At 59.7% G+C, this 115,343-nt stretch carries 98 protein-coding genes, 2 pseudogenes and 1 other annotated feature (2 of these 101 only partly in view); of the genes and pseudogenes, 49 read left to right on the plus strand and 51 right to left on the minus strand.

Translation table 11 applies throughout. The annotated features are described in order from the left end of the window. Both KCX70_RS06420 and xseA read right to left on the minus strand, forming a co-directional pair. A protein-coding gene (locus KCX70_RS06420; protein ID WP_212619625.1) for a M23 family metallopeptidase crosses the window boundary here: on the minus strand, positions 1-767 show its 5' portion. It extends 52 nt beyond the left edge of the window; the window shows 767 of its 819 coding nt (coding positions 1-767); its start codon is at positions 765-767; the stop codon falls past the left edge of the window. A gap of 21 nt (positions 768-788) precedes the next feature. Next, a complete protein-coding gene (gene xseA, locus KCX70_RS06425) occupies positions 789-2,168 on the minus strand; it encodes an exodeoxyribonuclease VII large subunit (RefSeq protein ID WP_212619626.1) in 1,380 nt (459 codons plus the stop codon). Between the two features lie 139 nt (positions 2,169-2,307). Here xseA and KCX70_RS06430 point away from each other — a divergent pair, with 139 nt between their 5' ends. The 6 genes from KCX70_RS06430 (at position 2,308) to KCX70_RS06455 (ending at position 8,584) form a co-directional block, all read left to right on the plus strand. Next, the gene (locus KCX70_RS06430; RefSeq protein WP_102847622.1) at positions 2,308-2,862 is read left to right on the plus strand and encodes a sugar ABC transporter ATPase; all 555 of its coding nucleotides are present in this window, start codon (positions 2,308-2,310) and stop codon (positions 2,860-2,862) included. 120 nt (positions 2,863-2,982) lie between these two features. Further along, a complete protein-coding gene (guaB, locus tag KCX70_RS06435; RefSeq protein ID WP_212619627.1) occupies positions 2,983-4,452 on the plus strand; it encodes an IMP dehydrogenase in 1,470 nt (489 codons plus the stop codon). A gap of 128 nt (positions 4,453-4,580) precedes the next feature. Beyond that, on the plus strand, positions 4,581-6,161 hold the full coding sequence (guaA, locus tag KCX70_RS06440; RefSeq protein ID WP_212619628.1) for a glutamine-hydrolyzing GMP synthase: 1,581 nt from the start codon (positions 4,581-4,583) through the stop codon (positions 6,159-6,161). Positions 6,162-6,462: 301 nt separating this feature from the next. Next, complete coding sequence (locus KCX70_RS06445) at positions 6,463-7,719, plus strand: tyrosine-type recombinase/integrase (RefSeq protein WP_212619629.1); 1,257 nt, start codon at positions 6,463-6,465, stop codon at positions 7,717-7,719. Between the two features lie 60 nt (positions 7,720-7,779). Next, positions 7,780-8,055 (plus strand): hypothetical protein, encoded by a 276-nt coding sequence (locus KCX70_RS06450; RefSeq protein WP_212619630.1) that lies wholly within the window; start codon positions 7,780-7,782, stop codon positions 8,053-8,055. A 4-nt stretch (positions 8,056-8,059) separates the two neighbouring features. After that, positions 8,060-8,584: a helix-turn-helix transcriptional regulator gene (locus KCX70_RS06455; RefSeq protein WP_212619631.1), complete on the plus strand. Its 525-nt coding sequence runs from the start codon at positions 8,060-8,062 to the stop codon at positions 8,582-8,584. Positions 8,585-8,604: 20 nt separating this feature from the next. Here the strand turns inward: KCX70_RS06455 and KCX70_RS06460 are convergent, their stop codons facing one another. After that, the gene (locus KCX70_RS06460) at positions 8,605-8,952 is read right to left on the minus strand and encodes a helix-turn-helix transcriptional regulator (RefSeq protein WP_104097039.1); all 348 of its coding nucleotides are present in this window, start codon (positions 8,950-8,952) and stop codon (positions 8,605-8,607) included. A gap of 448 nt (positions 8,953-9,400) precedes the next feature. Between KCX70_RS06460 and KCX70_RS23250 the strand changes: the two are divergent. Both KCX70_RS23250 and KCX70_RS06465 read left to right on the plus strand, forming a co-directional pair. Beyond that, a pseudogene (locus tag KCX70_RS23250) lies at positions 9,401-9,581 on the plus strand (LysE family translocator); the annotation flags it as partial. 272 nt (positions 9,582-9,853) lie between these two features. Next, a protein-coding gene (locus KCX70_RS06465; RefSeq protein WP_212619632.1) for an IS3 family transposase occupies positions 9,854-11,076 on the plus strand; the annotation gives its coding sequence in 2 pieces (ribosomal slippage) (positions 9,854-10,139 and positions 10,139-11,076; 1,224 coding nt in all). Next, positions 10,132-10,248 (plus strand) — a sequence feature (AL1L pseudoknot). (Overlaps the previous gene by 117 nt.) Before the next feature lie 39 nt (positions 11,077-11,115). On the opposite strand, the pseudogene hemA reads toward KCX70_RS06465, so the two are convergent. Further along, a pseudogene (hemA, locus tag KCX70_RS06470) lies at positions 11,116-12,108 on the minus strand (5-aminolevulinate synthase); the annotation flags it as partial. A gap of 140 nt (positions 12,109-12,248) precedes the next feature. Here hemA and KCX70_RS06475 point away from each other — a divergent pair. After that, positions 12,249-13,112, plus strand: a complete 864-nt coding sequence (locus KCX70_RS06475; protein WP_212619634.1) for a helix-turn-helix transcriptional regulator — start codon at positions 12,249-12,251, stop codon at positions 13,110-13,112. Positions 13,113-13,584: 472 nt separating this feature from the next. On the opposite strand, the gene KCX70_RS06480 is transcribed toward KCX70_RS06475, so the two are convergent. The 7 genes from KCX70_RS06480 to KCX70_RS23510 form a co-directional block, all read right to left on the minus strand. Further along, positions 13,585-14,205: a TetR family transcriptional regulator gene (locus KCX70_RS06480; protein ID WP_212619635.1), complete on the minus strand. Its 621-nt coding sequence runs from the start codon at positions 14,203-14,205 to the stop codon at positions 13,585-13,587. A 92-nt stretch (positions 14,206-14,297) separates the two neighbouring features. Then, complete coding sequence (locus tag KCX70_RS06485) at positions 14,298-15,434, minus strand: sodium ion-translocating decarboxylase subunit beta (RefSeq protein ID WP_212619636.1); 1,137 nt, start codon at positions 15,432-15,434, stop codon at positions 14,298-14,300. 10 nt (positions 15,435-15,444) lie between these two features. Further along, positions 15,445-17,223, minus strand: a complete 1,779-nt coding sequence (oadA, locus tag KCX70_RS06490; protein ID WP_212619637.1) for a sodium-extruding oxaloacetate decarboxylase subunit alpha — start codon at positions 17,221-17,223, stop codon at positions 15,445-15,447. 22 nt (positions 17,224-17,245) lie between these two features. Beyond that, positions 17,246-17,488 carry an OadG family protein gene (locus KCX70_RS06495; protein WP_212619638.1) on the minus strand — a complete coding sequence of 81 codons (243 nt, stop codon included), beginning with the start codon at positions 17,486-17,488 and terminating at the stop codon, positions 17,246-17,248. 27 nt (positions 17,489-17,515) lie between these two features. Continuing rightward, a complete protein-coding gene (gene acnB / locus KCX70_RS06500) occupies positions 17,516-20,125 on the minus strand; it encodes a bifunctional aconitate hydratase 2/2-methylisocitrate dehydratase (RefSeq protein WP_212619639.1) in 2,610 nt (869 codons plus the stop codon). An 837-nt stretch (positions 20,126-20,962) separates the two neighbouring features. After that, the gene (locus KCX70_RS06505; protein ID WP_023094619.1) at positions 20,963-21,943 is read right to left on the minus strand and encodes an IS5 family transposase; all 981 of its coding nucleotides are present in this window, start codon (positions 21,941-21,943) and stop codon (positions 20,963-20,965) included. 97 nt (positions 21,944-22,040) lie between these two features. Continuing rightward, on the minus strand, positions 22,041-22,703 hold the full coding sequence (locus tag KCX70_RS23510; protein WP_212619640.1) for a hypothetical protein: 663 nt from the start codon (positions 22,701-22,703) through the stop codon (positions 22,041-22,043). 260 nt (positions 22,704-22,963) lie between these two features. On the opposite strand from KCX70_RS23510, the gene KCX70_RS06515 reads away from it, so the two are divergent. From KCX70_RS06515 to KCX70_RS06525, 3 genes are all read left to right on the plus strand, one after another. Continuing rightward, positions 22,964-23,863 carry a Rieske 2Fe-2S domain-containing protein gene (locus KCX70_RS06515; RefSeq protein ID WP_249121704.1) on the plus strand — a complete coding sequence of 300 codons (900 nt, stop codon included), beginning with the start codon at positions 22,964-22,966 and terminating at the stop codon, positions 23,861-23,863. A gap of 29 nt (positions 23,864-23,892) precedes the next feature. After that, complete coding sequence (locus KCX70_RS06520; protein ID WP_212619642.1) at positions 23,893-24,936, plus strand: aromatic ring-hydroxylating dioxygenase subunit alpha; 1,044 nt, start codon at positions 23,893-23,895, stop codon at positions 24,934-24,936. Between the two features lie 70 nt (positions 24,937-25,006). After that, positions 25,007-25,786 (plus strand): SDR family oxidoreductase, encoded by a 780-nt coding sequence (locus KCX70_RS06525; protein ID WP_126190240.1) that lies wholly within the window; start codon positions 25,007-25,009, stop codon positions 25,784-25,786. On the opposite strand, the gene KCX70_RS06530 is transcribed toward KCX70_RS06525, so the two are convergent. Beyond that, positions 25,768-26,193: a VOC family protein gene (locus KCX70_RS06530; protein WP_126190241.1), complete on the minus strand. Its 426-nt coding sequence runs from the start codon at positions 26,191-26,193 to the stop codon at positions 25,768-25,770. The two genes, KCX70_RS06525 and KCX70_RS06530, sit on opposite strands and share 19 nt — an antisense overlap. A gap of 189 nt (positions 26,194-26,382) precedes the next feature. On the opposite strand from KCX70_RS06530, the gene KCX70_RS06535 reads away from it, so the two are divergent. The 6 genes from KCX70_RS06535 to KCX70_RS06560 all read left to right on the plus strand — a co-directional run bounded on the left by KCX70_RS06535 (position 26,383) and on the right by KCX70_RS06560 (position 34,036). Further along, complete coding sequence (locus tag KCX70_RS06535; protein WP_212619643.1) at positions 26,383-27,588, plus strand: MFS transporter; 1,206 nt, start codon at positions 26,383-26,385, stop codon at positions 27,586-27,588. A 34-nt stretch (positions 27,589-27,622) separates the two neighbouring features. After that, entirely contained in the window at positions 27,623-28,417 is a 795-nt protein-coding gene (locus KCX70_RS06540) for an SDR family NAD(P)-dependent oxidoreductase (protein ID WP_126190242.1), read from the plus strand. 163 nt (positions 28,418-28,580) lie between these two features. Next, the gene (locus tag KCX70_RS06545) at positions 28,581-30,821 is read left to right on the plus strand and encodes a CoA transferase (protein WP_212619644.1); all 2,241 of its coding nucleotides are present in this window, start codon (positions 28,581-28,583) and stop codon (positions 30,819-30,821) included. A gap of 99 nt (positions 30,822-30,920) precedes the next feature. After that, a complete protein-coding gene (locus tag KCX70_RS06550) occupies positions 30,921-31,658 on the plus strand; it encodes an SDR family NAD(P)-dependent oxidoreductase (protein ID WP_212619645.1) in 738 nt (245 codons plus the stop codon). Positions 31,659-31,685: 27 nt separating this feature from the next. Then, positions 31,686-32,987, plus strand: a complete 1,302-nt coding sequence (locus tag KCX70_RS06555) for an acyl-CoA dehydrogenase family protein (RefSeq protein WP_212619646.1) — start codon at positions 31,686-31,688, stop codon at positions 32,985-32,987. Beyond that, positions 32,984-34,036: a phosphotransferase family protein gene (locus tag KCX70_RS06560; protein WP_249121705.1), complete on the plus strand. Its 1,053-nt coding sequence runs from the start codon at positions 32,984-32,986 to the stop codon at positions 34,034-34,036. The genes KCX70_RS06555 and KCX70_RS06560 overlap by 4 nt, the downstream gene beginning before the upstream one ends. Before the next feature lie 27 nt (positions 34,037-34,063). On the opposite strand, the gene KCX70_RS06565 is transcribed toward KCX70_RS06560, so the two are convergent. The 3 genes from KCX70_RS06565 to KCX70_RS06575 form a co-directional block, all read right to left on the minus strand. Further along, positions 34,064-34,744 carry a TetR/AcrR family transcriptional regulator gene (locus KCX70_RS06565; protein ID WP_212619647.1) on the minus strand — a complete coding sequence of 227 codons (681 nt, stop codon included), beginning with the start codon at positions 34,742-34,744 and terminating at the stop codon, positions 34,064-34,066. A gap of 170 nt (positions 34,745-34,914) precedes the next feature. Then, a complete protein-coding gene (locus tag KCX70_RS06570; protein WP_212619648.1) occupies positions 34,915-35,136 on the minus strand; it encodes a ferredoxin in 222 nt (73 codons plus the stop codon). Between the two features lie 204 nt (positions 35,137-35,340). After that, complete coding sequence (locus KCX70_RS06575) at positions 35,341-36,615, minus strand: cytochrome P450 (RefSeq protein WP_212620289.1); 1,275 nt, start codon at positions 36,613-36,615, stop codon at positions 35,341-35,343. A 589-nt stretch (positions 36,616-37,204) separates the two neighbouring features. On the opposite strand from KCX70_RS06575, the gene KCX70_RS06580 reads away from it, so the two are divergent. Next, positions 37,205-37,963, plus strand: a complete 759-nt coding sequence (locus KCX70_RS06580; protein ID WP_212619649.1) for an SDR family NAD(P)-dependent oxidoreductase — start codon at positions 37,205-37,207, stop codon at positions 37,961-37,963. Positions 37,964-38,044: 81 nt separating this feature from the next. Beyond that, the gene (locus tag KCX70_RS06585) at positions 38,045-38,401 is read left to right on the plus strand and encodes a hypothetical protein (RefSeq protein WP_212619650.1); all 357 of its coding nucleotides are present in this window, start codon (positions 38,045-38,047) and stop codon (positions 38,399-38,401) included. Between the two features lie 114 nt (positions 38,402-38,515). Here the strand turns inward: KCX70_RS06585 and KCX70_RS06590 are convergent, their stop codons facing one another. The 14 genes from KCX70_RS06590 to KCX70_RS06655 all read right to left on the minus strand — a co-directional run bounded on the left by KCX70_RS06590 (position 38,516) and on the right by KCX70_RS06655 (position 55,526). Next, positions 38,516-39,025: a DUF1993 domain-containing protein gene (locus KCX70_RS06590; protein ID WP_021208040.1), complete on the minus strand. Its 510-nt coding sequence runs from the start codon at positions 39,023-39,025 to the stop codon at positions 38,516-38,518. Positions 39,026-39,099: 74 nt separating this feature from the next. Next, positions 39,100-40,467, minus strand: a complete 1,368-nt coding sequence (locus KCX70_RS06595) for a DUF1329 domain-containing protein (protein WP_212619651.1) — start codon at positions 40,465-40,467, stop codon at positions 39,100-39,102. A gap of 413 nt (positions 40,468-40,880) precedes the next feature. Further along, entirely contained in the window at positions 40,881-41,255 is a 375-nt protein-coding gene (folX, locus tag KCX70_RS06600) for a dihydroneopterin triphosphate 2'-epimerase (RefSeq protein ID WP_042926794.1), read from the minus strand. Position 41,256: 1 nt separating this feature from the next. Beyond that, complete coding sequence (gene folE, locus KCX70_RS06605) at positions 41,257-41,814, minus strand: GTP cyclohydrolase I FolE (protein ID WP_042926793.1); 558 nt, start codon at positions 41,812-41,814, stop codon at positions 41,257-41,259. A 91-nt stretch (positions 41,815-41,905) separates the two neighbouring features. Then, complete coding sequence (locus KCX70_RS06610) at positions 41,906-42,601, minus strand: TetR/AcrR family transcriptional regulator (protein ID WP_212619652.1); 696 nt, start codon at positions 42,599-42,601, stop codon at positions 41,906-41,908. Further along, positions 42,598-43,785: an acetyl-CoA C-acetyltransferase gene (locus KCX70_RS06615; protein ID WP_212619653.1), complete on the minus strand. Its 1,188-nt coding sequence runs from the start codon at positions 43,783-43,785 to the stop codon at positions 42,598-42,600. Before KCX70_RS06615 ends, KCX70_RS06610 begins: the two co-directional genes overlap by 4 nt. Before the next feature lie 271 nt (positions 43,786-44,056). Continuing rightward, complete coding sequence (locus tag KCX70_RS06620; protein ID WP_212619654.1) at positions 44,057-44,959, minus strand: hydroxymethylglutaryl-CoA lyase; 903 nt, start codon at positions 44,957-44,959, stop codon at positions 44,057-44,059. After that, the gene (locus KCX70_RS06625; protein ID WP_272876418.1) at positions 44,956-46,860 is read right to left on the minus strand and encodes an acetyl/propionyl/methylcrotonyl-CoA carboxylase subunit alpha; all 1,905 of its coding nucleotides are present in this window, start codon (positions 46,858-46,860) and stop codon (positions 44,956-44,958) included. Before KCX70_RS06625 ends, KCX70_RS06620 begins: the two co-directional genes overlap by 4 nt. Continuing rightward, entirely contained in the window at positions 46,857-47,666 is an 810-nt protein-coding gene (locus tag KCX70_RS06630) for a gamma-carboxygeranoyl-CoA hydratase (protein ID WP_212619656.1), read from the minus strand. Before KCX70_RS06630 ends, KCX70_RS06625 begins: the two co-directional genes overlap by 4 nt. A gap of 94 nt (positions 47,667-47,760) precedes the next feature. Further along, positions 47,761-49,368, minus strand: coding sequence for a carboxyl transferase domain-containing protein (locus KCX70_RS06635; protein WP_212619657.1), 1,608 nt, complete (start codon positions 49,366-49,368; stop codon positions 47,761-47,763). An 85-nt stretch (positions 49,369-49,453) separates the two neighbouring features. After that, positions 49,454-50,635, minus strand: coding sequence for an isovaleryl-CoA dehydrogenase (locus KCX70_RS06640; RefSeq protein WP_212619658.1), 1,182 nt, complete (start codon positions 50,633-50,635; stop codon positions 49,454-49,456). Next, the gene (locus KCX70_RS06645; RefSeq protein WP_272876421.1) at positions 50,632-51,015 is read right to left on the minus strand and encodes a MerR family transcriptional regulator; all 384 of its coding nucleotides are present in this window, start codon (positions 51,013-51,015) and stop codon (positions 50,632-50,634) included. Before KCX70_RS06645 ends, KCX70_RS06640 begins: the two co-directional genes overlap by 4 nt. 165 nt (positions 51,016-51,180) lie before the next feature. Further along, positions 51,181-54,744, minus strand: coding sequence for an indolepyruvate ferredoxin oxidoreductase family protein (locus KCX70_RS06650; protein ID WP_212619659.1), 3,564 nt, complete (start codon positions 54,742-54,744; stop codon positions 51,181-51,183). 239 nt (positions 54,745-54,983) lie between these two features. After that, positions 54,984-55,526 (minus strand): glutathione peroxidase, encoded by a 543-nt coding sequence (locus tag KCX70_RS06655; RefSeq protein ID WP_003288900.1) that lies wholly within the window; start codon positions 55,524-55,526, stop codon positions 54,984-54,986. Positions 55,527-55,787: 261 nt separating this feature from the next. Here KCX70_RS06655 and KCX70_RS06660 point away from each other — a divergent pair, with 261 nt between their 5' ends. Together KCX70_RS06660 and KCX70_RS06665 are read left to right on the plus strand one after the other, a co-directional pair. Continuing rightward, positions 55,788-56,714, plus strand: coding sequence for a quinone oxidoreductase family protein (locus KCX70_RS06660; RefSeq protein WP_003288901.1), 927 nt, complete (start codon positions 55,788-55,790; stop codon positions 56,712-56,714). Between the two features lie 197 nt (positions 56,715-56,911). Beyond that, the gene (locus KCX70_RS06665) at positions 56,912-57,691 is read left to right on the plus strand and encodes a hypothetical protein (RefSeq protein ID WP_003288902.1); all 780 of its coding nucleotides are present in this window, start codon (positions 56,912-56,914) and stop codon (positions 57,689-57,691) included. Positions 57,692-57,828: 137 nt separating this feature from the next. On the opposite strand, the gene KCX70_RS06670 is transcribed toward KCX70_RS06665, so the two are convergent. After that, positions 57,829-58,449, minus strand: coding sequence for a TetR/AcrR family transcriptional regulator (locus KCX70_RS06670; RefSeq protein WP_003288903.1), 621 nt, complete (start codon positions 58,447-58,449; stop codon positions 57,829-57,831). A gap of 415 nt (positions 58,450-58,864) precedes the next feature. Here KCX70_RS06670 and KCX70_RS06675 point away from each other — a divergent pair, with 415 nt between their 5' ends. From KCX70_RS06675 to KCX70_RS06715, 9 genes are all read left to right on the plus strand, one after another. Beyond that, positions 58,865-60,499 (plus strand): GMC family oxidoreductase, encoded by a 1,635-nt coding sequence (locus tag KCX70_RS06675; RefSeq protein WP_212619660.1) that lies wholly within the window; start codon positions 58,865-58,867, stop codon positions 60,497-60,499. Continuing rightward, complete coding sequence (locus tag KCX70_RS06680; RefSeq protein WP_212619661.1) at positions 60,496-61,986, plus strand: aldehyde dehydrogenase family protein; 1,491 nt, start codon at positions 60,496-60,498, stop codon at positions 61,984-61,986. The genes KCX70_RS06675 and KCX70_RS06680 overlap by 4 nt, the downstream gene beginning before the upstream one ends. Before the next feature lie 296 nt (positions 61,987-62,282). Next, a complete protein-coding gene (locus KCX70_RS06685) occupies positions 62,283-63,944 on the plus strand; it encodes a DUF1302 domain-containing protein (protein WP_212619662.1) in 1,662 nt (553 codons plus the stop codon). 134 nt (positions 63,945-64,078) lie between these two features. Next, complete coding sequence (locus KCX70_RS06690) at positions 64,079-65,428, plus strand: DUF1329 domain-containing protein (protein ID WP_126190607.1); 1,350 nt, start codon at positions 64,079-64,081, stop codon at positions 65,426-65,428. Positions 65,429-65,537: 109 nt separating this feature from the next. Next, positions 65,538-66,338 carry an SDR family NAD(P)-dependent oxidoreductase gene (locus tag KCX70_RS06695; RefSeq protein WP_212619663.1) on the plus strand — a complete coding sequence of 267 codons (801 nt, stop codon included), beginning with the start codon at positions 65,538-65,540 and terminating at the stop codon, positions 66,336-66,338. A gap of 52 nt (positions 66,339-66,390) precedes the next feature. Next, positions 66,391-66,837: a nuclear transport factor 2 family protein gene (locus KCX70_RS06700; RefSeq protein WP_021208018.1), complete on the plus strand. Its 447-nt coding sequence runs from the start codon at positions 66,391-66,393 to the stop codon at positions 66,835-66,837. A 24-nt stretch (positions 66,838-66,861) separates the two neighbouring features. After that, a complete protein-coding gene (locus KCX70_RS06705) occupies positions 66,862-68,241 on the plus strand; it encodes a phosphotransferase family protein (RefSeq protein WP_021208017.1) in 1,380 nt (459 codons plus the stop codon). A gap of 58 nt (positions 68,242-68,299) precedes the next feature. Then, positions 68,300-69,124 (plus strand): SDR family NAD(P)-dependent oxidoreductase, encoded by an 825-nt coding sequence (locus tag KCX70_RS06710; protein WP_021208016.1) that lies wholly within the window; start codon positions 68,300-68,302, stop codon positions 69,122-69,124. A 130-nt stretch (positions 69,125-69,254) separates the two neighbouring features. Further along, entirely contained in the window at positions 69,255-70,505 is a 1,251-nt protein-coding gene (locus KCX70_RS06715) for an MFS transporter (protein WP_021208015.1), read from the plus strand. On the opposite strand, the gene KCX70_RS06720 is transcribed toward KCX70_RS06715, so the two are convergent. Then, positions 70,502-71,434 carry a helix-turn-helix domain-containing protein gene (locus tag KCX70_RS06720; RefSeq protein WP_102832410.1) on the minus strand — a complete coding sequence of 311 codons (933 nt, stop codon included), beginning with the start codon at positions 71,432-71,434 and terminating at the stop codon, positions 70,502-70,504. The genes KCX70_RS06715 and KCX70_RS06720 overlap by 4 nt on opposite strands. 389 nt (positions 71,435-71,823) lie before the next feature. On the opposite strand from KCX70_RS06720, the gene KCX70_RS06725 reads away from it, so the two are divergent. Beyond that, complete coding sequence (locus KCX70_RS06725) at positions 71,824-72,204, plus strand: nuclear transport factor 2 family protein (protein ID WP_021208013.1); 381 nt, start codon at positions 71,824-71,826, stop codon at positions 72,202-72,204. 169 nt (positions 72,205-72,373) lie between these two features. On the opposite strand, the gene KCX70_RS06730 is transcribed toward KCX70_RS06725, so the two are convergent. From KCX70_RS06730 to KCX70_RS06745, 4 genes are all read right to left on the minus strand, one after another. After that, positions 72,374-73,702, minus strand: a complete 1,329-nt coding sequence (locus KCX70_RS06730; protein WP_212619664.1) for an MFS transporter — start codon at positions 73,700-73,702, stop codon at positions 72,374-72,376. Positions 73,703-73,777: 75 nt separating this feature from the next. After that, a complete protein-coding gene (locus KCX70_RS06735) occupies positions 73,778-75,508 on the minus strand; it encodes an FAD-dependent oxidoreductase (RefSeq protein ID WP_207212267.1) in 1,731 nt (576 codons plus the stop codon). Positions 75,509-75,568: 60 nt separating this feature from the next. Then, positions 75,569-76,372 carry an SDR family NAD(P)-dependent oxidoreductase gene (locus KCX70_RS06740; RefSeq protein WP_102832412.1) on the minus strand — a complete coding sequence of 268 codons (804 nt, stop codon included), beginning with the start codon at positions 76,370-76,372 and terminating at the stop codon, positions 75,569-75,571. 125 nt (positions 76,373-76,497) lie between these two features. Further along, a complete protein-coding gene (locus KCX70_RS06745; protein WP_212619665.1) occupies positions 76,498-77,859 on the minus strand; it encodes a DUF1329 domain-containing protein in 1,362 nt (453 codons plus the stop codon). A 371-nt stretch (positions 77,860-78,230) separates the two neighbouring features. Between KCX70_RS06745 and KCX70_RS06750 the strand changes: the two genes are divergently transcribed. After that, a complete protein-coding gene (locus KCX70_RS06750) occupies positions 78,231-79,265 on the plus strand; it encodes a hypothetical protein (protein WP_212619666.1) in 1,035 nt (344 codons plus the stop codon). Positions 79,266-79,551: 286 nt separating this feature from the next. On the opposite strand, the gene KCX70_RS06755 is transcribed toward KCX70_RS06750, so the two are convergent. From KCX70_RS06755 to KCX70_RS06765, 3 genes are read right to left on the minus strand one after another with little or no spacing between them, the layout of a single operon-like run. Continuing rightward, positions 79,552-80,325 carry a tyrosine-protein phosphatase gene (locus KCX70_RS06755; protein WP_241283866.1) on the minus strand — a complete coding sequence of 258 codons (774 nt, stop codon included), beginning with the start codon at positions 80,323-80,325 and terminating at the stop codon, positions 79,552-79,554. A 43-nt stretch (positions 80,326-80,368) separates the two neighbouring features. Further along, positions 80,369-80,779: a nuclear transport factor 2 family protein gene (locus tag KCX70_RS06760; protein ID WP_126190599.1), complete on the minus strand. Its 411-nt coding sequence runs from the start codon at positions 80,777-80,779 to the stop codon at positions 80,369-80,371. A gap of 52 nt (positions 80,780-80,831) precedes the next feature. Beyond that, positions 80,832-82,028: a phosphotransferase gene (locus KCX70_RS06765; RefSeq protein ID WP_021208005.1), complete on the minus strand. Its 1,197-nt coding sequence runs from the start codon at positions 82,026-82,028 to the stop codon at positions 80,832-80,834. A 395-nt stretch (positions 82,029-82,423) separates the two neighbouring features. On the opposite strand from KCX70_RS06765, the gene KCX70_RS06770 reads away from it, so the two are divergent. Together KCX70_RS06770 and KCX70_RS06775 are read left to right on the plus strand one after the other, a co-directional pair. Next, the gene (locus KCX70_RS06770) at positions 82,424-83,092 is read left to right on the plus strand and encodes a TetR/AcrR family transcriptional regulator (RefSeq protein ID WP_212619667.1); all 669 of its coding nucleotides are present in this window, start codon (positions 82,424-82,426) and stop codon (positions 83,090-83,092) included. Between the two features lie 205 nt (positions 83,093-83,297). Beyond that, positions 83,298-84,209 (plus strand): LysR family transcriptional regulator, encoded by a 912-nt coding sequence (locus KCX70_RS06775; protein ID WP_126190596.1) that lies wholly within the window; start codon positions 83,298-83,300, stop codon positions 84,207-84,209. Positions 84,210-84,226: 17 nt separating this feature from the next. Here the strand turns inward: KCX70_RS06775 and KCX70_RS06780 are convergent, their stop codons facing one another. Beyond that, entirely contained in the window at positions 84,227-85,081 is an 855-nt protein-coding gene (locus KCX70_RS06780) for a patatin-like phospholipase family protein (RefSeq protein ID WP_212619668.1), read from the minus strand. Positions 85,082-85,282: 201 nt separating this feature from the next. Here KCX70_RS06780 and KCX70_RS06785 point away from each other — a divergent pair, with 201 nt between their 5' ends. Continuing rightward, positions 85,283-86,305 (plus strand): amidohydrolase family protein, encoded by a 1,023-nt coding sequence (locus tag KCX70_RS06785; protein ID WP_212620291.1) that lies wholly within the window; start codon positions 85,283-85,285, stop codon positions 86,303-86,305. Here the strand turns inward: KCX70_RS06785 and KCX70_RS06790 are convergent. Both KCX70_RS06790 and KCX70_RS06795 read right to left on the minus strand, forming a co-directional pair. Further along, a complete protein-coding gene (locus KCX70_RS06790) occupies positions 86,209-87,198 on the minus strand; it encodes a DMT family transporter (protein ID WP_249121706.1) in 990 nt (329 codons plus the stop codon). The genes KCX70_RS06785 and KCX70_RS06790 overlap by 97 nt on opposite strands. 87 nt (positions 87,199-87,285) lie before the next feature. Next, complete coding sequence (locus KCX70_RS06795; protein ID WP_212619669.1) at positions 87,286-88,128, minus strand: SDR family oxidoreductase; 843 nt, start codon at positions 88,126-88,128, stop codon at positions 87,286-87,288. A gap of 366 nt (positions 88,129-88,494) precedes the next feature. Between KCX70_RS06795 and KCX70_RS06800 the strand changes: the two genes are divergently transcribed. The 8 genes from KCX70_RS06800 to KCX70_RS06835 all read left to right on the plus strand — a co-directional run bounded on the left by KCX70_RS06800 (position 88,495) and on the right by KCX70_RS06835 (position 100,149). Continuing rightward, positions 88,495-90,153, plus strand: a complete 1,659-nt coding sequence (locus tag KCX70_RS06800; protein WP_212619670.1) for a DUF1302 domain-containing protein — start codon at positions 88,495-88,497, stop codon at positions 90,151-90,153. 21 nt (positions 90,154-90,174) lie between these two features. Continuing rightward, a complete protein-coding gene (locus KCX70_RS06805; protein ID WP_212619671.1) occupies positions 90,175-91,533 on the plus strand; it encodes a DUF1329 domain-containing protein in 1,359 nt (452 codons plus the stop codon). 137 nt (positions 91,534-91,670) lie between these two features. Next, positions 91,671-92,810 (plus strand): WD40/YVTN/BNR-like repeat-containing protein, encoded by a 1,140-nt coding sequence (locus tag KCX70_RS06810; RefSeq protein WP_212619672.1) that lies wholly within the window; start codon positions 91,671-91,673, stop codon positions 92,808-92,810. A gap of 30 nt (positions 92,811-92,840) precedes the next feature. Beyond that, complete coding sequence (locus tag KCX70_RS06815; RefSeq protein WP_212619673.1) at positions 92,841-95,342, plus strand: efflux RND transporter permease subunit; 2,502 nt, start codon at positions 92,841-92,843, stop codon at positions 95,340-95,342. Between the two features lie 79 nt (positions 95,343-95,421). Further along, positions 95,422-96,393, plus strand: a complete 972-nt coding sequence (locus tag KCX70_RS06820; RefSeq protein WP_212619674.1) for a lactoylglutathione lyase — start codon at positions 95,422-95,424, stop codon at positions 96,391-96,393. Beyond that, entirely contained in the window at positions 96,390-97,208 is an 819-nt protein-coding gene (locus tag KCX70_RS06825) for an enoyl-CoA hydratase/isomerase family protein (RefSeq protein ID WP_021207994.1), read from the plus strand. Before KCX70_RS06820 ends, KCX70_RS06825 begins: the two co-directional genes overlap by 4 nt. Before the next feature lie 36 nt (positions 97,209-97,244). Beyond that, positions 97,245-98,063, plus strand: a complete 819-nt coding sequence (locus KCX70_RS06830) for an SDR family NAD(P)-dependent oxidoreductase (protein ID WP_212619675.1) — start codon at positions 97,245-97,247, stop codon at positions 98,061-98,063. A 493-nt stretch (positions 98,064-98,556) separates the two neighbouring features. Further along, positions 98,557-100,149, plus strand: a complete 1,593-nt coding sequence (locus KCX70_RS06835) for a phytoene desaturase family protein (RefSeq protein ID WP_212619676.1) — start codon at positions 98,557-98,559, stop codon at positions 100,147-100,149. 76 nt (positions 100,150-100,225) lie between these two features. Here the strand turns inward: KCX70_RS06835 and KCX70_RS06840 are convergent, their stop codons facing one another. Then, positions 100,226-100,867, minus strand: coding sequence for a TetR/AcrR family transcriptional regulator (locus KCX70_RS06840; RefSeq protein ID WP_249121707.1), 642 nt, complete (start codon positions 100,865-100,867; stop codon positions 100,226-100,228). A 464-nt stretch (positions 100,868-101,331) separates the two neighbouring features. Between KCX70_RS06840 and KCX70_RS06845 the strand changes: the two genes are divergently transcribed. The 4 genes from KCX70_RS06845 (at position 101,332) to KCX70_RS06860 (ending at position 105,022) form a co-directional block, all read left to right on the plus strand. Continuing rightward, positions 101,332-102,360 (plus strand): hypothetical protein, encoded by a 1,029-nt coding sequence (locus KCX70_RS06845; protein WP_212620293.1) that lies wholly within the window; start codon positions 101,332-101,334, stop codon positions 102,358-102,360. A 70-nt stretch (positions 102,361-102,430) separates the two neighbouring features. Continuing rightward, positions 102,431-103,216, plus strand: a complete 786-nt coding sequence (locus tag KCX70_RS06850) for an SDR family NAD(P)-dependent oxidoreductase (RefSeq protein WP_212619678.1) — start codon at positions 102,431-102,433, stop codon at positions 103,214-103,216. A 93-nt stretch (positions 103,217-103,309) separates the two neighbouring features. Next, the gene (locus KCX70_RS06855; protein ID WP_126190585.1) at positions 103,310-104,587 is read left to right on the plus strand and encodes an MFS transporter; all 1,278 of its coding nucleotides are present in this window, start codon (positions 103,310-103,312) and stop codon (positions 104,585-104,587) included. 78 nt (positions 104,588-104,665) lie between these two features. Further along, entirely contained in the window at positions 104,666-105,022 is a 357-nt protein-coding gene (locus KCX70_RS06860; protein WP_102832426.1) for a hypothetical protein, read from the plus strand. Between the two features lie 150 nt (positions 105,023-105,172). Here the strand turns inward: KCX70_RS06860 and KCX70_RS06865 are convergent, their stop codons facing one another. The 6 genes from KCX70_RS06865 to KCX70_RS06890 form a co-directional block, all read right to left on the minus strand. Beyond that, a complete protein-coding gene (locus KCX70_RS06865) occupies positions 105,173-105,406 on the minus strand; it encodes a hypothetical protein (RefSeq protein ID WP_126190584.1) in 234 nt (77 codons plus the stop codon). Positions 105,407-105,432: 26 nt separating this feature from the next. Further along, the gene (locus KCX70_RS06870; protein ID WP_126190583.1) at positions 105,433-107,016 is read right to left on the minus strand and encodes a phytoene desaturase family protein; all 1,584 of its coding nucleotides are present in this window, start codon (positions 107,014-107,016) and stop codon (positions 105,433-105,435) included. Between the two features lie 44 nt (positions 107,017-107,060). Continuing rightward, on the minus strand, positions 107,061-107,981 hold the full coding sequence (locus tag KCX70_RS06875; RefSeq protein WP_212619679.1) for a VOC family protein: 921 nt from the start codon (positions 107,979-107,981) through the stop codon (positions 107,061-107,063). 67 nt (positions 107,982-108,048) lie between these two features. Continuing rightward, positions 108,049-109,356: an amidohydrolase family protein gene (locus KCX70_RS06880; RefSeq protein ID WP_021207982.1), complete on the minus strand. Its 1,308-nt coding sequence runs from the start codon at positions 109,354-109,356 to the stop codon at positions 108,049-108,051. Positions 109,357-109,414: 58 nt separating this feature from the next. Beyond that, complete coding sequence (locus tag KCX70_RS06885; protein WP_021207981.1) at positions 109,415-109,990, minus strand: 3-phenylpropionate/cinnamic acid dioxygenase subunit beta; 576 nt, start codon at positions 109,988-109,990, stop codon at positions 109,415-109,417. A gap of 70 nt (positions 109,991-110,060) precedes the next feature. After that, complete coding sequence (locus KCX70_RS06890; RefSeq protein WP_212619680.1) at positions 110,061-111,458, minus strand: aromatic ring-hydroxylating dioxygenase subunit alpha; 1,398 nt, start codon at positions 111,456-111,458, stop codon at positions 110,061-110,063. Between the two features lie 358 nt (positions 111,459-111,816). Here KCX70_RS06890 and KCX70_RS06895 point away from each other — a divergent pair, with 358 nt between their 5' ends. Beyond that, on the plus strand, positions 111,817-112,575 hold the full coding sequence (locus KCX70_RS06895; RefSeq protein ID WP_212619681.1) for a glucose 1-dehydrogenase: 759 nt from the start codon (positions 111,817-111,819) through the stop codon (positions 112,573-112,575). Here the strand turns inward: KCX70_RS06895 and KCX70_RS06900 are convergent. From KCX70_RS06900 to KCX70_RS06910, 3 genes are all read right to left on the minus strand, one after another. After that, positions 112,569-113,780, minus strand: coding sequence for an MFS transporter (locus tag KCX70_RS06900; protein ID WP_212619682.1), 1,212 nt, complete (start codon positions 113,778-113,780; stop codon positions 112,569-112,571). The two genes, KCX70_RS06895 and KCX70_RS06900, sit on opposite strands and share 7 nt — an antisense overlap. Positions 113,781-113,884: 104 nt before the next feature. Further along, a complete protein-coding gene (locus tag KCX70_RS06905; protein WP_212619683.1) occupies positions 113,885-114,721 on the minus strand; it encodes an oxidoreductase in 837 nt (278 codons plus the stop codon). Between the two features lie 46 nt (positions 114,722-114,767). Continuing rightward, on the minus strand, positions 114,768-115,343 hold the final stretch of the coding sequence (locus tag KCX70_RS06910; protein WP_212619684.1) for an NAD(P)/FAD-dependent oxidoreductase. Its footprint extends 660 nt past the window's final position; only the last 576 of its 1,236 coding nucleotides appear in the window; the start codon falls outside the window, past its right edge; it ends in the stop codon at positions 114,768-114,770.

A 115,343-nucleotide genomic window follows, 5' to 3' on the forward strand; every position in this document is an offset into this window, starting at 1 on the left:
AGGCTGACGTTCCAGTGCAGGTGCGGGCCGGTGGCCCGGCCTGTGGAGCCGACCTTGCCCAACACGGCGCCACGGGCGAGCTCTTCGCCGACCTTCACGTCGATTTTCGAAAGGTGACAGAACATGCTGATCAGCCCCTGGCCGTGGTCGACGAACACCGTATTGCCGTTGAAGAAGTAGTTGCCGGTCAGGATGACCTTGCCGGCTGCTGGCGTCTTGATCGGCGTGCCGGCCCTGGCGGCGAAGTCCAGGCCGGAATGCGGGTTGCGCTCTTCGCCGTTGAAGAAACGGCGCAGGCCGAACGGCGAGGACAGCGGGCCGTTGACCGGCTTGTCGAACAGCAGATTGCTGGGCTGGCGTGGGCTGAACTGCCGGTAGGCACGGGTCTGTTCGTCCAGCTCGCGCTCGATGCGCTTGAGGTCGGCAGGGTTCGGATTGACCTGCCGCTGGTTTTTCAGCGTGATGTGCTGCTCGCGGTAGGTACGCGGCTCGACACGAAAGCTCTGCGCCCGGCCCTTGACGTCCAGCGATTGTTGACCGGCCTTGACTGACAGCGGAATCCCGACGATGGCGATCCAGCGCTGGCCGTCTTCGCGCACCACCAGCACCGGTTTGCCGTCGTAGCGGGCGCTTGGCGCGCTGGCACCGTCGCCGAGATCGACTACCGCCACGCCTCCGGGCACCGGCTTGTTGAGCAGCCGCGTGAGAAACCCTTCGGCGTGAACGGGAAGCGAGAGGCAGAGCAGCAGGGCAAAGGCAAAGCGCATGGGAATCCTGAGCAGAGTGGGTTAGTCCAGCAGTGACAAGGTGACCGGCGTCTGGTGATTGTCTTCGACTCGGACGTCCAGTTCGCCTTCGCCCAGGCGCGCCTTCAACCGTTGGCCGGGGTGAGTCTGGGCTGCGTGACGAATCGCCTGGCCGCGCTCATCGAGCAGGATGCTGTAGCCACGTGACAGCGTGGCGAGCGGGCTGACCACATTGAGTGTCTGCGCCAGCGCCTGCAATTGGTGCCGATGGCCTTTCAGCCGATCCTGCATGGCGCGCGGCAGGCGCGTGGAAAGATGCTCGAGGCGCTGGCGAAGCAAGTTCAGGTTGAGGCCTGGATGCTGTCCGGACAGTCGCGTCTCGAGGCGGGCAAGACGTTCTTGCCCAGCGCAAAGCCGACGGTCGATGCCGCGCAATAACCGTTGCTCCAGATCGTCGATGCGCTGAGCCTGCTGTTGCAGTCGTTCGCCGGGGTGGCGCAGACGCCGCGTCAGGCTGTCGAGGCGTGAGCTGTCCCGGTGCAGGCGGTCGCGGATCCGCAGCAGCAGACGCTGACGCAGACCGTCGAGGCGCTGTCGCATATCGGCGCTGCTCGGCGCGAGCAGTTCGGCGGCGGCGGACGGGGTCGGCGCCCGCACGTCAGCGACGAAATCGGCGATGGATACGTCGGTCTCATGGCCGACGGCGCAGACGATCGGCGTCTCGCAGGCGGCCACCGCGCGTGCGACGGTTTCTTCATTGAAGCACCAGAGATCTTCCAGCGAGCCGCCGCCGCGGGCCAGGATCAGTGCGTCGAAACCGCCGCGATCGGCCAGCTGCAGCGCACGGACGATCTGCGCCGTCGCCTCGCGACCTTGTACCGGTGTCGGCACCAGTGTCAGGGCCACCTGCGGCGCGCGTCGACGGAACACCGAAATGATGTCGCGAATCACCGCGCCGGTTGGCGAGCTGACGATACCGATGCGCTGCGGATGAGCGGGCAGGGCGCGCTTGCCGGCGGCGTCGAATAGACCCTCGGCGCTGAGCTTGTCTTTCAAGGCTTCGAAGGCCAGGCGCAGGGAGCCATCGCCCGCCGGTTCGACGTTGTCGAGGATCAGCTGGTAGTCGCCACGCCCCTCGAACAATGACACCCGTCCGCGTACCTTCATCGCCAGTCCGTCGCGCAGCGCCTGGCGCACGCGCAGGGCGTTCTGCCGGAACAGGGCGCAGCGGACCTGCGCGTTCTTGTCCTTGAGGGTGAAATAGATGTGGCCGGAGGCGGGCTTGGCCAGGTTGGATATCTCGCCTTCGACCCAGACCTGGGCGAACACGTCTTCCAGCAACAGCCGTGCACGGTTGTTGAGCTGGCTGACGGTCAGCACTTCACGGTCGAGGTTCAGGCGTTGAAAGGGATCGGTGAGCATGGCGGCGATGATAAGGGAAAAGCGCGACAAGAGCGCTGAAGGTTGGAGGCTAAACGGAGACCAGGCGACGGACCAGCATTGACCTCGTTGCGAAGCGCATTAAGCTGCGCCGCTTTCATCGCCTCCTCTCGAGCCAGCCATGAGCCACAGTCAAGCGATCGTCGTGCCGCGTATCTCCACGTTTCCCGGCCATGAAGCCAAGGCGCGCATGATTTTGCGCTGGTTGGCCGAGCGTCGTGTCGTCGAGGCGTTGCCCACTACCTGCGGCCGTGGCGTTGGCGGCATGGCATATGCCATCGGATCAGGCGCGCGCAGCGTCGTGCTCCACCCGGAGCGGTTGCCGTTCGGTGAGCCGATCAATGGTTTGGAGGTGGTGACCAAGCGCTGTATCTACACGCCGACCCGCGATTTCGCCGAGGAGGCGGGCTGCCCCGAGTGTCGACGCGAGATCGGCGAAGCGCTGTTCGAGAGCCTGGACGAGTGGATGCCCAAGCAGACCGATAACTTCACCTGCCCCGAATGCGGCTTCGAAGATGACGTCAACGGTTTCCTGTTCATACCGGCCTGCGGCTTTTCCAACCTCGGCTTTATCTTCAATGGCTGGGGGGAGGCTACCTTTACCCAGGCATTCATTGACGAGTTCGCGGCGCGCCTGGGCTTCAAGGTGGCGGTAGTGGTGGCTGAGAGTGACTGATCAGTCACTTCTTGCTGCCGACAGCGCAAAGCGCGCGACGGGCCGCACAACCGCATTGAGCACAATGGTGTGCGTGGGTATAATGCCGCGCTTCCTTTTTCCCGCCTGGGAGCCCCCGCCATGCTGCGTATCAGCCAAGAAGCCCTGACATTCGATGATGTTCTCCTGATCCCGGGTTATTCCGAGGTCCTGCCGAAGGATGTCAGCCTCAAGACCCGCCTGACCCGCGAAATCGAGCTGAACATTCCCCTCGTTTCAGCAGCAATGGATACCGTCACCGAAGCTCGCCTGGCCATTGCCATGGCGCAGGAAGGTGGCATCGGCATCATCCACAAGAACATGAATGTCGAGCAGCAGGCGGCCGAGGTGCGCAAGGTCAAGCGTCACGAAACAGCCATCGTTCACGATCCGGCCACCGTGACCCCCGAAACCAAGATCAGCGAGCTGCTGCGCAAGGCGCGCGAGCTGGGCTTCTCGGGCTTTCCTGTGGTGTCGGGCAAAGAGCTGGTGGGTATCGTCACCGGGCGCGACCTGCGCTTCACGCCGAACGTCGGTGATTCGGTTGCTGCGATCATGACGCCGAAGGAAGAGCTGATCACCGTGCAGGAAGGCACCGGCCTCGAAGAAATCAAGACCAAACTCTACGAACACCGCATCGAGAAGATGCTGGTGGTCGACAGCAACTTCCACCTGCGCGGCCTGGTCACCTTCCGTGACATCGAGAAGGCCAAGACCTATCCGCTGGCATCCAAGGATGACCAGGGTCGCCTGCGTGTCGGTGCCGCCGTCGGTACCGGCGCTGACACCGCCGAGCGTGTCGAGGCGCTGGCCGCAGCTGGCGTCGACGTGATCGTCGTCGACACCGCCCACGGTCATTCCCGTGGCGTGCTCGATCGCGTGCGTTGGGTGAAGGACAACTTCCCTCAGGTCCAGGTCATCGGCGGCAACATCGCCACCGCCGAAGCTGCGCTGGATCTGGTCAAGGCTGGCGCTGACGCGGTGAAAGTCGGCATCGGCCCGGGTTCTATCTGCACCACCCGCATCGTCGCCGGTGTCGGGGTGCCGCAAATCTCTGCCATCGCCAACGTCTCCGCCGCCCTCGAAGGCACCGGCGTACCGATGATCGCCGACGGCGGTATCCGCTTCTCCGGTGACCTGTCCAAAGCCATCGTCGCCGGCGCCAACGCCGTGATGATGGGCTCGATGTTCGCCGGCACCGAAGAAGCGCCGGGCGAGATCGAGCTGTTCCAGGGCCGCTCCTACAAGGCCTACCGCGGCATGGGCTCGCTCGGTGCGATGTCCCAGGCGCAGGGCTCTTCGGATCGTTACTTCCAGGATTCGTCGGCAGGTGCCGAGAAGCTGGTACCCGAAGGCATCGAAGGACGCGTGCCGTACAAGGGCTCGCTGGCCGCGATCATTCATCAGCTGATGGGTGGCCTGCGCGCCTCCATGGGTTACACGGGCAGCGCCACCATCGATCACATGCGGACCCATCCGCAGTTCGTGCGCATCACTGGCGCCGGCATGGCCGAGTCCCACGTGCACGACGTGCAGATCACGAAAGAGGCCCCGAATTATCGGGTTGGCTGAGCCAACTCGAGCTTCAAGCTACAGGCGGCAGGCTACAGGCTTGCCGTCTTGCTTTTGAGGCTCTTGCTCTTACCTGAAGCCTGCGGCCCGCGGCCTGCAGCCCTTAAGCTGGTTTTACGAGGCTCCTCATGGTTCATCAAGACATTCACGCCCACCGCATCCTGATTCTCGATTTCGGCTCGCAGTACACCCAGCTGATCGCCCGTCGCGTTCGCGAGATCGGCGTCTACTGCGAACTGCACCCGTTCGACATGAGCGACGAGGACATCCGTGCCTTCAACCCGCGCGGCATCATCCTGGCCGGCGGCCCGGAGTCGGTGCATGCCGAGGGCAGCCCGCGCGCACCGCAGGCGGTGTTCGATCTGGGCATTCCGCTGTTTGGCATCTGCTACGGCATGCAGACGATGTCCGAACAGCTCGGCGGCAAGGTTCAGGGCTCGGACGAGCGTGAGTTCGGCTATGCACGCGTCGACCTGGTCGGCAAGTCCAAGCTGTTCGACGGTATCGAAGACCACATGGACGACGACGGCGTGTTCGGCCTCGACGTCTGGATGAGCCACGGCGACAAGGTTACCGACCTGCCGGAAGGCTTCCATATCCTCGCCAGCACCCCGAGCTGCGCGATTGCCGCGATGGGCGATGATGATCGCCGTTACTACGGCGTGCAGTTCCATCCGGAAGTGACCCACACCCGTCAGGGTGGCCGCATCCTGTCGCGCTTCCTGCTGGAAATCTGCGGCTGCGAAGCGCTGTGGACGCCGTCCAACATCGTCGAGGATCTGGTCGAGCAGGTCCGTAACCAGGTGGGTTCGGCCAACGTATTGCTGGGCCTGTCCGGCGGCGTGGATTCCTCGGTGGTCGCGGCGCTGCTGCACAAGGCCATCGGTGATCAACTGACCTGTGTATTCGTCGACAACGGCTTGCTGCGCCTGCATGAGGGCGACCAGGTGATGGCGATGTTTGCCGAGAACATGGGCGTCAAGGTGATCCGCGCCGACGCCGAAGCGCAATTCCTCGAGAACCTGGCCGGCGAAGCCGACCCGGAAAAGAAGCGCAAGATCATCGGCCGCACCTTCATCGACGTCTTCGATGCGCAGGCCAGCAAGCTCGACAACATCCAGTTCCTCGCCCAGGGCACCATCTACCCAGACGTCATCGAGTCCGCTGGCGCCAAGAGCGGCAAGGCGCACGTGATCAAGTCGCACCACAACGTCGGTGGCCTGCCGGAGGAAATGAACCTCAAGCTGGTCGAGCCGCTGCGTGAGCTGTTCAAGGACGAGGTCCGCAAGATCGGTCTCGAACTGGGCCTGCCTTACGACATGGTCTACCGCCATCCCTTCCCGGGTCCGGGTCTGGGCGTGCGTATCCTCGGTGAAGTGAAGAAGGAATACGCCGACCTGCTGCGTCGTGCCGATCACATCTTCATACAGGAACTGCGCAACTTCGATTGGTACCACAAGACCAGCCAGGCCTTCGTGGTGTTCCAGCCGGTCAAGTCCGTCGGTGTGGTCGGCGACGGCCGCCGCTATGCTTGGGTCGTCGCGTTGCGTGCCGTGGAAACCATCGACTTCATGACCGCACGCTGGGCGCATCTGCCGTACGAGCTGCTGGAAAAGGTCTCCAACCGCATCATCAACGAAATCGAAGGCATCTCGCGCGTCACCTACGACGTGTCGAGCAAGCCGCCGGCGACAATCGAGTGGGAGTGAAATCAGGTCCTTCAGGGACTATCGGCACCTATCGATAAGATGCTGTAACGTGTTGATTTAGAAGAAAATATGTCACGGCATCTATCGGTGGCTATCGCCGAGCAGCAGAACGCTCTGGCGGTAAGGGTGACGGTAGGAATCGGAAGCCGGATTAAGACCCTCCCGTTTACTATCGAGACCAAACCGGTCTTTGACGGTAAATCTCTCCTTGGGAAAGCTTGCGCCATGCGGCTTTCCCGGCATCAGCAGGTCTCCTGGCCCTTGACGGTAAAAGCCGTCATGAACAGGAGGAAAAACCTCAATGCTGACCGACACCGCACTGCGCAAACTAAAGCCCAAAGCCAAGCCCTACAAGGCTTCCGATCGCGACGGGATGTACGTAACGGTATCGCCCGGCGGTACCGTCACCTTTCGCTACGATTACCGTCTCAATGGACGCCGGGAAACGCTGACCATCGGACGGTATAGGCCAGCGGGGATTTCATTGGCCATGGCGCGCGAAAAGCTGCTGGATGCCAAGCGAATGGTTGCTCAAGGCATATCTCCCTCCTTGGAAAAACAGCGAGCCAAGCGGCGACTGACAGCTGCCAAGTCGTTTGGCGACATGCTGAAGAGATGGCTGACTGATACGCGTATGGCCGACAGCACGCGATCCATGCGCAAGAGCATCATTGATCGCGACATCCTGCCGGTCTTCGAGAACCGTCTCCTGACCGAAATCACTGCAGACGATCTCCGCATGCTCTGCGCCAAGGTGAAGGGGCGTGGTGCGCCGGCAACGGCCGTCCACATTCGCGACATCGTGAAGCAGGTCTTTGCGTTTGCAATCCTGCACGGTGAGAAAGTGGAGAATCCGGCCGACGGTGTTAAGGCAGCATCGATCGCCACCTTCGTGCCGAAAGACCGAGCGCTGACCCCGACCGAGATTCGCCTGGCTTTTCACCAGTTGGAGTCGATTGCGGCGTACCCCACCATTCGATTGGCCTTGCGCCTGGTACTGCTGACCTTGGTGCGTAAAAGCGAGCTGATCGAAGCTACTTGGAATGAGGTGAATTTTGAGAACGCCACGTGGACGATCTCCAAGCAGCGTATGAAGGGACGCAATCCCCACGTGGTCCACCTGTCGCGCCAGGCTCTGGACATCTTCGTGGCATTGCACACGTGTGCTGCAGGCTCGAGGTTCGTGCTGCCCTCGCGCTATGACATCCACCGCTGCATGTCGCACGCCACCTTGAACCGAATCACGCAACTGATCGCATCGCGGGCCAAGGAGGCGGGGTTGCCTCTGGAGCCGTTTACGGTGCACGACCTGCGCAGGACTGGCTCTACGCTACTCAACGAAGTGGGCTTCAACGGTGACTGGATTGAGAAGTGCCTGGCGCATGAGGAAGGGCGTTCCTCGCGCTCCGTCTACAACAAGGCCGAATATGCGGAGCAGCGGCGCCACATGTTGCAAGAGTGGGCAGACATGGTTGATGCCTGGATCGATGGTCGGACTCACCTTCCGAAGCTGTTGCCGGACAATGTGTCCGTGCCGGTATTGAGTGCAGCCGTATAAAGGAATGGGCAGGTTGTCAGTTGACAACCTGTCGAATCATACGAATACTGGAGACCATCCATGGCCCGTCCTTCACATCCGAAGAAAGAGATCGAAGAAGCGCTTAAACATGCCGAAGGGCAGGGGTGGCGCATCGAAGTCGGCGGCAGTCACGCCTGGGGACGGATCTACTGCCCCTATAACGACGAGGAATGTCGCTGCGGTGAGTTCTGCATCACCAGCGTGTGGAGTACGCCGAAGAGCCCTGGTAACCACGCACGCGCCTTGCGACGCGTCGTGGATAACTGCACCACGCACCGTAAGCCGCAAGAGGCTGCCAACGGCGCAGAGGAGTAGCACGATGGAATACACCTTCACTCTGAAATACCAACTCGCCGATGATGACCGGAACCCGGATGTGCTGGTCGAACGCCTTGGCGAAGCGGGCTGCGACGATGCCCTGGTTGGCATCGGTCAGCCGGGGCGGCTGGCGCTGGAGTTCATTCGCGAGGCGGAGAACGCAGATGCGGCTGTGCGCAGTGCACTGGCCGATGTGCGCAGTGCAGTGCCCTCGGCCAGGCTGATCGAGGTCGCCCCGGATCTGGTCGGCCTGACCGACGTGGCCGAAATGGTCGGGGTATCGCGACAGAACATGCGCAAACTGATGCTGGCCAACCCGGGCAGCTTCCCGGCACCTGTGCACGAGGGCAGTGCGTCGATCTGGCACCTGGCGGATGTGCTGACCTGGTTGCAGGCCAGGGGCAGCTATTCGCTGGCCAGAGATGTACTGGAAGTGGCTCAAGTGGCTTTGCAGGTCAATCTGGCGAAGGAAAGTCGGCGTCTACCTCGCTCGACTTCTACGGAGCTGGAAGCTCTAGTTGGCTGAGGCCTGCATCGGCCGCATACCTAATCTGAGCTCGACCGAACCGGGCGGGTTTTCCGTAGGCGGACATCCGGGCAACTGATGTCTTTACGAGGCGCCTGCTTGCGCTCCTCGATCCAGGCCTCCACCTCAGCTAAGTCCCATACGACGCAACGCGGTGTCAGGTTAAAGCGTCTAGGGAACTCGCCACGACGCTCCATCTCGTAGATGGTCGTTTCGGACAGAGGGATGATCTGTCTCAGCTCTTGTCGCCGAATGGTGCGCCGAAACGGTAGGGGGCTTTGCTTCGGAAACTGTGGTAGCACGTCGTAGCCGTCTGTCTCTGGAATGGGCAGTGGCTCGCTGTTTTTAGAAATCAGTAAGCTGGGCATAGGCGATTGTGGCTCCACGTTGACTAAGGGAGTCTGCGGAATAGCGGCATGGTGCGGTTCGGTACCTATCGAGACAACCTGTTGCAGCGTAGAGGAACGAAACCTAGATCCATCTGCAATGCCCTTGTAGTCACGGGATTCAATTGATGCCAGCGAGCGAAGGACAACACCACCACGAAGGCTTCGGGCAATTGCAGCCGGTCACGACTGGCAGCTACCGGCCAGAAGCAGCCGCTCAAGAGCGACCGTTATCGCCCCATAGTTGACATAGCTTTCGTTGCTGAATTGAGCAACTCAGCAGGTCTAAGTCCATCAGAGCGAACAATCTTTAAGTTCCCGCGTTGCCATTGTCACATCCCGCCGTCTGGATGGATGCTTCATCATGCTTAAGTGGAGAGAATCGTGTTTCCAATCAATGTGTGGTTTGCCTACACCGCCGCTTGCGTGCTCCCGACAATCTTTGCCGCATTTTCCTAACTGGTCAGCTTTCGGCTGCGCTCAACCCGAAGCCAGGCCTGTTCGTGTTGGCATTCTTTCCCCAGTTTGTGGATCCGGCACGTGGATCGGTCTGGTTGCAGATGATGGTTTACGGGATGTGGTTTGCTGTACTGACAGCCTTGGGTTTTGCCTTTGCTAGGCACCGACGCAGCCATCAATCAGATTGAACAAAGGGCATTTGGCTGAACGCCAAGCGCCCTTTGTTGGGGTATTCTAGGTATTGCTCGGATGTTAACGTCGCGCGCAACCAGCTCATCACCCTGCGAATCCTGCGTCTGCATCAAGGAGAGATACGTGTTCAAATCGCTACGGTTGACCAACTTCAAGGCATGGAAAGACACAGGGGAAATTAGTCTGGCGCCCCGGGTTTCGTGGAGGCCTCAACTCTTGAGAAGATGAGGCCATGAAAAAGACTACGACCTACTCCCCTGAAGTCCGTGAACGTGCCGTGCGCATGGTTCTGGAGCATTTGAACGACTATCCCTCCGAGTGGGCCGCCATTGAAGCCATCGCGCCGAAGATTGGCTGTGCAGCGCAGACGTTGCATGGCTGGATTCGCCGTCATCAGACCGACGCAGGTCAGCGTCCAGGCCCGACAACCGAAGAGCGCGAACGCATCAAGGCGTTGGAGCGGGAGAACCGCGAACTGCGCAAAGCCAATGAAATTCTGCGTCTGGCCAGTGCGTATTTTGCCCAGGCGGAGCTCGACCGCCGCACCAAGTCCTGAGGGCTTTTGTCGATCAGTACCGTGACCGTCTTGGGGTCGAGTCGATCTGCCGCGTCTTACAGATCGCCCCGTCCGGTTACCGTAGGCATGCGGCCCAGCAGCGCAACCCCGAATTACGTTGCTGCCGCGCTCGACGCGATGACGCATTGATCATGGAAATCCAGCGCGTATGGGACACCAACATGCAGTGCTATGGCGCAGTGAAGGTCTGGAAGCAGTTACGGCGAGAAGGCATCGCAGCTGCCAGGTGCACGGTAGAGCGATTGATGCGTCGTGCTGGATTACAGGGCATAAGGCGTGGCCAGGTCGTGCGCACAACGGTGGCTGGCGACAAGGCTCTTTGCCCTCTGGATCGCGTCCAACGCCAGTTCCATGCCGACCGCCCGAACCAGTTGTGGGTGTCGGACTTCACCTATGTATCGACCTGGCAGGGCTGGCTGTACGTGGCGTTCGTGATCGACGTCTTTGCACGCCGGATCGTCGGCTGGCGAGTCAGTACTAGCATGAACACAGACTTCGTACTGGATGCCCTGGAGCAAGCCCTGTATGCCCGTCAGCCGCATTGCACAGGTGGGCTGATCCATCACAGCGACCGTGGCAGTCAGTACGTCTCCATTCGCTACACTGAGCGATTGGCAGAGGCCGGTATAGAGCCCTCGGTGGGTAGCAAGGGAGACAGCTACGATAACGCCCTGGCCGAAACCATCAACGGGCTGTACAAGGCCGAGCTGATTTACCGTCAGTCATGGAAGAGCCGCGAAGCCGTCGAAATGGCGACCTTGAAATGGGTGCACTGGTACAACCACCAACGCCTGCTGAGCTCAATCGGCTATATCCCGCCTGCGGAGGCTGAGGCAAACTTCCACCAGCAGCAAACAGATCAGGCCGTGGCGGCCTGACTTAAACGAAACGGCCTCCACGAAACCCGGGGTGATTCATACCGGCAATACGTGCGTTTTCGAGCAGGGCATGACGGGAATGTCGTGTTGTTTCAAACGCTCGCGCAATAAGGCGGTGTTGATCTGTAGCTTCTGGCGCTCGTCATCGCTTGACTTGAGATGCTCGACACTTGCCAGGCAGCCAGCCGTGACGGCAGGAGGAAGGGACGTGGTAAAGATGAAGCCTGTCGCAAAGGAACGTACTGCGTCCACGATGACGCGGGTCGATGCGATGTAACCACCGATTACGCCGATGGCCTTGGCCATGGTGCCTTGGATGATGTCGATCTTGTCGACCAGGTCGAGCTCGGCAGCGATGCCAGCCCCTCGAGCGCCGTACATGCCGACCGCATGAACTTCGTCGAGATAGGTCAGCGCGTTGAAGCGCTTGGCAACTTCCACGATGTCGGCAATCGGTGCGATGTCGCCGTCCATCGAGTAGATCGACTCGAACACAATCAGCTTCGGTTGACCAATTGGATAGCGGGACAGTATCTGCGCCAGGTGTTCCACGTCGTTATGGCGAAACACCTGCCGTTCATTCGGTGTTGCTCGGATGCCGTTGACGATCGATGCGTGATTCAGCGCATCGCTGATCACGACACAATCGGGGATTTGCCTCAGCAGGCATTGGAGGGTGGCGTCGTTCGAGCCAAAGCCGGTCGGGAAAACCAGTGCCGCTTCTTTATCGTGCCAGTCGGCAAGGCTCGCCTCGAGTCGCTCATAAAGCTCGTAGGAGCCACCGATGTTGCGCGAACCGCCTGAGCCAGCGCCGTACGTTTCCAATGCCAGGTGCATCTGCTCGCGTACGGTCGGGTGCTGCGACATTCCTAGGTAGTCGTTGCTGCACCATACAACGACCGGATCCGGCTGCTCGCCGTTCAGCTTGGCGAACGGATACTGGCCGCAGATGCGATTGAGAGTGGTGAAGGTGCGGTACTGGTTGGAGGACTTCAGTAACTCCAGTTGCTCACGAAGCAATGATTGGTACATCCGAATATCTCCTGAAAGATCAAGCCGCTCGATGCCGGCCAGCTGTCTGGAACGGGGCATTGGCGACGAGGAGTTATTCTTAATCCCGCTTCGATGGGGTTACAATTTGACCTCTTATACTATTACTGGAGAGTAACTGGATGAGCGCGCCTCGCAGCCTTGAGCGAAACCGGGCGGAGCTGGCCAACTTTCTGCGAAGCCGCCGTGAACGTATTTCTCCACAGGACGTGGGCTTGCCTTCTGGTGCAAGACGGCGGACTCCGGGGCTTCGACGGGAGGAAGTCGCAGCCCTCGCCGGGGTAGGACTGTCCTGGTACACCTGGCTGGAGCAGGGGCGAGAGATCAGCGTATCTGCAACTTTCCTCGAAAATCTGTCGCGCACGTTGAAGCTGGACGCCACCGAAAGACGGCATCTTTTTCTGCTGGCGCATCAGAGGCTTCCGCCAGAGCCGGGCAAAACCTGGTGTGTCGTGCCACCGCTCGTTCATCGGTTGATGGCCGACCTCCCAATGCGTCCAGCGTACGTCCTCAATCTTCGCTGGGATGTGCTGGCTTGGAACGCGGCTGCAGATAAGGTATTCGCTTTCTCGAGCGTTCCGACAGAGCGGCGCAACTTCCTTTGGCTGTTGTTCACCGCATCTTCAATGCGCGCATTGCTCGACCCGTGGGAGGATCAGGCCCTGCAAATCCTGTCGAGTTTTCGCCGTGATTTCGTCAGGGCAGCCAAGGACCCCGACATTGGAGCATTAGTTAAAGATTTGGAGAAGATAGATACCGATTTCAGGACCTGGTGGCGGCAACAGGATATTCCTGGACCCTGTCAGGGCATCCGGAATTTTCAGATCGACGGGATCGGCCAGGTGGTGTTCGATCACACCTCACTCACGATCGATGTCGACCGGGACTTGCGGCTTGTCTACTATGCGGCGAAAGAGGGGCAGGTGCAAAGCCGGCATTTTGAGCGATGGCTGACGACCTCGAGCGGAAACGCGATCGGCGTGTAGCAGGCCGTTAACCAATACTTGGGTAAGTGAGGTAGGCAGGCCGCACATAGCACATGGTTACTAAGACTTCGGTGTACGCCGACTTTAAAAAGTTTCAACGATACGGTGTTTCTCTCATCAGTCTGTTGGACCGCTTTGCAGCATTACCTACTTAACCGCGGGGGTTGTATGGGCGCACGAAGCCGATGATCCCAACTGGCCTGAGAGGCTATTAAATGGCTGGAGCTACATGGGTCGGTGGGCCAGCTGCTGATGGTTGTTGCGACCATCGACTTGATTTATTCAAGCGGCATGGCTCCTATAAAGCTTTTGTAAAGGTAAATGATCAAGTTCAACAATGTTGCCGGAAAACAGCATTTTTCTTAGGGCTAGTCTTTCTGACTTGCCAGCGCATAACACTGCGATTCGGTCACTATGTTGCAGCGTCGTTGTCACAAATACATAGGATCTAGAGGGCAAGGCTGCTAAGTCGTTAGATATTTTCCCAGTTTCTGACGAGGCCTCGGAAAAGCGGGTCGATCAACGGACCGCTGTCCCCTAGTGGGTCGAACAATTGCGTGTTTCTTGTCCAGTCAGTGAACAAGCCAATAATAAGAGCATGGATCGAGATTGCAGCCATTCGAGGTGTGACACCTGGCTGCAGTATCTCAATGTTGCTGGAAAATATCTGCTCACATTGATCAATAAGCTGAATTATCAAGAAATTGTGGCGAGCTTCCGCTGCAATAAGCTCGTCGGTGAACTCGCAGCGATGCAGAAGAATTTTCATGACGCGGCCTTTTTGCTGGTCTATCGCCAGAGCATTTACGCCTTCTACACATAAGTCCCGTAATAAGCGCAACGGATGTTGTGGAGAATTATCATTGGTTACTTCCATTATTTTTTCAGGCGATATCCGAACCTGGTCGAGCAGTTGGTTTAATAGGTCGGATTTGTTCTCGAAGTGCCAATAAACTGCGCCACGCGTTACGCCGGCATCATGGGCAATCTGGCTGAGACTCGTTCGTGTCACTCCGTTAGCGAGAAAGAGTCGCTCCGCAGATGCGAGAAGTGCCGTCCGAGTTTTTTTGGCGTCTTCTTTTGTTCGTCGCATTCTTTCTCTCAAAACTTTGTCTGCTGGTCGTCCCACTAGGCAGGTGTAATTGTGTTCCTGACGACACGTGACTGCTTCAGCCTAGCGGTTATTCACCCTACGAAACTCAGCAAAATGCCCGCGGCGACCGCCGAGCCAATGACGCCCGCTACGTTAGGCCCCATGGCATGCATGAGCAAGAAGTTCTGCGGATTTGCCTCGAGCCCGACCTTGTTCGACACCCGTGCCGCCATCGGCACTGCCGACACGCCAGCCGAACCAATCAGTGGGTTGATTTTATTCGTGCTGAACATGTTCATGACCTTGGCCATCAGCACACCCGCCGCCGTACCGCCACAGAAGGCAACCATGCCAAGCAGCAGAATCCCAAGGGTCTTCATCTGCAGGAAGGCTTCGGCGGACAGCTTGGAGCCGACAGTCAGCCCCAGCGCAATGGTCACGATATTAATCAGCGCATTGCGCGAGGTATCGGCCAGACGATCCACGACCCCAGCCTCGCGCAACAGGTTACCAAAGGCGAACATGCCCACCAGCGGCGCGGCATCAGGCAGTAGCAAGCCCACCATCAGCGCAAGCATGAGCGGGAACACGATCTTTTCTGCCTGACCGACATGGCGCAGCTGCGTCATGACAATGGCGCGCTCCTCCTTGGTTGTGAGCGCACGCATGATGGGTGGCTGAATCAACGGGACCAGCGCCATATATGAGTAAGCCGCGACGGCAATTGGCCCCAGCAGATGCGGCGCGAGCTTGGCCGTCACGAAGATCGAGGTCGGGCCGTCTGCACCGCCGATGATCGCAATTGACGCCGCTTCACGGAGGGTGAACTCCATGCCTGGAATACCCATCGCTGCTATCCCCAATGCACCGAGCAACGTAGCGAAGATACCGAACTGCGCTGCCGCACCGAGCAACAGTGTTTTGGGGTTAGCCAGCATTGGCCCGAAGTCGGTCATGGCACCAACGCCCATGAAGATCAACAGCGGGAACACACTGGTCGGTAGACCGACTTCATAGAACAGGTGGAGGATGCCAGCACCCTCGGCCATGTTTGCGACCGGAATGTTGGCGAGCACCCCGCCGAATCCGATCGGGATCAGCAACAAGGGTTCGAAGCCCTTGCGAATTGCCAGATAGATCAGCCCCAGGCACACGACCATCATCAGCAACTGACCGGGCTCTATATGATAGAGACCGGTGCTGTGCCACAGCTTGAGCAACTTATCCATGCCGCACTCCTTAAGCGATCATCAGCAGGCTGTCGCCCACCGACACCGCGTCGCCGACCTTGACGTTCACAGCTGAGACGGTGCCGGCCTTGAATGCACGGATTTCAGTTTCCATCTTCATGGCTTCGAGGATGATCACCAGATCTCCTTCCTGAACCATCTGACCGGGCTGTACGAGGACTTTGAAGATGTTGCCGGCTAACGGTGCCGGCTGAGGCTCGCCCGTACCTGCGGCCGGCGCAGCAGTCGCTGCTGCTATGCCTGATTCGCTGCCAACAGGCTTGATCCCCTCGATGTCGCCGCCCTCGTTGACCCGTACGACGAACGACTTGCCGTTGACCTCGACGGTATAGACCTCGGGTGCGCCCGCTTCGCGTGGCGCCTGCTGCTTGCCGGTCGGCACCGGCTCGAAAGCAGCGGCATTACCGCGGTTCTCCAAAAACTTCAGGCCGATCTGAGGAAACAGCGCATATGTGAGGACGTCATCGATCTCGTCCTGGGCCAGCTTGATGTATTTTTCTTGCGCTAGCCCTTTTAGCTCGGCCGTCAGCTTGTCCATTTCTGGCTGCAGCAGATCAGCAGGGCGGCAGGTGATGGCCTCTGCACCGTCGAGCACGCGTTGCTGCAGTTCGGCATTGAAGGGAGCAGGCGCGGCGCCGTACTCGCCTTTGAGGATGCCTGCGGTTTCCTTGGTGATGGATTTGAAGCGCTCGCCGGTAAGCACGTTAATCACGGCTTGAGTTCCGACTATCTGCGAAGTCGGCGTCACCAACGGAATGAAACCGAGGTCTTCGCGAACGCGAGGAATCTCGGCGAGCACTTCATCGAACTTGTCGAGTGCGCCCTGTTCCTTCAACTGGCCTTCCATATTGGTTAGCATGCCACCCGGCACCTGCGCGACGAGGATGCGCGAATCGACGCCCTTGAGCGTGCCTTCGAATTTCGCATACTTCTTGCGCACTTCACGGAAGTACGCAGCGATCTCTTCAAGCAGCAACAGATCGAGCCCGGTGTCACGCTCGGTGCCGTGGAAAATAGCCACCACCGACTCGGTTGGCGAATGCCCATAAGTCATCGAGAGCGAGGAAATGGCGGTATCAACGTTGTCGATGCCCGCCTCGACAGCCTTGAGAATGGCCGCAGTGGACAGGCCCGCCGTGGCGTGACATTGCATGTGGATCGGAATGGACAGGCTGGCCTTCAAGCGCGAAACCAGCTCAAAGGCCATGTAAGGCGTGAGAATGCCGGCCATGTCCTTGATCGCCACCGAATCGGCGCCCATGTCCTCGATCTGCTTGGCCAGATCGACCCACATCTCCAGGGTATGCACCGGGCTGGTGGTATAGGAAATCGTGCCCTGCGCATGCTTGCCCTGCCGCTTGACGGCACGCAGGGCGGTTTCCAGGTTGCGTGGATCGTTCATAGCATCGAACACACGAAACACGTCAACACCATTGATCGCCGCGCGCTCGACAAATTTTTCGACCACGTCATCGGCGTAATGCCGATAGCCCAGCAGGTTCTGCCCACGCAGCAGCATTTGCTGCCGGGTGTTAGGCATCGCCTTCTTCAGTTCGCGAATGCGCTCCCAAGGGTCTTCACCGAGATAGCGAATACAGGCATCGAAAGTCGCCCCACCCCAGGATTCAACCGACCAGAAGCCCACCTGATCGAGCTTACCGGCGATCGGCAGCATGTCTTCAAGACGGACACGGGTGGCCAGGATGGATTGATGGGCATCACGTAGCACCACATCGGTGATGCCGAGCGGCTGTTTGGCAGATGTCATGAAGGGAACTCCCTGTTCTGAATCAACCACGACGAGCGCGGTGCTGATGGATAGCGGTCTGGATGGCCGCGAGGAGATCGGCGTCCACTTCAGTCACAGCGGGTTTGCTGGAAGCCAGCTGAGCGATCGGCGCAGTATCGAAGCGGCCAATCACAGAAGACATGAGACGAATGCAGACAATCAACAAAACGAGGAAGATGAAAACGGAACCTAAGCCGAACAGCATAAGTTCAACGCCTTCCCAGATAAGCTGGTTTGAGGTCATAACGGAAACCGCCTGGTTAGGTTCAGATTAAACAGCTACCACGTCGATCTTGGCCTTGGCCGCAGACTCGCGGAACTCGGCGATCTGATCGAAGCTCAGGTAGCGGTAGACGTCCGCCGCCATGGTGTCGATCTGAGCGGCGTAGACCATGTACTCCTCGACGGTCGGCAGGCGGCCGAGAATCGAGGCAACCGCTGCCAGTTCGGCAGAGGCCAGGTACACGTTGGTCGCATCGCCCAGGCGGTTGGGGAAGTTACGGGTCGAAGTGGAGACCACTGTCGAGCCGGTTTCAACGCGTGCCTGGTTACCCATGCACAGCGAGCAACCCGGCATTTCCAGGCGTGCACCGGCGCGGCCGTAGATGCCGTAGTAGCCTTCCTCGGTCAGCTGATGCTGGTCCATCTTGGTCGGCGGCGACAGCCACAGGCGGGTCGGCAGCGAGCCTTCGACCTTGTCCAACAGCTTGCCGGCGGCGCGGAAGTGGCCAATGTTGGTCATGCACGAGCCGATGAAGACCTCGTCGATCTTCTCCCCCTGGACACTGGACAGCAGGCGAGCGTCGTCCGGATCGTTCGGCGCGCAGAGTACCGGCTCGGTGACTTCGGACAGGTCGATCTCGATGACTTCGGCGTACTCGGCGTCGGCATCGGCAGCCAGCAGCTTCGGATCGGCCAGCCAGGCTTCCATCGCTTGAGCGCGGCGCTCGAGGGTGCGCGCATCGCCGTAGCCTTCGCTGATCATCCAGCGCAGCAGGGTGATGTTCGACTGCAGGTATTCGGCGATGGCCGCTTCCGGCAGCTTGATGGTGCAACCGGCAGCGGAACGCTCGGCAGAAGCATCGGACAGCTCGAAAGCCTGCTCGACGGTCAGCTCGTTCAGGCCTTCGATCTCGAGAATGCGGCCGGAGAAGATGTTCTTCTTGCCCTTCTTCTCGACGGTGAGCAGGCCTTTCTGGATCGCGTAGTAGGGGATCGCATGCACCAGGTCGCGCAGGGTGATGCCAGGCTGCATCTTGCCCTTGAAGCGAACCAGGACCGACTCCGGCATATCCAGCGGCATGACGCCGGTGGCTGCGGCGAAGGCGACCAGACCCGAGCCGGCCGGGAAGGAGATGCCCATCGGGAAGCGGGTGTGCGAGTCACCGCCGGTACCGACCGTGTCCGGCAGCAGCATGCGGTTCAGCCAGCTGTGGATGATGCCGTCACCCGGACGCAGCGAAACACCGCCGCGGGTCATGATGAAGTCTGGCAGCGTGTGGTGCGTGGTGACGTCGATCGGCTTCGGATAGGCCGCGGTGTGGCAGAACGACTGCATGACCAGATCGGCGGAGAAGCCCAGGCAAGCCAGGTCCTTCAGCTCGTCGCGGGTCATCGGGCCAGTGGTGTCCTGAGAACCGACGGTGGTCATCTTCGGCTCGCAATAGGTGCCCGGACGGACGCCTTTGCCTTCCGGCAGCCCGCAGGCGCGACCGACCATCTTCTGCGCAAGGGTGTAGCCCTTGTTGCTCTCGGCCGGCGCTTCCGGCTTCTTGAACAGATCGGACGGGCCCATGCCCAGCTCGGCACGCGCCTTTTCGGTCAGGCCGCGGCCGATGATCAGCGGAATACGGCCGCCGGCGCGCACTTCGTCGAGCAGGACGTCGGTTTTCAGCTGGAAGGTGGTAACCAGCTCATCGCTGCCATGGCGGCGGACTTCACCCTTGTACGGGTAGACGTCGATCACGTCGCCCATGGCCAGGTCGGAACAGTCGAATTCGATCGGCAGGGCGCCGGCGTCTTCCATGGTGTTGTAGAAGATCGGCGCGATCTTGGTGCCGAAGCAGAAGCCGCCGGCACGCTTGTTCGGGACGTTCGGGATGTCGTCGCCGAAGAACCACAGCACCGAGTTGGTAGCGGATTTGCGCGAGGAACCGGTACCGACCACGTCGCCGACATAGGCAACCGGGAAGCCCTTGGTCTTCAGCTCTTCCATCTGCTTGAGCGGACCAACCGAACCGGGGACGTCAGGGTTGATGCCGTCGCGGGCCATTTTCAGCATGGCCAGCGCGTGCAGCGGGATGTCCGGGCGCGACCAGGCGTCTGGTGCCGGGGACAGGTCGTCAGTGTTGGTTTCACCGGCGACCTTGAATACGGTCAGGGTGACCTTCTCGGCAACGGGGGCGCGATTCTTGAACCACTCGCCTTCGGCCCAGGACTGCAGAACGGCTTTGGCGTTGGCGTTACCGGCCTTGGCTTTTTCGGCGACGTCGTGGAACGCATCGAACATCAGCAGGGTGTGCTTCAGTTGCTTGGTCGTAACGTCCGAGAGCTCCGGGTCGTCCAGCAGGTCAACCAGCGTGACGATGTTGTAACCGCCCTGCATGGTGCCCAGTAGCTCGACGGCGTGCTGCTTGCTGATCAGCGGGGAGGAGGTTTCACCCTTGGCGATGGCGGCCAGGAAGCCGGCCTTGACATAGGCGGCTTCGTCCACGCCCGCCGGAACGCGGTTAGTGATCAGATCGAGGAGAAATTGTTCTTCGCCAGCTGGCGGGTTCTTCAGGAGGTCGACCAGGCCAGCGGTCTGTTCGGCGTTCAGGGGCAAGCCGGGAAGTCCTTGGCTGGCGCGTTGTTCGAGTAGGATTCGATAAGCTTCGAGCACAATGTTCTCTCATGCGGGCCCTGAAAGCAGGCCGGATAGTCGGGTTAAGTTGTGAAAGCCGAAAGGGCAGAGCAAGCCGGGCGTTATAAAACGAACAAGGCTGATCTTGCAGCCTGCTTCGCTTAGAACTGTTCAAGCAGATTTCGAAAACATGAACAAAATATTAAAAAGCGTGCAGAAAGTAAGTTGCACGCGATTCGTTGTCAAACGCAAATTTGCTAAAACGAACCCGCTGTGAACCGAGAGTTGACGCGCGCCGCAGCAAGGTGAATGCCGAGGTGGTTGTTTATATCTGTGCCGATGGACGATGCACAATGACTTTGATAGGCAGTCCTGTGTGTCGGAAAAGGCGCGGTGAAGCGGGGTGCCTATTCTTGGCTCGGGGACTTTCTTCGCGGCCGGATTGCTTGCCGCAGCGAGCTGGGTGACCGTCAAAAAAGCCCGCTGCTGTCAGCCTGCGATAATCGATTACCTCATTTGGGGCGGTCAATGAACGCCGGGTTTGCCAATGACAGGCTGCAGCTATCCCAGGCGTTTGTGACGCGCCCAGACGATCTCGCCAACGCTGAAGGTTGCTGGTTCGCCGATGCCAGGTTGGGCTAGCTAAACGGGCGCGAGCATCGCTTCGTCATGCGTGCGCTCATAAATTCCGCTCTGTCTGTTTTTCGATTTTCATCGCCTTGATGGCTACGGATGGTCTGAAGTAGTCATGTATTTCCGGCCGACTTCAGCGCTCGTCGATTTTTAAAACAGCAGCCCGAGCAAAAACGATCAAGTCTCCCGCTCATTTCGATGTTTTTGGCCGCCACGAGCACCTCGCAGCAGCCTTTTCCCACATTACAGGCGCACCTCTCCCGCAGTCGCCAGTAAATGTCTGCGCACCATCCACAGGTTTGACAGGGCGAACAGCGTCACCAGTTGCGCGGTGTTCTTGGCCAGCCCCCGAAAGCGCGTCTTCACATAACCGAACTGGCGCTTGATCACCCGGAACGGGTGCTCGACCTTGGCCCGCACCTGCGCCTTGGCCTTTTCAATCTTGCGCTTGGCTTTGTAGAGCGGGCTGTTCTTGCCGAGTTTTCTGTAAGTGCTGCGACGCGCCGCGACCTGCCAGATCACTTCGCGGCCCGCATGTTCTGAGCGCTTTTCGACCCCGGTGTAACCGGCATCGGCGCAGACGACGTTCTCCACGCCATGCAGCAGTTTGTCGACCTGAGTAACGTCTGCAACATTGGCTGCTGTGCCTACCACGCTATGTACTAAACCCGACTCGTCATCGACGCCGATGTGCGCCTTCATGCCGAAGTAATACTGGTTTCCCTTCTTGGTCTGGTGCATTTCCGGGTCGCGCTTGCCCTCCTTGTTCTTGGTCGAACTCGGCGCATTAATCAGCGTCGCATCAACGATAGTGCCTTGCCGCAAGGACAGACCGCGGTCGCCCAGATAGCCATTGATGACAGCCAGAATGCCGGTAGCCAGTTCGTGTTTCTCCAGCAGCCGACGGAAGTTGAGGATGGTGGTTTCGTCAGGAATGCGCTCCAGGCTCAACCCGGCAAACTGGCGCAGGATGGTCGTTTCGTACAGCGCTTCTTCCATCGCCGGGTCGCTGTACCCGAACCAGTTCTGCATCAGATGAACCCGCAGCATGGCCATCAGCGGGTAGGCCGGTCGACCACCTTCACCCTTGGGGTAATGCGGATCGATCAGGGCAATCAAACCCTTCCACGGCACCACCCGATCCATTTCGACCAGGAACAGTTCTTTGCGGGTCTGCTTGCGCTTGCCGGCGTACTCGGCGTCGGCGAAGGTCATCTGTTTCATCGGAAAACTCGGCGGGTGGGGTCCGGGTATTTTGTCAAAATCAGGAAGTCTTTTTCAGACCATCCCTACGAACTTGGACGTCGGTGTATGGCTTGCTTCACCGAAGCTGCCAAGCGGTACCGGTGGAGTGGTCTCGCGGCCGCCTGGCCCACGGGGTGCCGTAGGCGAGAAGGCTGAAACCACGCACCTTCCGATCGACGCTGTCGTCCGAGAGCGCGACCTTCCACAACTTCTCCATACTCGAACCCGAGCCGTGGAAGGTCGCGCGGACTGACAAGCACAACCTCGCGCAACGCAGGGTCTGCAAGATGAGGTCCGGCGTCTGGCCGTCGCGGCTGGTCGTTTCCGTCAACAGGTCCAATGGCAGTGGATGATGCTTGAACTGAGCACGAACGCTCGCGGTGTTCCGGATTCGGCATACCGCATCGGTTTTCAGTCCAAGGCGGGATTCAAGCCGCGACTGCGCAACGCGCGATCGAGTGATTGCTGAAAATGCATGCCGCTCCACAACGTGCCGAGCGGAAGCTTCGCCAGCGCCTTCCCACGTCACAGGCACCTGGAAAGCGAAAGTGACGCCGGTCGTGCAGCAACCGCGTTGCACCCAGCGGCAGGCTCGCGAAACACGCCTGGTCGAGACGCTCAAGATAGGAATGCCCACGTCGAACTGGTTTTGGTTCAGCCTTCCCAAAATTTGATCGCTGCTCAAGGCGAACAGCTGGAAGCGCAGACTTGGATGCCGCTCGGTGAACAAGGTTGCCAATTGCCTGGCCAATTGCCTAAGTAATGGCATCGGGAGGCGACAGGTAGCTGTGAGCAGCCTGTATTCAGCAACGCCCTTAACATGAACACAAAATAAAAAATTGCCTATTTATTGTTGTCTCGTCCGGCGCCAGGGTCTACTTTGCTCTGAAGCGATGGATTTGGGCGTCTGGGGACCAACTGATCGCACAAACAATAACAATACGAGGCAAACATTCGATGGCGACCAGCTCATGGTGGGCTTCGGCCCTTTGTGAATCCGTGAATAATGTAAAGCCTCTGGCCGTGACCTGCGGCGGGGAAGAACTGGTTCTGTTCCGCAACGCTGAAGGGCAGGTCTTCGCCCTGGAAGATCGCTGTCCGCACCGGCGGGTGCCGTTATCGCTAGGCTGCGTCGTGGGTTCCGGGCTGCAGTGTGGCTATCACGGCTGGACGTTCGATGGAGCCAGCGGCGCCTGTACTGCCATCCCGAACCTGAGCGCCAGCGAACGCGTCCCGCAGCGCCATGCGGCGCGCGCCTTTATGGCAAAAGAAAGTAACGGTTTCGTGCATGTATGGGTGGGCGACGGCGATCCGGACGCCACCTTGCCAAGCGCCGATTATTCCCCTACGGGGCGTGAGTACACGGGAAGCGCCGTCGTCAGCATGACTCACGATGAGTACCTCGCCGTGATGCTGGATGGCCCCAACTGCCTGTTGGGTTTCGACGCAGTGCAAATAACGGATTTCTTCTTGGGCGATCCGCAACTGATGAACGACCGTCTCGTGCTCGACAGGGGCGCGGTCTGGTCGAGTCAGATTTTGCCGTCGCAGTTCGTTGCCGACTACCCGCTGATCGTTCGCACGGCGGTTCCGCTGCGTGGCGGCACCATCCGGGTGGATCTGCTGAGCCAGGATGAAACGCCGCTCAGCACGCTTTTCATCGGTGCGAGCGCCAACCGACGAGGCACCACCAGCCTCTGCTGGCGCGGCTTCCAGCACACGACCAGCATGGCGGGTACGCCGTGGCGCTGGCGCGCCTCACGGACTGCAGGCAGAGCGCCGTTCAACGTGAGTGCCACGATCGATGGCTCGGCTATCGCCGCGTTATTGGTTGCACCCTCTCGTGACTTACATGAATTGCGTCAGCAGATAGTCGTCGAACAACGCCTCGCCGTCTGACCATCATTCAGTTGAACCCGGAGAATTCCATGCACGCCGCCACGCCTCTTTCCGATGCACAGCCGCAAGCCGCTGCGCGCCGGATTCGCAAAGACTGGACACCGATCAACTATGACCTGCGCGATACCTGGTTCCCGGTATCCCACAGCCGCGATGTCACCGAGCGGCCCATTCGCCGGATCATTCATTCCCAGAGCTATTACCTCTGGCGAAAGGACGGTAGGCCATTCGCAGCCGAGTTTCATCCCGAGCGGCTGCATGGCGAGCGTTCATCGTTCACCGAGTTTACCGGCGGTATGGGCTACTACCCGGTTGTCGAGCGTTACGGTTACATCTGGGCCTGGTATGGCAATCCTGATGCGGCTGATTCTTTGCTGCTGCCGCACATCCCGTTTCTGCCGGTTGATGGCAGCCTTCCTGGCTACACCCAGCGCACGGTTCGTTTCGATGCCAGTTCTGCCTTGTCGGTGGAAAACCTCATCGATTTGACCCACGCCGACTTTCTTCATGCCAATACCATCGGCGACGGAATATCGGAATCGGACGTGGTGGAAGTGGAGTGGACGTCGGAAACCGTGACCCGTACCCGCACAGTCGCGCAGAAGTCCGTCGCGCCAGTAATGCGTTGGGTCGGCGGGGTGCGAGCGAAGTACCAGGATTTCCGCGCCGTGCTGCATATTCATCTGCGCAGCAACGTATGTATCTCCTATCCGCGCTTTCGTCCGGGTTACGACGTGCCCAACCTTCAGCCATTCCTGCCGGTGGGCAAACACCGCTCGCGCTGCGACGTGACGTTCAACACCACGGCGGCACCGGCACCGTTCCGCTATCTGATGCCGCGCATCAATTACATCATCCAGCCGCAGGACAACTCCGTGGTGCGTCCGCAGAACCAGCGTTATTTCGAGCCGGGTGAACGCATCGACCTGCACTCGCGCTTCGATGCGCCCGGCACGCGTTATCGCTTTCAGATGGAGCAACTGGCCGAACGTCAGCGCAAGGGCTATTTTTCCTATGGCTCCGATGCCGAACCGGGTCGGGACATCACTCATTTGCTGGGTATGGACGGCTGATACCTCAACTGCGCCAGGACGTCGAACACTCAATATACCGACACCGTTGGCAACCACAGGAAGCAGTGCTATGGATTTGGGAATCGCAGGGCGCAGCGCAATTATCTGCGCTTCGTCTCGTGGCCTTGGCAAGGCCTGCGCGCTGGCGTTGGCGCAGGAAGGTTGCCGCGTATTGATCAACGGTCGCGATGCAGAGCAGTTGGAGCGCACGGCTGCGGAAGTCGAGACCGCTACAGGTCACAGGCCGCTTGTCGTGCGCGGCGACCTGAATACCGACGAAGGCCGAACCGCCCTGATCGCCGCATGTCCCGCGCCCGACATCCTGATCACCAACAACGGCGGCCCCGCGCCGGGCAGGATCGAAGACTGGGATCATGCGGCTTGGCTGAAGGCCATCGAGGCAAACATGTTGTCGGCGATCATGCTGATCCAGGGCGTGGTCGGTGGCATGCGCGAGCGGCGCTTCGGTCGGATCATCAACATTACATCGGCCATGGTGAAGTCACCGCGCCTGCCTTTGGGGCTTTCTACGACATCGCGGGCAGGGCTGACGGCGTTCTCCAAGGCGTTATCCAGAGAAGTGGTGCGCGACAATGTGACCATCAACAACGTGCTACCTGAACGCATCGAAACCGACCGCTTGCGCTACATGACCGAGCAGCTGGCCAAGCACAGAAAGCTTAGTCTGGAAGACGCCCGCACCGAAATGCTCAGGCCCATAGCGGCGCGGAGATTCGGCAATCCCGATGAATTTGCCGCGGCCTGCGCATTTCTCTGCTCGGCTCAGGCGAGCTACATCTCGGGACAAAATCTTCAAGTGGATGGCGGGAGTTACGACGGCTTGATCTGACGCGGCGGCAAGCGCGTTTTCCAATCCTCAGGGGGCGTTTCTTCTGCGGCGAAGTCCAGCTCCACTTCCACGCCATTGGGATCCGGAAAAAACAGCTGCCAGGTACGTACCGCCCCCGGCGCTCTGATGACGCGGAACGCAATGCCGCGATCCTCGAGCAGTTGCCACGTCTGCTGTAGCCCTTCAGCCCAGAACGCCATGTGGTCGAGCACACCGCGGCGTGGCTCCGGCATCCGCTGCACCTGCACCACATGCAGCAGTGGGTGGCCGTTGGCATAGAGCCACAAGCCAGCCACCGGGAAAGGCGGGCGCGGGCCTTCGGTCAACCCGAGCAGGTCAATGTAGAACTCGCGCGTAGCCTGCAGCTGGTCCGTCACGATCGTGAAGTGATCCATTCGTTCGATCACGCGGTTCTCCCATGGGTGCGGTTGTATCGCTTACGAGCATAGCCTGACACTGCGATTTTTATGTAATTGTACATATAGCGTATAACTGTCTATATTCAAGTGGATTCCCATAATAAGAACGGCTTGAATGTATGCGCCCGATTTTTGCCTCAGGCTGTGCGTCAATTTTCTCAGCTCCCGACGACGCCTGTGACCGTATCAGCGTCCTCTGACGGAGCGCTCGCCGAGCCATTTCCCTACGCCAATCTGTTGGTTTTGGTGTTGTGTCAGATCGGCATGCACTCATGCCTGACCGGGATGCGCATGGCGGCGCCACTGCAACTACTGCAACGGGATGTGGATGTCTGGGCGGTTGGCGTGGTGATGGCGATGTTCGCGACCGCTCCGGTACTCCTCGCCCTCACCGCAGGTCGCATGGCGGATCGGCACGGGTACCATCGCCCGACGCGCATCGCCGCCAGCCTTTCCTGTGCCGGCGCTGTGCTTGCGAGTTCGACGGACCACTATCTGTTGCTTTGCCTGGCCGCCGCGCTCTGTGGTGGTGGCTCCAGCTTTGGATTGATCGCGCTTCAGCGCACGGCGGCGCGTCTGGCTCGCAATGCGGGTGAGCGCATGAAGGTGTTTGGCTGGATCGCCATAGCACCCTCCTTGGCCAGCCTGGTTGGGCCGCTGGGAGCCGGGTTGCTGATTGACCAGTACGGCTTCCGCATTGCATTTGCAGCCCTGGCGATGTTGCCCCTCGGCACGCTGCTGCTTTCGCTGTGGGTGCCACGCGAACGGATGGCCGAGCCGGTTTCCCGCGAGCAGCGGCGACCCGCATGGGACCTGCTGCGAGAGCCGGCGTTTCGCCGATTGTTATTCATTAACTGGCTGGTGTCGGCCAGCTGGGATGTGCACTCCTTCGCCTTGCCGATTCTGGGTAATGCGCGCGGCATGAGCGCCTCGGCAATCGGTGCGATTCTTGGCGCTTACGCGATCACCTCGACCCTGGTGCGGTTGCTGTTGATACCGCTACTGGCCAATCGTCTGTCGCAGCGCTCGATCATCTTGAGTGCGCTGCTGCTCACCGCAGCGGTGTACGCCATCTACCCCTGGCTCGGCCCCGCCTGGGCGATGGCCCTGGGAACCGCCACGCTGGGTGTCGCGTTGGGCACCATTCAGCCTGCATTGATGACTCAACTGCACCAAGTCACCCCCAGCTCTCGTCACGGCGAAGGTCTGGCGGTGCGCTCGGTGTTTATCAATTTTTCCGGAGCAAGCATGCCGCTGCTGTTCGGCGTGCTGGGCGCGGTGCTTGGTGCCGCGTCACTGTTCTGGTTGATGAGTGGCGTGCTGCTGGCTGGGAGCTGGCAGGCGCGTCGGCTAGGTGCTGCCGGGGGGTTTAGCCGGTCGTGAGACCTGACTGCAAAAAACAATCAGAGGGTTCGACATGCATCGTTTGACTGGAAAGGTTGCCATCGTCACGGGCGGTGGTGGTGGGATTGGTTCGGCGACGGTGCTGCGACTTGCCCAGGAAGGAGCCAAGGTTGTCTGCGCCGATATCCACCTGGCTTCGGCGCAGCGTGCTGTTGAGATACTCGGCCCCAGCGGGCTGGCGCTGGAGTTCGATGGCGCGCAAGCCGACAGCATCGAGGCGATGGTGAGCCGGACAATAGAGCATTTCGGTCGGCTCGACATTCTGCACAACAACTGCGCCGTTACCGATCCGGAAATACAGCGACACGACCGGACGGCCGTCGAGATCCCGCTCGATATCTGGCAGAAGATCCTCGATGTGAACCTGACCGGCTATCTCATCGCCTGCAAGCATGCCATTCCGCACATGATCGAAACGGGTGGCGGCTCAATCATCAATACCGCGTCAGGTTCTGGACTGCTTGGCGATCTCGTGCGCATCGCTTATGGCACCTCGAAGGCCGGGGTGATCAACATGAGCCGATACATCGCTACGCAATACGGCCGTCAAGGCATTCGCTGCAACACCATCGCGCCAGGCCTGATTCTCACGCCTGCGACTGAGCGCAACGCCCCGGACATCAAAGCCCTGGCCAGCCGATATGTGCTGACGCCGCGCTTGGGAACGCCCGAAGACATCGCAGCGCTGGTGGCATTTCTGGCCTCCGACGAGTCCGGTTTCATCACGGGAGAGTGCATTGAAATCAATGGCGGCAAAAACAGCTGCCAACCGCATTTTGCGGAAATGCTCGAGCAAGACCTGCAGTAGATGAGCTGGTCCGAATAGGCAGATTGCTAGATTCTGTATAAGAAACACCAATCTATAGCTGGAACTATATTGATTCCTGCACTAGGTTCTCAATTGGCCGGACGAGCCTGGGCACGGCTCCGCAACAGCATTATGGACAATAACAAGACACCCAGAGGTGCTTATGAGTGAGTCAACGTTGCACGGTCTGCGTGTCGTCAGCCTGGGTTCCGGTATCGCGAGCGCTGCGGCAGGTTTGCAGCTGTGTGAGGCGGGTGCCGAGGTCATTCTGGTCGAGCCGCCTGTCAATCCGGCTCGGGGACAGGAGGCGCTGTTCGCCGTGCTCAATCGGGGCAAGCGCAGTGTCACGCTGGATATCAATGTCCCGGACGGGCAGCAGCGGCTCGAACAGTTGCTGGCCGCCACCGACGTGTTCATCCACGAGATCACTCCGACACAGGCCGCGACGCTGGGGCTTGACGATGCACAGCTGGCGCAGCGCTTTCCTGGCTTGATCGTTTCAGCCATTACCGGCTGGCCGAAGAAGCATCCACTGGCCGGGGCAGTGCCACGTGAAACGTTGGTGCTGGCGCGCCTGGGCCTGCTCGACGAACAGCCGGGCCACCGCCCCGGGCCGGTCTTCGTGCGCATGCCCTTTGCCAACTGGCTGGCAAGCTGGCTGTGTGTGGTGGGCGTGATGGCGCGGTTGATCGCGCGTGATCGTGATGGCCGTGGCGGCGCCGCGCACACCAGTCTGGCTCAGGCCGCGCTGGTCCCGATGACCATGCACTGGAGCCGCGCGCAAACACCGACGCCGGTATTCGCCAAAGGGCTGGACAAGCACATTCCGATCCCGCTGCACCAGTGCGTCGACGGTCGGTGGATTCATGTGCATTACTCGCCGGATAAAACCCCGTGGATGGCCAATGCCATGGCAGAACTGGGCGAGGCGGAAGTCGCCCGGCTGAATGCGCAATGGCCGCCGAGCCACGTGGCGCCGAATTTCGGAGCCAACCGGGCCATCATCGCCACCCGGCCCGCTCATGAGTGGGTCGAGCATTTCTGGCAGCACGATGTTTCGGCGCAGATTGCCGCGCCCTTCGGCGACATCTATTTCGATGAGCAGGCGCGACTGAACGGGTATGTGGTTGAAGTGGATGACGCCACGCTCGGCAAGACGTTGCAGCCGGGACCAGCCTGGAAGATTACCCCACCGGCACGCATCGGCCGTTCCGCACCTCAGCCCGGCGCGGACGATGACAGCGACTTCAAGGACTCGCCAACGCTGCGTCTGGTTCCGGACACTGGGCGTCAGGGCGAGCCGTTGCCCCCCTTGCATGGCCTCAAGGTGCTCGATCTGGGCGCGTATCTGGCTGGACCGTTCGCCTGCATGATGTTGGCCGATCTGGGCGCAGAGGTTGTCAAGGTCGAGGCCCCGACCGGCGATGCCATGCGCCGACTGGAGCGCATTTTCAGTGGCACTCAGCGCGGCAAGCTGGGCGTCGCGCTAAAACTCGGCGATGAGCTGAGTCAGCGGGCGGTCGAGGCGCTGGTACGTTGGGCCGATGTGGTCCATCACAACATGCGCCTGCCTGCGGCGCGCAAGCTGAAGGTCGATTACGAAAGCCTCAAGCGGATCAATCCGCAGCTCATCTATTGCCACGTCAGCGCTTACGGACCCAACGGGCCGCGTGCGGATTGGCCCGGCTTCGACCAGCTAATGCAAGCCTCCTGCGGTTGGGAAGTGGAGCAGGGCGGTGCCGGCCAACCGCCGATGTGGTTGCGTTTTGGCGTTGGTGACTTCTTTGCGGGACTTTCTTCGCTGTACGTTCTGCTGTTGGGGCTTTATCAGCGCGCGCGGACCGGTGAAGGGCAGATGGTGAACGCGTCGTTGCTTGGCGCGACCTTGCTCACCATGAGCGAAGCGGTGGGCCGTGAGGACGGCAGCGTCACACCCATCGCGCATCTGGACGCCAGCCAGACCGGCCTTTGCGACACGCACCGGCTGTATTGCTGCAATGACGGTTGGATCGCCGTGGCGGCGCTGGAGCCCGAAGAAGCGCAGCGTTTCCGTGCGCTATCCGGCGCGGATCCCGAAGCGTATTTCGTCGGGCGGACACAGGCCGATGCGCTGTCATTCTTGAGCACGCACGGCGTGCCCGCCGAAGCCGTTCTCGAGGCGCAGCTCGACCCCTTTCTCGACAACCACGACCACGCCGCGGCTGGCTTGCATACCCACTATAAACATGCGGTGTACGGCGACCTGCAACAGATTGGCGCGTTCTGGGATTTCGGTGATCTGCCGTTGTCGCTGGATCGTCCGCCGCCCGCCCTCGGCCAGCACAGCCGCGAGGTACTCGGCGGGCTTGGCTTAGAAAACAGCGAACTGGAACGTCTGGCCGCGGCCGGTGTGGTTCGGCTGTAAGCAATTTATGCACGAAGGCGGCCCACTCCGGCTGAAGTCCACTATGAACCCGACCCGGTCGTTCAGCCGCGGGTTGGATTGAACACACAGGAACAATGCATGAACGAATTGGATTTCAGCGGCAAGACGGTGCTGGTCGTCGGTGGCTCAAGCGGCATTGGTAACGGCATCGCGCAGAACTTCCGTCAACGCGGCGCCGAGGTGCACGTCTGGGGCACTCGTCCGAGCGCGCAGGACTACGCCGATTCGGCGGATTCGCATCTTGAAGGGCTGCACTACGCGCAGGTCGATGTCTCCAACACCAACCTGATCGAGGCGGCTACCGTGCCGTTCACTCGACTCGACGTGCTGGTTCAGGCGCAAGGTACGGTGCTGTACGACCGTCAGGAATTTCTCACCGACGGCTTCAAGAAAGTTGTCGATATCAACCTCACCAGCCTGATGGTTTGCGCGCATAAGTTCTTCGAACTGCTGAAAGAATCACGAGGCGCGATGCTCATCGTCAGCTCGGCCGCCGCCTTCCATTCGACCCGTGGCAATCCGGCCTACAACGCCTCCAAGACCGGCGCCTTTGGTCTTACCCGCACGCTCGGTGAGGCTTGGGCGCGCGATGGCATCCGGGTCAACGGCATCGCACCGGGCCTGGTGGAAACCAAGCTCACCCGCGTCACCATTGAAAACCCCAAACGCCTCGAAGGTGCGCTACGTGGAATCCCACTCGGCCGCCTCGGAACCCCGCAGGACATGGCCAACGTTGCCCTGTTCCTGGCTTCGCCGCTGGCTGGCTACATGCTGGGCCAGACCCTGCTGGTAGATGGCGGCATGCTGCTCGCTTGAGCGCTAGTCATATTTTAGGAGCAAGACATGGCCTGGGATTTCGAAACCGATCCGGACTTTCAAACGGAACTGGACTGGATCGACCGCTTCGTTCGTGAGGAAGTCGAGCCGCTGGAGCATGTACTGGGCAGCCCCTGGAACATCCATGATCCGCTGTTCAAGCAGCTGGTACGTCCGCTACAGGCGCAGGTAAAGGCGCGCAAGCTCTGGGCGTGCCATCTTGGCCCGGAGCTGGGCGGGCCGGGTTACGGCCAGGTGCGCCTGGCGCTGATCAACGAAATTCTCGGCCGCACACTGTTCGCGCCTATCGTCTTTGGCTGCCACGCGCCGGATTCGGGCAACGGCGAAATTCTTGCGCACTACGGCAGCGAGGAGCAGAAGCGCAAATACCTTGAACCCTTGCTCAGCAACGAGATCGTCTCCTGTTTCGCCATGACCGAGCCCCAGGGCGGCGCCGACCCCAGTGTGTTCACCACCGAGGCCGTGCGTGACGGTGACGACTGGCTTATCAGCGGTGAGAAGTGGTTCGGTTCCAATGCCCGCTTTGCGGCGTTTTTCATTGTCATGGCGGTGACTGACAAGAGTGTTTCGGTGCACAAGGGCACCACCATGTTCATCGTTCCGGCGAATGCGCCGGGCGTAACCATCGTGCGCAACGTTGGCATACCCGACGATCCGGAGGCGACGCACGCCTACCTTCGTTTCGACAAGGTGCGGGTGTCGTCCAACGATCTGCTCGGCGAGCCCGGCGAAGCCTTCGTCGTCGCCCAGGTGCGACTCGGTGGCGGTCGCGTGCATCACGCCATGCGCGTTATCGGACAGGCGCAAAGGGCGCTCGATGCATTGTGCGAGCGCGCCCTGTCGCGCACCACCCAGGGCGGCCTGCTGGCTGCAAAACAGATGGTGCAGGAAAAAATCGCCGACTCCTGGATCGAGCTGGAGCAGTTCCGGTTGCTGGTGATGCGCACCGCCTGGCGCATCGACAAATACCAGGACTATCGGCGTGTACGCAAAGACATCGCCGCGGTAAAAGCGGCCATGCCCAAGGTGCTGCACGACATTGCCGCTCGCGCGCTGCATGTGCATGGCTCGATTGGCGTATCCGAGGAGATGCCATTCGCCGGGTACATTCTGCGTTCCTTCCAGATGGGCCTGGCGGATGGCCCGACCGAGGTACACAAGGTCACGGTGGCCAGGCAGCTGCTACGGGACTATCAGCCAAGCGACAGTTTGTTTCCCAGCTACCACCGCCCGACCGCGGCAGCGCTGGCGCGTGAGAAATATGCCGACGCGCTGGCGACGCTGGAACAAAGCGGAGAGCAGCGTTGAGCAGCGGAACCGACTGGCGCGAGCTGGTCGATCTCGACCGCTTGAGTGCCTGGATGGATGAGCGGGAACTCGCATCCGGGCCACTGGAAGATGCCGTACGACTGACCGGTGGCACGCAGAACCTGTTGCTGCGCTTTCGACGGGGCGAGCGTGAATTCGTGCTGCGGCGGCCATCGGCGGAATTACGGGAGGTGGGCGGCAAGACTATCGCGCGCGAAGCCCGCATGCTGAAAGCGCTGGCGAGCAGCCGGGTGCCACACGCGGGATTGATCGCGGCTTGCGATGACGAGACCGTCCTGGGTGCGAAGTTCTACCTGATGGAGCCGGTGGATGGTTTCAATCCCAATTCAGCCGCCGGCTTGCCGCTGCCCCACGCCGGCGACCGCGACATGCGCCGGCGCATGGGGCAGGCCATGATCGACGCGCTGCTCTGCCTTCATGAGCTAGACTATCGAGCCATCGGCCTCGACGACTTCGGGCGCCCCGACGGTTTCCATCAACGGCAAGTCGCGCGCTGGCTGCATCAGCTCGAAAGCGTTGCCGGATATGCCGGTTGGCCGGGCGCAGGCAGCCTTCCTGGGCTCGACCGGCTGGCGCGCTGGCTGGATGACAACTGCCCGCAACGGTTCAGCCCCGGCATCCTGCATGGCGACTATCACCTGTCCAATGTGATGTTCAGCCGCGAGGGGCCGGCGCTCAGCGCGATCTTCGATTGGGAACTGGCCACCATCGGCGATCCGCTACTGGATTTGGCCTGGCTGGTGGTGACATGGCCGGACGCCAGCGGCCATGGCGCCGGCACGATCGAGGTGCATCCCTGGGACGGCTTTCCCGCAGCGGATGAATTGGTGGCGCGCTACGTGGTGGGCAGCTCCCGAAGCTTCGAAGCCTTTACCTGGTATCTGGTACTGGCGGCTTTCAAGCTTGGCATATTTCTCGAAGTCAGTTACGCCCGAGCCTGCGCGGGCAAAGTGTCGATGGAACACGGCAGAAAACACCATGCCTCGGCGCTACGGCTTTTCGAGAAGGCGTTAGAGCGTATTGGCTAGCTGTTCGAGCGAACCGGCCTCGCTGAGCTAGCCAGCGTTAACCTTGGGTCGACTCAACGAGGGTCGATTCGTTGCCAACACGGCGCTAAGCACGAAATCGATCGCGTAGCTGCGCCACGCTTTCAAACCTGCGGGTGTATTGGTGTCAAATCCCGTTGCGGTGGAAGTGATGTGGCGACTGGTGAACCAGAGGGTGGTCAGTAACATGGAGGCACCGCAGAACATACGCGCGTCTACGTCAGGCAGAAAATCTCCGCTTTCAACGCCGCGTTTGAGGATTCGTTCGATCAGCTCTATAAGCGGTGCAGCTATGGCGCCGAAGCGATTCTGGTTGTGCGTCGCATGCTCATGGAGGCGAAAGCTCTCCTGTGCGAGTGATCGCAACTCAGGATCCGCGCCGTATTGATCAAAAAGGTATTCCAGTAGAGCTGTCAGCGCCTGGCGTGGCGGCAACTGATCAAGGTCCATTGATAGCAGATCCTTTATAATTTGCGCCGTGCTTTCGTCCAGCACGCTGGTGAATAGAGTCTCCTTATTGCTGAAGTATTGATAGATCAATTGGCGCGTGACGCCTGCCGCGCTCGCAATTTCCTCTAGCCTCGCACCAGCGAGGCCCTTTTCCGCAAAGATTCTGCGCGCCTCCACAAGTAGACGCTCCAAAGTGGCGCGTTTTCGGGAAAAGGCTTCGGTCTCGCGTGGCGGATGCATGGTGTCTCGACATCTATTGGTAAGCATCTGAGCCTAAGCCATCTCGGCCAGGGCAGCCAGGCCAGTGAATGATGCATACCGTTATGATTGAGGTCTGCCTGCCCTCAAAGTGGAATGTAGGCTCGATATCGAAATTTACTTTGGCTGCGCAGAATCGCATCCCGTGCGTTTCAGTCTGTGATCGCCTCCAGCCAAATCGCTTCGGCGGGGCAGGCAGCGGCGCCCTCGCGAGCGCCTTCTTCCAACTCCGGCGGCACGCGGTCGATGGTTAGATGGACAATGCCGTCATCGTCTAGTTTGTAGATTTCCGGACAGACCGCAGCGCAGAGTCCGTAACCGCAGCAACGGCTGCGGTCGGCGATTACTTGGTATTGGGTTGTGTGCAAGCTCATGGTGTTTCTCCGGCCAGGTTTAATGACAGAGCGGCAGATTGGCGAAAATGAGGACGCCCCAGAGGCTTGCTCGTTTCCGTAACGCTGCCCATTTGCTCGGTTCAGGCATGATGTCCTCCCGTAGTGCAGCGATTTCCGGCGGGCGTTAGACAACGGTGAAGGGGCGGCCTTGCGGCCGCCTCGTTTACGTGGCCCGTCACGCGCTCAATCCCACAGCACATGGATGTCGCGGGTACCACGCAGCTGTCCACCGGAAATTCGGGGTGCTGGCTTGGATGGGTCCAGGCGCATATTTGGAAACAGATCGAGCATCGCGTTGATCGCGCAGTTCAGCTCCACCTTGGCGACGAACTGCCCGATACACATATGCGGGCCGAAGCCGAAGCCGAATGACGGCTTTACTTTGCGGTCGATGTCAAACTCGTCCGGGCTCTCGAAGACGTCCTCGTCGCGGTTGCCGGATATGGTCATGCACTGAACCATGCCGCCTTTCGGCACGATGATCCCGCCAATTTCCACTTCCTTCGAGGTCTGGCGAACCTTGAAGGTCGAGATAGGCTCGTGGCGGATCCCCTCGTCGATGAGTTTGCCGATGAGGCTGCGGTCGTTGCGTATCCGCTCCACTAGTTCGGGACGTTGCATCAGGTTGGTCATGATGCAGCTGAATGTGCGAGTGGTGGTTTCCCCAGCTGCCGGGGTCAGCGAGCGGACGAATGTTGTGATCTCATGGTCGTCCAGTGAGCGGCCTTCGGCTTCGGCGTTGATCAGGCGACTGATCAGGTCTGTCTCTTGGGTGCCTTGGGCTCGCCGTGCAACGACGACCTCCTTGATTCCATCATAAAGGTGCTTGGCCGCCTGACCAGCCAGTGGTCCGTAGATCTTGGCTTTTTCCGGATCGATCTGGTTGCCCGCCACCATGGCTAACGCCCAAGTAGCGTACGTCTTGTATTTTTCCGTGTCGCTGGTTGGAAAGCCCATCAGGGCATACATCACGCGTATCGGGAAATCCAGTGCGAAGTCCATCAGGTTGGCTTGCTTATCCGCCACCATCGGTTGCAAATAGTCCTCGCGGATAACCCGGTCGATTTCCGGACGCCACTTGTTGACCGTCTCTGGCATGAACACCGGTTGCAGCAGCGCCCGGGTCCGGCGGTGCTGCTCGCCGTCCATGGCAAGGATGATCAGACCGTCGAAGAACGCGCCTAGCCCTTCGGCGATGAAACCATTGGTGTAGGTTTCGGCGTCGCGCATGATGGCCATGATGTCCTTGTGCTTGAACACTGTCACCGTCGCCTTGGCCGCTTTGGCACCAGCGTTTGTCGGCACCTTCAAATAGGTATCGACGAAATCGCCCTTCATCACCGGTTCGTTATGGCGGTACTGGCGGCACAGTGCGTGGATGTCTACATCGGTGCCGAGGTAAGTGTCGCTTACGGCGTGATAGGCCGCGACGATGTCGAGTTGTTCAAACTGGCTCATTGGCTTCGATTCCCGATTTGGTTTTGTTGTAGTTGTTCTCATGCCTCGAACAGGCGGCTTGGCCATGTGCCCGGCATCCAGGCAAGTTGGAGCCGTGTGGCATTCGTTTCCCGAGCGGCGATAACCGAGTCATTCGCGTGTCCGCTTTGGGCGTCTGTTCAGCAGAGCGCTCACCCTAACAGCGACAGCGATTCCTCGGGCGGGAAGCCGTTTACACGGCGTAAAGTCGTGGTGCCCAAACGCTTCAGGACAAGGGTGCGAATTCTCCTTGGTCCGCCGTTAGCGCGGCGTTGCGACTTGTCGATCCAAGGCCCCGTTGGGTACGGAGACTTGGGTTTTCTCCAAGTATTTCGAGCAAGCAGCGCTGGTCCGCAAAAACTCAATACATGAAAGCTTCCCTACATTCCGTTTGACTTCGGGTTAAACGAAAAACCGTATGTAAATGGCGATACGGCCGCAGCGTCCGATGTTGCTTACTAAGCTTCTGGATGAACTTCATTCACTCATGCCCGTTGCCGTTGCGCGAAACATGACGTGATCGCCAGTAAGCTGCCTTTATACGAAGGCCCATTTAGTTTGGAGCACAGGCATGCAATTGAATAACAAGCGCGTCATCGTTACGGGTGGCGCACAAGGAATTGGCGCCGCGGTAGTCGCGGCTTTTGTAAACGAAGGCGCCCATGTGGCGAGTCTCGACCTAAGCGAAAGCGCCCCGCAGGAGGCAATCGAGGGCAATGGCTGGGCTCGTTCGCACATCGTCGATGTCTCGGATACGGAATCGGTAAAAAGAGCCTTTGCTTGGGCTGCCGCACAGTTGGGCGGGCTGGACGTATTGGTCAATGCTGCCGGAATTGCGCCCAACGCCACTGCAGATGAAATCACCCTGGATGAGTGGGAAAAAGTGTTCGCGGTGAATGCTCGCGGCACCTTTCTGACCAATCGCGCAGCCTACGAGCATATGCACCAAGGTGGCGGGAGGATCATCAACTTCGCCTCGGCCGCTGGCGTGGGCGGGCAGCCAGGCAAGGCACACTACGCTGCCAGCAAGGGCGCAGTCCTCGCATGGACGCGCACCGTCGCCCGCGAGTGGGGGACGCACGGCATTACCGTGAACGCCATCGCCCCGGCAATATGGACACCAATGTACGACGCCACCCGCGCCAGCATGAGCGGCGTTCAGTTGAAGCAGCACGATGCATTCATGGCCAGTCTGATCCCGCTGGGAGGTCGGCTTGGCGATGCCGCGCAAGACTTGGCACCCGTTCTGGTTTTTCTTGCCGGCGAAGGTTCGCGCTTCGTAACAGGCCAGACTCTAATGATCGACGGCGGAATGTTAATGTTGAGTTAAGTCAGCGACCGGAGCACCAGTTGCCACGGAGCGGCTTTGACATTCAGGGGCATCCGCCCCGCCTTACCGGAGGTAACGACAATGCATAAGAACATGTTGATCTTTTGCGGTCTGGCTCTCTGTCTGCCTGTAACGGCAATGGCTGATGGGCTCGATCTGGACAAGCAGCTGAACGGCCTCGACATCGAGACCGAGGTGGTCGGTTCCAGCGGAGGAGGGAGTGCTGGCACGGCCACTACCAGCACAACGCAGATGCTGCAAATCACTAACAATGCTGATGTCAGCGTTACGTGCGAATTGCAGCCGGGACCGGCTGAAGCTCAAAGCGATGCACCGTCACCCACCACCATAGAGCCGGGCGAACAGACCAGCCTCGCCGTGCCGGGTAAATACACCGGTGCACCCTTCCAAGCCAAGTTGATCTGCAAGCCTCAATAAATTTGCAGTGATGCAGTGCTAAAGAAATCGCCGGGCATATGCCCGGCGATTCGTTCTTCTGGCACCCACAGGGGCGCATTTTATAAGCACATCCCCGCGTGCAGCACTGTCGTGTTATTTGAGGCCGCCTAGGAAGTCCATCTTGCCTAGCGGTACGCCGCGGTGCCGGAGGATGTCGTAGGCGGTGACGACGTGGAAGAAAAAGTTCGGCAGCGAAAATATCTGCAGGCTGCCCTGGCCGGTGAACGGAAGGTCGGCTCGCGGTGTGGCGAGCACTATTTCGCGGTCTTCGCTACCGTTGAGATCTTCGGGGCGAATGCTTTCCAGCACGGAAATGGTTTCGCTAATCCGCGAGCGCAGCTCGGCGAAGCTGCGATCCTCATCTTTTTGGAGTTCGGCAGGCTTGCCCGTGATGCCTGCGACAAACAGTATGGGATGCAAGCATGCCATCTGAATTTGCTGACTGAGGTTGAACATGTCTTCAGCCAGCCGGGCTTCGAGCAGGTCTTTCGGATCGGTGCCTGCTTCGTCCGCATGGGCCTGCGCCTTGGCCAGGATGTTTGAGAGGTTGTTCAGCAGGCGAGTGAAATAAAAAACAGATGACTGGTGCATGGTGAGCGCCACTGTCGTTCTCCTAGTGAGGGGTTTGATAGAACGCGGCCGGTGGGGGTATAGGGTGCCCACCGGCGACACGGGCGTCAGCGCTGCGTGATGCGGCTGACAATTGCTTCGGCGTTCATCTGCCGCTCAGGTAGCGCTTCCTTGGGAATCCTGAAGCCGCCCTTGAGCCCGTCGTTGATCACGCCGTACATGCCCTTGTTGAAGTCGTAGATGACGTTCTTGACCGCGTATGGGATCTGCTTGTCGTAAAGCTGAACGCCGCTCAGGAACATCGAGCGGTAGAGGTTGCCTTCCTGATCCCAAGCGTCGTACAGGCCGGCACCAAAGGTGTCCTCGTCCAGGTAGTAGTGCCGCTTGCTGTAGACGTGGCGCATGCCCGGCTTGAGTGTGGCTTCCACCACATAGACGCGATGCAGCTCCCAGCGCTCGTATTTCGGGTTTGCGTGATGGTCGCTGAACTGGTCCATCTGATCGGCTTCGAAGTTGAACTTGTAGGCATTGTAGGGGATATACATCTCTTTCTTGCCAACGAGCTTAAAGTCGAAACGGTCTTGCATTCCGGCGAACATCTGCAGTTCGTCGAACAGGGTGACGCCGCCCTGGCTAGCTACTGGTGTGTCATAGGCAAACTCCGGCGCGAGCTTCACGCGGCGTTGGCCTGGCGTATAGCTCCAAGCGCGGCGCGGCTTTTTGGTCGGATCTAGATAGTCGTTGATCCCCACCACCTCACCGGCTCGGCGTGCAGGTTGCTTGTTCAGCGAGAACACCCGCGCGTACATCTCGGGATCGCGATCATCGCGATCTGTCTGGTAGTAGGGAAACTCTTCGAAGGTAGCTTGTTCCGCCGCCTTGGTAATGGTGCCGTTGCTGTCGATGACCCAGCTGTTGGAGGAGGTCGTGGTGGTGGCGGTCGGCCCGTTCTTGTAGCGCAGCAACTGGTTCCACATCACTTCATTGCCGGTTTTCGGAATCGGGAACGGAAGGCCCCCGCGGCACTCCGGCTCGATGGATAGCCCGTCGTTGTAGGTGTTGCAGGTGGTGGCATTGCGCACCGTTGCTTCCATCACCTTTTGCGGATACGCGGCGGTGCGATGGCTCGGGTACACGTCCATGTACCAAGTTTCCGGATTCTTCTTGAGCAGGTGCTTCTGACCGTCGCTGAGCTTGTCCGCATACTGATCGACGTTGGACGCATCAATACGGAACAGCGGTTTTTCGTCCTTGAACGGATCGGCCCAGAAGCCGCTGTCAGGCTTGAAGTCGGCAGGGGCCGTGGTGAGTCCGCCTTCATACGCTGGGATCGTACCTTCGGCATTACCGGCCTTCGTCGCGCCAAAAGGGGTGAGTTCGTTGCCCAGTTGCTTGGCTTCTTCAGGGCTGACGGCCGCAATGGATAAAGTCGTGATGCCACTGAGGGCAGCACAAAGAGCGAGCTGGAATTTCATTGGGGGTCAGTCTCCGTTTTTGGATTTATTAATGGAGCTTCTTCGAGTAGGAGCGATGTCGTGCATCAGGATCTACCCTAGCCGTTAACGGTTTTTGCGGCTTGCGTACCGTTTTATCTCGGGTCAAACGAAACAGCGCCGAGCCGCTGGCGAATAAATGGTGAGGTTGTAGGCTGAGGTACAGCACCCCGTGACGGCAGGTTCCAATCAATCAATACATCGCAGGCGCCAGGCGTAAGCCTCGATCAACGACCGACAATCAGGTACTGATGCTGATTCGACTCGCCATGCGAGCGAATCCCCGTAACCAGGAGCGACTGGTGGTTCGCTGCTCAACCTTCGGGTGAGCAGCTTTTTTTGTCCGCACGTCCGACGACCATGCAGGCTTCGCGGCTTAGTGCTCGCCCAGGCGATCAATCGCGGTGCCCGGCTAGGGTGATCGACACCGATTCGGCAAAGCGCAGGGCATGTGGCTTGTCGATTTCCACTTCGGCATAGCGTACGGCCTGTGGCGCCATCGCCAGATCCAGCACCTCTTGGGTCAGCCGCTCGAGCAGGGCGAAGCGGTTTTCCTCGACGTGCCGAATGATCGCCTTGGTGATGGTGCGGTAATTGAGAGCCTGTTCGATGTCGTTATCGCGTACCGCATCGGCGGCCGGGTACAGTATGGTCAGGTTGATCAGCACGTCCTGCTTGTTACGGATCTCGTCTTCCTTGATGCCGATATAGGTACGCAGGCGCAAATTCTTGACATGAATTCGCGCCATTCCCGGTTCCAGTCTCGGCATGTCAGCGGCCTCGAATGAGCTGCAGAAATTCCTGGCGAGTGTTGTACGAATCACGGAACCCACCGAGCATCACCGAAGTTGTCATTACCGAATTTTGCTTCTCGCAGCCCCGCATCATCATGCACATGTGCTGCGCTTCGATGACCACGGCGACGCCAGCGGCATTGGTCACCTGCATGATCGCGTCGGCGATCTGCTTGGTCATGTTTTCCTGAATCTGAAGACGCCGGGCGAACATATCGACGATGCGCGCCACTTTGGACAGGCCGAGGACTTTGCCGGTAGGGGTATAGGCAACGTGAGCCTTGCCAATGAAAGGAAGCATGTGGTGTTCGCACATTGAATAGAGCTCGATGTCACGGACGATGACCATTTCATCATTGTCCGACTCGAAAAGTGCGCCGTTGACGACTTGCTCAACGGTCTGGCCATAACCCTGGCAGAGGTACTGCATGGCTTTTGCGGCCCGTTTGGGTGTGTCCACCAGACCTTCGCGTTCCGGGTTTTCGCCGACACCTTCGAGAATGCCGCGATAGTGCTGAATCATGTCTTCGTTCATAACTGCTTCCTTAACGTTCGCCTCGATTGTTGCGGAGGCTATTGGCATTGAGGTGAAGCACCTTTGTATTTGAAGCAACTGCGCCGGCCGCTCAGGCCGAGCGAGCCAGCGGTAAAGATCGTTCCGCGCTGGGACCCGCCAGCCCACCAACCGCCATCTGCGTCACTACTGCTATAAAACCTTCGACTGCAGGGGCATCGTCCGCTGACCACCACGTGGGTGCATCTTCGAGGATCGACATCAGGCTGCGCGCGACAGCACTCCTTTGTTCGGCCGCGGCCGGTGAGGGTATCTGCCGAAGAATTTTTTCCAAGTGATCGACGTGAGCCTGTCTAGTTGCCTCGATTGAAGCGCGTTGCTCGGCGCTCAGGCAGCGGGACTCCCGGCGAGCCAGCACCAACCGATGTTGATGCATCAGGTTGTATCGAATGTGCAGGTCGACGTAGCTGCGTAGACGGGTCAGCCCGTCCGCCTGACAGGGATCATCGGCCTCCAGTAGATCCAGAAGGTCCGTTTCGTGCTCCTCGATCAGCTCGAAAAGCAGGATTTGCTTGCTCTCCATATGGTTGTACAACGAGCCGGCTTGCATACCGAGTGCCATGGCCAACTGGCGCAGGCTGACCGCCTGAAAGCCATGCTCGACGAATAGTGTTAGCGCCACTATTCGTAGTTGCTCATGCACCGGCGGTGTGTCAGCCCGCACTGGCCGGCTGGCGTCGCCGTGGGCGAGGTCAATCAGCGGTAGCGATCTGCCCCGTTGGTAGCTTGCGCGCAGGGAGCGGTTCATGGTAAGTCGCGCTGCAATGTCAATGCGACGCCCTGGCCACCACCGATGCAAAGCGTGGCCAGACCTTTCTTGGCGTCACGGCTCATCATCTCGTGCAGCAGGGTAACCAGCACACGACAACCAGATGCGCCGATAGGGTGACCCAGAGCGATGGCACCGCCATTGACGTTGACCTTGTCGCTGTCCCAGCCCAGCTCTTTGCCGACCGACAGTGCCTGTGCGGCAAAGGCTTCGTTTGCTTCGATGAGCTCGACTTCTTCGAGTGTCCAGCCGGACTTGTCCAGGCACTTGCGAGTCGCACTGACCGGTCCAATCCCCATGATTGCCGGATCTACGCCAGCGCTGGCGTAACCCTTGACGGTGGCCAGAATTGGTAGGCCAAGCGCTTTGGCCTTGGACGCGCTCATCAGCAGCACCGCTGCCGCACCATCGTTAAGCGTCGAGGCGTTGCCGGCTGTGACGCTACCGTTCTTATCGAAGGCTGGTTTGAGTTTGGCCAGAGACTGGATGGTGGTATCTGTCCGGGGCTGCTCATCGGTATCGAACAGCAGGGGATCGCCTTTGCGCTGCGGGATGGATACGTGTGTGATTTCCGCCTTGAAACGACCGCCCTCGATAGCGGCCGCCGCGCGCTGTTGGGATTGCGCGGCGAAGGCGTCCTGTTCCTCCCTGGTCAGTTTGTAGCAGGACACGAGGTTTTCTGCGGTGATACCCATGTGATAGTCATGAAAGGCATCAAGCAATCCGTCCTGCAGCAGCGAGTCGGCCAGTTGGGCATGGCCCATGCGTAGGCCGGTGCGCGCCTTGGGTAATACATAAGGCGCGAGGCTCATGTTTTCCATGCCGCCGGCGATGACGATTTCGGCATCGCCGCAGCGTATTGCCTGGGTAGCCAAATGCACGGTTTTCAGGCCGGAGCCACAGAGCTTGTTCACTGTCATGGCAGGCACGCTATGAGGAAGGCCCGCATTGATCGCTGATTGCCGCGCGGGATTCTGCCCGCAGCCAGCGGTAAGCACCTGTCCCATGATCACTTCATCGACCGTAGCTGGGTCGATGCCGGTTTTCTCCAGCAGAGCGCGGATTACCGTGCTGCCCAGTTCGGTCGCGCTCACATTGGCCAGCGCGCCTTGGAAAGCGCCGATTGCAGTGCGTGTTGCGGCAACGATTACAACGTCTTGCATGTTTTATCTCCTAGAACCCTCATGCCGCTATTACGCGACGCTATAGGGAAAAGAATAAAAAAGCGCTCGCCGCCAAATTCAATGGGAGCGTAACGGCGGCGGCGCTTGGGAAATCAAGGATGGACGTGGCAGCATCCGGCCTGCTGTGTCTGGCTTCATTCGGAAGCTAGACCGGCACTTAGCCCCGGGCTCGCTAGAAATCTCCAAATTGCCAAGCCAGTGGGTGTTCATATTGTTATGAAATGGCCGTGCGCGGCCCGTCGATGCTTGGTCACAACGCATTCAGCCGCGCCCGCGCGACCCGCGAGCCATTGGGTCGACCCAGCAGGTCACTGATGCGCTGCCCGGAGGCAACGAGAGCGTCCAGGTCGATGCCAGTGTCAATGCCTAAACCGTTGAGCATATAGAGCACATCCTCACTGGCTACATTGCCGCTAGCGCCCTTGGCATAAGGACAACCGCCGAGGCCAGCAACCGAGCCGTCGAACGTGCAGATTCCTTCGAGGAGGCTGGCGTAAATGTTCGCCAGCGCTTGACCATAGGTGTCATGAAAGTGCCCGGCGAGCTTGTTACACGGCACCTCGCGGCTGACCACTTCGAACAGCTGGCGAGTCTTCTCTGGTGTGCCGGTACCGATGGTGTCACCCAGGGAAATTTCATAGCAGCCCATGGCGAACAATTCGCGAGCCACGAGGGCGACGCGCTTCGGGTCGATCTCGCCTTCGTAGGGACAACCCAGCACGCAAGACACATAGCCACGCACCTGAATGCCGTTTTCCCGCGCCGCTTCCATCAGCGGGGCGAAGCGCGCCAGGCTCTCGTCAATGGAGCAATTGATGTTCTTCTGCGAGAACGCCTCGGACGCGGAGCCGAACACCGCGACCTCGCTGACGCCGGCTTCGATGGCCGCTTCGAGGCCTTTCAGGTTCGGCGTAAGGGCCGCGTAGGTCACGCCCGGTTTCTGCCGGATCTGCGCGAAGACTTCGGCCGAGCCGGCCATCTGCGGCACCCATTTGGGCGACACGAAACTACCGACCTCGATGTACTGCAGGCCGGCCGCGCTGAGGTCATCTACCAGCCGCACTTTGTCGGCGACGCTGATGGGCTGCTTTTCGTTCTGCAGGCCGTCGCGCGGGCCGACTTCGACTAGACGGACGTGTTTGGGCAGGGTCATGCAGATTCCTCCAGTTCCACCAGCACGCTGCCTTCGCTGATGAGCTCGCCTTCCTGGCAGAACAGGGTCTTGACCACACCAGCCTGAGGCGCGCGGATGCTGTGCTCCATCTTCATCGCTTCCAACACGATCAGCGTGCTACCGGCTTCAACGCGCTGGCCCAGCTCTACCAGCACGCGGACGATGCTGCCGTTCATGGGCGCGGTCAGGCCGCCCTGGTGCTGATGGCTGGCCTCGGCTTCGGCGACGGGGTCAAAGGCGGTCACGGCTTGGAGCTCGCCGTTCCATTCCAGATAGAGGGTGTTGCCCTGACGGATGGCTTTTGGAAGATGAGTGATCTCGGTTGCGGCGCGACTGCTCACGCGTACTTGACGGCTCTCGCCACAGCACATTAAATGCACGCTGGTTTGCGCCGGCATACCGAAACGCAGGCCATCGCGCTGCGCCCAAGGCGAATGAAGGTCGTCCTCACGAATTTTCGCCGGCTCGGTCTGCACGAACAGCCCGGCGGCCAGCTGCCAGAATGCGTCGGGCAGTTCGCCGGGTGCGCGCATCAGCTCGGTTTCGTGGCGCGGGATGAAGCCGGTGTCCAGCTCTGCCGCTGCGAAAGCCGGATGCCCGATTACGCGACGCAGAAAAGCAAGGTTGGTGCGCACGCCGCCAACGCAGGTCTCATCCAGCATCGCCAGCAAACGCAGGCGCGCTTCTTCACGGTTTTCCCCCCAGGCGATGAGTTTGCCGAGCATCGGGTCGTAGAACGGCGAAACGGTGTCTCCTTCTGTCACGCCGCTGTCGACCCGACGCCCAGGCCCTGCGGCCGATTCGCGGTAGAGGTCGAGCGTACCGGTGGCCGGCAGGAAGTCGTTGTCCGGATCTTCGGCATACAGCCGCACTTCGATGGCGTGGCCCGTGAGCGGTACCTGATCCTGGGTGATTGGCAGCGGTTCGCCACGGGCAACGCGGATCTGCCAGGCCACCAGGTCGAGTCCGGTGATGGCCTCGGTGACCGGGTGCTCGACCTGCAGACGGGTGTTCATTTCCATGAAGAAGAACTCGCCACGGGCATCGAGCAGGAACTCGACCGTTCCGGCGCCGACGTAGCCGATGGCCTGCGCAGCCTTCACTGCGGCTTCGCCCATGGCGCGGCGCAACTCGGGGGTGAGCCCCGGCGCGGGCGCTTCCTCGACCACTTTCTGGTGCCGGCGCTGGATCGAACAGTCACGCTCGTTGAGATACAGGCAGTTGCCGTGCTGGTCAGCGAACACCTGAATCTCCACATGACGCGGCTTGAGTACGTATTTCTCGACCAGCATGCGCGAATCGCCGAATGACGACTGCGCTTCGCGCTGGGCCGACTGCAGTGCTTCGGCGAGGTCGGCCTCGCGCTCGACCACCTTCATGCCCTTGCCGCCACCACCGGCGGTGGCCTTGAGCAATACCGGGTAGCCGATCTTTTCTGCAGCGACGCGGAAGGTTTCCACGTCCTGGGCTTCGCCGTGATAGCCGGGCACCAGTGGCACGCCGGCCTTTTCCATCAGTGCCTTGGCTGCCGATTTGCTGCCCATGGCATCGATGGCCGAGGCAGGCGGGCCAAGGAATATCAGGCCGGCATCCTCGATGGCGCGAGCGAAGTCGGCATTCTCGGAAAGGAAGCCGTAGCCCGGATGGATCGCCTGCGCGCCGCTGGCCTTGGCGGCGGCGATCAGCTTGTCGATCAGCAGGTAACTGTCGGCCGGCTTGGCGCCGCCGAGGTCAACGCGAATGTCGGCTTCGCGGGCATGCCGGGCATCACGGTCGATGGCGCTGTGCACGGCTACGGTGGTGAGGCCCATGGCCTTGGCGGTACGCATCACGCGGCAGGCGATTTCGCCCCGGTTTGCGACCAGCAGGGTAGTTATCATTGTTCTGGCTCCTGCGTCCAATTGGGTTTGCGCTTCTCCAGAAAGGCGCTGAGGCCTTCCTGTCCTTCGGGGCTGACCCGTATGCGCGCAATGGCATTTTCGGTGTAGCGGCGTAACGCCGGGCTCAGCGAGATGCTGGCGGCTTCGCGTAAGAGATCCTTGCTGGCTCGCATGGCCTGCGGGCTGTTGAGCAACAGGTTGTCGAGCCAGCCGTGCAAGGCGTCATCCAGTTCGGCGGCGGCGTAGGTCTCGGACAACAGGCCGAGGTCGCGGGCGCGCTCGCCACTGAAGCGTTCGCCCGTCATGGCGTAGCGGCGTGTGGCGCGCTCGCCCATTGCCTTGACCACGAAGGGGCTGATCACCGCGGGTGCTAGACCGATGCGCACTTCGGAGAGGGAAAACAGCGCGTCATGCGCACCGATGGCCATGTCGCAGCAGGCCACCAGTCCGACCGCACCGCCGAAGGCTGCGCCTTGCACCACCGCCAGCGTCGGCAGCTTGAGGTGGTAGAGGCTGTACATCAGTTCGGCCAGCTCGCGGGCGTCGGTGAGGTTAGCATCGAAATCCAACTTCGCTGACTGCTGCATCCAGGCCAGATCCGCCCCGGCCGAAAAATGTTTGCCTCGGCCGCGCAGCAGCAGGAAGCGAAGCGAGTTATCGCGCTGCACTTCATTGAGCACCAGGATCAGTTCACGAATCATCTCGGCGTTGAATGCGTTGTTCTTTTCCGGGCGGTTGAGCCATAGCGTGGCGAAACCTTTGTCGCTGTATTCGAGTTCGATAGTTTGAAAGCTGGACGTGCTCATATTTGATCCCTGAAGGCGAAGGCTTACGGCCCTTGGCTGAAGGCTGAAAACTGGACATCGAGCCTCCAACCTCCAGCGCCGTTATCGGGTTTCTTTACATTCGAAACACGCCAAAGCGGGTCGGCTCAATTGGTGCATTGAGGGATGCCGACAGCGCCAGTCCCAACACATCACGGGTTTGCGCGGGATCAATCACGCCGTCATCCCACAGCCGCGCGCTGGAATAGTACGGATGGCCCTGATGCTCGTACTGCTCAAGAATCGGTTGTTTTAGCTGGGCTTCCTCTTCAGCCGAAAACGTCTGCCCGCTGCGCTCGGCCTGTTCACGCTTAACCTGAGCCAGCACGCCGGCGGCCTGTTGAGCCCCCATCACGCCAATCCGCGCGTTGGGCCACATCCACAAGAAACGCGGGTCATAGGCGCGGCCGCACATGCCGTAGTTCCCCGCACCAAAGCTGCCCCCGATAATCACCGTAAACTTTGGCACCTCGGCGCAGGCCACCGCGGTCACCAGCTTGGCGCCATGCTTGGCAATGCCGCCTGCCTCGTACTTCTGGCCGACCATGAAGCCGGTGATGTTTTGCAGGAACACCAGCGGAATGCCGCGCTGACATGCCAGTTCGATGAAATGAGCGCCTTTTTGCGCTGATTCCGCGAACAGGATGCCGTTGTTGGCCAGGATCGCGATGGGATAGCCCTGTATGTGCGCGAAGCCGCAGACCAGCGTGCTGCCGTATAGCGCCTTGAATTCATCGAACACCGAACCGTCGACGAGGCGGGCGATCACCTCGCGTACGTCGAAGGGCTGCTTGGCGTCGGCGGGGATGACGCCATAGAGCTCTTCGCTATCGAACAACGGTGCAATCGGTGCGCGACTGTTCACCTCCCCACGCTTGCGCCAGTTGAGGTTGGCGATGCAGCGGCGAGCCAGCGAAAGGGCGTGCTCATCATTCTCGGCGTAGTGGTCGGCCACGCCGGAAGTCTTGCAATGCACATCGGCACCGCCCAGATCTTCGGCTGTCACCACTTCACCGGTGGCGGCTTTGACCAATGGTGGGCCGGCGAGAAAGATGGTCGCCTGATTGCGCACCATGATGGCTTCGTCCGCCATCGCCGGCACATATGCACCACCAGCGGTACAGGAACCCATCACCACGGCAATCTGCGGGATACCCATGGCGCTCATGTTGGCCTGGTTGAAGAAAATGCGGCCGAAGTGCTCGCGGTCAGGGAATACCTCGTCCTGACGCGGCAGGTTGGCGCCGCCGGAATCCACCAGATAGATGCATGGCAGGTGATTCTGCTGCGCAATGGTCTGCGCGCGCAGATGCTTTTTTACGGTGAGCGGGTAATAACTGCCACCTTTCACCGTCGCATCGTTGGCGATGATCATGCACTCTACGCCTTCGACGCGGCCGATGCCGGCGACCAATCCGGCGGCGGGCACCTCTTCGCCATAAACGTCGTGCGCTGCAAGCTGGCTGATCTCAAGAAATGCAGAGCCGTGGTCGAGCAAGCAGTTGATGCGCTCGCGTGGCAGCAACTTGCCGCGCGAAGTGTGTCGCAGCTGCGCCTTCTCGCCGCCGCCCTCATGGATGCGACCGAGGACGGCGTGCAAATCGTTAACCTGGGCAAGCATCGCTTCTCGGTTCGCGGCGAACTCAGACGAGCGGGTGTTGATCTGGGTATGCAGGATAGCCATGACGGACTCCGTCCTGGCTACAGGCCTCGGGCTGCAGGCTGCAGGCAGTTTACCTGTAGCTTGCAGCCCGCAGCCTGCAGCCGCTTTATTTGGTTTCGTTGAACAACTCGCGGCCGATCAACATCCGACGAATCTCGCTGGTGCCGGCGCCGATTTCGTAGAGCTTGGCGTCACGCCACAGGCGCCCGACTGGGAATTCGTTGATGTAGCCGTTGCCGCCCAAGATCTGGATCGCTTCACCGGCAAGCCAGGTCGCCTTTTCAGCCGCATAAAGGATGACGCCGGCACAGTCCTTGCGAACCTGGCGAACATGGCCACTGCCCTGCGCATCGAGGTGCTTGCCCACGGCGTACAGATAAGCGCGGCATGCTTGTTGAGTGGTGTACATGTCGGCAACCTTGCCCTGGATCAGCTGGAACTCGCCGATGCTTTGGCCGAACTGCTTACGGTCGTGGATGTAGGGAATGACCACATCCATTGCTGCCTGCATCAGGCCCAGTGGTCCGCCGCTGAGTACCGCGCGTTCGTAGTCGAGGCCGCTCATCAGCACCTTGACGCCTTCGCCAACACCGCCCAGTACGTTCTCTTCCGGCACCTCGACATCCTGAAACACCAGTTCGCCAGTGTGCGAGCCGCGCATGCCGAGCTTGTCGAGCTTCTGCGCAACCGAGAAACCGGGGGCGCCTTTCTCGAGGATGAAAGCGGTCATGCCCTTGGGGCCGGCAGCCAGATCGGTTTTGGCGTACACCACCAGCACATCGCAATCGGGGCCGTTAGTGATCCACATCTTGGTACCGTTGAGCACGTAGCGGTCGCCTTTCTTATCGGCGCGCAGCTTCATCGAAACCACATCGGAACCGGCGTTGGGTTCGCTCATGGCCAGCGCGCCGATGTGCTCGCCTGAAATCAGCTTGGGTAGAAACTGGCGCTTTTGCGCCTCGCTGCCGTTGCGGTTGATCTGATTGACGCAGAGGTTGGAGTGGGCGCCGTAGGACAAGCCGATGCCGCCAGCGGCGCGTGATATTTCTTCCATGGCGATCATGTGCGCCAGGTAACCCATGCCGGAGCCGCCATATTCTTCTGAAACGGTCAGGCCAAGCAGACCCATGTCTCCGAACTTGCGCCAAAGGTCCATCGGAAATTGATCGGTGCGGTCTGCTTCCTCAGCACGCGGGGCGATTTCCTTTGCAGCGAAACCGGCAACGGAATCGCGCAACATGTCAATTTCCTCACCGAGGAAAAAATCCAATCCGGGCAAACCACTCATGGTCCAGCTCTCCTATTGTCATTGTTGGTTCCTTTGGAAACGCCGCTGGCTCGCTCCAGAGCCAGCCGGCAGCGTTGTTCCGCAAGGTCTAGTTCGGCCTGCATCTTTTGAATGTCCAGCACCTGTTGATCGAGCTGCTGACGCCTGTTTGAGATCGTTTCCAGCAACCGGCTCAGCTGCATGCTGTTGCCGCCGGCCGGGCAGTACATGCTGATCAATTCCTTGCATTCTGACAGCGACAGTCCGATGCGCTTGCCGCGCATGATCAGCTGTAGCGTTACCCGATCGCGCTGCGAGTAGAGGCGCGTCTGACCGCGTCGCTCGGGCAGCAGCAAGCCCTGCTCCTCATAGAAGCGAATGGCACGAGTGGTCACCGTCATCTCGCGAGCCAGTTCGGAAATGCTGAATACGTCGGGTATGTTCACTCGTGACTACCTGTCCTTCACGTTAACGTCTGCTGGTATCGGCGGAAACGGCAGTCGCCAGCCCATCCGGTTGTCACTAAATGTTGGGTCGCCCGGCTTCGCTTGAGGCCGGGCACCGCATCAAAGCTGGACAGCATCGATGCGTTTCGATGTCCCGGGCTGGCTTGCGTCATAAAAGTTCGAGCCGGAGCGCAGTTGTGTCAGAAGCTGCGATTTTCGGCTCTCGGCATGCGAGAGGTAGCGTTCCTTGACCGGGCCATAGCCGCGTACCGCATCTGGCAGCTCGGCCAGTTTCACAGCCAGACTGAGATTGTCCGCCGTTACCGCAGTTAGGAGTTCGTCAAGCAACTCTTCGTAACTTTGCAGCCAGTGCCGCTCAACCTTGCGCTCATGGGTGTAGCCGAAAGGATCGACCCAGGTGTTGCGCATGAATTTCAGCTTGGCCAGCAGCTTGAAACACTTGAGCATCCAGGGGCCGAAGCTCTTCTTAGCTGGCTCAGTGCCGGGCTCAGCCTTGCTGAGCACAGGCGGCGCGAGGTGAAAGCGCAGGCTGTAATCGCCGTCGAAGGTGGCTTCGATCTTTTTCAGGAAGTCGCCGTTGGTGAACAGCCGCGCCACTTCGTACTCATCCTTGATCGCTAGGACCTTGAAATAGTATTGGGCCACCGCTGCTGTGAGCGCGCCAGGCAGGCCAACGAGCGCCGTTTCCTTGGTTCTGAATTGCTCGATGCGATCCAGATAACGCTTGGCCAGTGCCGCGTTCTGGTAGTCGGTGAGATAGCTGCTACGCCGTTCAATGGACTCCTCCAGCGACTGCGAGAGTTGCTGATCGCGGTTCTGGAGCTTGCCGGCCTCCAATTTGTATTGCACGCGCAGCAGATCGACCGCTGCGCGACGGCCCCAGACGAAGGCGTTGCGGTTGAATTCTACGGCTGTGCCGTTCAATTCGATTGCCTGCATAAGGGCCGCTTCGCCCACCGGCAGCCAGCCTTTCTGATAGGCGTAACCCAGCATGAACGTGTTGGTCGCGATCGAGTCGCCCATCAGCGCAGTGGCGAGCTTGCTGGCGTCTACGAACGTCGCCTGGCCGTCGCCTACGGCTTCGCGAATTTGTGCTGCCATATTGGCAGTCTGGAAGCGCGGGTCCGGGTGTGCTTCGAGGTCGCCGCTTTCCGCCTGCAAGGCAAAGGTACGGACAAATGCGCTGGTGATGCTTTCTTCACTGTTAATCACTGCGTGGGTCACGCCCTGGCGCATCTTCGACAACGTCTCTGTATTGGCGCTGACCACCAGATCGCAGCCCAGTAGCAGGCTAGCTTCGCCCTCGGCGATGCGCGGGGCGAAAAGCTGATCCTGCTGAGCGGCAATGCGGATATGCGACCACACCGCACCTCCTTTCTGCGCCATGCCGGCCATGTCGAGGTTCAGCGCGCCCTTGCCTTCGATGAAGGCAGCCATGCCGAGCAGGGCGCCGATAGTGACCACGCCAGTTCCACCAACGCCAGTGACCAGAATGCTATAGGGCTCATCCAGCGCCAGTGGGGCGGGCTGTGGCAGCTCCCAGTGGTCCTCGGGGTTTTCCGCCAATGCCTTGGGCTTGCGCAGCTTGCCGCCTTCGACCGTGACGAAGCTCGGGCAGAAGCCAGACAGACAGGTGAAGTCCTTGTTGCAGGAGGACTGGTCGATTTCGCGCTTGCGCCCGAATTCGGTTTCCACCGCGACCACGGACATGCAGTTGGATTTGCTGCTGCAGTCGCCGCAGCCTTCACAGACGGCCTCGTTGATCACCACCCGGCGCGCAGGGTCCGGAAACTTGCCGCGCTTGCGCCGGCGCCGTTTCTCGGCGGCGCAGGTCTGGTCGTAAATGATGGCCGAGACGCCGCTGAACTCGCGCATCTCGTTCTGCACGTCGTCCATGTGGTCTCTGCGATACACCGGAACGCCAGGGGCGAGGTCTTTTACATGCTCGTATTTGTCCGTGTCGTCGCTGACCACCACAATTTTGGTCACGCCCTCTGCGGCCAACTGACGCGAAATCTGCGACACGCTGAGCGTACCGTCGACAGGCTGGCCACCGGTCATCGCTACCGCGTCGTTGTAAAGAATCTTATAGGTGATCGATACCTTGGCAGCCACAGCCGCGCGGATCGCCAGCAGCCCGGAGTGGAAGTAGGTGCCGTCGCCGAGATTGGCGAACACATGCTTGGTCGCAGTGAAGGGCGCCTGGCCGACCCACGCTACGCCTTCGCCCCCCATCTGGCTGAATGTCTGGGTTTGCGGGTAAATCCAGGCCGCCATGTAGTGGCAACCGATCCCCGCCAGCGCTCGGCTGCCTTCGGGAACCTTGGTCGAGGTGTTGTGCGGGCAGCCGGAGCAGTAGTGAGGTACGCGATCCATCAGGTTGACCAAGTGGCCCTTGCTGCACAGTTGCGCTTCCAGGACAGCCAGGCGGACCTGCAACTCACCGCCCTGATAGACCCGCAATATCCGCCGCGCCAGCGCACGGGCAATCTGCGCGGGCGTGAGCTCGCCGATGGCCGGCAGCAACCAGTCGGTATGTGGCCTGGCCCATTCGCCTTTGTCGTCGAACTTGCCGACGATGACGGGGCGCACATCCTCGCGCCAGTTGTAGAGTTCTTCCTTGAGCTGGTACTCGATCATGTGGCGCTTTTCTTCGACCACCACGATTTCTTCCAGGCCCTCGGCAAACTGCCGCACGCCTTCGGCCTCGAGCGGCCAGATCATTCCTACCTTGTAGATGCGCAGCCCGATTTGTTGAGCGAGCGCGTCGTCGATGCCAAGAATCTTTAGCGCCTGGCACACGTCGAGATACGATTTGCCAGAAGTGATGATGCCCAGGCGCGCCTTGGACGAATCGACAACGATACGGTCGAGGCGGTTGGCGCGGGCGTAGGCTAGCGCGGCGTAAACCTTATGCTCGAATAGCCGCTTTTCCTGATCCAGCGGCGGGTCCGGCCAGCGGATGTTCACGCCGCCTTCCGGCATCGGCACGTCGGGGATGATCGGCTGCACGCGATGAGGATCGACGTCGACGATGGCGGCGCTTTCTACGGTGTCGGCCACCGCCTTGAGCGCAACCCAGCAACCGGAAAAGCGCGACATGGCCCAGCCATGCATGCCGTAGTCCAAGTATTCCTGCACGCCAGATGGTGCCAGCACTGGCATCATGACGGCTTTGAAGATGTGTTCGGTCTGGTGCGGCAGGGATGAAGACTTGGCTCCGTGGTCGTCACCGGCAATCGCCAGCACACCGCCAAAACGTGAGGTGCCTGCGGCATTGGCGTGGCGGAACACGTCGCCACAGCGGTCGACGCCCGGACCCTTGCCGTACCACATGCCGAACACGCCGTCGTACTTGGCGCCTTCGAAGATGTTGACCTGCTGGGTGCCCCACAGCGAGGTGGCCGCCAGGTCTTCGTTGACGCCTGGCTGGAAGTGAACGTGGTGTTCCTTCAGATGGTCACGAGCCTTCCATAGCGCCTGATCGAACCCGCCGAGGGGCGAGCCGCGATAGCCAGAGATGAAGCCTGCAGTATTGAGCCCATTCTCAAGGTCGCGCTGACGCTGCATTAACGGCAGACGCACCAGCGCCTGGATGCCCGTCATTAGGACTTTGCCGGTCTGCTGAACGTACTTGTCGTCCAGCGATGGGGTTTTGCTCACGGCCAACCTCCAGATTGTTCTTGTCTACGCGGCACATGGCGGCGCGAATGATTTGAACAGATTATCTGTTTACGTGTAAATATCGTAAAACGATAAAATCGGCTATCTGGTATCAGATAAACAGATATCAGGAGACGCAGGAGAGGGGAGATAACGAAGCCGCAGGGATGGAGCGATTGGCTGAGCGGAATCGCCTGGATAACGAGCGACCGCCGTTGCGGCGATCACCCAATTCGCTATTACTTGGCCAGTTCGGCTTCTATCGTCTGTTGCAGGCGTGGGTCATCCGGGCTGACATCCGGCGAGAAACGCGCCACCACCTGGCCGTTGCGACCGATGACGAACTTCTCGAAGTTCCAGAGCACCTCCGGGGCAGCGTTGGTCTGGATGCCATAACCGGCGAGCCGCTCTCGCATGGGACCTTCACCGGTAGCGTCTGGCTTGGCGGCGGTCAATTCCCCATAGAGCGGATGACGATCCTCGCCGGCGACAGACACCTTGGCGAAAAGCGGGAACTGCACGTTATAGGTCAAGGTACAGAACTCCTTGATCTCCTGGTCGCTGCCCGGCTCCTGCTCCTTGAAATTATTGGCGGGGAACGCCAGCACCTCCAAGCCTTGTTCGCGCTTGTCTTCGTAGAGCTTTTCAAGCCCTTCGTACTGTGGCGTCAGCCCGCATTTGGACGCCACATTGACGACCAGCAATACCTTGCCTTTGTAGCGCTCCAGCGTAAGCGATTGGCCATCATTGGATTGCACCGGGATATCGAAGATTGAAGCCATGGATGTCCTCCTTCTGTTATGAAATTTTCAGCCTAGACGAAGATTACTGGAGAAAAGCAGAATAACGATACAAATTCACAAAAAGTGCACAGATTATCTGGTAGTCGAGTAGGTCTGCCCGCTTTGTGGTCATTCGAGGGATAGTGCGAAGCCGGCGCCACGGTTCCATAACGGAATTATTGCTGGACAAAACACGTTAAAATGTTCAACTAATACCCTGGCTTCAACCCCGACAACAAGACAAACAAGAAGGAGATTCGCATGCGTGCAGCCATCATTTCCGAGCGCAATGCTCCACCGGTAGTAGGCGAGTTTCGCGAACCTGAGCCGCAGCAAGGCTCCGTCATGATTGACGTCGACACTGCCGGCCTGGGCGGTTGGGACGTGCTCGGCGCTTATCGACTCGGGGTCGAGTATCCCTGTGTGATTCGTGGCGAAGGTGTCGGTCGCGCGGAAGACGGCCGTCGAGTGTATTTCGGCGAGCGTTCGGTTTTGCCGTTCGGTGCCTGGGCCGAGCGCACGCTGGTACCGGCTGCGGAGGTCTGGAACGTTCCGGACGACGTAGATGACAAAACCGCGATCAGCATGGGTATCGCCGGGACCGGCGCCATCGTGCCGCTGGAAAAGGCGCAAATCCAGAAAGGCGAAAAAGTGCTCGTGCTCGGCGCTACCGGCACCCTTGGCCAGATCGCGCTGCAGCTGGCTCGTGGCATGGGCGCCGGAAAGGTCGTGGGTGCGGCACGCTCTGCCGAGGCACTGACGCGCTTGAAGTCGCGCGGCATCGCCGATGACGTGGTGACGTTGGGCGGCGCCGATGATGTTGCGGCACTGAAAGACGCAGGCGACGGTGGGTTCGACGTAGTGCTGGATCTGGTTTGCGGCCAACCCATGCTTAGCTCTTTGAAGGCTACCAACTGGGGCGCACGGATCATGACCATCGGCACCGGGGCAGGGCGCAAGCTCGATCTCGACATTGCCGATCTGCTGTTCCGTTCGCTGTCGTGCATTGGCACGGGCCAGCGCCCGCCCGCTGACCGCGAGCAAATCTGGCTGCGTCTGCTGAAGATCGCGAGGGAGCAGGAAATCCAGATCGACTACGTCGACTACACCCTCGACCAGGCCGCCGAGGCCTGGGCTGCGCAGGTGTCTGGCCCGCATGCGAAAATCACGGCGAGCGTGCGCCGCTGAGCCAATGTACGGCCGGCCGCCTCGCGCTAGCCGGCCGAGCATCGTGGTCTCTGGTTCGGCTTGATGGGTACGGCGGTGACGGGGCGCCCAGCTAGCCGGACTATGGCGGCGGCACTCGTGTACCAATCCGGCCCAATCCTGACCAGGGGCGCTGCCTGGCGGTCAGCTCGAAGCGGTGGAAAACTTAGGGAGCGACAATGGATATCCACAGGATGAATAGAGCGGCAATACTCATGTTGTTTTTGATTATTGCCGTGCCGGCTCAAGCCGGGCGCATACAGCAAGAGCTGCAGACGACCCAGGAACTCCGATCCCTGGCCTTTCTGACCTGCGCAAATGCATTGGTGTATTTCAATCAGAACGGAAGCCCCTACGAGTTGCGTAACAAGCAGGGCTATGAACAAAGAATCCTCCGCTTGCGAAGCCTGGCCAAAAGTCTGGGCGTTGCGGACGTTATAGATGAAGTGCAGCGCCTGCAAACACGCCTCGATGATACTGACGAGTTACCCCAAACCAGCGCGGCCCTACGCTCTACCGAACCCTCTTATTCACGTAGGTTGTTGCCGGTAATCGAGTCGCACGCACATCTGCAAGCCTTACTGGATGCCCATTACGCCCAGCTGCAGGGTGACGAGCCTCTGGGTGAACTTGGAAAACTACACGCCATCAGCCGCGCTATGGGCGAATTGCTGGTGAACTATCAGATCGCGTCGTTCAATCGTCTTGGCGCCGAAACATGGATACTGAGAGACGAGAAAACCCATCAACTCGATCACGAAGTAATCGATGCGTTCGAGCGTTTGTCGGCCGGCCATCCGGCACTTGCCGAGGCGCTTGAGCATGCGGCACGCGAGTACTCGTTCGTCCGCGGCGTGATCCTCAAACAGGACGGAAATTGGGCGCCCAACGGGGCTGAACGCTATATGCGGTCGACGATTGCCGAAGTCGACCAAATCGCCAGAGGATTGCGCCAGTAACATTGCCTGCCGCTTCTGGTGTGGGATGTCCGGCGGCACGCGGTTCGCGTCTTTGTGCTTTTATTGTCCGGCGTCGGCGATCATCACTGCTACGGGGCATCGCGTGATTGCGAGCTGCGATGCCTTGGCCCGACAGGTCAGTCGGCGGCAGGCCAGGTGCCGTTGTTCATCAGGCTATCGAATGCTTCTGTCATTTTGTTGGCCGAACTAGGGTAGTCATGACGCACCCACCACAGCCATGTGCCGATCAGCGCGCCCACGAAGCTGCGCACCGCCACCTCTCCGCGCAATCCGCTGCACTCGTAGATGCCATGTTTGCGGTAGTGCTCGCGCACCAGAATCAGTAGCAAATTTTCCAGGTGAGCAAGAACGATCGCTTGTGAAGGACTGTTGAAGAATGAGGTGGTCAGGGCTGCATGCCGCTCGGTGGCGTTGAACAGCCATGCTGAAACATCGAGCACGATCCGTTTTTCCCCGGCGACATCGCAAGCGCGGGTTTGCGGCAGGCCGATGGACTCATAACCGGCCACCAGCAAGTCTTCCTTGTCACGAAAGTGTGCATAAAACGTCGAGCGTGCTACCCCGGTATGGCTGAGCAGTTCCTGCACCGAGATGTCCCGAAAATCCTTTTCCAACGCCAATCGATACATCCCGTCCAGAAGCAGCTCTCGGGTTCGCTGTGTGCGTAACGCGTGGCGCTTGCTGGCCATGTCGGGCTTGGTCGGTCGTTCCGGCACAGCAGAGATGTGCTGCTTCATCCTTTACCTCTGCGAAGTGTGTTTGTCGGTCGTGGCGCCAGTACCTGTAAGCGTAGCTGGCATGAGCATGGAGACTGGCACGTGCGCTTCACCGCGGACAAGGCTTGTTCGATTGAGCGAGCGCAACAGTCGTCCCTGTGCGGCGAAATCGAACAGATCGGGAATTCTGTCCGTTGTGGATTCTTCAGTCGAAACCTACCTTTCTCTCATCCCCAAGCACCGGGGTCTTGCAGATGGGCGTCGATCAAGCCGCTTCGGTTAGTTGTTGAGCGTTACCTGTTGAGCGGCTGAGGGCAGGGGGGCGGCCGGCTAATCGGCCAGCGAAGTGCTTGCTTCGGCAACGCCCCAATCCGTGAAATAGAACGCATCAAGCAGATCGCGACATTCAACCCATTCAAACGACAGAAGAATAACAATGAGCCAATCCTACGATTACATCATTGTCGGTGCCGGCTCTGCCGGCTGTGTGATGGCCAACCGGCTATCCGCCGACCCCAGCGCCTCGGTACTGCTCATCGAAAGCGGCCCCGACCACACCAGCCCATTGATCGCAATGCCGCGCGGCATCGGCAAACTGCTGATACCCGGAAACCCGCATGTTTACGACTACCAGGCCTCGCGCGGTGAAGGCATGGCCACCGAATTGTGGCTCAAGGGTAAGGCCATCGGCGGCTCCAGTTCGGTCAATGGCATGGTCTACGTGCGCGGCGCGCCGGCCGATTACGATGGCTGGGAAGCGCAGGGTTGCACCGGCTGGGGTTGGGCAGATATTGGCCGGCAGTTCGTCGCGCTGGAGGATCACCAGCTCGGCGCTTCCCAGTGGCGTGGCGCTGGCGGGCCGCTCAAGATCACGGTGCATCCTTCTGGCGATCCGCTGTGCGAAGCGATCATCAACGCTGCCGATACCCTTGGAACCGCTCGCGTCGAAGATACCAATCATGTAGATGCAGTCAGCCAGGGTGGTTTTGGATATCAGCCACAAACCACCTGGAAGGGTCAGCGTTTCAGTGCGGCCAAAGCCTTCCTCGATCCGGTTCGTGGCCGTCCCAACCTGACCGTGATGACTGGTACACACGTCCAGCGCATCGAGTTCCAGGAGCGTCGCGCGGTCGCCGTGCATGTGCGTGACAAGGATGGAGCTCAGCGTCTTGCGGTCAGCCGGGAAGTGGTGTTGTGCGCGGGCGCCATCGAGTCGCCGAAGCTGTTGCAGTTGTCCGGCATCGGGCCGGCAGAATTGTTGAAGCAGCATGGCATTGCGCTCGTGCAGGACTCACCAAACGTAGGTCGCAACCTGCGTGAGCACGTCTATATGGCGGTGCAGTATCGGGTTACCAGCGGCAGCCTGAATCACTGTTTCGCAGGCCTGGGCCTGCTGCGTTCGGTGGCGCAATATTTCTTCAGTAAAAAAGGCCCGATGACCCACGCCGCGCACGAGGCGGGCGGTTTCGTGAGGACCCGACCGGGTCTGGATCGCCCGGATGCGCAGATCGGCGTCAGCCTGTATTCCATGGACGGCGACGGCAAGACGGTGGTGATCGACAAGCAACCCGGCCTGACCATTGGCGGCTATTTCATGCATCCCCAGAGCCAGGGCGAAATCACCATTCAGTCGGCCGATCCAGCCGTGCCGCCGAAGATCGTCGCCAACTACCTCACCGCCGAGGCCGATCGGGTCGCCGCCATCTCGCTGCTGCGCTGGATTCGCCGTCTGGCTGCCGAGCCGGTGCTTAAATCATTCATCGTTCAGGAGCTGACGCCGGGACCGCAGGTGCAAAGCGATGAGGAAATCCTCGCCGCGTTCCGCCGTTTCGGCCAGACCGCTTTTCATGTTTCCGGCACCTGCCGGATGGGCGCGGACAGCGATTCGGTTCTCGATCCCGAGCTGAAGGTACGTGGGGTCGAGGGTGTCCGCGTCGTCGATACCTCGATCATGCCGAGCCTGGTCTCGGGCAACACCAATGCACCGGCGATGGTCATTGCCATGCGCGCCGCTGAAATCATCACTGGAACCGCTTTCACTGGCATAACCAAAGGAGCTGTAGCGGCATGAGCATTCCATTTACGCAGCTGAACAAGCTCTATATCGACGGCGCCTGGGTTTCGGCAAACGGTCCGGCCGAAGCCGTGCTCAACCCCGCCACCGAAGAGGTGATCGGCCAAGCGCCGGTGGGCGATAGCGCCAGTGCTGACGCCGCCATTGCCGCCGCGCGCCATGCGTTCGACAGCGGTCCATGGCCGTGGCTGAGCATGGCCGAACGTGCCAACTACATGCGTCGTATGCATAGCGCACTGGTGGCGCGCCGGGAGGAAATCGCCGCGCTGATCATCGCCGAGGTCGGTTGCGCGCAAGGTGTTACCTATGCGATGCAGGTCGATATGCCGCTGGCTCATGTGCTCACAGCCATCGACCAGTCGCTGCACGACGCGACGCAGCAGATTCCCGTGGAAGCAACGCCCAATCCGTTCAACCCGGGCGGGCCGATGATCCTTGGCAGCGGCAGCATCGAGCGCGAACCGATCGGCGTGGTTTCAGGCATCACCGGCTATAACTTCCCGTTTCTGCTCAATCTGGCGAAGATCTTCCCGGCGCTGCTGGCGGGCAATACGTTGGTGCTCAAACCGTCGCCGTTCACGCCTTATTCGGCACTGCTGTTCGGTGAAATTGCCGAGCAGGCCGGTTTACCCAAGGGTGTGCTGAATATTGTCACGGGTGGTGTCGAGGTCGGCAGCCTGCTGAGCAGCGATCCGCGGGTGGACATGGTCTCGTTCACCGGCTCCGAATCGGTGGGCGTGAGCATCATGTCTCAGGCTGCGCCGACGCTGAAGCGTGTGCACCTTGAACTGGGCGGTAAATCCGCCTTGATCGTGCGGCCGGATGCCGACATCCAGGGCACGGCCCTGGGCGCCATTGCCGGTCTGACGGTCAATGCCGGGCAAGGCTGCGCCTTGCTTACGCGCTTTCTGGTGCACAACTCCATCCGGGAGCAGTTTGTGCAAATGGCCAAGGCGGTGGCCAGCCAGATAAAGATTGGCAACCCGGCCGACCCGAGCGTGGTGATGGGTCCGCTGATTCATGAATCGCAGCGGGCCAAGGTCGAGCATTTCGTTGCCAGTGGCCGCGATTCGGGTGCCACGCTGGTATGCGGTGGCGGTCGCCCGCAGGGCTTGGACAAAGGCTTCTTCAGCGACATCACCCTGTTCGATGATGTGCGCAACGACATGACCATCGCCCAAGAGGAAATCTTCGGGCCGGTGGGCGTGGTCATCGGTTTCGATACCGATGAAGAGGCCATCGCCATCGCCAACGATTCGCGCTATGGCCTCAATGGCGCGGTCGCCACGGCCGACGCCGCGGTTGCCTACCAAATGGCCCGACGCATCCGCGCGGGCAGCGTTTATATCAACGGGGGTGGCGGCAAGATGCCCTATGCGCCAATCGGCGGTTTCAAGCGGTCGGGCATCGGCCGCGAGTTCGGCCCGGATTGGCTGAAAGAGTTCACCCAGGAAAAATCCATCATTTATCCCATCGGGCGATAAGGCGTTCGGCAACACATGGCGCCGTTCATGGCGCCATCCCGATCGGTTTTCGATAGCTCATTAACGGCCCCTTGTGGGCCGTTTTTTTTTGCCCAGCAAACGGCTGCGCCCTCGCTGATCGTCCGTGGCGCTTGCAGGCATGAGTGATGCGTTTCAGCGATATCGCTTTGCATTTGAGCGATAGCCGGTTTCGTTGTGTCGCCGTGAGTCGTCCCGTCTACTGAAGCAGCTGCCCCTGGCTAGAGGGGCGCGCAGGTCAGCTGACAATAAAAACAATGGGCGCGACGGAGAATGTGATGTTCAAGACCACGTTAATTGCCAATTCGGCGCTGAGCCTGGCGGCGGTTCTCGTCTGCGGCAGTCAGGTGCAGGCGGCTCAATACGATCTCGGCAACCCCGACCTCTCGATGCGTTGGGACAACACCTTACGCTACAACCTGGGTATTCGTGCCGAGAGTCGTGATGACGCATTGGCCAACAACGCCACTTATGACGAATCCGACTCCAAGTTCGACCGCGGCGATGTGGTGACCAATCGCGTCGACCTGATGAGCGAATTCGAGCTGGCCTACAAGCGCTACCACGGTTTTCGCATCAGCGGCGCAGCCTGGTATGACCAGGCGTATTCCGATACCGATGTCGAAACCGGTTCGGGCGCGGTGTACTACCCAGGCGCGTTTCCCGGTGCGAGCGTTCCGAGCTATCGCGGTGGGGAATATTCGAGCCATACCAAGCGTTATCACCATGGCCCCAGCGGCGAGCTGCTGGATGCCTTCGCGTTTACCCGCTTCTATGTAGGTGACGCCCCCGTCAGCGTGCGGGCCGGTCGGCATACGGTGTACTGGGGCAACGGACTCCTGATCGCGGGACATGCGTTGTCGTATTCCCAGGCACCGCTGGATGGCCGCAAGGCGCTCGCCAACCCGGGCACCGAAACACGGGAAATCTTCCTGCCGCTGGCTCAGGTTTCGGCCCAGGCACAGGTCACCGACCGGCTATCGGTCGCCGGCCAATATTTCTTCGAGTGGGACAGCACCCGGGCGCCGGAAGGCGGGACCTATCTGGCCTCGGCCGATGTCGCCCTCGAAGGCCCCAACCAGTTGCCGGTTGCACCGGGTTTCGCGCGTCCCATCGTCGATCCGCTGGAACCCGACGACAGCGGCAACTGGGGCGTAATGGCCAGTTACGGGCTGGACTTCATGCATTCCGAGGTCAGCGCGTACTACCGTGAATTCGATGACTACACGCCGTGGGGCCTACAGGTCGGGCCGGATTTCGCCCGCTATGTGTACGCCGAAAACACCAAGCTTTACGGTCTGGGCTGGTCGATGGGGCCGGTGCTGGGCGGCGCTTCGGTAGGTATCGATCTTTCCTACCGCAAGGATGCGCCCTTGATATCCAGTGGCATCAGCTTGGCGGACAACCAGGGCGCGCGTGGCGACACCCTGCATATGGTGGTTAACGGGTTGTGGTTGTTGCCGCGCACGGACTATTTCGACACCGGCACGTTGATCGCCGAAATGGCTTACAGCCATCTGGACAAGGTCACCCATAACGAGAGTCTGTTCCGCGGCGAAGGCTACGGCGGCTGCGCAACGGGGCAGGACAAGGAATGGGGTTGCGCCACGCGCAACTATGTCGGCGCGGCGCTCAGCTTCACGCCGCAGTGGCTGGGTGTGTTCCCCGGCTGGAACCTGTCCATGCCCATGAGCGTGGATTACGGCATCTCCGGCAACGCCGCGATAGGTGGCGGCAACGAAGGCCGCTACACCTACAAGGTCGGCGTGAAGGCGCTGTTCGACGAGCGCTACGACTTCACCCTGGCTTACATCGGCTATGGCAGCCAGCGCAACTACGACGATATCGCCGGCGTCGGCGAGACCGTCGTCGGCGGCAGCGGCGACATCGGCCTGTCCGACCGTAACTGGCTATCGCTCACATTCAGCACGGCATTCTGAATAGATCACCACGCGTCGGCCTGCATGCAGGCCCGCCGCGAATCTGCGCGCTTTTCCGGCATTGCCGAGACTTTGCTCGACGAGCAGGCGCGCTTTCCAGGCGATGACAAAAACAACGATGACTGGAGGTATACATGTTCTTCAACCGATCTGTGACCGGGTTGCTGGCCGCCATGAGCGCAGCGTCAGCATTCGCAGCGCCTTATACGCCCGCTGACCTTGGCAATGAGCTGACCCGATTCGGTGCGATAGCCGCAGGCAACGAAGCGGGCACCATCCCGCCCTATGACGGCGGCCTGAAAGTACCGGCAGGCCTGAAGCCCGGCGATGGTCAATGGCCGAATCCGTTCGAGGGCGAGAAGCCCCGGCTTCGGGTAACGGCAGCCAACGCCGATGAATATGCCGAGCAGCTTTCATCGGGGCAAATGAAGTTGCTCAAGCAGTATCCCGACACCTATTACATGGACATCTACCCGACGCACCGCACCGCGGCATTCCCGGAGGCATTTCTGGCGGCCACCGAGCGCAATGCGAAGAGCCCGGAATGCAAAACCATCAACGATGGCCTTTCGATCACCGAAGACTGTCGGGGTGGCTTGCCTTTTCCGCTGCCCGAAAGCGGTGAGCAGGTGATGTGGAACTACATCCTCAACTATCAGGGGGTCAACGGTTGGGATTGGAACCACAGCGCCTATGTCGTCAACCAGGGCCACGCCACGCTGACTAACACCAATCAATCCACCGGTGAAAAACCGTATTACCAGATTGGCGTGGACGGTCGTGACCCGGCGATGGCGCAGCGCATATGGTCGCGCGTCGTTGCGCCAGCCCGTACCGCCGGGCAGGCATCGGGGTACTGGGATTACCTCGATCCGGTGAAAAGTTCGCGCTACGCCTGGAGCTACACCACCGGCCAGCGCCGAGTCCGTCAGGCGCCCGAATTCAATTACGACACGCCCAACTCGGCCTTTGGCGGCGTGGCGTTCTATGACGAGATTTTCCTGTTTTCGGGAAAGATGGATCGCTTCGACTGGAAGCTGGTCGGCAAGAAGGAAATGTTCATTCCCTACAGCAATTACAAGTTGAAGTGGGGCTGCGACATGGATACCAAACTGATGCCCAACCACATCAATCCTGACTGCGAGCGCTGGGAGCTGCACCGCGTCTGGGTGGTCGAGGCAACCCGCAAGGAGGGCGTTCGCCACGCGCAGAGCAAACGCCGCTACTACATCGACGAGGACACCTTTGGCGCAGCGGTTTACGACGCCTGGGACGACAGCGGCGAAATGTTCCGGGCCGGCGCCCAATACAACATCCAGGCCTACGGCATTCCCAACAATCCTCAGCAGGACGCCTATTCGCTGTACGACTTCACCCGCAGCCAGTACGGCATGTTCGGCAACGGCCCGACGCGCTATCGCGACAAACCGATCGCCGAGCGCGAAGCCAATCCACAAACCATAGCCGGCGGCCAGACGCGCTGAACACACCGCGGGGCGAGTGCCGTGGCCGTCGCTGAAAGCGGGGCAGGCGATCGCTGCCGCCGTTGGAGTCACGGGTGGCCTAGATGAATAAAGAAGAGAGACGTTGGTGATGAGCAATCGACTGGAAAACAAAGTGGCGCTGATTACCGGCGCAGGCAGCGGCATCGGCCGCGCATGCGCTCAGATGTTCGCGAAGCAGGGCGCTCAGGTCGTGGTGACCGACCTCTACGCCAACGCGGCCGAGCGCGTCGCCGAAGACATCTCCCAGGCGGGGGGCAAGGCGATAGGGATGAAGGTCGATGTGGGCCGCGAGGAGGATCTGGCCCAGATGGTCGAGGCGGCTATGACAACCTTCGGCCGTCTCGACGTGCTGTTCAACAACGCCGTGAACAAGAACCCCGACACCGCCAGAGACGTGGACTTCCTCAATTTCAACGAGGATCTGTTCCACGACAACATGCGCGTCAACGTATTGGGCGGCGTGCTCGCCTGCAAGCACGCGCTGCCGCACATGCTCGAGCAGGGGCAGGGCTCGATCATCTTCACCTCGTCGACCAGCTCGATTGCCGGTGAAGTTGCCCAGTTCAGCTATGGCGCTTCGAAGGCCGCAGTGAACTGGTACGTGCAAACGCTGGCGGCAACCTTCGGTAAGCGCGGCGTGCGCTGCAACGCAATCCTGCCGGGCGTGATTCGCACCGCCGCCCTCGACGGCTGGGCCAACGACAAGATGGTGCAGGGCTTTGTGGATATCCAGAACGTGCCGCGCCTCGGCCTGCCCGAAGACATCGGCGCGATGGCCGTTTACCTCGCCTCTGACGAATCGAGCTACGTCAACGGCGCGCTCATGCGAGTCGACGGTGGCATGAGTTGTACCACGCCGATGGTGCCGGTGGTACGCGCCTATCTCTGAGCGTCACCCGTCCTCCGGCGGGAGACGTCATCACCTTTCCTGGGAAGCAAACATGGGCATACGACAAGAAACGTTTATCCGCGAATTCCTCGACGCCTGGGGCGACGGCACGGCCGAATCGCGCCCGCAGCTCGACAGGATCATTTCGATGATGGCCGAGGACGCCGTCTGGCAACTGTGGGTGCCGGGCGGGCCGGTCATTCGGGGGCGCGAGGCGCTCAGGCGCGAGATCGAACGGCAGATGAGCTACGTCACCCACAACAAATGCACGATCCGCCAGATCGTGTCTTCGGATGACGTGGTCATGACCGAGCGCGACGACTATGCCGTGTCCAGCGGCAAACCGATGCCGCATTCGATGGTGGCCGTTTACGAACTCGACGAGCAGGGCCTGATCAAGGCCTGGCGCGAATATCTCGATACCGCGGATCTGGCCAAGAAGCTCGGTGTATCGGTCGCCGACGTCGGCGGGCCGAGCCTTCAAGCGGCTGAGCGCTGAGCCCCCATTGTTTAGGAGTGTGGAATGGATACGGCAGTAAAAGAACAAGAAAGCGCCGCTGCAACCAGCGAAAGCAAGTTGAAGGCATTCGTCGAGCAGCTCACGGGTGGGCGGATCACGAACATGCAGCGGCTGGTTCGCTGGCGTCCGGCGTGGAATCTTGAAGTCGACATCAATGGCCAGACGCTGTGCCTGCACCTGCGAGGCGAACGCGGCGGCGACGTCAGCCCCTTTCCTGACCTGCGCCGCGAAGCCGAGATACTCATGTTGCTTGGCCAGCAGGGCATTCCCGTGCCGCGGATTCACGGGTTCTGCGAAGACCCGCCGGCCATCGTCATGGAGCTGGTGCGCGGGACGCGCGATCTTTCAGCTGCCCGCAGCGACGAAGAACGGCGCGATCTGGCTCGCCAGTATGTGCGGGCAATGGCCGCCATGCACCAGTTGCCCGTCGAGCCCTTCGTGGCGCAGGGCATCGACCGGCCCCAGGGCGCCGAGGCCATCTCGCTGGCGGGGTTGGAAGCGTATTACCCGCTCTACGAACGCAACAAGACCCGACCGCAACCGCTGGTGGAATTCGCTCTCGGCTGGCTGCGCCGCAACGTACCCATGCACCGCACCGAGGCGCGGTTCGTGCAATACGACTCGGGCCAGTACCTGTTCGAGAACGGACAGTTGAACGCGCTCTATGATTTCGAGTTCGCGATGATCGGTGACCCGCTGGCCGACCTCGCCTCGGCGCGCATGCGCGACAACTATGAACCGCTGGGCGACACCTTCAGTGATCTTTATCGCTACTACCAGGACGTCACGGGCGAGCGGCCGGAGCCGGACGTGGTGCGCTTCCACACTGCCCTGTTTTCCACCGTGAGTGCCATGCAGTTTTCCTGCACGGTGGCGACGCCGCAACCGGGGGACCCGCACGATACCTACACCGAGTTCGACATCGCCTTGCGTCGTGTAGTGGTGCATGCGCTGGCCGAGGCGATGGGTGTTCCCCTGGAAACCCCGGCACTGGACATCGCCACGCAAGGGCCGAACACGGCATTGCTGATGATGCTTGAGGATGCCGTCGCGCAGGTGAAGGTGAGTGATGAGTTTCAGCAATCCAAGCTCAAGTCGGTGAGCAAGCTGGTCGAGTATCTCTTCAAGGGAGACGCCATGACGTTGCGATTACAGGCATTGGAACAGGCGGACGCCGAAGCGCTGCTCGGCCGCACATTCGACCATTACAGCGAGATCGACGCGGCATTGGAGGACTTCGTGCGCAGCGCCGGCCCGGAATATGACGAGCCCTTGTTGAAACTGTTCATGAAACAGATCGAGCGGCGCGTGCTGGTGTTCGGCGGCACCGCGATTGGTGGCTCGGCGAGCCATATCGATCTGCCGCCGATCGAGCCCCGCTGAAACCGGCCAATCATTGCCGTAGCCAAGCCACCCGTTCAGTTAGAAAGGAAGTTGTCCCATGTCCGAGCAAGACACTCTCGCCTTCACGAAAAAATATGGCCCTTGGGCCGTCATCGCAGGTGCTTCCCACGGTGTTGGTGCCGCGCTTGCCGACCAGGTGGCTGCAAAGGGCCTGCACTGCGTGCTGGTTGCCCGGCGCGAAGAAGCCCTGACCGACCTGAAGAACCAGCTTGTCGACCGTTATGGCGTCGAGGTGCTGGTCGTCACACTGGACCTGACGCTGGACGATGCCGCCGACCGGCTGGTGGCAGCGGTGGCGGACAGGGAAGTCGGGCTGCTGATCTATAACGCCGGCGGCGATCCATACATCACCCGCTTCCTCGACACGCCGGTTGAAGACTGGTGCAAATTGCTGCACCTCAATACCCGGACGATCATGCGCTGCTGCCATGCGTTCGGTGGCCGAATGGTTGCGCGTGGCGCCGGTGGGGTCTTGCTGGTTGGCTCCCAGGCTGCGCTGGGTGGCGTGCGCAAGCTGGCTATGTACGCGGCCACCAAGTCTTTCGCCATGACGCTGGGCGAAGGGCTCTGGGCCGAATGGAAGGGGCAGGGCGTCGATGTGTTGAACCTGCTGATCGGCACGGTCGATACGCCAACCATGCGCGACGCGATGGTCAGGCAAGGAATCGCCGGCGCCCTGACCATGCAACTGGCCAAGGCCGAGGACATCGCTGCGATCGCGCTACGCGAACTGCCCAACGGGCCGACGCTTATCCATCCCGACGATCTGGCCGAGTCGCCCACCGGGTCGCATTCGGGGCAGGCGCGGCGCGAACACGTACTGCGGATTAGCGCAGAGTCTGCACTCTTTATCGGTGATTGAAGCCGTGGAGCGAGGGCGGCCGGTCGAGTATGCAGCGATGGGTTAGCACTCATCAGATATGGGGCGGCGCAGTGCCGTGCTCGGCAGTAAATGCAGTGGGTTTTCCATACACCAGGCAGAGTCCCGAAACATGAAAAATTTCGACAATACGGAGTTCAAACGGGGCTGGCGGATTCTCATCCTTGCAATCGTCGGGGTGGCCACCAGCTCGAGTTCCCTGCTGTTGTACAGCTTCAGCTCGATGGTGATTCCGCTCGAGGAGGCGATGGGCTGGCCGCGCGCCGACCTCCAGGCTTCGATCACCGCGCTTTCGCTGGGGACCATCATTGCCGCGCAAATGGCCGGCTGGCTAAACCTGCGTTACGGTTTGCGGCTGGTCACGCTGATCTCCCTGGTGACGCTGGCACTCAGTATGTTCGCCTTGTCGCGTGCCTCGGGATCGATCTGGATGCTTTATCTGGGGTTTTTCCTGGTTCCGCTGGCCGGTTTGGGGACCCTGCAGGTGACCTGGTCGCATCTGGTCAATCTCTGGTTCGAGGAGAACCGAGGCTTTGCCCTGGCGATCATCCTGAGCGGCTCCGGGCTGGCGGCGATCATGCTTCCGCTCATCACGACCTGGGCGATCTCGCGCTGGGACTGGCGGGCGGGTTTCATTGCGCTGGGTGCGTTGCCGGTGCTGCTGGCGTTGCCACTGACGCTGCGCTGGTTGTTGCCGGTGGCCAAGGGCCACGCGTCACACTCGATGCAGAGCGGCGCCGAGCGAAGCCATCCGGGAATGCTGCTGCGTGATGCGCTGCGTTCGTGGCGCTTCTGGATCTGCAATCTTTCGATGACGCTGGTGGTGTCCTGCGTGGTTGGCATGGTGACCAACATCATTCCGCTTTTGCGGGACAAGGGCATCGCGGCGGAGCAGGCCAGCCAGATCTTCAGCACCTTCGGGATATCGCTGATCCTTGGTCGCCTAGTGGTGGGTTACCTGATCGATCGATTGTGGGCACCTGGCGTCGCGGCTGTGGCCTTGCTGATGCCCGCCTTGGCCTGTCTGGTGTTTCTCTATGCAGATGCCAGCATCTGGTTGTTCGTTCTTGCAACCCTGTTGGTCGGCCTTGGCGCAGGTGCGGAATTCGACATCGCCGCTTTCCTGATCGCCCGCTATTTCGGTATGCGTGACTACGGCCGCCTGTTCGCCGTGCATCTGGGCCTGATCACTGCCGGGGCCGCTGCCGCGCCTTTGCTGTTCGGCGCCCTGTATGGCGCGAGCGGCAGCTATACCGGCCTGCTGGCCTTCTGCTGCATCTGCTTTACCGTGGGGCCATTGTTGCTGCTTGGATTAGGCGGCTACCCGGTGTTCGAGCGCGAGGCGGAGGCCGCACCGGTCTAGCTGGCGTTCTGCTCATCAGGCCAGGCCTCGCGTTGGCCTGGTGAGCGCTGTCGACGGAACTCCTCGGGCGTCCAGCCGACCGCTTTTCGAAACGCCGCGGAAAAGGCGGCGGCGCTCTGGAACCCGGTCATGTAGGCGATCTGCTTGATCAACAGGGAAGGGTCGCCGAGGAGCCTCATTGCCCGGTTGACCCGTGCTTCGGCCGAGTATTGGCGCAGGGTCTTGCCCGTGGTGTTCTTGAAATAAACCGACAGCTTTCGTTCCGGCAAGGCACACAGATCGGCCAGCTTGCGCAGCGAAATATCGTTTGCATCGGCGTCCAGAGCTTCCCTCAAGTGCTGCAGCTGACGGCGACTCAGCTTGCCGGGTTCGTCGTCATCGCGCTGTTTGCCAAGAAATTCCTTGCGCAGTTCCAGCGCGATACCGGTCATCAGGCATTCGATATGGAGCTCGCTGGCAAACCCGGGGAATGCAACCTCTTCGCCAAGCCTGCGCAGCGAGGCCTGCAGATAGTTGCTTTGGAGGTTCAACATGGCGTCCGTGATGCAGTGTTCCCAGTCCCAGCGGTAAGCCGCGAGCGGCGCGATGGCAGCGGGGTCGAACAGGCAGATCACCGCTTTTTGCTGACAAGCCCGATGCTTGAAGTGAAAGTCGCTTCCCGGTGGGATGAAGATCGTCTGGCCGAGCGGCTGGCAGCTTCCGCGGTTGCCCGACAGGGTGCCACGATTTGACAACGGCGCGTTTTCGGGAGCTTCGGCCAGCAGTAGCCTGATCAGACAGTGATCGGTCAGGTGAATCAGCGCGGCTCCCGAGCTGGACCAATGTGCATGCTCGACGCGAACCTCAAAGCCCTTGTTGGACAAGCCGGCTTCGGTGGAAAAATTGCCCGCATGGGGGGACTCGTATTCCCGATATTCGATGACATTCATGTCGCTTCCTTCAGCCGTTCTTATTGTTGATGCTGAGCTTTCCTGTCGCTGACTGACATGCCAGATGCAGGTTTACGAAATGAGGACCGTCTCCGAGTGTACTTTCAGATCAAGCTTGGCGAGTGATAGCGTTCGGAGCCAGATTTTGAAATTTTGATGGCCAGGGGCGCCAGCCACTCGCTGCGCCAGCCGCGCTATTCGTGGCGGCAACTGCTGGGCAGCTTCTCAGACGGCGGAGGTTTTACCCAGCTCAATATCGGATTCTCGTTTGTCCCGCAGTCAAAGCTGACCGATGGACAAGGGTGCAGGCTCGGCCTAGTTTTCCATACCGCAACGGCTGAAAAGCCTGCCCGACCCGATTTTGCGGGTAATAGACAACGGAGAGAACCGTGAGTAACACGATCGAGGACAACAAGGCGCTGGTGCGTCGATATGTACAGGCCGTTATCGACGGCGACATGGATACCTTCGAGGCGTTGCAGCATCCGGATGTCAAATGGTGGACGTTGACCCGAGGCGACATGAGCCGCGAAGCGTTCAATACCGCGGTACGCAGCGGCCTGCTAAGTGCCGATAAGCGCTCGGTGGTAATCACCGGATTGACCGCTGAAGGCGATCGCGTCGCCTATGAAGCGCAGGGCGAGATGGTGTTTGCCGACCGCGTCTATCGCAACAGTTACCACAACCTGCTGGTGATCCGCGACGGACTGATCGTCGAAGGCCGCGAATACATGGATACCAAGGCCTCCACCGAGGCGCGCCTTGCATAGCCGGCCATTCTCAAAACTGTAAATCGAACGAAGGCGGCCTGCCTGGCCAAGCGCCGCCCCGTCTGGCGGCGGCTGGTGCAGTCATGCGGTGTTGCGGCGAGCAGGCAACAGCCCCTTGCCCACTGCGCGAACGCCAGTACCGATAGCGCGCCCGTCCCCAGTCATCGCATCAAGTTGCCGGCTCGGTTATTGCGCCATCCGTAACGGTCGCTGTCGCCACTTCCCCAGGAGCCGTGGGAAGGGTGGGGTAACGCCCCAACGTCAAAAGCAGCAACGCACCGATACCAAAACTGACCATGCAGAACATCAGCATCGCGTGGTAGGAGCCGGTTGCCTCGAACAGCGCGCCGAAGAACGCCGGAGCCATGGTGCTGCCGATCGCACCAAAGCTCATCTGAAAGGCGAAAACCCGGCTGTAGTCGCGCAGCCCGAAATAGCGCGCGATCAGATACGACGCAATATCCATTTCGGCGCCGGCGCCCAGCCCGGCGAAGACACAGGCGAGCACCAACAGGGGAACATGTGCGCCAACCGTGCTGAACAAAAGGCAGCCGACGCCGGGAAGCAGCAAGACGAAAAAGGCCACCCCAGGCGCCCACACCCGGTCGATCAGATAGCCGATGAACAGCCGTCCGAAAATCAGCGACACGCCGAACGCACCGAACACCTTGGCCGCCTCGGTTGCTGAAAGGCCGCTGTCCTGCATCATCGGCACAGCGTTGATGATCATGCCCATCATGCCCATGATCGCGAGGAACAACGCGCAGTTGATGACCCAGAAGCGCCGCGAGTGCAACGCCTGGCGAAGCGAGAAGCCCGTCAGTCCGACGTCCGGCTGCGCAGGGAGAGATGATCGTTGTGTCGCCTGTTCCACGGCCCCTCGGGTGCTCAACCAGCGCAACGAAAGCGGCAAGGTCACCAGCAATGGCAACAGCGCCAAGCCCCAGAACCAGGCGCGCCAATCCCAGCGGATGATTGCCCAGCTCAGCAACGAGGGCAGCACCAGGGCGGCCAGGCCCGTGCCACACAGGATGATCGCCAGCGCCAGGCCGCGGTTCTTGTCGAACCAGAGGCAGGTCAGCTGCGTCCAGGTCACGTGTAGCGTGCCCACCCCGGCAAACGCCAGCAGACCAAAGCCCAGATTCAATTGCCACAAGTGGCCGGTGTTGAGGGCCATGGCGAAGTAGGCGAGCGGCAGCGCGATCAGCGAGCAAAGGGTCACGCGACGCGGCCCGTAGCGTTTGTTCAGCCAGCCGGCAACCTGAAAGGCGATGATGGAACTGCCGTACTGAAAGGCCGCCGCCGTCTGGATTTCGCCTCGCGACCAACCAAAGGCCTCCTGTAACGGCAGCACCAGCGTGCCGAACGCATAGATGGGCGCGACGGCGACCGAAGTGGCGATACCCAGCAGCGCCAGAAGCAGCACCCGCCATCCCTGGCGGAACTCTGTCCAGTCGATAGCCAGAAAGGTGTGGGGCTTAGCGGCGGAAACGGCCATGTGGCTTCCTCTTGTTGTTGTTATGGCGATACCCTCAGCCGGGCTTTCAAGCGCCCGGCGGGTCATGTCACAGCGTCAATTCAGCTGCTCAGCGCCTATCTGCGCGGCAGGCTCGATAGCCGGTTGCGGGACATCGTCCTGAGCCAGGGCCAGCCCGGCGAGATAGCCAAAGGTCAGGCTGAGCGTATTGTTCGCGCCGTTGCCCGGCGCGCGGCCCCGCCATAGCGAGTTCATGTCCAGACCCACCGCGTGCAGACCGGGAATCGGCTGGTCGTTCCCGTCCAGCACGCGCGCCTTGCCGTCTATGCGCAGGCCGACCGTGGTGGTGGAATCGCCGGGAAATATCTGCACGGCATAGAACGGCCCTTGCTGAATCGGCCCGAGGCAGGGATTGGGGGTGTGGTTGGGATCGCCCAGAGGCATATCGGCCTTGTCCCGTCCACGCCCGAAGTCATCATCCACACCCCGGGCGGCTTGCTGGTTGAAGCGCGCGACGGTGTCGGCGAGGTTGCCGGGATTGACACCGATACGCGCGGCAAGCGCATCGAGGGTCGGCTCGGTGAGGATATAGCCGGCGGCGATCAGCCCTTTCAGCCCAAAGCCGCCCGGGCGCACCAGGCCCAGGCCGTATTTCTTGATGAACGGGTGGTCGCATACAAGGTGCGCCGGCACAGAGCCGGTGCGGTGCATGGGCTCCACCAGGTTGGTCGCCGCCTCGTTACCGAAACGCCTACCGTCCCGGTTGACCGCAATGCAGCCTGGCTTGCCGCGATCCATATAAAGGTGTGGAAATTTGCGTATTCCGCCGTCGGGCTTCCTCAGCAGCGAGACCACCACCCAGCCGGCATTGCTCAGGTTTTCGCCATCGAAGCGGCCGCCAGCGTTGCGGGCTTGCTGCAAACCGTCACCGGTGTTGCCCTCCGGCACCAGCGACACATGGTGTTCGGCAAACGGAATGTACTGTTTGCGCATGTTCGGATTGGCGGAAAAACCGCCGGTGGCCAGCACGACGCCACGGCGTGTGCGAATTTCCACCGGTTTGCCGTCGCGCTCGACAACCACGCCTTTGATCGCGCCATGCTCGTGGATCAGGCTGCGCATGGGCGTGTCTTTCCACAGCTCCACCCCGGCATCGATCGCCGAGCGCAGCAGCCGGGCAGCCATGGCATTGCCCATGGTCAGCCGCGTACCGCGCGAATAGCTCAGCCGATCCACGCCAAAGCGCACCGCCAACTTGGCGATGTGTTTGAACGAGGTGAACGACGTGGTGACCTTGGCGATGTGCGGCATGTCGCCAATGCCGAACATCATGCCGCCCGGCGCGTTGAATTCAGTCAGCGGGGGCCGTAATTGGTCGAAGTATTCGCCCAGCTCACGACCGTCATATTCCACCGGGCAAAGCAAACGGCCATCGGCGGAAAAGCCCTTGGCCTGCGGATGCCAGTCGGCAAAACCGCGCTGCACGGCGAAACGTACCGAGGTACGCGCGTGCAGGTAATCGACCATGCGCGGCGCGGCATCAAGAAAAGCCCGCAGCAGATCGGTACGCAGTGTCGGCCCCACCACTTCCTGAACGTAAGCGAAGGCTTGCTCTGGATCATCTTTCAAACCGGCCTCGGCCGCCTGGGTATTGCACGGCACCCAGATGCCGCCGCCGGAAAGCGCGGTGGTGCCGCCGAACAGCCCGGTCTTTTCTACCAGCAGTACGTCGAGGCCCTGGGTTGCGGCGACGATCGCGGCCGTCATGCCGCTGCCGCCAGAGCCGACGACGACTACGTCTTTTTCAACCACCGGATTGTCATTCATTCTTGTAGGTTCCGTTGTTTCTGAAACTGATCGAGATGTGGGTGCTGCCCCGTACGCTGGTCAGTCCGACGTCTGCCGGGTCTGTTGATACAGCTCGGCAAAATGCGGCTGACAGCTGTTCTTGCCGCCATTGATCTCGATGCATTCGCCTGTGATGTAGCCGGACTCGTCGGACGCGAGAAAAGCGGTCAGCGCCGCTATGTCTTCAGGCGTGCCGAGGCGTTTGGTCAGGACGTACTTGCTCGCAAAGGCAAGGATCTGCGGGGCCGTCGCCTCCATTGCAGGCGTCACGATGACCCCCGGTGCAATGGCGTTACAGCGCACGCCTTGGCGACCGTATTGCGTCGCGATGTGGCGCGTCATATTGATGATCGCAGCCTTGCTGGTGCCGTAAGCGATTCGCACCAGGTCGCCCTTGGTGCCGGAGCCGGAGGCGGTGTTGATGATCGACCCGCCCCCCGCTTCGATCATGTGGGGAATGGCGAACCGGCAGGCCAGCATGTAGCCGGTCAGGTTCACGTCCAGGGTTTTGCGCCATACCTCCATGGGTATTTCCAGCAGACTGAGGTCCTGGCCGTGAGTCTGCGGGTCGGTGATCGCGGTGTTGTTGTGCAGAATGTCCAGCCGACCGAAGTGCTCGACCGTCTGGGTCACCATCGCCTCGATGCTGTCGGCATCGGCGGCATCGAACCGCAGCGCCAGGCCGTTGCCCTCCAGCGCATCGGCGGCGCGTTGCGCCGTTTCCAGATTGATATCGGCGCACACGACTTTCGCGCCTTCACGCGCCAGGCGCAACGCGGTCGCCGAGCCGATACCACCGCCGCCGCCGGTTACGATTGCCACTTTGCCTGCCAGACGTTGCATCCGTTTATCTCCTGTCATTGTTGTTTTCGGGTGTGGCATGAAGCGCCTCGCGGATCGCAATAGCCGCGCCACGTATCGACGAGGCCATGGCTACGCGCCAGACAAGCCCGGCGATACCAACGCGATCAGCGCTGCGTGTACTTGGACACGATGGCTTCCGGGTTCTGCGTGCTGTTGGACGGTGCCTCCTCCGCAAACTCCAGGCGTCCGGTCAGGAAGTCGTTGAGCACGCCATACATGTTTTTGTTGAAATCGAAGATCGCCAGCTTGGTCGCGTAGGGAATGTCTTTGTCATAGATCTGCACCCCGGCCATGTACACGGTCCGGTACAGATTGCCTTCCTGGTCCCAGGCGTCGTACAGGCCCGCGCCGAAGGTGTCCTCGTCCATGTAATAGCGCCGCTTGCTGTACACGTGGCGCTGGCCAGGCTTGAGCGTCGCCTCCACCACATAGACGCGGTGCAACTCCCAGCGCTCAACCGCCGGGTTAACGTGATTCTTCATGAACTGCTCGGGCGCTTCGATTCCGAAGTACCACTTGTAGGCGTTGTAGGGGATGTACATCTCCTGGCGTCCTATCAGCTTGAAATCGAAGCGATCCTGCTTGCCGGCAAACATTTGCAGCTCGTCGAACAGGGAAATGCCGCCCTGGCTCGCGACCGGCGTGTCATAGGCGAACTCCGGCGCCAACTTGACGCGGCGCTGACCTGGCGAATAGCTCCAGGCGCGACGCGGTTTCTCGGTCGGGTCCAGAAAATCGGAAATACCGGTCATCTCGCCCGCCCGGCGCGCCGGCTCGGTGTTGATCGACCAGGCACGACCGTATACCTCCGGATCACGGTCCTCCAGATGCGTCTGATAGAAAGGAAATTCCTCATAGGCGCGCTGTTGCGCCGTCTTGGTGATGTTGCCGTTGGAGTCGACAACCCAACTGGTGTGCTCGTCCAGGACGCCGGTCGGTCCGTTTTTGTAGCGCAACAGCTGGTTCCACATCATCTCGTTACCAGTCTTGGCGATGGGAAACGGCAGGCCGCCCCGGCAATCGGTTTCAAGCGATAAGCCTCCGTTGAAGGTTTCACATCCGGTGGCGTTGCGAACCGTTGCCTTCAGCACGTTATCCGGATAGGCAGCGGTGCGATGGCTCGGGTACACATCCATGTACCAGGTGTCCGGATATTTTTTCAGCAGGGCTTGCTGCCCCGCGCTCAATTTGTCGGCGTACTGATCCACGTTTTGTGCGGTGATCCGGTACAGCGGTTTTTCATCCCGGAAAGGATCGGTCCAGGCTTTGCCGGGTTCGAAGTCCGCTGGAGCGGTCCGCAAACCGCCTTGGTAGGGCGGAATAGTGCCTTCGGCGTTTCCGGCTTTTATCGCCCCGAACAGGGTGAGCGTATTACCCAGTTTCTGCGCCTCTTCTGGCGAAACCGCAGCGCAGGCAAATGTGGAAATGCCGGTCAAGACAATGCTTAACGCGAATCGGGAAATCATGAGCAGTCTCCGCTTATTGGATTTATATGGAGCCGTAAGACGACGTGATGCATCGCACCTCTAACTTAGCCAATACGCGTTTACATGCCGTTCATACCGTTTCACCCACGGTAAAACGAAAGCGGATATTTAGTGGTGTTAAAACCGGCAGTTGGTCCTAACCTGAAGCCCGTCAGCCGAAACCACGAAGCGCCTGATGTTTTGAAACCGGCGTTACGTTGAATTTAATAAGAACAAACGTTAAAGCCATGCCCATGTTTCCATTTTTCCCTTATTGCAAGCTGGTTCTTCAGGCGTCTGTATCTAAATTCGAACGGGTCCAGGCCTCTGTGTAACCCTCCGTTCAACGACTCAATAACAAGAGATAAAAGATGAAGACTTTTTCCAAGATCCCCGAGCGAGGCGATTTCGCCTATCAAACCCTGGTAGCGCCCTACAAGGTGACCGGCGAGTCGATGCATGGTGGCCGTGGCTTTTTCGGCTTGCAGTTGAGCAAGAGCATGCCGTTCGGCTCGGTTCGTGACGAAGAAGGGCATATCTATTCGTTCACCCGTTCGGTCATGGCGCCAACCGGCACGCCGAACCCGACCAAATTCTTCTATCTGTCCACCCGCATCGACGGCAAGAACATCCGCATGGACCAGGCACGCATGGCGGAACGCGGCGTGACGCCGATTCCGGCGTTGTCGCTGCAAGGCGATACCGTCCGCTGGACCAACCAGCCGGATGACGTCGGCCATCCATGGGAATTGACCGCCAACAGCGAAACCTTCACCTGGAAAGAGGACAACCTATTCCAGCTCGAAGGCCGCCTGCTCGGCAACGGTATGCAGTGGTACTTGCCGGGCGTCGAATGGGGCACCTTTTACGTTTCCCAGATTTGGGATGTCAGCGGCGTCTGCGAAGGGCGTCCGGTCAAGGGCGCGATCCTGCTCGACCAGGTGTACATGGCCGAGGGCGGCGCGATTCACTTCAAGAAAGACCTGGTGGTGAACAACAAGATACACGTGCTGTGGTGGTCGTTTGCCACGGTCTACAAGGACGGCACCTACGATGTCGGCTCGTTCATGGTTGGCCATGACCACCTCGGCTACGCGATTTTCCAGAACGAAAAGGGCGAAGTGCGTACCACCACCGACATCGAATGCGTAACCAAGCACAAGGACGGGAGCTACTTTCTGGAGGCTGCCAAAATCACGCTGGACGGCAGCGAAGAATGGGAATTCCTGCCCGATCCGCGCGGCGAAATGATCGACTTCGTTGGCGGCTTTCCCGTCACTGCACAGCAGGAAGGCCGCTGGCGGCGAGTGGGTGATACTCGCGAGCCGGATCACTGGGTGGCCTGGGGTGAGTCGGACCGGCGCAATGGCGCGGCACGCAATGTCCCCGGCAGCGATATCAACTAATCGTGCGGGCGAAGCCCTGCTGCCATGGCTGATTAAGCGGTACGAGTCAGCGGCTCGATTTGCCCGAAGCGGCGAGCGGGCCCAATGAACCAGGAGCGACTGGTGTTTCGCTGCTCAACCCCTCGGGGGCGAGCAGCTTTTTTTTGCAGCAGTGCCCTGCTTACACACCACACCGACGCCATGTGGCGAAACGCTCCAGGGGCGAATTCGCAAGCAATCGCCCCGAACGCCATCGGGGGGAATGTGCTTAAGAGGGAAGGATCTGCTACGAACGGCCAGCCGGGCATCAGTCAGCGGTGAGATAACGGTCCCTGAGACTATTCAGGCCCGACGCATCCAGGCCGACACACGTCTCGATATAGGCGTCCATCGATCCATAGTGCTTGTCCACGCAGTCGTAGGCCGTTTGCAGGTACTCGGGGCGGGCATCCATGATCGCGTCGACCGCTTCGTCAGGACAGGGCTTGCCGATCATGTTGCTGACCAGCGTACTCATCAGCTCTCGCCGGACGTTGCTGGCGTCGACCATTCGGCGGGCCGACAGCTGATAGTCAGCGACAATGACTTTCCGCGCTACGCCGAGTGCATGAAGAATAACCGCGACGGCAAAACCGGTGCGGTCCTTGCCCGCTGCGCAATGAACCAGCACGGGCACCTTACCCGTCTCGAACAACCCGAACAGTTTCGGCAGATGCGGCGCCAGCATGCCCGGCAGACGCCGGTATACCTCGAACATCATGGCCTCGGCGCCCGCAAGATCCGGGCTTTCAGTCAACAGGCTCGACACGCTTTTGTCGGCGCGCATGTCGCCGGTGACCTCAAGTGCCAGCTGCTCAAGTTCAACAGGCAGATTGTTGGGCGTCCGCTGGCGCTCACCCTCGCTGCGCAGGTCACATACGGTCTTTACGCCAAGGGTCCTGAGGGTTTCCCAGCCCTCGGCGGCAAGCATGTGCAGCTGGTCGGACCGTAGCAACGTATGCTCGGCGATGCGCCGGCCGTCATGGGCCGGCAAGCCTTTGAGACTACGAAAATTATCGGTGCCTGCTAACTGCAGATTCATCGGGACTCTCATATCTGAATGCTCGAACGTTCGCCTAATGTGATCAAGCGGAGGCGAATCCCCGAAATTGGGTGAGATCCAGGTTGTCGGTCACCGGCGGTTTAAGGAAATAGCACACCTGAAGTTTGCCTGGTGAGAAACGGTAGGTTTCGATGCTTTCAATGGCCAGCCCGGTATTATTCAGGCAATTGCGATGATGAGCCGCAACGTCGTTGCCGTTGTAGATGGTCTCCACCACTTCCAGAGAGATGTCCGCATTGTGCTTGTCGAACATCTCTTCGAGGATAAACCAGCCATCACGCGTGTCAGTGCGACCGGCATATTCGATGACCAGCGACTCAGGCGCAATTTGGCGATAGCAGTCAAGAAAGGCCTCGCGATCGTGGGCGTTCCATGCCGAGACCTGGCCCTTCATAAAACGTTGGATACTTTCAGCATTCAGTTGCGTCGTCATTTCGATTGCACTCCGTTTATTGTTTTTGTTCGTTACACCATGATCCAAGCCATCAATCGTCCAGCAAATGCCGGAACTGCGGGAGAACCTGGCGCGCGCCCTCGCCCAGCTTCACGTGGCGGCGTGGCGCTTTGCCGGCGGTCAGCGTTTTCACGGTTTCGAAATCCTCCGCCGCGGCGAAGAATCGCTCCACCATGATGCGCCCGTCCTGGCCCCACTCATCGACATTGGCCAGCCATGCTTGCATGCCATACATGGGCCAGCGGCGAAACTGTTCCCAGGCGGCGTCCTGTCCAAGTACGCCTTCGGCGCCCAGGCTGATCAGCTTCTCGCGGTAGACCTTGACCAGATCCCAGGCCGAAGCCCGCCGCTCCTCGATTGTCAGCGCCCCAAGCATGAAATAGGCAATATCGCGCCATGGCCGCCCCTTGCGCACAAGCTGCCAATCAAGCCAGACCCGCTCGCCGCTGTCGCGCAGAAAGCTGTTGCCCTGGTGAGAATCGCCATGGACCAGGCAGATGGGGGTCTCCTGCTCAAGTTCATAAGCGCGCAACTCGTCAAAGGCATGCCCAAACAGCTCCGGTGTTTCATACATCCACTTCGGCAGGATGGCCTGGTACTCAGGCTTGCGCAGATTCAGCCGAATGTAGTCGTACATGCGTAAAAACTGATCGTAGTCGACCGGGTGATCCATGGACGTGGGCAGCCAGCTCTGTGCCTTGAGTTCAGAACTTCCCCACAGTGCGGCATGCAACATCGCCAGTGACTCCAGCCCCTGGGCCACGCCATCGACGCCGAGGTGATGGGTACTGTGACCGAACTGGCCTGGCGCCATTCCGAGGTCTTCCATCACGACGACGCCCCGACCCCCACCATCGCCATCCCAGTCGGAAAAATAGCTGTCCGGCACCGGCGTGTGCAGACGCTCGCGCATGAAGTGGTAGAAGCGTGCCTCCAACTCGCAGATCTCGCCGCTCTCGAACCCTTCCGACCAGTTGGACTTGAGGCAAACGTTGCGCGGAATGCCAGCGGCCTGGCCAACCTCATTGAGGTCCAGCGCGAGCCTTAGCTTGGTGGTGTGCCCGTTACGCACCTCTACCTGCTCGAAATCATTCACCGCGATCCCGGGGTAGCGGTTCTGAAGCAGGCTAGTCAACCATTGGGGTGTGACGTCTTGCAGGTGGCGAGGAAGCTGCCCCTGACGAGCAGGATAAGGGCGCTTTGTTCGCAACTCTTCGATACTGGTCATTGTTGTATTTTATCTCTGAAGGCGAAATGCCAGCGGCTTCATGTAGAAACCGTACGACAGCGGAAACGCACTTAATTCACGTATTCGGCGTAAACCCGAGTGTTGATCAGCCGCGCTGCGTCATCAAGGCAAACACGCTCTCGATACGATTGAGTTGTTTTACCGGCGGTCAAATGCTGGAGTCGAAATGCTCATCGGAAAATAGCTGTTGATGCTTGAGGGCGTGGGTCAATCGGACCTGCTCGAGGGCGCCGGGGCTATATCAAGATTTACCAAACCGGAAACAGTGGCGGTTGACTATTGGTAAAACAAAAATACGGCTCGCGCATAGTCAACATGGCAACGTGTTGCATATATATAAAGCCGCCTGATGTCGCGGCAAAGGAGCGTTGCAGATGCAAACACAGAATCGCTCGAAGTCTGATAAGCGCCAAACAATGAGCCGAATGCTTGCCGCCGCGCATCAGGAGTTTTGTAATAAGGGACTGGCCGGCGGGCGTATTGACGAAATAGCCCGCAATGCTGGCGTTACCAAACAGCTGATCTTCCACTATTACGGATCGAAGGAAGGCCTGTTTGTCGCGGTGCTTGACGAAACCTCTGACAGACTCATGACCGGGTGGGTCGATTTCGATGTCGAGCAGCTGACCCCGACGCAAGCGCTTCGAGCCTTGCTCAACCACATCTTCGATCAATATCGCAACGATCCCTTGCTCGCCAGGTTGGCGCAGGAGGGCGTTCGCTATCACGATTACAATCAAACGCCGCGCAACCGCTTCCTGGAACTGGCACCGGCCCTGGTCGATAAGGTTGGCAGGATCGTCCAGCGAGGCATTGAATGCCGTAGTTTCAAGCCGGACACCCAGCCTCGGCTGCTGCTTGCCACCGCGGCTCTCATCGCTACCGGCTGGTTTACCAACGCTTACTCCACCTCAGCGCTGGTCGGCCTCGATACTGCTTCCGAGGAAGGTATGGAAACCTGGCGCAAACACTGTGCCGATTTCATTCTGGCCAGCATCGTCGCGACGCATGGAGAAGAACCGCGCAGCCCTCGCGCCGATTGATCATCGCGTTCTGCCGGGTTTCGCGCAGGTCTCGTTAGGGGCGCTCGATTCATTGGAGCGCTCATGGTCATCTCACCGTTACGTCATAGAGCGTAACGTGGGCTGCGCTTATAACGCCTGCTCGACACCGTGACCGAATCTTGCGTTCGCTGTATGGTGCGCGACTAGCCTGAGTGGTCGCACTGAGTTGGTGAAGGGTAACGGGATGGCGAAGGGCAAAGACATATCGATGCGCCAGCTGCGCTACTTCATGGCCGCGGCTGAGGCAGGGCAGCTTTCCCAGGCAGCGGTGAAGGTGCATGTATCGCAATCGGCCATTACCGCCGCCGTTCTGCAACTTGAACAGACATTGGGCGTTCGGTTGTTCGACCGGCTGCCTTACGGCGTCACCCTGACCGCAGAGGGGCATAAGTTCGCCCAGCATGCGGGCCATATTCTCGACACGCTGCAGGACGCGCTCAGCGAGCCGCTTTTTCTGAGCCATTCGATCCAAGGGGTGATTCGCGTCGGGGCTTCTTACACGGTGCTCGGCTATTTTCTGCCGTCGCTGCTGGCGCGGTTCAAGCGGAGCTATCCACAGGTGGAAATCGACCTGGTGGACATGGATCGGCCTGTCATCGAAGACGCCATCGCTGCAGGGAGGTTGGATATGGGGCTTTCCATCGTCTCCAATACCGCGAACCTGCAGCGCTTCGAGCATCAGGTGCTGATTCGCTCGCGACGCCAGTTGTGGCTTGCCAGCGAGCATCCGCTGATGCAGGCCTCGGTTATCACACTCGAAGACGTGGCGCGTCACCCCTACATACTGCCCACCGTGGATGAAGGGGAGAGCTCCACCTATCGCTACTGGAGTTCTCGCGGCCTGGAGCCGAATGTGGCGTTCCGGACGTCTTCGATGGAAGGATTGCGAGGGCTGGTGGCCCATGGCTTCGGCGTTACGATTCTCTCCGACATGCTCTATAGGGCGTGGTCCCTGGAAGGCAAGAAGATCGAGGCGCGGCCGCTGGTGGACACCATCCCGCCCATGGAGCTGGGCTTGACCTGGCGCCGCGAGACGGAATTGCCGCAAGCGGCTGAAGCGTTTCGCCAGTTTTTGGTCATGGCGTGCGCATCCTGAGTGGCCATCAGATCGGCTCAACGCCAATTTCGCTCATACTCAGTTGCGATCAGATGATCTTGCTCTCGGCCAGCCTGCGCAGCAATGGCGCGCCGAGTCGGATTCAGCGGATTCCTGCCCATCGCCGCTGCCGATGCGCGGTCCGGACCAATAATCTGGACGCGTGTTCCTGCCTGTTCGAGTTTCGCTATCTGCCTGGCCAGCGTACGACCAGGAATTCCTTGGCGCACACCAAGGGGTGACAAGATGATCACTCCTGATGAACGCTCGGCTAGATCGGCATTGCTTGAACTTCGAATCCCACCGTCCATGTATTGCCGTCCGTCGATATTCACCGGCGGCCAGATACCGGGCACGGCACAGCTGGCAGCGACCGCATCGGTCAGCGTCACGCCAGATTGCCGGTCGAAAACTCTGGTTTCGCCAGTCAGCACATCTACAGCGACAACGGCCAAGGGCTTTGCTGGCCAGTCCTGTCGAGGATGCAGCCGGGCAGCAATGACGGCCTGCCTGGCTTGGGCATTCCCGGCCCCGGCTCGTAGCGCCAGCTGACCAATTCGCTGGGTGCGCTCAATCGGAGCATTCAGCTTTGGCAATACGGAAATTGCTAACGGCAGTAATCGCAGCAGTCGTATTTGAGGCGCGAGCTCCTGAACCTGTTTCGATGCATTGACCTGGCGCTCGTACAACTCTCCCAGATCACTGTCTTCGCGGATCTGCGCCGCAACCGTGGCGCCGGCAGAGGTGCCAAGCATTCTGCCGCACTCGCGTAGGTCGAGACCTTTCTCGCTCAAACCGAACAGCAGCCCGGTCATCCAGGCGATGCCAGTGATTCCTCCGCCGCCTAAAACCAGGGAATGGTCGGTAAACATGGCTGTTGTCCTTGGCACACAGGTAGGTGGGCATCACCAGAGCGACATCAGAACATGCCGGATCGTGGGCAATGTATTTATATGAACAAATATCGAGTATATGCCTATATTCTTTGGGTGCGCATATGCTGGTGCAGGGGGCGCAAACAGAACCGAGAAATCCCCGAGGGGACCATCAAACAAGAAAAGGATTGGAATGCCATGCTGATCGATGTCCACGCTCATTTGTTGACCGAAGGAATGTTCAACCGCCACGAATTCTGGGGGCCATTCATGAAGGTCCAGGGGCTTACGGTCGGGCATTTCGCGCTCGGCACCAAGCAGCCCGCCAAAGCATCCTCGGATGAAGAAGCTCAGGCCAACCTTCTTGCGCGAATGAGCCATGAAAGCCGACGCAAGCTGATGGCGGAGCGGGGCGTCGACAAACTTGTCATGTCCACCCCGTCCCATTGCTTCATGTACTGGGCCGGCGATTTCGCAAACGAATATGCACGTGTCTGCAACGACGAGCTGTCTGCGTTCTGCCGCAAGGATCCAGACCATTTCGATTTCTGGTGCCACGCGAACCTGGCGGACCCGGAAGCGGCGGCGAAGGAAATTGATCGCGCCGTGCGACAGCTGGGCGCGCGGGGCGTCTGCGTAGGCGGGGCCAATTTCAATGGGCTGCAAGCGCATGACGAGCAGTTGTTCCCCGTCTGGGAGAAGCTATCGCAGCTTGATGTGCCGATCATGGTCCACGGCTTCAACCAGTCGATTTACTGGGGCGAAAAGCATACCGATGACAAGTTCGAAACGACTTCGATCGTTGGCGATTGTGTCGATGAGACATTGTTCTTCTGGTATCTGATCTGCGGCGGCGCGCTGGACGTATTTCCTAACCTGAAGACCTACATCACCCACGCTGGCGGCATGGCGGTTTTCCAGCTCGGCCGCCTGAGTGAACTCAATCGCGCCATGGCGCCGGACAGCCGAAACAAACGGCCGTTGATGGAGTACATGCCCAACTTCTATTTCGATCTGGATGTGCATGCGCCAGGCCTGCGGCGTGGCGTAGCAGAAGTGGTCGGCGCGGATCGCCTGCTATACGGCACCAATTTTGGTGGCGCCTATGATCATGGCGATCTGACTCATGGCCTGGGTTTGTCCGAGCATGAACGTGAGCGCATCCGCAGCGGCAATGCCATCGAGCTGCTCAAACTGGACGTTTCCGTGCCGGTAGTCTGAGGCGGCGGTGGGCCAGCGATGCGTCGCTGGCTCATCTGCCCCAGGGCAATGCCGAACAGGATCAGGCCGCCGCCAACCGCATGGTAAAGATGCAGCGTCTCGCCGAGCAGCATGATTGCCAGCATGGCCGTGAACAGCGGTACCAGATTCATCAGCGCGGCGGTTTTTTCCGCTCCCAGCGAGGCGAGTCCACGCATCCATAACCCTGGCGCCATGGCGGAGGCGAAAAGGCCGGCGAAGAGCACCAGTGGCAGGTTGTCGGCGGTCAAGGCCACCGAGGGCGTCAGTAGATAAGCCGGTACCAGTACCAAGGTGCCGCAGAGTATTTGCACATACAGCGATACCCAGGTGGGCAATGGAATCTGCCAGCGTTTGACCAGAACGCAATAGAGCGCATAGGACAAAGACGCCATCAGCATCATGAACTCGCCTTTGCCTATGCCCTGGCGAAGGAGCGTGCCCAGGTCGCCAGTGCTGATCAACCAGGCCAGTCCGAGAAAGGATATGAGCGCGCCTGCAAGCGTCCCCGCCGTGGGCCTGGCGCGTAGCAGCGGGATGGCCAGAAGAACCGTCAGCATGGGCATGGTTGCCAGAATTAGCCCCATAGACGTAGCGGTGATGCTGTAAGCAGCGAAATAGGCCAGCGACTGGTACAGCGACATGCCCAGGCAACCTAGAGCGAACAGTTTTGCAAGATGTGTTTGAATTGTTCGCCGAATGCTCCAGACCGTTGTAAACACGAAGGGTGTTATCACAACGGCTGCAACGAGCCAACGGTAGAAGGAAATGGCTGCAGGGTCGATCAGGCCTACAGCCATTCGATTCACCACGGTGCTGGCAGCCCATATCAGTGTGGCCAGCACGGGAAACAGCAGATTCATCAAACCGGGCATAAAAAGTCCAGTAACCGGCGGTGCCAGCGACGCCGGCAGATGCTCTGCCGACGTGCCTGACAGCCAGTGTAGTGGCTGGTCCCTCTGTCAATTAGCGGTGTTTCGCGCCTTGATGGCCGCGGCGAAGTCGCGCTTGAGGGTAGGGAAGTAGGCAATCTGTCCACCCATGCCGCCGGCGATATCGATCGATGCGGCACTGATGAAGCTCGCATATTCACTGGATAGGAACAACACCATACCGGATACGTCCTCGGGTTTACCGTAACGGCCAACCGGCACCACTTTCATGACCATCTCGTCAAACTCTTCACGGCTTACGCCGGGGCCCATTTCTTTGTAATGACGGTCCCATTGCCCGGTATCGATCCAACCCATGTTCAGGCTGTTCACAAGAATATTTTCTTTCGCCAGCGACATCCCCAGCGACTTGGACAGCGCGACACAGGACGCGCGGTTGATCACCGATGGGATGCCGTCGGGCGTGGGAATAGTCCCGGCCAGCGCGTTGATCTCGACGATTCGCCCCCAATTCTGCTTACGCATATGGGGTACCACGGCCTGAACGAAACGGAAATGCCCCATCTGTAAGACATTGGCGTGTTCGAGAATCGATTCAGGGGTGAGGGTATCGATATTTCCGCTACGGCCTTGACCGGCGTTGTTCACCAGTACATCCACGCCACCCCAGGTCTCGGCCACTTCATCGACGAAGCGGCGCACGCCGTCCGTGTCGGTTACGTCGACCGCGCGTGCGATCACGCCAGCGGCTTTCTCGGCAAGTTCCTGGCCAGCTGCTTCAACGGCTTCCAAAGATCTCGCACAGATCGCGACGCGCGCACCTTCAGCAGCAAATGCACGTGCGATGGCCAATCCGATGCCTCTGGAGGCGCCGGTAACGATGACGCGTTTGTCGCTCAAATCGAAGTTCATTTGGATACTTGTCTCTGCATGGCCGTCTGGCGGATGACCAAAACGGCGTTTCGAACGATGAAAAAACACCTGTCATGAAGAAAAATGAACGAATTCATGATAAATGTCTATATTTATGGTCGCAGCCCGTTTGCGGATCGGGGTTTGGTAGGCGGGCTTCGACGGAATTCTGGATAAAGAATCAAAATCTCCATGTGGAATTTTAAGGAGATATCCGCTAGGGTTGGCCTAAGCATCGGGAGCTAATCGGCCCATGCTATTCATGCGCACAGCGATCGCAACGGTTTCGCCAGGCGTAGCAAGGCTTCTCAGGTTGAATACGTTTCGGTGTAAGCCACTGAAAATAAAAATAAAAGGATCACAACAATGAAAGAATGCCGCCGTTTTAGAACTCAGCCAACGCAGCTCACCCGCATTGCTATCGCGGTCGCTATGCTTGCCGGCGCCGGGACAGCCAGTGCGGTTCAAGTCGATCTGGGGAACCCGGATTACCGGCTGCGCTGGGACAACACGGTGCGATACAACCTGGGAATAAGGATGGAAGACCAGGACAATCGCATCATGAATACCCCTACCACTGACGAATCGGATGGAAAATTCGATAAGGGCGACATCGTCACCAATCGTCTCGATTTACTGACCGAGATCGACTTCGCCTATAAGTATCTGCTGGGTGCCCGCCTTAGCGCCGCGGGCTGGTATGACCATGCCTACCGTGACGACGACGTGGATAGCAACATCCCTGGCTATTCGACCAGCTACTATGGCAATAAATACAGCTCAGAGGTCGATCGCTACGCTCACGGTCCTTCTGGCGAAATTCTCGATGCCTTTATCTGGACCAACCTGGACATCGGCCCGGTACCCGTGAACATCAAGGTGGGCCGCCATACCAATTACTGGGGCGAAGGCTTGCTGTTCGGTGCACACTCAATCTCTTATTCCCAGGCTCCGACTGACGCGGTGAAAGCGGTGACCAGCCCGGGCATCGAAACCAAGGAAGTGTTCTTGCCGTTGGGGCAGGTGTCGGTAAAGGCTCAGGTGACCGATAACCTTTCGATCATGGCCCAGCAATTCTTCGAGTGGGACAATACGCGGTTTCCGTACGGCGGCACCTATTTTGGCCCGGCGGATCCTTTCTTCGAAGGCCCGGATCGGTTTCCGTTGGCCCCCGGTTTCAATCTAGACCATGCCAATACCAAGCGCGGCCGCGATACCGCAAACTGGGGTGTGATGGGTCGGCTCAATGTTGAGCAGATAGAAGCCACCGTTGGCGCTTACTATCGCGAGTTCGATGACTATCAGCCTTGGCTAGCGCCAGAGATCGACTTGGCGGGCGGCACTTATCGGCTTGTACATCCAGAGGGCGTCAAGCTGGCTGGCTTGAGTTTTTCCCGCGTATTCAATTCCGTTTCCGTAGGTATGGATCTTTCTTACCGCAAGGGCGGTGCCTTGAACGCAACGGGTGTAAGCCTTGTTGACGACGAGGGTCCTCGCGGCGACACCATTCACTTCGTTGCAAACGCAGTCTACGGTGTGCCACGGAACTTCATTGCCAATAACGCGACCTTGGTTGGTGAATTTGCGTACAGCCACTTGGACAAGGTGACCAAGCATGAAGAACTCTACAAGGGCGACGGTTATGCGGCGTGTCGTGATGCGCGCAGTTCAGCCCTTCCAGGAGGCAAGGAAGACGGTTGCTCGACCGACGACTACTACGCTGTAGCTGTGAACTATACCCCTCAATACCTTTCGATCTTCCCGTCTTGGGACCTGGAGGTTCCGTTTACCGTCAACTACGGGATTAGCGGAAACGCGGCAAGCGCGGGCGGCGGTAGCGAAGGAGCCCTAGCTTGGTCCGTAGGTGCAAAAATGACTTACATCCAGCGCCACGAATTCAGCCTGCGTTACGCAGACACTTCTGCCCAGGAAAAGAATCTGCTCAACGGCGGGGTAGGCGGCAACGGTGCTGTGGGTACCACCGATCGCGGTTGGCTTGCGTTTACCTATAAAACTTCCTTCTAAAACTTATAAAAGGGGAATTCAATGAAACTCCAAGTCGCTCTTGGTCTGATGCTCAGCGGTATTTCTTCCATATCGATGGCTGCGGTTTCTGCCGAGGAAGCTGCAAAACTGGGCGATACGCTCACTCGCGTTGGTGCCATTGCAGCAGGTAACGAAGCCGGCACCATCCCTGCCTACGACGGTGGTCTGCGTACTGCACCGCCGGGCTTCAAGCCCAACAGCGGAGTGTGGGTCGATCCGTTCGCTAACGAAAAGCCGCTGTTTCGTATCACCGCGCAAAACATGCATGAATACGCAGACAAGCTAAGTGACGGTCAGAAAGAAGTCCTTAAGCGCAACCCTGACTATTACATGGACATTTATCCGACACATCGAACAGCTGCGTACCCGGAAGAGGTTCTGCAGGCCACGGTGCGTAATGCCACCACTTGTGAAACCAAGAAAGATGGCTTGGCCGTGGAATCGGAGTGCCGAGGCGGAATTCCGTTCCCGATTCCACAGACTGGCAACGAAGTGATGTGGAATCAGTTGCTTCGCTATAATGACGGTAAATTTGGAACCACGACGTCCTCTTCCAATACCTGGGTTGTGGACAGTAACGGTGGGGTAACCAAAACTGCCACACAATCTACTTTTGTGGAGCGTCCTTATTACCAGGCCGACGTTGAAGGCCGCGATCCTGAGATGGCGTACCGGGTTTATTCGGTGACCAAGGCGCCGGCCCGGAAAGCCGGCGAGCTGACCGGCCTCAACGACTACCTCGACCCAACCGTTAAGCCCCGTCGAGCTTGGAGTTATACCCCAGGGCAGCGCCGCGTAAAGTTGGCTCCCGAATTTGCCTACGACACCCCGGTAGCGAGCATGGGTGGTCTCGAATTGTTTGATGAACTGTTCATGTTTTCGGGTGTGCAAGATCGCTTCGACTTCAAACTGGTGGGGAAAAAGGAGATGTATATTCCTTATAATTCCTACAAGTTCTATTTCAACTGTGAAGATCAACTTCTGGACTCGCATCCTAATCCTGCCTGCGAGCGTTGGGAATTGCATCGAGTATGGGAGGTTGAAGCAACTTTGAAGCCAGGTATGCGCCACGTTTATAGTAAGCGTACCTATTACCTCGACGAAGATACTTATGGGGCGGGTCTGTACGATGCATGGGATCAGAGTGGTCAGCTCTATCGCGCCATGATGCTTGGTGGAGTGCAGTTCTACGACCACGACATTCCTTACATTGTCAAGCACTCGATCTATGACTTCAACAAAGGGATGTATGGCGTGATCAACGATGCTATGGATGGGGGTTATCGCGTTCTGACCGAACCACGTTCCGAGCGTTCGTTGAATCCGGAGGCAATCGTAACGAGGGAAACCCAGCGCTGACCCAGCTTCAGGTCTGCACGTGCGCTTTCTTGGTGCGGACCTGTCGATCCTAGTTCCATTCTAGGTCTGCAAGCGATGTAGGTCATGGCGACAAGCATCGCGTGCATACTGACTTATGCTGGTTGAGGATAAAAATAATGATATTCCCGGTGCCGCTTGCTGTGCCTAACGCTTCTTCAGCGACCATTGCCCGCTTGTCCATAAAATGGTTCAGCGTGATGCTGTTGGTCCTGCTGTTGCCTTTTGCAGTGGACGCGTCTGTTGCGGCGGAGGGGCTCGACCCCTTGCGCGAGCCATCGAAGCCGATCAGCGCTCCAGCACCGCTCCTGGGTATGGACCGAGCGGGTGATGTGCTTGTCGGCGTCGGGTTGCATGGCATGATCAAGCGCTCTACTGATGGTGGGACAACCTGGCAGCAGGTGCAAAGCCCTGTTTCTACGGACTTGGTCCAAGTGCGCTTTCGCGACCCCATGAACGGGTGGATCGTAGGGCATGACTCGGTACTGCTGCACACAGCCGATGGTGGCTTGACCTGGTCGGTACAGCTCGATGGCCGTACGGTGCTCGCGCGTCTCAAGGGCGTCTACGGCGAGCGCGCAGAGCGTGGCGACGAGGGTGCAGCCGACATGCTTCAGGAAGTTGAGTTCGCCATGAACACGTCGGCTACGCCCGACGTGCTGGCTGCACCGTTTCTCGACGTCATGTTCAACGACGACAAGGTCGGCTACGTCATTGGCGCGTTCGGGATGATCCTGAGAAGCACAGATGACGGGGCGACCTGGGACCCTTGGATCGAGCAAACCGACAATACTCGCCGTATGCATCTGTACGGCCTGGATGAACGCGACGGCGTTTTCTATATCGCGGGAGAGCAGGGCTTGCTCATGCGCCTGAATCCCCAGACTCAACAGTTCACATCGATCGAAACGCCCTATAACGGTACTTACTTCGGTGTGCGTGCGCTTCCCAACCTGCTTCTAGCCTATGGCCTGCGTGGCAGCCTATATGCGAGTAGGGACGATGGGCAGCAATGGCAGCAGATTGACACCGGCCTCAACGCCAGTCTGGTAAGCGCAGTGGATGCGGGGCAGCAGCTGATCATGGTCAGCCAGAGCGGCGCAATGACCGCGCTAGACAAGCAAAGCTTGAGCGTTACACCCCTGCAGGCCGCACGTGTAGGTGAAGTGTTCGCAGCCAGTGATACACGGCGAGATGGCGAGATGGTCGTGACTTTTTTCTCGGGTGCAAAGCTCGTCGAGATAGCCAAGGCGAACTAATAACGCGGCAGGTTGAGTGAGAATAAGAAAATGGTAGATCAAAAGTACAATAGTGGAATGCCCGTAATTCCGGATGTTCGCGATTTCGATAAATCGTCCGGCGGGTTTTTCGAGCGGGTTATTTTCAATAATCGCGTACTTGTACTCGTGGTCTGCCTGCTGGCCACTGTTGTACTGGGTTACTTCGCCGCTCGAATAGATGTAAACGCAAGCTTTGAAAGAATGATTCCGAGCAGTAGTCCCTACATCAAGAACTACTTAGCCTACAAGGATCAGCTTCCGGGGTTAGGCAACAGCATCCGTATCGTTGTTGAAAACAAACAGGGCGATATCTACGATCCGGAATACCTAAAGGTCCTGCAGGAAGTAAACGATACGCTGTACCTCATTCCGGGCGTCGACCGTTCCTGGATGAAATCCTTGTGGATGCCGATTGTTCGTTGGAAGGAAGTCACCGAGGATGGAATCAGTGGCGGCGCGGTAATGCCGTCTGATTACGATGGCAGCGATGAGTCCATCATGAAACTGCGTCGGAACATCTCCCGTGCAGGAATCGTTGGCAACCTCGTCGCTAATGATGGTCAGTCGAGCATGATCGTTGCGCCGTTGCTCGATCTGCATCCTCAAACTGGCGAGCCGCTTGATTACGGTGAGTTCTCTGACCAATTGGAAGAGAAAATCCGCACCTTTGAAAGCGACAAGATTTCGATTCATATCGTCGGCTTCAGCAAGCTGGTGGGGGACCTGATCGATGGCCTGTATAGCGTCATGCTGTTCTTCGGCATATCCGTTCTGATCGCTGGGATTTTCGTTTATCTCTACATGCGCTGTTTGCGCAGTACATTGCTGTTGATCGGTGTCGCAGTGGCCGGTGTGGTGTGGCTACTCGGTCTCATGCAGCTGCTTAGTTATGACCTGGATCCCTATTCGATCCTCGTTCCCTTCTTGATATTCGCGATTGGCCTGTCCCACGGCACACAAAAGATGAATGGCATTCTGCAGGACATCGGCCGAGGAACGCATAAATACGTCGCGGCACGTTATACCTTCCGCCGGCTATTCCTTACCGGCCTTACCGCGCTTCTGACGAACATCGTCGGCTTTGCGGTCTTGGCAATCATCGACATTCCGGTTATTCGCGATCTGGCGATAACCACCAGTATTGGCGTTGCCGTACTCATCTTCACCAAGCTGCTGCTGATCCCTGTCGCGCTGTCATACATCGGCGTCAGCAAAAAAGCTGCACTGATTGCACTTGAGAAGGACCAGGCTGGCGCCGAGAACCGCAACTGGCTGGGCCACATCTGGCACGGGCTGGATCGCTTTACTGAGCGGCGCTGGGCAATCGCGGTGATTTCCATATCGGTTGTCGTCACCATCGTCTGCAGCATCGTCATGCTCGATCTCAAGGTCGGTGACCTGGATCCGGGCGCGCCGGAGCTGCGCGCAGACTCGCGATACAACCAGGACAATGCTTACATCACCAACCACTACGGTCTTTCCAGCGATCAATTCGTCGTGATCATGAAAACCGATCCCGACAGTTGCCGGTTGTACCAGACGCTGCAAACCATGGACCGGCTGGCATGGCAACTGCGCCAAACTCCGGGCGTGCAGACCACCAGTTCGCTTGCCGAGTCGACTCGTTTCGTTACTGCAGGGATGGCCGAAGGCAGCGGTAAGTGGCTGACCATCAGCCGCGACCAGGCCATCACCAACGCATCGGTTGACGCCGCGATGATTTCTTCGCCCGGCATCACCAACCAGCAGTGCTCGGTAACCCCACTGATCGCCTATCTGACTGATCACAAGGCCGACACGCTGCGGCGGGTGATGGGAGTAGTCGAAGCTTTTGCAGCCGAGTACAACACCGCGGCCGATTCAGAGCGTCCGGTCGAGTTTCTCTTGGCCGCAGGCAACGCGGGTATCGAAGCGGCGACCAATATCGAAGTCGAGAAAGGCATCATCACCATGTACCTAGCGGTATATGGCGCAACCGCTTTGCTCTGTCTGCTGACCTTCCGCAGCATTCGCGCCACCATCGTCGCGCTCATTCCGCTGGTAATGACCACCATCATCTGCAAGGCGTTGATGGTCTGGCTCGGTATCGGCCTGAAAGTCGCAACCCTGCCGGTCATCGCGGTTGGCGTGGGAGTAGGTGTGGATTACGCGCTCTATTTGCTCAGCGTGCAGATTGCCGTGCAGGAACGGGGTGGCTCGCTTGCGGTTGCATATCGCCGGTCGCTGGACTTTACCGGGCGCGTGGTCGCGCTGGTCGGGTTGACGATGGCGGCAGGCGTGATCACCTGGGCTTGGTCGCCAATCAAGTTCCAGGCGGACATGGGCATTCTGCTGACCTTCATGTTCCTGTGGAACATGCTGGGTGCATTGGTGCTGGTCCCTGCCTTGTCGCATTTCATGCTGAACCCAAAGACCCCGGCTGCCTCGCCGGAGTCACCGGCCATGCTTGATACCCCGGTCGAACAGGCTACTCAGAAAAAAAAACTAACTGACGCGGCTGCCGCTCATTGATCGGACGCGCCCGGTTGGCGCTTCCACTGACTGTAAAGCCAAGCCCAGAGCTATGGCGCGCTATTGAAGGGAGAGGGTTATGTTCGAGTTGTTGATGAGTGCCGACATGATGGTTCCGGATCCGGACGGGATGACGGAAAAGCTGGTGGATAAGCTCGGCATCTTTAAGCATGAGCGCTGGCGCCAGGCGTTCGATAACCATCCGTACATCGCACATTTTTTGCGCGTGCACAAGTCACTAGCAGTGTCGCCCACCCGTATCGAGCCGCAGTGGCATCTGGATCGGCCAAATCCAGGCGATCCGCTGTTTCACGATTTTCTAGAAAGCCTCAAGGACTATCAGGGCCACCATCGACCCATGATCACTCACTCGATCGTGCTCGCGCTGCATGGCGACAAGTTCGATGCCCTGGTCAGTAAATTGATGCGCCGTCGCCTGCCATTCCGCATGGCCCAGCGCACACCGGAAATGCCGTTCGATCGCCTGTGGTTGGGCGCAACGCCGGAGAAGCCGTATTACGAGCCATCCGTCGACGGCGGCCTGTGCATCGAAATCATGCCCACCGAACCATTGCAGATGCCGCCGGAAACCTATGCAACGCCGCCGGCGCAGCCGCGTGAGCAGAAGCCGGGCGACATGGTGCGTGTTACGGCGCGAGGTTTTTTGGTGCGCGATCTCGATGAAACGCTGCGCAAGCTTTCTACCAACCTCGACTGGGAGCCGTCCTGCCCGGTTGAGAACATTGCAAGTGAAGGCTACCGCCGAGCGCGCATGGGCTTTACCGTCGCCAATAGCGCCACGCTGGACGTGCTCGAGGCAACGTACTGGAATACCGACGCCGGTCATTATGTAAACAACTGGGGGCCGGGCCCGTATTACATCCGCATCGGCGTCAATGATCTGGCCGCCAAAGCTGAAGATTTGCGCGCTCGCGGTACGGCCTTCGAGTGGGTCGAGTCGTCCGAAGCCGTAGGTGGCAAGCCGCTGATCAAGATCGATCCGAAAGAATTGGATGGCCAGGTGTTCGAGTTCGAGGAGTGCTCCGTATGAGCGCCGAGGTCAATCAGCAGGCACCGCTGGTTATCAACGAGTCAGTCCGGGTAGAGCGCGGCGTCTCGGTCGGCTGGGTCGTATTGACCCGCCCGGGCCAGATCAACGCGATCAACGACAGCATCCGTCAGGGTGTTCCTCAGGCGCTCCAATTGCTCGACAACGACCCGCAGGTGCGGGTCATTGTCATCCGCGGGGAAGGCGAGCGTGGATTTTGCGCTGGCGCCGACATCAAGGAGCGTCGCGGTGAAGAAACCTCTCTGCAGGTGCGCCAGCGGATGGAGCGTTCGCGCTGGATCGAGTCGCTCGACGGAATAGCCAAGCCGGTCATCGCTGCAATCCAGGGTTACTGCATGGGTGGTGGGCTGGAATTTGCGTTGGCTTGCGATATTCGATTCGCGGCCCCCAATGCGATTTTTGCGCTTCCGGAAACCGGTCTGGGCCTGATTCCTGGCGGTGGCGGTACTCAGCGGCTTTCGCGGGTCGTGGCGCCGGGGCGCGCCCTCGATATGCTGCTGACGGGTGACCGTATGAATGCTGATCAGGCGTTCCAGATCGGGCTGGTCAGCCGCCTGGCTACCGACAACGCGACTCTGGTCGAGGAGGTCAGGGTTTTTGCCGAGCGCATCGCCAGTAAGCCGCCAGCGGCGTCGGCCTTCGTCAAGCAGGCCGCTCGAGCTGCGCTGGAGCTGGACCTGAAAAGCGGACTCAATCTCGAACTCGACCTGTTTGCCCTTCTAGCGCCGACAAAGGATGTGCGCGAAGCAGCGCAAGCTTTTAGTGAGCGACGCGAGCCGCGCTTCACGGGCGAGTAGGATTGGCATGGCTAACAACAAAATAAGGAACACCAGATGAGCATGGGCAAGCTGGCAGGGCGGGTTGCGATCGTCACCGGTGGTGGCAACGGGCTGGGCGCCGAGTGCGCTCGGGTGCTGGCCGAGCACGGCGCCTCTGTCGCCGTAGTAGATGTCGACGGCGACGCCGCCAACCGTGTGGCGGAGCCGATATTGGCGCAAGGCATGCCAGCTCAAGGCTTTCGCGCCGATGTCTCTTCCGAGGAAGACGTCAAGGCGGTGATCGCCCAGGTAACGGAGAAATTTGGTCGGATCGACGTGCTGCACAACAATGCGGCCGTGCTCAACGCCGACCAGCGCCAGCGGGACCGTGATCTGGCCAACCTGGATATGGAAGCATTCGACCGCGCCATAGCGGTCAATTTGCGGGGCGCCGTACTCTGCACCAAATACGTCATTCCGGTGATGTTGGAGCAGGGCAAAGGCTCGATCATTTTCGCCACTTCCGGGTTGGGGATGCAGGGCGACATGTCGCTGACTGGATATGCGACCTCCAAAGCGGCGCTGATGATGCTTCCGCGCCTGGTCGCTTCTCAATACGGTAAGCAAGGCATCCGTGGCAACGCAGTGCAGATCGGCCTCGCACCGCAGCACGAGATGCCCGCGCCACTGCTGGAAATCATGCGCGACAACCATTGCACGGCCGAACTGGGAACGCCAAGGCAGATTGCCGATGTGGTCGCGTTCCTGGCCTCTGATGAGTCCTCGTTCGTGACCGGTACAACGCTCGTCGCAGACGGTGGATTCAGCAGCCACACGCCTTCTCTCGTAGCCATGCGGGCCCTGTTTGAAAAGATGGGTCGAACAGGCATGTAAGGACTGATCGCCCGGCCCGCGTAACAAAGCCGGGCGCACCGTCGAACTTCACTTGAGACTTCGTCTGAGAGCGGCCTTTGTTCCGGGAATGTGCTGCATATACGGCAGGTTACGCGCACTGCCGCTTGCGTAGGCGCGAGCTTGCTCGAAAGCGGGGCTAGACGCGCCATTGGTTTCTATTTCTCGCCTGTTTGCGAGCAGCTCGTTCTATTAAATATATTGCACGTCGCTGCTCCACGACTCTTTTACCGTTGGTAAAACGGATGCCGCGTTGCCCGGTGACGTTTGTTGTTAGGGTGCTGCTCAGCGCCAAGATGTGGGCAACAGACAAACCTTTACCGTCTTGCTTGAATGCGATTTCTCTGGCTCTGCCGGGCGGTCAATCGCGTTCGCGTTGCCCTGTGTTGTGGCTCTAAACCGAACTCTTGCAAGCGGATTGCAGCGGCTTTTGCGTTGGGCAAATGTTGTTGGAGTCCGATAGGACCAACAAAGAATGAATAATAAAAATACAGATTTCGACGTCATCATCGTCGGCGGCGGCACGAACGGCTTGTCAGCGGGCTGCTATCTGGGGCTGGAAGGCAAGAAGGTACTGGTGCTTGAAGCCCTGGACAAAGTCGGCGGAATGGCTTCGTCGGGATACTTGATCCCCGAGGCGCCCCAGCATCTTGTCCATCCCTGTGCACTGGACATGATGTCGATGCGGGTTCACGCCCATGTTCCGAAGGAACTTGATCTCGAGCGGCACGGGTTTAGGTCGATAGAGCTGGCGCCGGGTTATGTCTACCTGCATCCGGACGGTACGTCGCTGATCTTCTGGCGAGACCGCAACAAAACTGCAGCGGAAATCAGACGCTACAGCGAAGCTGACGCAGCGGCGTTTCTCAAGTTCATGGACGTGATCGACATGTTTTTGGACATCGCGTTGCCGATGATGCGCGCAGACCCGGCCGAACTGAATCTGGGGGCCAAGTTCAAGGTCATCGGCTCTGCGCTGAAGAACCGCAAGCTCAAACCAGAGCTGATGGCACTGATGACCGGCTCGGCTCATCAAGCAGCTCGTGAACGCTTTGAGCATCCCGTGACGATATCGGCGATGTGCGCGTTGACCGGACTCGCGGGCGATATTAGTGCAGATGGCGGCGGTATCTATTACGCGTTGCTGGGCTTCCTTCATCGCTTTGGCGTCGGACGAGTACTGGGCGGCATGCAGCAGCTGAGCAACGCCATGCAGTCACGGCTCGAAGAGCTCGGTGGGCAAGTACTAATCAGCGCGTCGGTTGCCGAGATCGTCTCTGTTAGTGGGCAGATAAAGGGCGTGCGTTTGACGGACGGACGCGAATTCACCGCGCACGCAGTGATTGCCGGCTGTCATCCCAAGGTGGCGCTGGAAATGGTCAGTACCGGTGAGATCCCGTCCTACCTTTTGACACGTATCGCAATGGCCCCGGCCAACGCCAAAGGCTCGGGTCCGTTGAAAGTGGACGTCGCCTTGAGCGGGCAAATATCGGTGCCCAGGTTTGAAGCGGCCAGAGGCGACGGTGTCGACCTGCGCAACACCTGCCTGCTGATCGGCACCGAGGAGGCGGTACTGGAGAACTTCGCAGCGTGCATACGGGGTGAGGTACCGAAACTTCCCTACATCACCATGGCGGCTCCCAGCGCGGCGGATCCGTCCCAGGCACCCGCTGGCCAGGACGTTCTATATATCTATCCGCCAGTGATGCCGGTCGACCCCGTGGAAGGATGGGAAGCGATCAGAGAGCGTGTGGCCGATCAGGTCATCGATCAGACTTCGGAATATGTAGAAGGGATCAAGGGCCACATCATCGGCCGTCGAATCGAAGCTGCCCCTGATTTCACTGCGCGTTTGAATACGGTGAATGGCTGCGTTGTACATATCGATACCACCACGATGCGCTCCAGCACCATGCGCCCAGCCCATGGACTGGGCGGTAATACGTTGCCGGTAGCAGGACTTTACCTTGGCAGTGCCGGCGTCCACCCTGGTGGCGGTGTAAACGGCATGGCCGGGCGGCTCGCTGCCAAACGAGTCGCCAAATACCTGGCCAAGGTAAGCAAATAGCGGGAGCTATCTCATCGAAATTCGCGCGTTTTACTGCGCATGCCGGTTTCTCTGGATCGCTATGCGGGCGCCTGATCTAGTCAGGCGCAACCGAGATACCTGCCAGGATGAAATCCGCAGAATGTTGCCGCCAGATCGCCCTGCCGTCGGGTGAGGCGGTATCCAAGCCAGTCAGGGTCGACATCGAATAACGGTTGGTAAACCAGCCGGTGGTGACCAGCGCCGCTGTGGCAAGAAGCAATCTTGGATTGATTTCTTTCTTGAACTCTCCCGTGGCAGCGCCGCGTTGGAGGATGGCATCGAGTTTGGCAATCAACCCCGGAGCCATCTCTAGGAATCGGTTGCGCGGTGTTTCGTGGGCATCGTGGTAACGGATGCCCTCCAGCGCCAGCGCGCCGAGAAGCGGGTCGTAGCAGTACTGGTCGAAGAATCGGTTAAGCATCGCTCGCAGCGCGGCGGGCGGCGTCAGCTGCTCGATCTCCAGCGCTACTAGCTCGGACATGATGCTTTCAGACGATTCATCGAGCACCGCGACGAACAGATTCTCCTTGGAGCCGTAGTAGTGATAGACCAGCTGCTTAGTGACGCCCGCTTCCTTCGCGATGGTTTCCACCCTCGCACTGCCAAGCCCTTTGCTGCCGAACTCGTTGCGCGCGGCAGCTAACAATTTGTTCATCGTGTTGCGCTTGCCTGACTCGGCCGGCTCCGAACTCTTCACGTTCTTATTCTCCTTATCGTGACGCTGCCAGAGGATGGACGTTTGTTTGACCATGGGTCAAACGAATCGAAGGACGTATTGCCAAGAAGGCGCCTACCATCGATTCCAGTATTCATCCAATGGTTTGGCTTGATGCTGAGCTGGGTGAGCAACTAGCCGCCTCGCTTCCGAATTGGACAGTTTTGGTGCGGTGAAAAATAAAAACAAGAGACGCGTTATGCAATCCAAACCTCGACCGACCGGTATTGACTGGAGTCTTGGAAAGTTCCGTCAGAATTGTTGCAGGGAGCCAAATCGGTATGGCTCTCACGCTTGCCCAGCTCGGCGATCTGCGCCTCGCCCCACGCAACCCCTGGCCTGTGATTCGCGATGCTCAGCCTGTTTGGCGTCTCTTCCATCCTGGTTTTCAGCGGCTGACAACTTCGCCTATGCGAACTGCAGCCAAAATAAAAAAAGAGGAACTTATGAGAACCTTCAAGACCATTCCGGAACGCGGCGACTTCGGCTTTCAGCAGTTGGTGGGTCCACACATGGTGACTGGTGCCGCGATGGCCAGTACCCGGGGATTTTTCGGCCTACACCTGAGCAAGAGCTCGCCGTTCGGATCTGTCCGTGACGAAGAGGGCAATATCTATTCCTTCGTCCGATCGCTGATGGCGCCAAACGGTACGCCGAACCCAACCAAGTTCTTCTACTTGAACAACCATGTGGACGGTAAGAACCTGCGCATGGATTTCGATAAGATGGCGCTGCAGGCCCTTACACCCATGCCAGTCCAGACCTTGGAAGGCGACACCGTGCGTTGGACGAACCAACCCGCAGAGCAAGGCAGTCACTGGGAAATCACCGCCAATAGTGAACGATTAACCTGGAAGGAAGACGGGCTGTTTCAGCTCGAAGGTCGTTTGCTTACCGGGCTACAGTGGTATCTGCCGGGGGTGGAGTGGGGCACGTTCTACGTTTCGCAGCTGTGGGATGTGGCTGGCGTGGTCGAAGGCCGGCCTGTAAAAGGCGCCATTGCACTCGATCAGTTTTACATGGCTGAAGGGGGCGCCATTCACTACAAAAAAGATCTGGTAGTGAACAACAACAAGCACGTCCTCTGGTGGTCCTTTGTCACGGTTTACAAGGACGGCAGCTGGGATGCTGGCTCATTCATGGTGGGCCACGACCACCTCGGTTACGCGATTTTCAACAATGAAAAAGGTGAGGTGCGCGTCACCACCGATATTGAAGGCCAGACCGAACACAAGCACGGCAGCTATTTCCTCAAGTCTGCGAAGATCGTCATCGAGGGCAGGGAAGAATGGGAGTTTCTGCCGGACGAGAAAGGCGAAATGATCGACTTCGTTGGCGGTTTTCCGGTTACCGCGCAGCAGGAAGGGCGCTGGCGTCGGGTGGGCGATAGCCGCGAGCCGTCGCACTGGCTTGGCTGGGGCGAGTCGGACCGACGCAACGGCTCGGCGCGTAACGTACCTGGCGCGGATCTCTGATAGCGAACCGGGTATCCGCGGCGCTGAAGCGTCGCGGATTGCGCGAGAACAACAATAATGAGGAACGACGATGAAATTTCGCGACAAAGTGGTGCTGATCACCGGCGCCGGCCGCGGCATGGGGCGCGCCATTGCCCTGGAATACGCCAAGCAGGGCGCCAAAGTCGTGGTGTCGGCCCGGACCGCGAGATATGGCGAAGAAACCGTCGAACAGATCAATGCCTTGGGCGGCAGTGCCTGCCTGGTGGGTGGCGACATTGCGGATCGGTCGGCGATCAAATCGATGGTCGAGGGCGGCGTGGAGGCATTCGGCGCGCTGGATATCGTGGTGCACTGCGCGGCTGACGCCCCTCATGGACTCATCGCCGATATGACTGACGACAGCATTGACCGCCTCGTGCGCAGCAATGTTCAGTCCCTGTTCTGGCTGGCGAAGGATGCGGCACCGTATCTTTCCAAGGCGAAGGATAAAGGCCGCCTCATTTTCATTTCTTCCGGCGAAGCCAACCGCAAGTACACGCCAATGTTGATCGGCTACGGTTCGAGCAAGGCTTTCATGAACGCCTTCGCGCGCGGCCTGGCTGTGGAGTTCGGCCCGTTGAACATCTTGGTCAACGTGGTCGAGCCCGGCCTGATCGGCACCGATCGTATGACCGAAGCGCTGGGCGAAGACTTGCCCCACAAACTGGCTGAACACTTTCCGGTGGCACGCCTCGGGCAGTCTCTGGATATCGCAAATGCCGTGCTTTTTCTGACATCCAACGAGGCTTCCTATATCACCGGCACGTCACTATTGGTCGACGGTGGCGCAACCATGGTCTCACTGCCGATCGATGAAATACTCAAAGGGCACTAACAGGTTGGTGAACAACGTAGCGCAGTAATTTTCAACAATCTGCTAACCCATGCCGCGCATTCGGTGTTCGCTGAGTGCGCCAGGAGTCTCGTCATGACAGCCGAATCCCGTTCGCAGAGCTCGACAACCGATACCAATGAATTCAAGCAGGGCTGGCGCATCGTGCTGCTCGGTCTGGTAGGTATCTGCACCAGTATCACCGCCGCATTGCTCTATGGTTTTGGCACCATGGTCATTCCGCTAGAGCAGGCCTTTGGCTGGAGCCGGGGTGATCTGCAGGCATCCATTACATTCCTGTTTGCCGGGGTCGCCATTTCCACTCAACTGGTTGGCCCGCTGTATCGGCGCTTCGGGCTTCGGCGGGTTGCGATCTTTTCAATCGTGCTGCAAATCATTGGCTATTTCGCGATCACACAAATCAAGGGTTCGATCGGCTGGTTGTACCTGGCTTTTTTCCTCATGCCGATCGTGTGCGCGGGGACTATCGCGATCACCTGGACTCAGCTGGTCAATCTGTGGTTCGAGCGCAACCGCGGGTTGGCGCTGGCCGTCATTCTTTGCGGAACTGGATTGATGGCAATGGTCCTGCCACCGTTGCTGGCGCGGCTCATCGCGGAGTACGGCTGGCAGGCAGGTTTCTTCGCGCTGGGTGCGATGCCGCTGCTGGCGACTTTGCCGCTGTCGCTGTTGTGGTTGCGCTTGCCCTCCGAGACCGTCCCCCGAAATCAGACCGCAGAGAAGAAAAGCGCCGAGCTGTCCGGTATGTCATACAAGCAGGCCCTGCGTTCCGGAACCTATTGGGGCTTCAATATTGCGCTGATTTTGTCGGTGTCGCTTACCGTCGGCATGGTCACCAATATCGTGCCGATGTTGCAAAGCACCGGTTTGAGCGCGCAGACGGCCGCACAGGTATTCGGCACCTTTGGCATCGCGATCATCGTGGGGCGGCTGCTAGTCGGCTATCTGCTGGACCGCTATTCCCCATCGTTTGTGGCGGCGATCAGCTTGGCGTTGCCGGCGGTTGGCTGCGCCATCTTTCTGTTTTCCGACGGCCAGAATGTACCGCTGTTGGTACTGGCCACGTTGACCATCGGGGCGAGCGCCGGAGCTGAATTCGACCTTGCGGCGTTCCTGATGGCGCGCTACTTCGGGCTCAAGGATTACGCCCGCATATTTGGCCTGCACTTGGGCTTGATCACGATAGTCTCAGGCATGGTGCCGATGCTGTTTGGTTACCTTTTCGAGCTGTATGGCGGTTACTCCGCCGTGTTGACGAGTTGCCTGGTCTTCGCGATCGTTGGTCCTTCTATTTTGCTCTGGCTGAGGATGGAGCCGGCATACCGCGCTTGCCAACAACACCAACATGCCTGAGCGAGCAAATGGAGTGTTTCATCTGGAACTGTCAGGCTACTGACAATTTATGCCGTTTCATCAGAACGAGGACATCACATGAGTGACGAAGCAAAACAAGCCATCGAACACTTTCTGCACGGCCAGGTGGAGTGTTGGAACAATGGCGACAAGGAAGGTTTTTTCGAACATTACCGCAGTGTGACTCGTAGCGGTCTGAGCATCGAATTCGTCGGACGACCGCTGCCGACAGATTCCTGGGAAATCCTCGAAGGCATGTGGGCGCAGCAACAGCCGCGCTGCCGCATCGAAGTCAGGGAAACCATCATCAACGGTGAAGAAGCCGCGTGTTACCACTACAACGCGATGCGTGACGGCAGCGGTGGTATCGAAACCATTGAGCTGTACCGGTTTGAAGGCGGCAGGCTGTGGGTGCGCTATTTCATCAAGAATTGATAAACGGGTGTTTCCGAATGCAGAAAGGGTGCGATACATCGCACCCTTTCTGCATCTTTTCCACGGCCCGGTGCAGGTGTTTTCGGATCAAGCGGTGAAGGTCGGTACGCTAGCTTCAGCCTTCAGCCTTCAGCCTTCAGCCTTCAGCCTTCAGCCTTCAGCCTTTTTGCGCGAGATCCAAAAGCCTTTTGCCAGTAGCAGTGGCAGGCAAAGGATGACGCGCAACCCGAGCAGCCGGGCGGCCTGCCAGCAGTCTTCCGGGTTGACCAGGATGGTGGTGGTCATGGCACCCATGACCTTGCCCTTGATTACCAGTCGCTCACCGTCCCGCGTGATGGATTTGACGTCCACCATCTCCACGCCTTCCTTGCTGAACATCTTCATGCTGCGCTCGCTCCTGCCAGGGGTGCTCAGGCACCGATCAGTTCGTCGAAGTCCAGGCCGGATTCCTCCAGCAGCACGCGCGCCACGTTGCGCCCGGAGGCGGCGGTAACGCCACCGCCCGGATGGGTGCTGGCGCCAGCCAGGTACAGGCCGTCCACCGGCGACTTGTACTGGGCGTAGCCGGGAGCCGGGCGGTTGCCGGCGATCTGCCAGGAGTAGGAGCCGAAGTGCAGGATGTCGGCGCCCATCATGGCGTTGTTGTGGCGCTCGATGTCCAGCGGGGTCATCCACGAAAAACCGAGAATGTTGTCGTCGTCCATGTTGGTGGTGAGTTTGCGCAGGTCATCGAGGAAAGCGTGCGCCACTTCTTCGCCGATCTCGTCCCAGCGCTGGGCGCCGCCCTTGAGATGGTAGGGGCAGAAGGCGTACATGTTGAGCACGCGCTTGCCTTCTGGGGCGCGGGTCTTGTCGTAGGTGTCCTGAGTCACGTAGGCGATGAAGTCGCGACGCGGGATGCCGTATTCCAGGTCGCGAAAGGCGCGGGCGAACTCTTCGGGATCGGAGTGCGAGCGCTCCACCCAGAAGAAGTCGTCCACCGCCGGGCCGACCTTGTAGCGCGGTGCCTCGCGCAGGGCGACGTGCATGTTGAACGGCTGGAAGCTGCTGTGCTTGAGGGTGCGGATGCGCTGCTCGAAGCCTTCGGGCAGTTCGCAGCCGGGGACCATGGCGGGGAACACCTGCTTGGCGTGCAGGGTGGAGATCACGCCTTGGCGGGCGAGGATTTGCTCGTCGCTGTCGAGGATCACGCCGGTCACCTTGCCGCCTTCGATCTTGAACTGTTTGATCGGCGCCTCGGTACGCACCTCGCCGCCATGGTGTTCCAGGCAGGCGCGCAGGGCGTCGGCGAACGCGCCGGAACCGCCGACCGGGATGCCCACGCCGTAGCGGTGCATGAGCGGCAGGATGATGTAGAAGCCGAAGCCGGTACCGTTGTCGAAGGGGTTCATCATCGCCTCGGAAGCGTAGCGGGCCAGGGCGATCTTGACCTTGTCGTTCTCAAACCATTCGCTGATGTAGTCCCAGGCGCTCATCGCCTGGGTGCGCATCAGTTCCTGGCCGACCTGGCTCTGCTCCATCATCAGCGCCTGGTGCGAGGCGCTTGGCGGCGTGTTGAACATGCCCATGACCAGCATGTCGAGGTTCTGGAACACCTGGTGGTTGAAGCGGCGGTAGGCGTCGGCGTCACGTTCGGAGAACTTAGCGATGGCCTGGCAGGTGCGCTCCAGGTCGGTGTAGAACTCCAGGGTGGTACCGTCGTCGTAGAAGATCGCGGTCATCTTGTCGGGATTGATGTACTTCAGGCCGAACTTCGCTTTCAGTTCCAGTTCGTCGTTGCGCAGCAGCGGGTTGGCCTGCAGCAGGGTGTGAGCGACCGAGCAGACGTCGTGCTTGAAGCCGGGAATGGTCAGTTCGCGGGTCATGACCCCGCCGCCCACCTTGTCGTTCTTCTCCACCACGCACACGCTGCGCCCGGCCTTGGCCAGGTAGCAGGCGGCGACCAGGCCATTGTGGCCGCCACCGGCGATGACGATGTCGTAAGTCTTGCTCATCTTCTTGTCCTTTTTTGTCGATGTTGGGTGTGTAAGTCACGCGCTCAGTCGTCGGGGTATTGCTCCACGGGCATGACGCTCGGCCCGAGAATCGGCCCGACCCGCTCGTGGCCCCATACGCTCAACTGCTCGGGGTTCAGCTCAAAGCCGTCGTGGTGCCAGGGCTTCAGTTCGTGAATGCATTCCACGGCGAAACCGGACGGGCTGAAGTGGTAGAAGGAAACGTGCGGATCCTGGCTGTGCTGGCCGAGGGTCATCTGCATCGGCAGCTCGCGTTTGCGCACGATGTCGTAGGTTTCGCCGAGGTCGCGCAGGCTTCTGACAAACAGCCCGATGTGTTGCACGCCTTTCATGCCGGGAGCGTGGCCGAAGGCGATGTCATGGCTGGTCTTGTCGTTGAGCTTGGCGCGGAAGAAGCCGGTGCGGCCCTTGCCGGCACCGGCGCCGTACCAGTGAAAACCCATCAGGTCGATGAAGAAGGCTTCCAGTTCCGGGCCGTAATCCGGAGTCATCAGGACGATGTGGCCTACGCCGCGCTCGTCGGCGACGAAGCCGCCGTGCGGACGGCCGGGGACGAACGAGCGGGGTGTCCATTGCTGCGCGTAGAACAGTTCATGGCGATAGCCCGCCGGACAGCGGAAGCGCACCAGCTCGCGCACGCCGCGTGTCTCGCAGAGGGCGGAGTTACCCACATCTAGGGCCAAGCCGGCGTCGCGGAAGCGCGCCACCGCCGCGTCGAACGCTTGTCGCCCGCGCGCTTCCCAGCCGATGTAGGCGATGCGGTCGACGGGGCCGGGGTGGAAGGCAATGCGGTGGCGGCGGTCGTCGCTGCGCAGGTACAGGGAGTTGGGGTCGCCCGCCGGGGCGTTGCCCAGCCCCAGGCCAAGTACCTGCGGTGCGTACTCGTGCCAGGCGTCCAGGTTCGGGCTTTCGAAGCCCAGGTAGCCAATGCCGATGATGTCCATGCTGGCCTCGTGTCGTTGTCTTGAACCGTCCCCTCCCAGCCTGCCCGGGAGGGCGCCTTGGCCTTTCCTACAGCGCGGTTTGGGCGTCCGCGTGGGCGAACATCGCGTTGATGTCGCCGGAGGTTACCGGCTTGCCTTTTTCGCGCTTGGGCGCAGCCCCACCCATGCCCAGTGCGGGCTCGATATTGACGTGCGTGGCCTGGGCGCGCAGTGCGCCGACCGTGCAGTTTTCCCGTCCGAGCAGGGGGAACGGGTCGTATGAGAATTCACGCATGGCGTTGAGGTGGGTGACCTTGTCGATGGTCGCCTCGGGGAGCTTGCGCAGGCTTTCCCAAGCCACTTCCGGCGAATTCGGCCAGGTGCAGTCGGAGTGCGGGTAGTCGCATTCCCAAGTGACCATGTCCTCGCCCACGTCCGGCAAGTTGCGCAGGCCGAAATCGTCCTCGATGAAGCAGGTGATGATGTGCTTGCGGAAGATGTCGCTGGGCTTCTTGCCGCCGAAGTCGGCGTTGGTCCAGGCGTGGTGGTGGCGGTGGGTGAAGTCGGCGCGTTCCAGTAGATAGGGAATCCAGCCGATACCGCCTTCGGACAGGGCCATGCGCAGGTCGGGAAACTTGTTCCACATCGGTGCCCAGATCCAGTCGGCCGCCGAGTTGGCGATAGATATCGGCATGGAGGTGATCCAGGCGTCGATCGGCGACAGCTCGGAGGCGTGCTCGGCCTTGATGCCGGTGCCGATGTGGCAGCAGATCACCACTTTGTTGTCGGCGCAGGCCTTCCACAGTGGGTCCCAGTAATCGCTGTGGATCGAAGGAAAACCGTGCAGCGCCGGGTTATCAGACAACGATAGCGCATGCACGCCGAGTTTCGCCAGGCGGGTGACCTCGGCGGCGGCGGCCTGCATGTCCCACCAGGGCACCAGCATCAGCGGGATGAAGCGTCCCGGCGCGACGTTGCACCAGTCATGCAGGTGCCAGTCGTTGTAGGCCTGGATCGCCGCCAGGGATACGGCGCGGTCCGGGTGGTTCTGGAACCGCTGGCCGGCGAAGCCAGGAAAGGTCGGAAAGCAGATCGAGCCGAGGATGCCGTTAGCGCTCATGTCATCGACCCGGGCCTTGATGTCCCAGGTGCCACGGCGCATGTGCTCGTAGCCCAGTGGTTCCATGCCGTACTCCTCTTTGGGCCGGCCCACCACCGAGTTGAGGCCCATGTAGCCGGTGGCCTGGCCTTCGAATACCCAGACGTCGCGGCCGCCGTGCTGCTCGACTCGCGGCTGGCGGCCCTTGAAGCGCTCCGGCATGTGGCGGTCGAAAGCCCCAGCCGGTTCGATGGCGTGGTCGTCCACGCTGACGAGGATCATGTCTTCGAGTTTCATTCTTGTCGTTCTCCGTGGTTGGCCACCGTGGCTGCGGCCTTAACCCCTGTCGGGTCGATCAAAGAAAAATGCCAAGGTTCGGGGTGCCTATCACTGCCTGATCGAGCAGGATTTCGCGCCGCGCCAGTTTCAGTTGTCCATTCTCGCGCCGCAGGATGTCATGGCGTTCGCAGGGGATCAGGTCGAATTCGTCGAAGTCGAAACGGCTGCGAGTCACCAGCAGGTAGCTCAGCACTTTGTATTCGTCGGGTCGTTCGGTTCCGAACACGCGAATATTGCTGACCAGACGCCGGGTGCGCGAAGGCGGGTCCTCGCCCCAAGCGCTGCGGGTATCAGTGATTCGCATGATCCGCACCATCAGCGAGGCATGACTTTCGTGCAGGTGCTGGACGTTGCGCACCACCGTCTGCTGTTGCTGCCGGTTGGGGCGGGTGAGGCGCAGCGGAGCGTTGTATTCGATATCGCTGGCCAATATTTCGCCCCACTGTTTCAGCTGTAGGGTGTCTAGCAATTCCGCTTCGTCGTGGAGAAAGTCGACGATTTCGCTATGGACCGGGCTGCCGCTGGCAATGCGTTTGCTTCGGTCGGTCAGCGGCAGAGGGGTGGGGGCGAGTAGGGTCTGTAAGTCGTTCATGGGGGCTCCGTGAGACTGTGCGTGCCGTCGGCCGCACTGCGCAGCCGGGCATGGTGTAGATGGATGGTGTTCAGGCCGTCATCAGCGCGTGCCAGTATTTCCACCACTGCCACTGGGTATCGTCCTTGGTGAAGCCCTCACCGACATAACCGGGGCCAGGCCAGTCGGCAGGCTTGGCGTCGTTTTCGTACAAGGCCTGATACTTCAGGGTGATGTCCTCGCTCATCGCCCCCTTAGCGGCTAGGGTCATATGTGGCCAAGTATCGGAGTCGTCCTGCTCGACCATGCCGGACGTGCCGAGCAGCTGGATCGACTGGCGGAGCATCCGCGCTTTGATTTCCGGTGGGGTGTCCTTCTCAGCGAGGATCCAGTTGACGAATTCCAACTTGTCCGGACCCTTGGGGATGTAGGCATGCAAGGCCATGGCGCCGAGGACAGTGCCATCCGGCTGCGGCAGGTAGATGAACTCGAACAGGCCGTTGGGAAAAAAATTACCTACCTGCGGCGGGCGCCAGCTCATGACGTGCAATTGCTCCGGACTGAAGCGCTTGAGCAGCTCGGGCACCATTTCCCGCGTAATGCCCGGCGGCGGTAGCAGGGTGAGCTTTTCCTCTGCGCTCATGCTCGACGGGTCGCGTCCGGTGAGGCGCTGAATCTTGCGGTCCAGTTCGATGCAACGCATGGTGTGACCGTGCTCGGTCCAGACTTCTACACCGTACATTTCCGGGCTGAGGTCGCCGCCCTTGCCTTCGGCATCCGGTTTCTTCGCATAGGGGCCGACCTCGCCAAGCCAGCGGTGCAGCGTCAGGGTGTGGAAACCGTCCGAGGCGGATTGCTCGCAGGCGGTCTTCCAGTTGGCGCGAATGATGAAGCGCTGCGGTGGGCCGAGCACTTCCATGCCGGCGGTAGTGCGGCACCAGAGGGTATCGAAATACCATTTGGCATCGCCGAGGAAGTCCTCGAAGGACGGTCCGTCAATGTTCCAGGTGGCGAAGATCAAGCCACCGTAGATAGACACGCGGGCCTTGTGCAGGCCGAGTTCGGCCTTCGTGCGCATTTTGCCGTGCATGCACTCTTTCTCCATCGGCGCGGCGATGAAGTCACCGTTGGGCCGGAAGGTCCAGCCGTGGTAGATGCACACATGAGCAGCGGCGTTGCCGCCATCGACGGTAGCAATCTTCATGCCTCGGTGCGGACAGACGTTCAGGGAGACATGAATCTGCTCGTCACTCGAGCGGGCGACGATCACCGAGTCGGAGCCCATGTCGCGGACGATGAAGTCGCCCTTGTTCGGAATCTCGGTTTCGTGGCCGAGAAAGACCCAGGTCTTGGCGAAGATTTTTTTCATTTCCAGGGCATAAAGCTCGGGGTCGGACAGTGTCCGCATCTTCACTTCATGAGTTTCCAAGTCGATGAGGTCAGACACTGCAGTCCCGTCACTCAGGACCGGATTCGAGTTAGTAGCCATTGCGCTCTCCATCCATTGTTATTATCACGCTGCACAGAAAACGGATAAGTGTGCAACGTTTCGCCGAGTATCCACGTGATTCCCATTAGGCAATTGACATGGATCAACAGATGGGTGCGTCGTGATACGAGTCGCGTATCGCGGTTTTTCGCCAGCTTCATAACCATTCGCCAGGCATGCCGGTGCCAGCTGGCAAATGAGTGAAGACGTAAAACTGTCCGATCCAAGAAAAAAGAAACTCGCGTGGCGTCTGACTCGAGGCCTCCGCGTCGTTCTCTGAAAGTAAGACAGATTGTGAGTTTGTGTATTTAATTGGCTTGGCTACATTGGAAGGAGGCAAAACGACAAGGCGAAGCAGATGAATCTTGGGCTCAACGGAAAGGTGGCGTTGATAACCGGTGGCACGACGGGGATTGGATTGGCAGGGGCGCTGGCTTTGGCGGCAGAGGGCGCAAAGGTTGTGGTGTCCGGAAGGCGTACCAGGGAGGGTGAACAAGCTGTTATTACGATTCGCGAGGCAGGCGGGCTAGCCGAGTTCGTCCAGGCTGACGTCAGCCGGGCCGTCGAAGTACAGAGGCTGGTCGAGCAAACGGTGGGATTTTGGGGGCAGCTGGATATGCTGATCAATAGCGCTGGCATCGAGGGGACGCCGTTCGTCCCGCTCGCCGATTACTCCGAGGATGACTGGGATCGGGTATTGGACATCAATCTTAAAGGCACCTGGCTCTGTATGAAATACGCGGCACCCCACCTGCTTCGGCAGCAGGGCGCGAGCATCGTCAATGTTTCATCGATCGGCGGCGTCAACGGTGGGTCTCTCGGAGTGGCTTACCATGCCAGTAAACACGGCGTTTTGGGCGTGACTCGCGCAGCTGCCATTGAATATGGCTCCCAAGGTCTGCGCATAAACGCGGTTGCACCAGGTGTATTTGCCACGGAGATGTCCGAACGTTTGTTCAGTGAGGATAAACATGAGACGGTTGCCCAGACTAACCCGATGAAGCGCTGGGGCCGGCTGGAAGAAATCGCCGCCGCAATTGCTTGGCTTTGTTCGCCTGCGGCCGGCTACGTCAACGGACACACACTCGCTGTAGATGGCGGTTTTCTCATTCAATGAGGCGCGCCATTCAGCGCACCGGTTGAAGGTTGTACGTGTCGCCTGCGAAGAGACAACACCAGAATAAACCCGACAGCCGAAAGCAGCGCCGCGCCGAGGAAAACCTCAGCAAGGCCCAGGCTGGCTGCAGCGAGCCCCATCAAGGGGCCGGCTAGCCCGACCGCCAGATCGAAGAACAGCGAAAGTGCGCTTAATGCGGAGTTGCGATTGGCGTCTGGCGTACGCGCCAGCGTTTCTACCGCAAGTCCGGGGTACACCCAGGACACTCCCATGCCAGTCAGCGAGGCTCCGAAGATCGCTATCTCGGGTGAGGGGGCCAGCCAGATGAGCAGCAGTCCGAGGCCCTGTACCAACAGGCACACTGTAACCACTGAATAGCCACCGAAACGTACCACTACGTTGGGCGTGACAAGCCTGGCGACGATGAAAGCGGCGCCGAAGCCGGTCAGACACCAGGCGGCATTGGCCCAGCCGAGGCTGTCGAAATACAAAGCTATGAAGGCGGTCAGACTGCCAAAGCCGGCTGAACTGCACGCCAATGCCAAACCGTTGGGCACCACCGACCAGAATACGTCGAAAAAGGGCAGCCGTTCGCCGCGCAACAGCGGCGCTGAACGCCTGACCATCGCAAGAACCAACGACAACAGACCGAGCAAGACGATGCACAGGCCGAGGCTGGCCAGACTGAACTGATGGCTGATCAGCACGCCCAAGGGCGCACCGACGGCGATACCGCCATAAGCGGCAATGCCGTTCCAGGACATCACCCGTGCGGTATGCGCCTTGCCATGCAAGCCGATGGCCCAAGTACAGCAGGGCGTGGAAATCATGGCTGAAGCGATGCCCTGAATTATGCGTGCGCCAATCAGGATCGAGACGCTGAGCCAGGGCGAGGCGTACATGACAATCGCCAGCGTGGTCAGTACGCCGCAGACTGCAAGGCCGGCCAGCCCGACGATGACAGCCCATTTCGCGCCGAAGCGATCGGCCAGCACGCCGGCCAATGGTCGTGACAGCAGGGTCGACACGTACTGCGTGCCAATGACGATGCCTGCCAAGACAGTGCCAAACCCAAGGTCGTTGAGAACGAAGCTGGGTAATACGGCCAGCGGTAACCCATTGGCCACATAAGACATGAAGTTGAAGCAGACGATGAAGATGATCGACAACGTGAGCCGGGTGGGATGTGTGGTTCCGGTATCCAAACAGCTAGCTCCTGAGGCGGACGACGCAGGCTTATGCCCCGAGAGAAGGAAAGAGATACCGAGCGGACCCGTCGGTTCGCTGGATCGTACGGGCTCCGTTTCGCCTAGAAAACACCGTCGGATGAAGCGGACAGATCACGCAATTGCTCGATTTGTTCTTTCATCTTGTCGAGCTTGCTGGTGATCGCTTGGTAGGCGTCGGACCCCGCGACGTAACGGAGCGGCGGCTTTTCCATGCTGGCCAGCTGCACAAGCGCTTCACCCAGTTTGGCGGGATCGCCTGTCTGGCGATGGTTGTTGGCGGCTGAGCCTGCTCTGATCTTCGCGGTAAGCGTTGCGTAGTCCTCAAGCCCATTGGCGCCGAACACCGCGGAGCTTGGATCGAGAAAATCCGTACGGAACACGCCGGGCTCAACCAGCGTAACCGTGATGCCGAATTGGCTGACTTCCTGAGCCAGCGACTCGGAAAATCCTTCTACGGCGAATTTGGAAGCGCAGTACAGCGCGGCGCCGCCCATGGCTACCACGCCGGCCACCGACGAGACATTGAAAATATGGCCGCTGCGCTGTTTGCGCATGATCGGCAAGGCCGCTCGGCATAGGTTGAACACGCCAAACACATTGGTGGCGAACTGTCGCTCGGCATCGCTGGCTGTATTTTCTTCGAATGGGGCGAGTTGCCCATAGCCGGCGTTGTTGACCAGCACATCGATGCGTCCGAAACGGGTGATGGCAGCCTCAACCGCCGCTACCGCCTGGTCTTCTCGGGTAACGTCGAGCTCCACGGCAAGCGTTTGTTCGGGTGCTTGCGCTACGAACTGATCCAGCTGTTCGAGCCGGCGGGCGCTGATCACTACATTATCGCCAGCGGCGAGCGCTGCCTGAGCAATCGCCGCGCCGAGGCCGCGAGAAGCCCCGGTAATGAACCAGGTTCTGCTCATTTCATATTCCTTGAGGTGGTGGTCAGTGCCTGATTGTCATCGACGTTCAGTCGCGGTTAGCCGCTTCCCAGGCTTTCAGATCGAAGCCCTCGGCAGCTGCTGTCTGGGGAGTGAGCCTGGGCGGGCGGGCGAGAATCTTGCGTGCCGCCATGTGATCGCCCATGCGATTACAGGACTCCACAGCAACCAGATGCTGATTGCGGAAACACAGCACCGATACTTCACGCGACTCGACCGAGCCTAGCACCACGGTACTGTCGTAGCCGGTCGAGAGCCCAGCGATCTGCAACTTGAGGTTGCCCTGATCTGTCCAGAACCACGGCAAGGCGGAGTAGGGCGCGGGCTTGCCCATCAGCCGCGCCGCAATGCAGCGGCCCTGATCGACGGCGTTCTGCACCGATTCAAGCCGGGTCGGCTGCTCGTCGCTGTACAGGCAGGGGAAGCAAGCGGCATCGCCAAGGGCGGAAATCTGCGGATCCACGGTGAGCAGGTTGGCGTCGACCTTGATGCCGTTTTCGATCTGCAGGCCTGCTTCGGTCGCCAGTTGTACGTTGGGGATCACGCCGATGCCGAAGACCACGAGGTCGGCCGGCAGCGTACGGCCATCGGAAGTTTCCGCTGC

This window comes from Stutzerimonas stutzeri, from assembly GCF_018138085.1.
Classification (GTDB): domain Bacteria; phylum Pseudomonadota; class Gammaproteobacteria; order Pseudomonadales; family Pseudomonadaceae; genus Stutzerimonas; species Stutzerimonas stutzeri_AI.

Excerpts from the sequence above, each read along its gene's own strand:
- KCX70_RS06735 (WP_207212267.1), bottom strand. The coding sequence starts at position 75,508 with ATGAATGACAATCCGGTGGTTGAAAAAGACGTAGTCGTCGTCGGCTCT.
- KCX70_RS06680 (WP_212619661.1), top strand. The coding sequence starts at position 60,496 with ATGAGCATTCCATTTACGCAGCTGAACAAGCTCTATATCGACGGCGCC.
- KCX70_RS06615 (WP_212619653.1), bottom strand. The coding sequence starts at position 43,785 with ATGCAAGACGTTGTAATCGTTGCCGCAACACGCACTGCAATCGGCGCT.
- folE (WP_042926793.1), bottom strand. The coding sequence starts at position 41,814 with ATGAACGAAGACATGATTCAGCACTATCGCGGCATTCTCGAAGGTGTC.
- KCX70_RS06505 (WP_023094619.1), bottom strand. The coding sequence starts at position 21,943 with ATGAAACAGATGACCTTCGCCGACGCCGAGTACGCCGGCAAGCGCAAG.
- KCX70_RS06695 (WP_212619663.1), top strand. The coding sequence starts at position 65,538 with ATGAGCAATCGACTGGAAAACAAAGTGGCGCTGATTACCGGCGCAGGC.
- KCX70_RS06570 (WP_212619648.1), bottom strand. The coding sequence starts at position 35,136 with ATGAGCTTGCACACAACCCAATACCAAGTAATCGCCGACCGCAGCCGT.
- KCX70_RS06810 (WP_212619672.1), top strand. The coding sequence starts at position 91,671 with ATGATATTCCCGGTGCCGCTTGCTGTGCCTAACGCTTCTTCAGCGACC.
- KCX70_RS06455 (WP_212619631.1), top strand. The coding sequence starts at position 8,060 with ATGGAATACACCTTCACTCTGAAATACCAACTCGCCGATGATGACCGG.
- KCX70_RS06665 (WP_003288902.1), top strand. The coding sequence starts at position 56,912 with ATGGATATCCACAGGATGAATAGAGCGGCAATACTCATGTTGTTTTTG.
- KCX70_RS06525 (WP_126190240.1), top strand. The coding sequence starts at position 25,007 with ATGGATTTGGGAATCGCAGGGCGCAGCGCAATTATCTGCGCTTCGTCT.
- KCX70_RS06755 (WP_241283866.1), bottom strand. The coding sequence starts at position 80,325 with ATGAATCTGCAGTTAGCAGGCACCGATAATTTTCGTAGTCTCAAAGGC.
- KCX70_RS06445 (WP_212619629.1), top strand. The coding sequence starts at position 6,463 with ATGCTGACCGACACCGCACTGCGCAAACTAAAGCCCAAAGCCAAGCCC.
- KCX70_RS06785 (WP_212620291.1), top strand. The coding sequence starts at position 85,283 with ATGCTGATCGATGTCCACGCTCATTTGTTGACCGAAGGAATGTTCAAC.
- KCX70_RS06820 (WP_212619674.1), top strand. The coding sequence starts at position 95,422 with ATGTTCGAGTTGTTGATGAGTGCCGACATGATGGTTCCGGATCCGGAC.
- guaA (WP_212619628.1), top strand. The coding sequence starts at position 4,581 with ATGGTTCATCAAGACATTCACGCCCACCGCATCCTGATTCTCGATTTC.
- KCX70_RS06775 (WP_126190596.1), top strand. The coding sequence starts at position 83,298 with ATGGCGAAGGGCAAAGACATATCGATGCGCCAGCTGCGCTACTTCATG.
- KCX70_RS06770 (WP_212619667.1), top strand. The coding sequence starts at position 82,424 with ATGCAAACACAGAATCGCTCGAAGTCTGATAAGCGCCAAACAATGAGC.
- KCX70_RS06685 (WP_212619662.1), top strand. The coding sequence starts at position 62,283 with ATGTTCAAGACCACGTTAATTGCCAATTCGGCGCTGAGCCTGGCGGCG.
- KCX70_RS06635 (WP_212619657.1), bottom strand. The coding sequence starts at position 49,368 with ATGGCTATCCTGCATACCCAGATCAACACCCGCTCGTCTGAGTTCGCC.
- KCX70_RS06875 (WP_212619679.1), bottom strand. The coding sequence starts at position 107,981 with ATGGACATCATCGGCATTGGCTACCTGGGCTTCGAAAGCCCGAACCTG.
- KCX70_RS06790 (WP_249121706.1), bottom strand. The coding sequence starts at position 87,198 with ATGCCCGGTTTGATGAATCTGCTGTTTCCCGTGCTGGCCACACTGATA.
- KCX70_RS06545 (WP_212619644.1), top strand. The coding sequence starts at position 28,581 with ATGAGTGAGTCAACGTTGCACGGTCTGCGTGTCGTCAGCCTGGGTTCC.
- KCX70_RS06630 (WP_212619656.1), bottom strand. The coding sequence starts at position 47,666 with ATGAGCACGTCCAGCTTTCAAACTATCGAACTCGAATACAGCGACAAA.
- KCX70_RS06460 (WP_104097039.1), bottom strand. The coding sequence starts at position 8,952 with ATGCCCAGCTTACTGATTTCTAAAAACAGCGAGCCACTGCCCATTCCA.
- KCX70_RS06715 (WP_021208015.1), top strand. The coding sequence starts at position 69,255 with ATGAAAAATTTCGACAATACGGAGTTCAAACGGGGCTGGCGGATTCTC.
- KCX70_RS06860 (WP_102832426.1), top strand. The coding sequence starts at position 104,666 with ATGAGTGACGAAGCAAAACAAGCCATCGAACACTTTCTGCACGGCCAG.
- KCX70_RS06610 (WP_212619652.1), bottom strand. The coding sequence starts at position 42,601 with ATGAACCGCTCCCTGCGCGCAAGCTACCAACGGGGCAGATCGCTACCG.
- KCX70_RS06670 (WP_003288903.1), bottom strand. The coding sequence starts at position 58,449 with ATGAAGCAGCACATCTCTGCTGTGCCGGAACGACCGACCAAGCCCGAC.
- KCX70_RS06480 (WP_212619635.1), bottom strand. The coding sequence starts at position 14,205 with ATGCGACGAACAAAAGAAGACGCCAAAAAAACTCGGACGGCACTTCTC.
- KCX70_RS06430 (WP_102847622.1), top strand. The coding sequence starts at position 2,308 with ATGAGCCACAGTCAAGCGATCGTCGTGCCGCGTATCTCCACGTTTCCC.
- KCX70_RS06805 (WP_212619671.1), top strand. The coding sequence starts at position 90,175 with ATGAAACTCCAAGTCGCTCTTGGTCTGATGCTCAGCGGTATTTCTTCC.
- KCX70_RS06815 (WP_212619673.1), top strand. The coding sequence starts at position 92,841 with ATGGTAGATCAAAAGTACAATAGTGGAATGCCCGTAATTCCGGATGTT.
- KCX70_RS06830 (WP_212619675.1), top strand. The coding sequence starts at position 97,245 with ATGAGCATGGGCAAGCTGGCAGGGCGGGTTGCGATCGTCACCGGTGGT.
- KCX70_RS06450 (WP_212619630.1), top strand. The coding sequence starts at position 7,780 with ATGGCCCGTCCTTCACATCCGAAGAAAGAGATCGAAGAAGCGCTTAAA.
- KCX70_RS06870 (WP_126190583.1), bottom strand. The coding sequence starts at position 107,016 with ATGAGCAAGACTTACGACATCGTCATCGCCGGTGGCGGCCACAATGGC.
- KCX70_RS06660 (WP_003288901.1), top strand. The coding sequence starts at position 55,788 with ATGCGTGCAGCCATCATTTCCGAGCGCAATGCTCCACCGGTAGTAGGC.
- KCX70_RS06730 (WP_212619664.1), bottom strand. The coding sequence starts at position 73,702 with ATGGCCGTTTCCGCCGCTAAGCCCCACACCTTTCTGGCTATCGACTGG.
- KCX70_RS06855 (WP_126190585.1), top strand. The coding sequence starts at position 103,310 with ATGACAGCCGAATCCCGTTCGCAGAGCTCGACAACCGATACCAATGAA.
- KCX70_RS06780 (WP_212619668.1), bottom strand. The coding sequence starts at position 85,081 with ATGTTTACCGACCATTCCCTGGTTTTAGGCGGCGGAGGAATCACTGGC.
- KCX70_RS06890 (WP_212619680.1), bottom strand. The coding sequence starts at position 111,458 with ATGGCTACTAACTCGAATCCGGTCCTGAGTGACGGGACTGCAGTGTCT.
- KCX70_RS06880 (WP_021207982.1), bottom strand. The coding sequence starts at position 109,356 with ATGAAACTCGAAGACATGATCCTCGTCAGCGTGGACGACCACGCCATC.
- KCX70_RS06845 (WP_212620293.1), top strand. The coding sequence starts at position 101,332 with ATGAGAACCTTCAAGACCATTCCGGAACGCGGCGACTTCGGCTTTCAG.
- KCX70_RS06750 (WP_212619666.1), top strand. The coding sequence starts at position 78,231 with ATGAAGACTTTTTCCAAGATCCCCGAGCGAGGCGATTTCGCCTATCAA.
- KCX70_RS06520 (WP_212619642.1), top strand. The coding sequence starts at position 23,893 with ATGCACGCCGCCACGCCTCTTTCCGATGCACAGCCGCAAGCCGCTGCG.
- KCX70_RS06565 (WP_212619647.1), bottom strand. The coding sequence starts at position 34,744 with ATGCATCCGCCACGCGAGACCGAAGCCTTTTCCCGAAAACGCGCCACT.
- KCX70_RS06895 (WP_212619681.1), top strand. The coding sequence starts at position 111,817 with ATGAATCTTGGGCTCAACGGAAAGGTGGCGTTGATAACCGGTGGCACG.
- KCX70_RS06485 (WP_212619636.1), bottom strand. The coding sequence starts at position 15,434 with ATGGATAAGTTGCTCAAGCTGTGGCACAGCACCGGTCTCTATCATATA.
- KCX70_RS06800 (WP_212619670.1), top strand. The coding sequence starts at position 88,495 with ATGAAAGAATGCCGCCGTTTTAGAACTCAGCCAACGCAGCTCACCCGC.
- oadA (WP_212619637.1), bottom strand. The coding sequence starts at position 17,223 with ATGACATCTGCCAAACAGCCGCTCGGCATCACCGATGTGGTGCTACGT.
- KCX70_RS06720 (WP_102832410.1), bottom strand. The coding sequence starts at position 71,434 with ATGAATGTCATCGAATATCGGGAATACGAGTCCCCCCATGCGGGCAAT.
- KCX70_RS06495 (WP_212619638.1), bottom strand. The coding sequence starts at position 17,488 with ATGACCTCAAACCAGCTTATCTGGGAAGGCGTTGAACTTATGCTGTTC.
- KCX70_RS06885 (WP_021207981.1), bottom strand. The coding sequence starts at position 109,990 with ATGAACGACTTACAGACCCTACTCGCCCCCACCCCTCTGCCGCTGACC.
- KCX70_RS06905 (WP_212619683.1), bottom strand. The coding sequence starts at position 114,721 with ATGAGCAGAACCTGGTTCATTACCGGGGCTTCTCGCGGCCTCGGCGCG.
- xseA (WP_212619626.1), bottom strand. The coding sequence starts at position 2,168 with ATGCTCACCGATCCCTTTCAACGCCTGAACCTCGACCGTGAAGTGCTG.
- KCX70_RS06795 (WP_212619669.1), bottom strand. The coding sequence starts at position 88,128 with ATGAACTTCGATTTGAGCGACAAACGCGTCATCGTTACCGGCGCCTCC.
- KCX70_RS06655 (WP_003288900.1), bottom strand. The coding sequence starts at position 55,526 with ATGGCTTCAATCTTCGATATCCCGGTGCAATCCAATGATGGCCAATCG.
- KCX70_RS06690 (WP_126190607.1), top strand. The coding sequence starts at position 64,079 with ATGTTCTTCAACCGATCTGTGACCGGGTTGCTGGCCGCCATGAGCGCA.
- KCX70_RS06595 (WP_212619651.1), bottom strand. The coding sequence starts at position 40,467 with ATGAAATTCCAGCTCGCTCTTTGTGCTGCCCTCAGTGGCATCACGACT.
- folX (WP_042926794.1), bottom strand. The coding sequence starts at position 41,255 with ATGCCGAGACTGGAACCGGGAATGGCGCGAATTCATGTCAAGAATTTG.
- KCX70_RS06850 (WP_212619678.1), top strand. The coding sequence starts at position 102,431 with ATGAAATTTCGCGACAAAGTGGTGCTGATCACCGGCGCCGGCCGCGGC.
- KCX70_RS06865 (WP_126190584.1), bottom strand. The coding sequence starts at position 105,406 with ATGAAGATGTTCAGCAAGGAAGGCGTGGAGATGGTGGACGTCAAATCC.
- KCX70_RS06705 (WP_021208017.1), top strand. The coding sequence starts at position 66,862 with ATGGATACGGCAGTAAAAGAACAAGAAAGCGCCGCTGCAACCAGCGAA.
- KCX70_RS06765 (WP_021208005.1), bottom strand. The coding sequence starts at position 82,028 with ATGACCAGTATCGAAGAGTTGCGAACAAAGCGCCCTTATCCTGCTCGT.
- KCX70_RS06550 (WP_212619645.1), top strand. The coding sequence starts at position 30,921 with ATGAACGAATTGGATTTCAGCGGCAAGACGGTGCTGGTCGTCGGTGGC.
- KCX70_RS06555 (WP_212619646.1), top strand. The coding sequence starts at position 31,686 with ATGGCCTGGGATTTCGAAACCGATCCGGACTTTCAAACGGAACTGGAC.
- KCX70_RS06760 (WP_126190599.1), bottom strand. The coding sequence starts at position 80,779 with ATGACGACGCAACTGAATGCTGAAAGTATCCAACGTTTTATGAAGGGC.
- KCX70_RS06825 (WP_021207994.1), top strand. The coding sequence starts at position 96,390 with ATGAGCGCCGAGGTCAATCAGCAGGCACCGCTGGTTATCAACGAGTCA.
- KCX70_RS06575 (WP_212620289.1), bottom strand. The coding sequence starts at position 36,615 with ATGAGCCAGTTTGAACAACTCGACATCGTCGCGGCCTATCACGCCGTA.
- KCX70_RS06475 (WP_212619634.1), top strand. The coding sequence starts at position 12,249 with ATGAGCGCGCCTCGCAGCCTTGAGCGAAACCGGGCGGAGCTGGCCAAC.
- KCX70_RS06640 (WP_212619658.1), bottom strand. The coding sequence starts at position 50,635 with ATGAGTGGTTTGCCCGGATTGGATTTTTTCCTCGGTGAGGAAATTGAC.
- KCX70_RS06625 (WP_272876418.1), bottom strand. The coding sequence starts at position 46,860 with ATGATAACTACCCTGCTGGTCGCAAACCGGGGCGAAATCGCCTGCCGC.
- KCX70_RS06585 (WP_212619650.1), top strand. The coding sequence starts at position 38,045 with ATGCATAAGAACATGTTGATCTTTTGCGGTCTGGCTCTCTGTCTGCCT.
- KCX70_RS06580 (WP_212619649.1), top strand. The coding sequence starts at position 37,205 with ATGCAATTGAATAACAAGCGCGTCATCGTTACGGGTGGCGCACAAGGA.
- KCX70_RS06620 (WP_212619654.1), bottom strand. The coding sequence starts at position 44,959 with ATGACCCTGCCCAAACACGTCCGTCTAGTCGAAGTCGGCCCGCGCGAC.
- guaB (WP_212619627.1), top strand. The coding sequence starts at position 2,983 with ATGCTGCGTATCAGCCAAGAAGCCCTGACATTCGATGATGTTCTCCTG.
- KCX70_RS06835 (WP_212619676.1), top strand. The coding sequence starts at position 98,557 with ATGAATAATAAAAATACAGATTTCGACGTCATCATCGTCGGCGGCGGC.
- KCX70_RS06675 (WP_212619660.1), top strand. The coding sequence starts at position 58,865 with ATGAGCCAATCCTACGATTACATCATTGTCGGTGCCGGCTCTGCCGGC.
- KCX70_RS06740 (WP_102832412.1), bottom strand. The coding sequence starts at position 76,372 with ATGCAACGTCTGGCAGGCAAAGTGGCAATCGTAACCGGCGGCGGCGGT.
- KCX70_RS06540 (WP_126190242.1), top strand. The coding sequence starts at position 27,623 with ATGCATCGTTTGACTGGAAAGGTTGCCATCGTCACGGGCGGTGGTGGT.
- KCX70_RS06710 (WP_021208016.1), top strand. The coding sequence starts at position 68,300 with ATGTCCGAGCAAGACACTCTCGCCTTCACGAAAAAATATGGCCCTTGG.
- KCX70_RS06645 (WP_272876421.1), bottom strand. The coding sequence starts at position 51,015 with ATGACGGTGACCACTCGTGCCATTCGCTTCTATGAGGAGCAGGGCTTG.
- KCX70_RS06700 (WP_021208018.1), top strand. The coding sequence starts at position 66,391 with ATGGGCATACGACAAGAAACGTTTATCCGCGAATTCCTCGACGCCTGG.
- KCX70_RS06745 (WP_212619665.1), bottom strand. The coding sequence starts at position 77,859 with ATGATTTCCCGATTCGCGTTAAGCATTGTCTTGACCGGCATTTCCACA.